Source organism: Rhodococcus sp. NPDC056960 (genome assembly GCF_042674125.1).
GTDB lineage: Bacteria > Actinomycetota > Actinomycetes > Mycobacteriales > Mycobacteriaceae > Rhodococcus_F.
Window position 1 is genome coordinate 56,586 of record NZ_JBHURF010000004.1, and the last position, 115,343, is coordinate 171,928.

104 protein-coding genes (2 of these 104 cut by a window edge) are annotated in these 115,343 nt (G+C 68.6%); 51 read left to right on the forward strand and 53 right to left on the reverse strand.

Annotated elements, in window-relative coordinates:
• A protein-coding gene (locus ACFTWF_RS07460) for a TM0106 family RecB-like putative nuclease (RefSeq protein WP_378460622.1) crosses the window boundary here: on the forward strand, positions 1-286 show its 3' end. 1,271 nt of this gene lie to the left of the window's left edge; the window shows 286 of its 1,557 coding nt (coding positions 1,272-1,557); its start codon lies off the left edge, out of view; the stop codon is at positions 284-286.
• 35 nt (positions 287-321) lie between these two features.
• Positions 322-996, forward strand: a complete 675-nt coding sequence (locus ACFTWF_RS07465) for a YoaK family protein (RefSeq protein ID WP_378460623.1) — start codon at positions 322-324, stop codon at positions 994-996.
• Between the two features lie 51 nt (positions 997-1,047).
• On the opposite strand, the gene ACFTWF_RS07470 is transcribed toward ACFTWF_RS07465, so the two are convergent.
• The 6 genes from ACFTWF_RS07470 to ACFTWF_RS07495 all read right to left on the reverse strand — a co-directional run bounded on the left by ACFTWF_RS07470 (position 1,048) and on the right by ACFTWF_RS07495 (position 4,758).
• The gene (locus ACFTWF_RS07470) at positions 1,048-1,491 is read right to left on the reverse strand and encodes an RDD family protein (protein WP_378460624.1); all 444 of its coding nucleotides are present in this window, start codon (positions 1,489-1,491) and stop codon (positions 1,048-1,050) included.
• A gap of 2 nt (positions 1,492-1,493) precedes the next feature.
• On the reverse strand, positions 1,494-2,348 hold the full coding sequence (locus ACFTWF_RS07475) for a hypothetical protein (protein WP_378460625.1): 855 nt from the start codon (positions 2,346-2,348) through the stop codon (positions 1,494-1,496).
• On the reverse strand, positions 2,348-2,662 hold the full coding sequence (locus ACFTWF_RS07480; protein ID WP_378460626.1) for a type VII secretion target: 315 nt from the start codon (positions 2,660-2,662) through the stop codon (positions 2,348-2,350). The genes ACFTWF_RS07475 and ACFTWF_RS07480 overlap by 1 nt, the downstream gene beginning before the upstream one ends.
• A complete protein-coding gene (locus ACFTWF_RS07485; RefSeq protein WP_378460627.1) occupies positions 2,659-3,147 on the reverse strand; it encodes a YbaB/EbfC family nucleoid-associated protein in 489 nt (162 codons plus the stop codon). The genes ACFTWF_RS07480 and ACFTWF_RS07485 overlap by 4 nt, the downstream gene beginning before the upstream one ends.
• Positions 3,148-3,276: 129 nt before the next feature.
• Positions 3,277-3,906, reverse strand: a complete 630-nt coding sequence (locus tag ACFTWF_RS07490; RefSeq protein WP_378460628.1) for a class I SAM-dependent methyltransferase — start codon at positions 3,904-3,906, stop codon at positions 3,277-3,279.
• Positions 3,907-3,990: 84 nt separating this feature from the next.
• Positions 3,991-4,758 carry an SDR family NAD(P)-dependent oxidoreductase gene (locus tag ACFTWF_RS07495; RefSeq protein WP_185726957.1) on the reverse strand — a complete coding sequence of 256 codons (768 nt, stop codon included), beginning with the start codon at positions 4,756-4,758 and terminating at the stop codon, positions 3,991-3,993.
• A gap of 156 nt (positions 4,759-4,914) precedes the next feature.
• On the opposite strand from ACFTWF_RS07495, the gene ACFTWF_RS07500 reads away from it, so the two are divergent.
• Positions 4,915-5,259: a hypothetical protein gene (locus ACFTWF_RS07500; protein WP_378460629.1), complete on the forward strand. Its 345-nt coding sequence runs from the start codon at positions 4,915-4,917 to the stop codon at positions 5,257-5,259.
• 1 nt (position 5,260) lies between these two features.
• Here the strand turns inward: ACFTWF_RS07500 and ACFTWF_RS07505 are convergent, their stop codons facing one another.
• The 5 genes from ACFTWF_RS07505 to ACFTWF_RS07525 form a co-directional block, all read right to left on the reverse strand.
• Entirely contained in the window at positions 5,261-5,608 is a 348-nt protein-coding gene (locus ACFTWF_RS07505; RefSeq protein ID WP_378460630.1) for a UBP-type zinc finger domain-containing protein, read from the reverse strand.
• Positions 5,601-7,049, reverse strand: a complete 1,449-nt coding sequence (locus tag ACFTWF_RS07510; RefSeq protein WP_378460631.1) for an ATP-binding protein — start codon at positions 7,047-7,049, stop codon at positions 5,601-5,603. Before ACFTWF_RS07510 ends, ACFTWF_RS07505 begins: the two co-directional genes overlap by 8 nt.
• Positions 7,050-7,062: 13 nt before the next feature.
• Positions 7,063-8,739, reverse strand: a complete 1,677-nt coding sequence (locus tag ACFTWF_RS07515) for an FAD-dependent oxidoreductase (protein ID WP_012691068.1) — start codon at positions 8,737-8,739, stop codon at positions 7,063-7,065.
• 82 nt (positions 8,740-8,821) lie between these two features.
• On the reverse strand, positions 8,822-9,529 hold the full coding sequence (locus tag ACFTWF_RS07520; RefSeq protein ID WP_378460632.1) for a TMEM165/GDT1 family protein: 708 nt from the start codon (positions 9,527-9,529) through the stop codon (positions 8,822-8,824).
• A 277-nt stretch (positions 9,530-9,806) separates the two neighbouring features.
• Entirely contained in the window at positions 9,807-10,334 is a 528-nt protein-coding gene (locus ACFTWF_RS07525) for a peptidase (protein ID WP_378460633.1), read from the reverse strand.
• Positions 10,335-10,527: 193 nt separating this feature from the next.
• On the opposite strand from ACFTWF_RS07525, the gene ACFTWF_RS07530 reads away from it, so the two are divergent.
• A complete protein-coding gene (locus ACFTWF_RS07530) occupies positions 10,528-11,877 on the forward strand; it encodes a hypothetical protein (protein WP_378460634.1) in 1,350 nt (449 codons plus the stop codon).
• A 3-nt stretch (positions 11,878-11,880) separates the two neighbouring features.
• Here ACFTWF_RS07530 and ACFTWF_RS07535 read toward each other — a convergent pair whose 3' ends face one another.
• Positions 11,881-13,320, reverse strand: coding sequence for an amidase (locus ACFTWF_RS07535; protein ID WP_378460635.1), 1,440 nt, complete (start codon positions 13,318-13,320; stop codon positions 11,881-11,883).
• 118 nt (positions 13,321-13,438) lie between these two features.
• Positions 13,439-14,062, reverse strand: a complete 624-nt coding sequence (locus ACFTWF_RS07540; RefSeq protein ID WP_012691075.1) for a superoxide dismutase — start codon at positions 14,060-14,062, stop codon at positions 13,439-13,441.
• Positions 14,063-14,321: 259 nt separating this feature from the next.
• Between ACFTWF_RS07540 and ACFTWF_RS07545 the strand changes: the two genes are divergently transcribed.
• Together ACFTWF_RS07545 and msrA are read left to right on the forward strand one after the other, a co-directional pair.
• Positions 14,322-15,515: an acyltransferase family protein gene (locus ACFTWF_RS07545; RefSeq protein ID WP_378460636.1), complete on the forward strand. Its 1,194-nt coding sequence runs from the start codon at positions 14,322-14,324 to the stop codon at positions 15,513-15,515.
• A complete protein-coding gene (gene msrA / locus ACFTWF_RS07550) occupies positions 15,475-16,185 on the forward strand; it encodes a peptide-methionine (S)-S-oxide reductase MsrA (RefSeq protein WP_378460637.1) in 711 nt (236 codons plus the stop codon). Before ACFTWF_RS07545 ends, msrA begins: the two co-directional genes overlap by 41 nt.
• Before the next feature lie 10 nt (positions 16,186-16,195).
• Here msrA and ACFTWF_RS07555 read toward each other — a convergent pair whose 3' ends face one another.
• Positions 16,196-16,663, reverse strand: a complete 468-nt coding sequence (locus tag ACFTWF_RS07555) for a DUF1772 domain-containing protein (protein ID WP_378460638.1) — start codon at positions 16,661-16,663, stop codon at positions 16,196-16,198.
• A 2-nt stretch (positions 16,664-16,665) separates the two neighbouring features.
• On the reverse strand, positions 16,666-17,496 hold the full coding sequence (locus ACFTWF_RS07560; RefSeq protein ID WP_378460639.1) for an NmrA family transcriptional regulator: 831 nt from the start codon (positions 17,494-17,496) through the stop codon (positions 16,666-16,668).
• 81 nt (positions 17,497-17,577) lie between these two features.
• Between ACFTWF_RS07560 and ACFTWF_RS07565 the strand changes: the two genes are divergently transcribed.
• The gene (locus ACFTWF_RS07565) at positions 17,578-18,519 is read left to right on the forward strand and encodes an AraC family transcriptional regulator (protein ID WP_378460640.1); all 942 of its coding nucleotides are present in this window, start codon (positions 17,578-17,580) and stop codon (positions 18,517-18,519) included.
• A 201-nt stretch (positions 18,520-18,720) separates the two neighbouring features.
• Positions 18,721-19,221, forward strand: a complete 501-nt coding sequence (locus ACFTWF_RS07570; protein WP_378460641.1) for a hypothetical protein — start codon at positions 18,721-18,723, stop codon at positions 19,219-19,221.
• Between the two features lie 41 nt (positions 19,222-19,262).
• Here the strand turns inward: ACFTWF_RS07570 and ACFTWF_RS07575 are convergent, their stop codons facing one another.
• The gene (locus ACFTWF_RS07575) at positions 19,263-20,192 is read right to left on the reverse strand and encodes an LLM class F420-dependent oxidoreductase (protein WP_378460642.1); all 930 of its coding nucleotides are present in this window, start codon (positions 20,190-20,192) and stop codon (positions 19,263-19,265) included.
• A 68-nt stretch (positions 20,193-20,260) separates the two neighbouring features.
• Between ACFTWF_RS07575 and ACFTWF_RS07580 the strand changes: the two genes are divergently transcribed.
• Positions 20,261-21,127 (forward strand): S49 family peptidase, encoded by an 867-nt coding sequence (locus ACFTWF_RS07580; RefSeq protein ID WP_378460643.1) that lies wholly within the window; start codon positions 20,261-20,263, stop codon positions 21,125-21,127.
• On the opposite strand, the gene ACFTWF_RS07585 is transcribed toward ACFTWF_RS07580, so the two are convergent.
• Complete coding sequence (locus ACFTWF_RS07585) at positions 21,128-22,909, reverse strand: hypothetical protein (RefSeq protein WP_378460644.1); 1,782 nt, start codon at positions 22,907-22,909, stop codon at positions 21,128-21,130. It lies immediately after the preceding gene.
• A gap of 457 nt (positions 22,910-23,366) precedes the next feature.
• Here ACFTWF_RS07585 and ACFTWF_RS07590 point away from each other — a divergent pair, with 457 nt between their 5' ends.
• From ACFTWF_RS07590 to ACFTWF_RS07600, 3 genes are read left to right on the forward strand one after another with little or no spacing between them, the layout of a single operon-like run.
• Complete coding sequence (locus ACFTWF_RS07590; RefSeq protein ID WP_378460645.1) at positions 23,367-24,350, forward strand: DUF4328 domain-containing protein; 984 nt, start codon at positions 23,367-23,369, stop codon at positions 24,348-24,350.
• Positions 24,347-25,111 (forward strand): glycerophosphodiester phosphodiesterase, encoded by a 765-nt coding sequence (locus ACFTWF_RS07595; RefSeq protein WP_378460646.1) that lies wholly within the window; start codon positions 24,347-24,349, stop codon positions 25,109-25,111. Before ACFTWF_RS07590 ends, ACFTWF_RS07595 begins: the two co-directional genes overlap by 4 nt.
• 33 nt (positions 25,112-25,144) lie before the next feature.
• Positions 25,145-26,059 (forward strand): DUF5926 family protein, encoded by a 915-nt coding sequence (locus ACFTWF_RS07600; protein WP_378460647.1) that lies wholly within the window; start codon positions 25,145-25,147, stop codon positions 26,057-26,059.
• Positions 26,060-26,127: 68 nt separating this feature from the next.
• Here the strand turns inward: ACFTWF_RS07600 and ACFTWF_RS07605 are convergent, their stop codons facing one another.
• Entirely contained in the window at positions 26,128-26,673 is a 546-nt protein-coding gene (locus ACFTWF_RS07605; RefSeq protein WP_378460648.1) for a ferritin, read from the reverse strand.
• 228 nt (positions 26,674-26,901) lie between these two features.
• Here ACFTWF_RS07605 and ACFTWF_RS07610 point away from each other — a divergent pair, with 228 nt between their 5' ends.
• A complete protein-coding gene (locus ACFTWF_RS07610; protein WP_378460649.1) occupies positions 26,902-28,092 on the forward strand; it encodes a lipase family protein in 1,191 nt (396 codons plus the stop codon).
• 10 nt (positions 28,093-28,102) lie between these two features.
• Here the strand turns inward: ACFTWF_RS07610 and ACFTWF_RS07615 are convergent, their stop codons facing one another.
• The 4 genes from ACFTWF_RS07615 to ACFTWF_RS07630 all read right to left on the reverse strand — a co-directional run bounded on the left by ACFTWF_RS07615 (position 28,103) and on the right by ACFTWF_RS07630 (position 31,769).
• Positions 28,103-28,654 carry a ferritin gene (locus ACFTWF_RS07615; RefSeq protein WP_378460650.1) on the reverse strand — a complete coding sequence of 184 codons (552 nt, stop codon included), beginning with the start codon at positions 28,652-28,654 and terminating at the stop codon, positions 28,103-28,105.
• 23 nt (positions 28,655-28,677) lie between these two features.
• Entirely contained in the window at positions 28,678-29,892 is a 1,215-nt protein-coding gene (locus ACFTWF_RS07620; RefSeq protein WP_378460651.1) for an LCP family protein, read from the reverse strand.
• A gap of 258 nt (positions 29,893-30,150) precedes the next feature.
• Complete coding sequence (locus tag ACFTWF_RS07625) at positions 30,151-30,969, reverse strand: CPBP family intramembrane glutamic endopeptidase (protein WP_378460652.1); 819 nt, start codon at positions 30,967-30,969, stop codon at positions 30,151-30,153.
• 35 nt (positions 30,970-31,004) lie between these two features.
• Positions 31,005-31,769 (reverse strand): DUF2470 domain-containing protein, encoded by a 765-nt coding sequence (locus ACFTWF_RS07630; RefSeq protein WP_378460653.1) that lies wholly within the window; start codon positions 31,767-31,769, stop codon positions 31,005-31,007.
• 115 nt (positions 31,770-31,884) lie between these two features.
• Here ACFTWF_RS07630 and ACFTWF_RS07635 point away from each other — a divergent pair, with 115 nt between their 5' ends.
• Genes ACFTWF_RS07635 through ACFTWF_RS07650 form a run of 4 tightly spaced genes read left to right on the forward strand, consistent with a single transcriptional unit; the run spans position 31,885 to position 35,676 of the window.
• Positions 31,885-32,577 carry a hypothetical protein gene (locus ACFTWF_RS07635; RefSeq protein ID WP_378460654.1) on the forward strand — a complete coding sequence of 231 codons (693 nt, stop codon included), beginning with the start codon at positions 31,885-31,887 and terminating at the stop codon, positions 32,575-32,577.
• Between the two features lie 36 nt (positions 32,578-32,613).
• Positions 32,614-33,549, forward strand: a complete 936-nt coding sequence (gene pheA / locus ACFTWF_RS07640; RefSeq protein ID WP_378460655.1) for a prephenate dehydratase — start codon at positions 32,614-32,616, stop codon at positions 33,547-33,549.
• The gene (locus ACFTWF_RS07645) at positions 33,546-34,217 is read left to right on the forward strand and encodes a histidine phosphatase family protein (protein ID WP_378460656.1); all 672 of its coding nucleotides are present in this window, start codon (positions 33,546-33,548) and stop codon (positions 34,215-34,217) included. The genes pheA and ACFTWF_RS07645 overlap by 4 nt, the downstream gene beginning before the upstream one ends.
• Positions 34,218-34,272: 55 nt before the next feature.
• Positions 34,273-35,676 (forward strand): lipase maturation factor family protein, encoded by a 1,404-nt coding sequence (locus ACFTWF_RS07650; RefSeq protein ID WP_378460657.1) that lies wholly within the window; start codon positions 34,273-34,275, stop codon positions 35,674-35,676.
• Here ACFTWF_RS07650 and ACFTWF_RS07655 read toward each other — a convergent pair.
• The 5 genes from ACFTWF_RS07655 to ACFTWF_RS07675 form a co-directional block, all read right to left on the reverse strand.
• Positions 35,673-36,467: an ESX secretion-associated protein EspG gene (locus ACFTWF_RS07655; protein WP_378460658.1), complete on the reverse strand. Its 795-nt coding sequence runs from the start codon at positions 36,465-36,467 to the stop codon at positions 35,673-35,675. The genes ACFTWF_RS07650 and ACFTWF_RS07655 overlap by 4 nt on opposite strands.
• On the reverse strand, positions 36,464-37,657 hold the full coding sequence (locus ACFTWF_RS07660; protein ID WP_378460659.1) for a PPE family protein: 1,194 nt from the start codon (positions 37,655-37,657) through the stop codon (positions 36,464-36,466). The genes ACFTWF_RS07655 and ACFTWF_RS07660 overlap by 4 nt, the downstream gene beginning before the upstream one ends.
• Before the next feature lie 34 nt (positions 37,658-37,691).
• Positions 37,692-37,997, reverse strand: a complete 306-nt coding sequence (locus ACFTWF_RS07665; RefSeq protein ID WP_378460660.1) for a PE family protein — start codon at positions 37,995-37,997, stop codon at positions 37,692-37,694.
• Between the two features lie 149 nt (positions 37,998-38,146).
• Positions 38,147-38,497 (reverse strand): metallopeptidase family protein, encoded by a 351-nt coding sequence (locus ACFTWF_RS07670; RefSeq protein WP_141467341.1) that lies wholly within the window; start codon positions 38,495-38,497, stop codon positions 38,147-38,149.
• Position 38,498: 1 nt separating this feature from the next.
• Entirely contained in the window at positions 38,499-39,605 is a 1,107-nt protein-coding gene (locus tag ACFTWF_RS07675) for a septum formation family protein (RefSeq protein ID WP_378460661.1), read from the reverse strand.
• An 81-nt stretch (positions 39,606-39,686) separates the two neighbouring features.
• Here ACFTWF_RS07675 and ACFTWF_RS07680 point away from each other — a divergent pair, with 81 nt between their 5' ends.
• The 4 genes from ACFTWF_RS07680 (at position 39,687) to bfr (ending at position 42,250) form a co-directional block, all read left to right on the forward strand.
• Positions 39,687-40,106 carry an ankyrin repeat domain-containing protein gene (locus ACFTWF_RS07680; RefSeq protein ID WP_378460662.1) on the forward strand — a complete coding sequence of 140 codons (420 nt, stop codon included), beginning with the start codon at positions 39,687-39,689 and terminating at the stop codon, positions 40,104-40,106.
• Positions 40,107-40,139: 33 nt separating this feature from the next.
• Complete coding sequence (gene serS / locus ACFTWF_RS07685) at positions 40,140-41,396, forward strand: serine--tRNA ligase (protein WP_378460663.1); 1,257 nt, start codon at positions 40,140-40,142, stop codon at positions 41,394-41,396.
• A gap of 95 nt (positions 41,397-41,491) precedes the next feature.
• Positions 41,492-41,674 (forward strand): bacterioferritin-associated ferredoxin, encoded by a 183-nt coding sequence (locus ACFTWF_RS07690; protein ID WP_185726991.1) that lies wholly within the window; start codon positions 41,492-41,494, stop codon positions 41,672-41,674.
• Between the two features lie 90 nt (positions 41,675-41,764).
• Complete coding sequence (bfr, locus tag ACFTWF_RS07695; RefSeq protein ID WP_378460664.1) at positions 41,765-42,250, forward strand: bacterioferritin; 486 nt, start codon at positions 41,765-41,767, stop codon at positions 42,248-42,250.
• A gap of 79 nt (positions 42,251-42,329) precedes the next feature.
• On the opposite strand, the gene ACFTWF_RS07700 is transcribed toward bfr, so the two are convergent.
• Together ACFTWF_RS07700 and ACFTWF_RS07705 are read right to left on the reverse strand one after the other, a co-directional pair.
• Positions 42,330-43,877 (reverse strand): Rieske 2Fe-2S domain-containing protein, encoded by a 1,548-nt coding sequence (locus ACFTWF_RS07700; protein WP_378460665.1) that lies wholly within the window; start codon positions 43,875-43,877, stop codon positions 42,330-42,332.
• Between the two features lie 99 nt (positions 43,878-43,976).
• Positions 43,977-44,807, reverse strand: coding sequence for a hypothetical protein (locus tag ACFTWF_RS07705; protein ID WP_378460666.1), 831 nt, complete (start codon positions 44,805-44,807; stop codon positions 43,977-43,979).
• A gap of 89 nt (positions 44,808-44,896) precedes the next feature.
• On the opposite strand from ACFTWF_RS07705, the gene ACFTWF_RS07710 reads away from it, so the two are divergent.
• From ACFTWF_RS07710 to ACFTWF_RS07720, 3 genes are read left to right on the forward strand one after another with little or no spacing between them, the layout of a single operon-like run.
• Complete coding sequence (locus tag ACFTWF_RS07710; RefSeq protein WP_378460667.1) at positions 44,897-45,652, forward strand: lysophospholipid acyltransferase family protein; 756 nt, start codon at positions 44,897-44,899, stop codon at positions 45,650-45,652.
• A gap of 9 nt (positions 45,653-45,661) precedes the next feature.
• A complete protein-coding gene (locus ACFTWF_RS07715) occupies positions 45,662-46,393 on the forward strand; it encodes a lysophospholipid acyltransferase family protein (RefSeq protein WP_378460668.1) in 732 nt (243 codons plus the stop codon).
• A gap of 44 nt (positions 46,394-46,437) precedes the next feature.
• Positions 46,438-47,259: an HAD family hydrolase gene (locus tag ACFTWF_RS07720; protein WP_378460669.1), complete on the forward strand. Its 822-nt coding sequence runs from the start codon at positions 46,438-46,440 to the stop codon at positions 47,257-47,259.
• Between the two features lie 30 nt (positions 47,260-47,289).
• Here ACFTWF_RS07720 and ACFTWF_RS07725 read toward each other — a convergent pair whose 3' ends face one another.
• Positions 47,290-49,425 carry an N-acetylmuramoyl-L-alanine amidase gene (locus ACFTWF_RS07725; protein WP_378460670.1) on the reverse strand — a complete coding sequence of 712 codons (2,136 nt, stop codon included), beginning with the start codon at positions 49,423-49,425 and terminating at the stop codon, positions 47,290-47,292.
• Positions 49,426-49,660: 235 nt separating this feature from the next.
• Between ACFTWF_RS07725 and ACFTWF_RS07730 the strand changes: the two genes are divergently transcribed.
• A complete protein-coding gene (locus tag ACFTWF_RS07730; protein ID WP_378460671.1) occupies positions 49,661-51,238 on the forward strand; it encodes a SpoIID/LytB domain-containing protein in 1,578 nt (525 codons plus the stop codon).
• Positions 51,239-51,246: 8 nt separating this feature from the next.
• Here ACFTWF_RS07730 and ACFTWF_RS07735 read toward each other — a convergent pair whose 3' ends face one another.
• Positions 51,247-52,353 (reverse strand): glycosyltransferase, encoded by a 1,107-nt coding sequence (locus tag ACFTWF_RS07735; protein ID WP_378460672.1) that lies wholly within the window; start codon positions 52,351-52,353, stop codon positions 51,247-51,249.
• A 147-nt stretch (positions 52,354-52,500) separates the two neighbouring features.
• On the opposite strand from ACFTWF_RS07735, the gene glf reads away from it, so the two are divergent.
• From glf to ACFTWF_RS07805, 14 genes are all read left to right on the forward strand, one after another.
• Complete coding sequence (gene glf, locus ACFTWF_RS07740; RefSeq protein WP_378460673.1) at positions 52,501-53,718, forward strand: UDP-galactopyranose mutase; 1,218 nt, start codon at positions 52,501-52,503, stop codon at positions 53,716-53,718.
• Positions 53,715-55,631, forward strand: a complete 1,917-nt coding sequence (locus tag ACFTWF_RS07745; RefSeq protein WP_378460674.1) for a glycosyltransferase — start codon at positions 53,715-53,717, stop codon at positions 55,629-55,631. The genes glf and ACFTWF_RS07745 overlap by 4 nt, the downstream gene beginning before the upstream one ends.
• A complete protein-coding gene (locus ACFTWF_RS07750; RefSeq protein ID WP_378460675.1) occupies positions 55,612-56,130 on the forward strand; it encodes a phosphatase PAP2 family protein in 519 nt (172 codons plus the stop codon). Before ACFTWF_RS07745 ends, ACFTWF_RS07750 begins: the two co-directional genes overlap by 20 nt.
• Entirely contained in the window at positions 56,127-57,032 is a 906-nt protein-coding gene (locus tag ACFTWF_RS07755; RefSeq protein WP_185727003.1) for a decaprenyl-phosphate phosphoribosyltransferase, read from the forward strand. Before ACFTWF_RS07750 ends, ACFTWF_RS07755 begins: the two co-directional genes overlap by 4 nt.
• Before the next feature lies 1 nt (position 57,033).
• The gene (gene zomB, locus ACFTWF_RS07760) at positions 57,034-58,953 is read left to right on the forward strand and encodes a flagellar motor control protein ZomB (RefSeq protein WP_378460895.1); all 1,920 of its coding nucleotides are present in this window, start codon (positions 57,034-57,036) and stop codon (positions 58,951-58,953) included.
• Positions 58,954-59,291: 338 nt separating this feature from the next.
• Complete coding sequence (locus ACFTWF_RS07765) at positions 59,292-60,302, forward strand: alpha/beta hydrolase (protein ID WP_378460676.1); 1,011 nt, start codon at positions 59,292-59,294, stop codon at positions 60,300-60,302.
• Positions 60,303-60,595: 293 nt separating this feature from the next.
• Positions 60,596-61,591: an alpha/beta hydrolase gene (locus tag ACFTWF_RS07770; RefSeq protein ID WP_378460677.1), complete on the forward strand. Its 996-nt coding sequence runs from the start codon at positions 60,596-60,598 to the stop codon at positions 61,589-61,591.
• Between the two features lie 133 nt (positions 61,592-61,724).
• Positions 61,725-63,629: an alpha/beta hydrolase-fold protein gene (locus ACFTWF_RS07775; protein ID WP_378460896.1), complete on the forward strand. Its 1,905-nt coding sequence runs from the start codon at positions 61,725-61,727 to the stop codon at positions 63,627-63,629.
• A 125-nt stretch (positions 63,630-63,754) separates the two neighbouring features.
• Positions 63,755-64,336 (forward strand): DUF732 domain-containing protein, encoded by a 582-nt coding sequence (locus ACFTWF_RS07780; RefSeq protein ID WP_378460678.1) that lies wholly within the window; start codon positions 63,755-63,757, stop codon positions 64,334-64,336.
• A gap of 6 nt (positions 64,337-64,342) precedes the next feature.
• Positions 64,343-65,323, forward strand: a complete 981-nt coding sequence (locus tag ACFTWF_RS07785) for a cutinase family protein (protein ID WP_378460679.1) — start codon at positions 64,343-64,345, stop codon at positions 65,321-65,323.
• A 193-nt stretch (positions 65,324-65,516) separates the two neighbouring features.
• A complete protein-coding gene (locus ACFTWF_RS07790; protein WP_378460680.1) occupies positions 65,517-66,506 on the forward strand; it encodes an LLM class F420-dependent oxidoreductase in 990 nt (329 codons plus the stop codon).
• A 187-nt stretch (positions 66,507-66,693) separates the two neighbouring features.
• Positions 66,694-68,589 carry a long-chain-fatty-acid--AMP ligase FadD32 gene (fadD32, locus tag ACFTWF_RS07795; RefSeq protein WP_378460681.1) on the forward strand — a complete coding sequence of 632 codons (1,896 nt, stop codon included), beginning with the start codon at positions 66,694-66,696 and terminating at the stop codon, positions 68,587-68,589.
• A 73-nt stretch (positions 68,590-68,662) separates the two neighbouring features.
• Positions 68,663-73,597, forward strand: a complete 4,935-nt coding sequence (gene pks13 / locus ACFTWF_RS07800) for a polyketide synthase Pks13 (protein WP_378460897.1) — start codon at positions 68,663-68,665, stop codon at positions 73,595-73,597.
• Positions 73,594-75,138, forward strand: coding sequence for an acyl-CoA carboxylase subunit beta (locus ACFTWF_RS07805; protein ID WP_378460682.1), 1,545 nt, complete (start codon positions 73,594-73,596; stop codon positions 75,136-75,138). Before pks13 ends, ACFTWF_RS07805 begins: the two co-directional genes overlap by 4 nt.
• A 77-nt stretch (positions 75,139-75,215) precedes the next feature.
• Here ACFTWF_RS07805 and ACFTWF_RS07810 read toward each other — a convergent pair whose 3' ends face one another.
• The 4 genes from ACFTWF_RS07810 to ACFTWF_RS07825 all read right to left on the reverse strand — a co-directional run bounded on the left by ACFTWF_RS07810 (position 75,216) and on the right by ACFTWF_RS07825 (position 84,918).
• Complete coding sequence (locus tag ACFTWF_RS07810) at positions 75,216-76,190, reverse strand: hypothetical protein (protein ID WP_378460898.1); 975 nt, start codon at positions 76,188-76,190, stop codon at positions 75,216-75,218.
• 246 nt (positions 76,191-76,436) lie between these two features.
• On the reverse strand, positions 76,437-79,760 hold the full coding sequence (locus ACFTWF_RS07815; protein WP_378460683.1) for an arabinosyltransferase domain-containing protein: 3,324 nt from the start codon (positions 79,758-79,760) through the stop codon (positions 76,437-76,439).
• A gap of 66 nt (positions 79,761-79,826) precedes the next feature.
• The gene (locus tag ACFTWF_RS07820; protein WP_378460684.1) at positions 79,827-83,063 is read right to left on the reverse strand and encodes an arabinosyltransferase domain-containing protein; all 3,237 of its coding nucleotides are present in this window, start codon (positions 83,061-83,063) and stop codon (positions 79,827-79,829) included.
• A 55-nt stretch (positions 83,064-83,118) separates the two neighbouring features.
• Positions 83,119-84,918, reverse strand: coding sequence for a glycosyl transferase (locus ACFTWF_RS07825; protein ID WP_378460685.1), 1,800 nt, complete (start codon positions 84,916-84,918; stop codon positions 83,119-83,121).
• A 214-nt stretch (positions 84,919-85,132) separates the two neighbouring features.
• Between ACFTWF_RS07825 and ACFTWF_RS07830 the strand changes: the two genes are divergently transcribed.
• Complete coding sequence (locus ACFTWF_RS07830; protein ID WP_378460899.1) at positions 85,133-85,834, forward strand: MspA family porin; 702 nt, start codon at positions 85,133-85,135, stop codon at positions 85,832-85,834.
• On the opposite strand, the gene ACFTWF_RS07835 is transcribed toward ACFTWF_RS07830, so the two are convergent.
• The 4 genes from ACFTWF_RS07835 to ACFTWF_RS07850 all read right to left on the reverse strand — a co-directional run bounded on the left by ACFTWF_RS07835 (position 85,831) and on the right by ACFTWF_RS07850 (position 90,317).
• Positions 85,831-86,106 carry a hypothetical protein gene (locus tag ACFTWF_RS07835; RefSeq protein ID WP_378460686.1) on the reverse strand — a complete coding sequence of 92 codons (276 nt, stop codon included), beginning with the start codon at positions 86,104-86,106 and terminating at the stop codon, positions 85,831-85,833. The genes ACFTWF_RS07830 and ACFTWF_RS07835 overlap by 4 nt on opposite strands.
• Before the next feature lie 112 nt (positions 86,107-86,218).
• A complete protein-coding gene (locus ACFTWF_RS07840) occupies positions 86,219-88,111 on the reverse strand; it encodes a galactan 5-O-arabinofuranosyltransferase (protein ID WP_378460687.1) in 1,893 nt (630 codons plus the stop codon).
• Positions 88,112-88,122: 11 nt separating this feature from the next.
• Positions 88,123-88,884 carry a decaprenylphospho-beta-D-erythro-pentofuranosid-2-ulose 2-reductase gene (locus ACFTWF_RS07845; protein WP_378460688.1) on the reverse strand — a complete coding sequence of 254 codons (762 nt, stop codon included), beginning with the start codon at positions 88,882-88,884 and terminating at the stop codon, positions 88,123-88,125.
• Positions 88,884-90,317 (reverse strand): FAD-binding protein, encoded by a 1,434-nt coding sequence (locus ACFTWF_RS07850; RefSeq protein WP_378460689.1) that lies wholly within the window; start codon positions 90,315-90,317, stop codon positions 88,884-88,886. Before ACFTWF_RS07850 ends, ACFTWF_RS07845 begins: the two co-directional genes overlap by 1 nt.
• A gap of 80 nt (positions 90,318-90,397) precedes the next feature.
• On the opposite strand from ACFTWF_RS07850, the gene ACFTWF_RS07855 reads away from it, so the two are divergent.
• The 3 genes from ACFTWF_RS07855 to ACFTWF_RS07865 all read left to right on the forward strand — a co-directional run bounded on the left by ACFTWF_RS07855 (position 90,398) and on the right by ACFTWF_RS07865 (position 93,068).
• Positions 90,398-90,874: a GtrA family protein gene (locus ACFTWF_RS07855; RefSeq protein ID WP_378460690.1), complete on the forward strand. Its 477-nt coding sequence runs from the start codon at positions 90,398-90,400 to the stop codon at positions 90,872-90,874.
• Between the two features lie 123 nt (positions 90,875-90,997).
• Complete coding sequence (locus tag ACFTWF_RS07860; protein ID WP_378460691.1) at positions 90,998-91,885, forward strand: PIN domain-containing protein; 888 nt, start codon at positions 90,998-91,000, stop codon at positions 91,883-91,885.
• A gap of 145 nt (positions 91,886-92,030) precedes the next feature.
• Positions 92,031-93,068, forward strand: coding sequence for an alpha/beta hydrolase (locus tag ACFTWF_RS07865; protein WP_378460692.1), 1,038 nt, complete (start codon positions 92,031-92,033; stop codon positions 93,066-93,068).
• A gap of 4 nt (positions 93,069-93,072) precedes the next feature.
• Here ACFTWF_RS07865 and ACFTWF_RS07870 read toward each other — a convergent pair whose 3' ends face one another.
• From ACFTWF_RS07870 to rfbA, 5 genes are all read right to left on the reverse strand, one after another.
• On the reverse strand, positions 93,073-94,164 hold the full coding sequence (locus tag ACFTWF_RS07870; protein WP_378460693.1) for a S1C family serine protease: 1,092 nt from the start codon (positions 94,162-94,164) through the stop codon (positions 93,073-93,075).
• Positions 94,165-94,194: 30 nt separating this feature from the next.
• Entirely contained in the window at positions 94,195-94,602 is a 408-nt protein-coding gene (locus ACFTWF_RS07875; RefSeq protein WP_378460694.1) for a TIGR03618 family F420-dependent PPOX class oxidoreductase, read from the reverse strand.
• A gap of 16 nt (positions 94,603-94,618) precedes the next feature.
• Entirely contained in the window at positions 94,619-95,428 is an 810-nt protein-coding gene (locus tag ACFTWF_RS07880) for an enoyl-CoA hydratase (RefSeq protein WP_378460695.1), read from the reverse strand.
• 75 nt (positions 95,429-95,503) lie between these two features.
• Positions 95,504-96,085 carry a dTDP-4-dehydrorhamnose 3,5-epimerase family protein gene (locus tag ACFTWF_RS07885; protein WP_378460696.1) on the reverse strand — a complete coding sequence of 194 codons (582 nt, stop codon included), beginning with the start codon at positions 96,083-96,085 and terminating at the stop codon, positions 95,504-95,506.
• Position 96,086: 1 nt separating this feature from the next.
• Complete coding sequence (gene rfbA / locus ACFTWF_RS07890; RefSeq protein WP_378460697.1) at positions 96,087-96,962, reverse strand: glucose-1-phosphate thymidylyltransferase RfbA; 876 nt, start codon at positions 96,960-96,962, stop codon at positions 96,087-96,089.
• A 63-nt stretch (positions 96,963-97,025) separates the two neighbouring features.
• Here rfbA and rfbB point away from each other — a divergent pair, with 63 nt between their 5' ends.
• Positions 97,026-98,030 (forward strand): dTDP-glucose 4,6-dehydratase, encoded by a 1,005-nt coding sequence (gene rfbB, locus ACFTWF_RS07895; protein WP_378460698.1) that lies wholly within the window; start codon positions 97,026-97,028, stop codon positions 98,028-98,030.
• Here rfbB and ACFTWF_RS07900 read toward each other — a convergent pair.
• From ACFTWF_RS07900 to ACFTWF_RS07910, 3 genes are all read right to left on the reverse strand, one after another.
• Positions 98,020-98,811: a class I SAM-dependent methyltransferase gene (locus ACFTWF_RS07900; protein WP_378460699.1), complete on the reverse strand. Its 792-nt coding sequence runs from the start codon at positions 98,809-98,811 to the stop codon at positions 98,020-98,022. The genes rfbB and ACFTWF_RS07900 overlap by 11 nt on opposite strands.
• A gap of 10 nt (positions 98,812-98,821) precedes the next feature.
• A complete protein-coding gene (locus ACFTWF_RS07905) occupies positions 98,822-99,814 on the reverse strand; it encodes a YbhN family protein (protein WP_378460700.1) in 993 nt (330 codons plus the stop codon).
• Positions 99,815-99,883: 69 nt separating this feature from the next.
• Positions 99,884-100,600: a DapH/DapD/GlmU-related protein gene (locus ACFTWF_RS07910; protein WP_378460701.1), complete on the reverse strand. Its 717-nt coding sequence runs from the start codon at positions 100,598-100,600 to the stop codon at positions 99,884-99,886.
• Between the two features lie 105 nt (positions 100,601-100,705).
• Between ACFTWF_RS07910 and ACFTWF_RS07915 the strand changes: the two genes are divergently transcribed.
• Positions 100,706-101,806, forward strand: a complete 1,101-nt coding sequence (locus ACFTWF_RS07915; RefSeq protein WP_378460702.1) for a DegT/DnrJ/EryC1/StrS family aminotransferase — start codon at positions 100,706-100,708, stop codon at positions 101,804-101,806.
• Positions 101,806-102,771, forward strand: coding sequence for a Gfo/Idh/MocA family protein (locus ACFTWF_RS07920; protein WP_378460703.1), 966 nt, complete (start codon positions 101,806-101,808; stop codon positions 102,769-102,771). Before ACFTWF_RS07915 ends, ACFTWF_RS07920 begins: the two co-directional genes overlap by 1 nt.
• On the opposite strand, the gene ACFTWF_RS07925 is transcribed toward ACFTWF_RS07920, so the two are convergent.
• Positions 102,761-103,717, reverse strand: coding sequence for an NAD(P)/FAD-dependent oxidoreductase (locus ACFTWF_RS07925; RefSeq protein ID WP_378460704.1), 957 nt, complete (start codon positions 103,715-103,717; stop codon positions 102,761-102,763). The genes ACFTWF_RS07920 and ACFTWF_RS07925 overlap by 11 nt on opposite strands.
• A 94-nt stretch (positions 103,718-103,811) precedes the next feature.
• On the opposite strand from ACFTWF_RS07925, the gene ACFTWF_RS07930 reads away from it, so the two are divergent.
• Positions 103,812-104,426: a helix-turn-helix domain-containing protein gene (locus ACFTWF_RS07930; RefSeq protein WP_378460705.1), complete on the forward strand. Its 615-nt coding sequence runs from the start codon at positions 103,812-103,814 to the stop codon at positions 104,424-104,426.
• A gap of 60 nt (positions 104,427-104,486) precedes the next feature.
• Positions 104,487-105,344: an SGNH/GDSL hydrolase family protein gene (locus tag ACFTWF_RS07935; RefSeq protein WP_378460706.1), complete on the forward strand. Its 858-nt coding sequence runs from the start codon at positions 104,487-104,489 to the stop codon at positions 105,342-105,344.
• Here ACFTWF_RS07935 and ACFTWF_RS07940 read toward each other — a convergent pair.
• Positions 105,316-107,451 (reverse strand): hypothetical protein, encoded by a 2,136-nt coding sequence (locus ACFTWF_RS07940; RefSeq protein WP_378460900.1) that lies wholly within the window; start codon positions 107,449-107,451, stop codon positions 105,316-105,318. The two genes, ACFTWF_RS07935 and ACFTWF_RS07940, sit on opposite strands and share 29 nt — an antisense overlap.
• Before the next feature lie 130 nt (positions 107,452-107,581).
• On the opposite strand from ACFTWF_RS07940, the gene ACFTWF_RS07945 reads away from it, so the two are divergent.
• The 3 genes from ACFTWF_RS07945 to ACFTWF_RS07955 all read left to right on the forward strand — a co-directional run bounded on the left by ACFTWF_RS07945 (position 107,582) and on the right by ACFTWF_RS07955 (position 111,871).
• The gene (locus tag ACFTWF_RS07945) at positions 107,582-108,379 is read left to right on the forward strand and encodes a glycosyltransferase (RefSeq protein ID WP_378460707.1); all 798 of its coding nucleotides are present in this window, start codon (positions 107,582-107,584) and stop codon (positions 108,377-108,379) included.
• An 82-nt stretch (positions 108,380-108,461) separates the two neighbouring features.
• On the forward strand, positions 108,462-110,351 hold the full coding sequence (locus ACFTWF_RS07950) for a glycosyltransferase (protein WP_378460708.1): 1,890 nt from the start codon (positions 108,462-108,464) through the stop codon (positions 110,349-110,351).
• A complete protein-coding gene (locus tag ACFTWF_RS07955) occupies positions 110,348-111,871 on the forward strand; it encodes a mannosyltransferase (RefSeq protein ID WP_378460709.1) in 1,524 nt (507 codons plus the stop codon). The genes ACFTWF_RS07950 and ACFTWF_RS07955 overlap by 4 nt, the downstream gene beginning before the upstream one ends.
• On the opposite strand, the gene ACFTWF_RS07960 is transcribed toward ACFTWF_RS07955, so the two are convergent.
• The 4 genes from ACFTWF_RS07960 to ACFTWF_RS07975 form a co-directional block, all read right to left on the reverse strand.
• Positions 111,843-112,718 (reverse strand): class I SAM-dependent methyltransferase, encoded by an 876-nt coding sequence (locus ACFTWF_RS07960; protein ID WP_378460710.1) that lies wholly within the window; start codon positions 112,716-112,718, stop codon positions 111,843-111,845. The genes ACFTWF_RS07955 and ACFTWF_RS07960 overlap by 29 nt on opposite strands.
• A gap of 64 nt (positions 112,719-112,782) precedes the next feature.
• Positions 112,783-113,823, reverse strand: coding sequence for a ribosome small subunit-dependent GTPase A (rsgA, locus tag ACFTWF_RS07965; RefSeq protein ID WP_378460711.1), 1,041 nt, complete (start codon positions 113,821-113,823; stop codon positions 112,783-112,785).
• A 211-nt stretch (positions 113,824-114,034) separates the two neighbouring features.
• Positions 114,035-114,946, reverse strand: a complete 912-nt coding sequence (locus tag ACFTWF_RS07970) for a glycosyltransferase (RefSeq protein WP_378460712.1) — start codon at positions 114,944-114,946, stop codon at positions 114,035-114,037.
• A protein-coding gene (locus ACFTWF_RS07975) for an ABC transporter ATP-binding protein (RefSeq protein WP_378460713.1) crosses the window boundary here: on the reverse strand, positions 114,943-115,343 show its final stretch. The gene runs 496 nt beyond the window's last position; the window shows 401 of its 897 coding nt (coding positions 497-897); its start codon lies off the right edge, out of view; its stop codon occupies positions 114,943-114,945. The genes ACFTWF_RS07970 and ACFTWF_RS07975 overlap by 4 nt, the downstream gene beginning before the upstream one ends.

The window sequence follows — 115,343 nt, forward strand, 5'->3', positions numbered from 1 at the left end:
GGTCGACATCTACCAGGCCATCAGCGACCAATTCATCTGCCCGGGCGGCAAGGGCCTCAAGAAGATCGCCCCCGTCGCCGGTTTCCGGTGGCGCGACGCCGACGCCGGCGGCGAGGCGTCGATGAGCTGGTACCGCGAAGCCGTCGGCTACGACGGCGAACCCGACCTCACCCAGCGCGAACGACTGCTGCAGTACAACGAGGACGACGTGATCGCCACGAAAGTACTGCGCGAATGGATGTCGGATCGGGCCGAGAAGGAGATCCCGCTCGCCGCCGACCTCTAGGCTGCAATGAGGCCCGATTCGGTAGGGGTGGTCAGGTGGAGGTACCGAAGACATCCACGACGCTGCGGTTCGCTCTACTTCTCACCGCCGCCGGCGGCTTCCTCGACGCCTACACCTACATCAGCCGCGGCGGTGTCTTCGCGAACGCCCAGACCGGCAACGTCATCCTCATGGCCATCGACCTGTCCGAGCGGCACTTCCACGCCGCACGGGCACACCTGTGGCCGATCCTCGCGTTCATCGTCGGCGTCGCGTTCGCGCACCTGCTCAAGGGCGAACTCGCCCACAGCGTCTTCGACCACCCGATCCGGGTCGCCCTGGTCGCGCAGATCGTCGTCCTCGCCGCGGTCGGGTTCGTGCCCCCGGACGTCCCCAACGCACTGGTCACCGTTTCCATCGCCTTCGTCGCGGCCATGCAGTTCGGGCTGTTCCGCACCATTGGGGAGCTGTCGTACATCGCAGTCGCCACCACCGGAAACCTCATGCGCTTCACCGAGTCGGCGTACGCCGCGTACATCGAGAAGGTCCCCGAATCACGCCGACACACCCGGGTGTACGCCGCCATCGTCGGCAGCTTCGCCGGGGGCGCGGTCCTCGGAGCGTTCGCCACCCGCTACTTCGGCGGACCCGCCGCCTGGATACCCGCCGCCCTCCTCTGCATCGCCCTCGTACTGTTCTACGTCGACGACCGGCGGCGCCGCCGCCTGTGAGTGGTTGACGAGTCCAGGGACTCGCTTCCCGCGCACGGGCGGCGAAGCCGCCTACGGCCGAACGTCCCTGCGGCGTACCACGAGCGGAAACCCGTCCTTACCCTCTGTCGGAGTGTCCTGGAACAGAATGAACGCCACGAATCCCAGGATCCAACTCCGCACCAGCACGCCGAAGGTGGGCCAGCGACCATCCGCGGGCCGGACGACGCACAACCCGAGCAGCCACTTACCCAGAGTGGCATGGTAGATCGATTGCACAACGGTGCGGTGCACGAAGGACACCAGGATCCACGTGACGATCGGGACGGCAATCGGTTTGGGGGACCCCGGTGGAAGTCCCGCGCTCCCGACAGTGGCAACGAGATAGGCGGCGCCGAGGTGGATGCCGAAATCGATCACGAAGGCCAGCGCGCGACGGACTCGTCGTGGCGACGGGTAACTCGGACCGCCTATCGGGTGCCGCGTGCGCGTGTCGAGGTTCCAGGTTTTGCTCACGATTACCCGTCCCCCGGCCGGCCGCCGAGATCGGCGAGACTGTCGTCGAGTCCTGTCACCGACAGTGCCTCGTCCACGATGAATCCGGTCGCCCGGTTGGCGCCGACCGTCGCGCTTTGTGCTCCGCTGCCGACCAACCCCGTGAGGGCGTTGCGCGGGTCGTTCCACTTGTCGATACCGACGACACCGTTGAGCGCGCCCTTGACGGTCCCGCTCACCGCGCCCTTCGCGCCCGCCTCGGCGATGTTCCCGAGGTCGTAGCCGTCGCGTCGGCCTCTGACGTTCTCATACCCCTGCACCGCAGTCTCCAGGGCCGCCTGCGTGCCGACTCCGAAAACGGCTCCCTTGGCCGCGCCGACCGCGGCGCGTCTGAGGATCGAGATGATCAGCTGCCGAATGATCATCCGGACGGTGACCTGCGTGGCCGACTCCGCGGCGAACGCCGCGGGACTCGCTGCACCGAACGTCATCGCGCTCGCCGCCGCCACCGCGACGAGTTCGGCCGCCAACACCACCAGCGCCGCGATGATCGACAGTTTCGCGACCCGGATGTCGTCGGCCGACCAGTCGAGGGTGTCGCCGAGTTCGTGGAACAACTCCGACAACTCGCGTAACGCGCCGTCGGCACCGATCCGCGCCCACTGCTGCGCCATCGCGGCGTCGACGTCACCACTGACCCCGGACAGCGCCGACCGCATCGCGGCGTCGGCCTCCTCGATGATGTCGTCCAGCGATGCCCCGGCGTCCTTCCACCCCTGCCCGAGCCGCTCCATCGCCGTTTCGTCGGCGTCGGGCCAGTCCGCCCCGACCACCCTCTCCGCCAACCACCGGACCCCGCCCGGAACCTCGATGCCCATCAGGACAACCCGGTCAGACTGGACGCGGTGCCTCCGTCGGTGTCGTCGAACGAATCGGCCGTGCTCCTCAGCCTGGACGCGAGCGCGGCCAGTGCCCCGACAGCGAACCCGAGAGAATGCCCGGCCGCGTCCGCGGAGGGTAGGTACGCGCTCGCGAACGCCGCCCCGGTCTCGTCGCCGCCCCAGCATTCGCCCTCACTGTCGAGGGTCGCGGTCAGGGTGGCGGCGACCTCGGCCATCCGCTGGGACAGGTCGTCGAATCGGGGTGCGACGCTGCGCAGATGCGCGGTGTCCACCCACAACTGCGCGCTCACCGCCACCCGTCCCGCAGGACCTGCCGATTCCACTGCCCGTCGTCGGGATCATCCGGGGCCGGATCAGCGGGGAGGTCGGGTTCGAGGGGCGGGAGGAAGTCCCGCAGGCTCGGGGCGCCGGGAACGAGGTCGGGCAGATCCGGCAACGTCTCGGTCGCGGCCACGATCGAACCCATGATGCGCATCGACTCGGCGTGCGCTGCCTCGCCCGCGCGGCGAGCGGCTTCCGTCATCGCACGCCCCAGCGATTCGGGGGTGGACCGCCGGAACGCGTCCGGTGCGAGGTGCACGTTCAGCACGCCGCCCACCGAATTCACCTCCACCTGCACCAGTCCGTCGTCGGACGTCCCACCCACCCGCAGTTGCGCCACCTGCTGCTGAGCGGCGTGCAGATCCTTCGTCTGCCGGTCGAGTGTGGCCAGCATGGAATCGATCTGATCCTGCAACTCGTGCTCGCGCACCCGCAGACCCTCACGGTCGAACATGAATCCCCCCTTGATATCTCACCAACGTGTCGCGTCCCACCCCGGTGCGACCCCACGACCCCCACAGTCGTGTCGACGGCGAACACTACCCGCTACCGCCCGTGCGTGCCCCACGAGTCCCTGGACTCCTCAACCGCGCACGGGCGGCGAAGCCGCAACCCCCAGGGAGAAGGCACCGACGATTTTCGGAGTGGATTTCTCGTAGAAGCGATCGAGGTCCCGGACCTCGAATCCGGCGTTCGTCACCAGCGCCGGGATGTCGCGGGTGAGATGGCAACCCCCGGCGACGGTCTTCTGGATGGGCTCGAGCCGGTGCTGCCACCGCTGGACGTTCTCGTCCGGGGCGAGGCCGTGCTCGACGAAATGCAGTGTGCCGCCGGGTTTCAGGACGCGCCGGATTTCCCGCAGTGCGGCGTCGGCGTCGGGGATGGTGCACATCGTCCAGGTGGACAGCGCGGTGTCGAAACTGTTGTCCGGGAAGGGGAGCGATTGGCCGTCGAGGCCGGACCTCTCGATCGGGGTCGTCGACGCCGCCACCCGCTTGGCTGCCAGCTTCCAGCCGAGGTCGGCGGGTTCGACCGCGCTCACCGATTCGACGGCAGCCGGGTAGAACGGAACGTTGAGGCCCGATCCGAATCCGATCTCCACCACCCGCCCGTGCAGACCGGCGCAGACACGTCGCCGCGACGGCTCCGTGAATTTCACCCCGCAGCTGACGTTGACGAGCCGCGGAACGACCTGGTCCGAGTAGAAACCCATTTCAGCCCTCCTAGGGCGCTTCGCGCCCCGTGCGCCTTTTTGGTAGCTGGAGCAACCAGAAAGGCGCACGGGCGGCGGAGCCGCCTACCGCGGCGCCATGCGCAGAGCGCCGTCCATACGAATGGTCTCACCGTTGAGGTAGTCGTGTTCGACGATCATCTGAGCGAGTTGCGCGTACTCGGCGGGCTGCCCGAGACGCGAGGGGAACGGGACACCCGCTTCGAGGCCCTTGCGGTATTCGTCGGTGACGCCGGCGAGCATCGGGGTGTCGATGATGCCGGGGGCGATGGTGTTGACGCGGATGCCGAACTGGGCGAGGTCGCGGGCGGCGGGAACGGTCATGCCGTGCACCCCACCTTTGGACGCGGAGTAGGCGATCTGGCCGATCTGGCCCTCGAACGCGGCGACGGACGCGGTGTTGATGACGACGCCGCGCTGACCGGACTCGTCGACAGTGTCCGTCTTCGCGATGGCGTCGGCGGCGAGGCGCATGACGTTGAACGTGCCGAGGAGATTGACGGTGATGACGGTGCGGAACAACTCCAGGTCGTGCGGGCCCTTCTTGGACAGGATGCGTCCCGCCCAGCCGACGCCGGCGCAGTTGACGACGATGCGCAGCGGCAGCCCCGACTCGACGATCTTGTCGATCGCGGCCTGGACCTCGTCGCCGCTGGTGACGTCGGTGGCGAGGAGGGTGACGCCGTCGGGGACGTTGTCACCGGCTCGCTCGATTGACTGCTGCAGGTCGAGTCCGAACACGGTGGCTCCGGCGTCGGCGAGGCGCTTGGCGGTGGCGGCGCCGAGGCCCGAGGCGGCTCCGGTGACCAGTGCGGCGGTTCCCTGAATTTCCACGGTTCGCATCCTTCTCTCCCGGCGACCTCCGTTGGCCGACCCTGGTGACCTGCACCATAACGCCCGCCGGGTGTGACGGCAGAGGCGAGGGAAACGCCGCAGGCGGGGGAGCGGGTAGTTTCTCTCGCGGGTGGAGCGACGACCGTAGGGGGACGGATGAGCGATCGGTTCGAGGTGGACCGCGATGCGCTGGTGCGGTGCATTGCCGCGTGCGACGTGCTGGCAGCGGACATGAGGGATCTGCGCGAGCGCGCGCGTCGCGAACTCGCGCCCGAGAACTTCGGTCTCGGTGAGATGCATCTGCGCTCGGCGGCGAACCTGGCAGCGCGGTTCCGGGCGACGGCGATCGGCGGCCCGGGCGTCGCGGACGAGAATTCGGCGGTGGGGACGTCCGCGGCGCACGAACGCTACGCGCTGGAACTGAAGGCGAATTTCGAAGCGGTGCTGGCACGGTACGACGAGCAGGACGCCGCGACGGCGGACCGTCTCGGGCAACTCTGAGTCAGTGAATCTTCGCCTGCCAGTCGGGCGGGACGCGATCCGCGGGTCCGGGGACGGTCTGGTCGAGCGGATGGTGTTGCGGCGCCGCCAGTTCCGGGCCTTCGAATGCGGTTTCGGTGGCGTAGTTCCAGAACCAGATCTCGTCGGGCTCGAAGCTCCGGACCACGGGGTGTCCGGTCTGGGCGGCGTGCTTGGTGGCGTGCTGTGCCGGTGAGGAGTCGCAGCAGCCGATGTGCCCGCACTGCGCGCAGCGGCGCAGATGCACCCACCACCCGCCGGCGCTGTCGCAGTCGGCGCATCCGTCCCCGCTCGGCGGCACGCTCGGGTCGATTCCGTCCAGCTCACCCATCTGAGACTCCTTCTGCTGATACGACTTCGGGTTCGATCGGAATGCGCACCTGGAACCGGGTGTCGCCCGGTTCGGATTCGACGCGCAGGTCGCCGCGGTGCTTCTTCACGACGATGCGCCAGGAGATGTCGAGGCCGAGCCCCGTTCCCTCGCCGACGGGTTTCGTGGTGAAGAACGGTTCGAAGATGCGCGATCGGATCTCCTCGGGCACTCCGGGTCCGGTGTCGCCGATCTCGATGAGTGCCATGTCGTCGTCGCGCCGGGTGCGGACGGTGAGGGTGCCGCGGCCGTCCATCGCGGCGACGGCGTTGTCGATGAGGTTGGTCCATACCTGATTGAGTTCTGCGGCGTAGGCGGGGATCTGCGGCAGCGTGGGGTCGTATTCCTTCACCACCGTGATCGAGTCGCCGATCTTGCGGCCGAGCATCACCAGCGAGCTGTCGAGGAGTTCCCGCAGGTCGACGCGCTGGTACGGGGCGCGGTCCATCTGCGAGTACTGCTTCGCGGCGTTCACGAGCGTGGAGACGCGGGCGGTGGAGTCGGCGATCTCGTTCATCAGCAGTTCGGTCTCGAGGGTGTAGTTGAGCCAGCGGATCGCGCTCTCGACCATCGTCTCGTCGTCGACGGAGGCTGCGATCCGCTCGAGCCACGGCACGTCGAGACCGGCCTGCACGAACGTGGGCGCCAGGTCCCAGCCGCCCGAGACGCCGTGGTCGTCGAACCAGTCGCCGAGTTCGTCCTCGCGGTCGGAGGCCTCGAGGGGAGTGAGCGTCGGCGCCTTCGCCACCTGTTCGGCGGCCTCCTCCTGCAACCGGATCAACGTGGCCAGCGCCTGCCGGTCGTACACGCCCGACGCGATGACGCCGAGTTTCTGCCGCATGTGCGACACCCGGTCGCGCAGCGACGCCGTCGCCCGGACCGCGGCGGCCGCAGGGTTGTTGAGTTCGTGGGTGAGCCCCGCGGACAGCGAACCCAGCGCGAGGAGACGTTCCCGCTGATCGACGACCTGTTTCGCGTTCTGGTTGCCGAAGAACAGCCCTTCCAGGAGGTGCACGGCCATCGGGAACCACTCGCGCATCAGCTGTCCGAACCGGTCGGCGTCGAGGACGAAGAACTTCGACGGGGCGGTGATCCGCATCGACGCGGTGTACGTCTGGGGGGCGCGGTCGCCGAGGTACGACTGCCAGGCACCGGCGTACACGCCGCGCTGCGACGTCCGGTTGAACTCGATCTCCTCGCCGCCCGACAGCTTGCTCAGTACGATCTCGCCCTCGATCAGCACGTAGAAGCACGTCGCGATCTCACCCTCCGCGTAAACCGGCCCGGGTTCGATCAGCTCGACGTGCCCGTTCTCGCAGAGCTGGTCGAGTTGGTGATCGGTGAGATGCTCGAAGAGGAACAGTGTCCTCAGCTCGGGCGGTTTGCACGGGATGTGGGTCATGGTCTGCCCCCGATCACGGTTGGCCGATGTAGCGGTGGACGAGCATCACGGCCATCGCGCCTTCCCCGACCGCCGACGCCACCCGCTTCGCCGACTCGGAGCGCACGTCACCGGCCGCGAAGATCCCCGGGACGCTCGTCTCGAGGTGGTGGGGGAGACGGTCGAGGGGCCAGCCGCTCGGTGGTTTCCCGTCGACGACCAGATCGGGGCCGGACACGACGAACCCGTTCTCGTCCCGCGCGACGACGCCGTCGAGCCATTCGGTGCGCGGTGCGGCGCCGATGAACAGGAACAGGAACCCGGCGTCGACGGTGTCCTCGTCCCCGGTTGCGTTGTTGCGCAGCCGGACCTTCTCGAGGTGGCCCTCGCCCTCGACGCCGATCACCTCGGTGCACGGCCGGACGTGGATGCGCGGGTTCCGTTCGATCTGCTGGACGAGGTAGTACGACATCGAATCCTCGAGCGACTGCGCCCGCACCACGATGGTGACCGAGCGGGCGCCCCGCGACAGGTACACCGCCGCCTGTCCGGCGGAGTTGGCCCCGCCGACGATGTACACGTCCTGGTCGGTGCAGCGGGCGGCCTCGGTGACGGCGGAGCCGTAGTAGACGCCGCGCCCGGTGAGGTCGTCGACTCCGGGCGCCGGATGACGCCGGTAGGAGACGCCGGTCGCCAGGATCACCGTGTGCGCGTCGATGGTGTCGCCGTCCGCGAACCGGACGGTGCGCGCCGAGCCGTTGACCTCGAGGGCCACGACGTCGCGGGTGGTGATCAGTTCCGCCCCGAACCGGGTTGCCTGCCTGCGGGCCCGCTCGGCGAGCTGGGCGCCGGACACGCCGTCGGGGAATCCGAGATAGTTCTCGATCCGTGAGCTCTGACCCGCCTGCCCACCGGTCGCCGTCCGCTCGATCAGGGCGGTGCGCAGTCCCTCCGAGGCGCCGTACACGGCGGCGCCCAGACCGGCCGGTCCGCCGCCGACGACCACGAGGTCGTAGAAGTTCTCCGACGGGTCGGTCCGGAGACCGAGTCGCCTGCCGAGTTCGGTGTCGGACGGCTCCACGAGGCATTCGCCGTCGGCGCAGATCACCACCGGCAGGCGACGGCCGTCCTCCCCGGCGGCGCTGAGCAACCGCCCGCCCTCCGGCTCGTCCGACATGTACCAGCGGTACGACAACTGGTTGCGGGCCAGGAACTCGCGCACTTCCGACGACCGCGGAGCCCAGCGATGGCCCACGACCTTCGTCTCCTCGGCGGGGTGGTGATCGGACGACGCCCACGCCTCGAGCAGCGCGTCGACCACCGGGTACAGCTTCTCCTCGGGCGGATCCCACGGCTTGAGCAGGTAGTGGTCGAGGTCGATGACGTTGATCGCCTCGATGGCCGCATCCGTATCGGCGTACGCGGTGAGCAGCACGCGGCGCGCCAGCGGATACAGATCCATGGCCTTCTCGAGGAACTCGATGCCGCTCATCGCCGGCATGCGGTAGTCGGCGAGGATCGCGGCGACGGGATCTCCCCGCAGCTTCATCTGCTTCATCGCATCGAGGGCCGACTCGCCGGATTCGGCGCGGATGATGCGGTATCTCTCGCCGTATCGGCGTCGAAGGTCGCGGGCGACGGCGCGGGAGACCCCCGGATCGTCGTCGACGGTGAGTATCGCCGGCTTGCCGCTCGCTACGGGATTGTTCACGCACGCCCTCTCGTCCGTACAGAACTGCGAGGTACTCCTGCGCTCCGAGTATTGCCCCGGGACGCGCCTTTGTCGACCGGATTCAGTCCTGGTGCTGCATCGGCGCGCTGTCCGCGGGGACGCTGCGCCGACGCGACCGGACGGCGCGGCCCGCGGCCCCGGCCAGTGCCAGTACGACGACCGCGGCGCCGGCGATCGGGCCCGCGGGATTGCCGGGCAGCAGACCCTCGAGCAGCAACCAGATGCCGAACGCGAAGAACAGCACGGCCGCGCCGATGCGGATGACGCTCTCGGGGAGGTGCTTGCCCAGCACAGCGCCGACGACGATGGCCAGGGCGTCCGCCGCCACCATGCCGACGGTCGAGCCGATCCACACGCCGACCGTGTCGTGGTCGGTGGCGAGGGTGATGGTGGCGAGCATCGTCTTGTCGCCGAGTTCGGCGAGGAAGAACGCGGACGTGACGGCCAGGAACGCGGAGCGGGTGGCACGGCCGGCCTTGAGTTGCTCGTCTTCGCTGAGGTTGTCGCCGCGCAGGGTCCAGGCGCCGAAGACGAGGAAGGCGGCGCCGCCGACGATGCTGATCGCCGCGGTCGGGAGCGCGACGCCGAGGTAGTGGCCGACGGCCACGGACACCAGGTGGACCACGGTGGTGGCGACGGTGATGCCGGCGATCACCACCCACCAGCGGTAGCGCAGGGCGAACGTCATCGCCATGAGCTGAGATTTGTCGCCCAGTTCGGCGACGAAGATCACACCGAAACTCAGCAGCGCGGCGGTCAGCACGAGCATCCTCCTCCAGGTAGTCGGTCGGAGGATGACAGGTGGATTCCTCCGGCCTGGCAAACGCGGGTGCGTCTGCCCGGCCGAAGGTCTCGCCCACCGGCACCCGATGATTCGGTGACGGTTCGCCAGGCCGGGTCCGGTGCGGTGAAGCAACGAGCCAGTATGTCGACACAGGCGATTGGGGGCTACTCCCCTTCGATGTCCGCAACGTTAGCGTGGCTTACGTGAAAAGGCAAAAGCGACAAGAAGTTTGGGGTCCCGGACGCTCAAACTTCGGGTACCCTCACGAGGCGAGCAGCATGGCCAAAACGGCAGTGTCGGGGTCGCTGATCGGGTCGATGCCCACCCGGCTGACCATCGACGTCACCGTCCCGTCCGCCTCGGCCTCCACCCAGGCCGCCCGGTGTTCCAGCCCCAGGTGGGGGAGACCCGGCAGCAGCACGCAGCCCGACGCCGCACCCGCGCATTCCGGAAGTGAGGGGGTCGTCTCGGACGGCGGATGCAGCATCAACAACGCCGGCGGCTGGTGATCCGCGAAGCGGCCGGGAGCGAGCGCGAACTCCCCGAGCACGGTGCCCTCGGCCACCACGAGTCCGACGGTCTCGGGCTCCGGTTCCTCGGGAAGGTCCTCGTGCGCGCCGAAGACGGTCGTGGTGTGGAGCAGACCCGGAACGCACGCCACCCGCACGGCGAGCGCCAGCAGCTGGGCCCATTCCTTGGTGGTGTCGGGCCAGCGCCCGGAAATGACAAATCCCCGCAAGGTACCCGCGGCCTGGAAGGGCGAGATGCCGATGTAGCCGTCCCTGTTCATCTCTGCCTCCTCGGTGTGATGACGCGTTTCGAACACGACTCGTTCTGCACACCTCGTTGGGTACTTGAAGAATGCGCCCGACAGTGCCTGGCACACAAGAGCATGGGAGTGCTAACCGTGGCGGACGGAGATCTCAGAGAATCCTCAGAATCGCCACACTCTGCCGCTACGAATGCGCTCTACCCTCACCGGAATGACCTCTGAGCGCCCACGGAATTCCGCGAGTCACGCCCGAACCGAGTCGACGCGAAAGGTCCTCGGGTCCCGGCGCGTCGCCGCGGCCGCCCTGGCGGGCCTGGTCCTCGCGTCCGCGGCGGGACTCGGATACGTGTTCCTCGGCGACCGCGGGGCGGGCGGCCGGACCGTCGCGATCGTCAACACCGATGCCGGTGCCACCGTCGACGGAAAACCGGTGCGTGCGAGCGACACCCTGATCGAGAAGCTCGAGGCGAACGAGGCATTCGACTGGCAGGTGGTCGATGCGGACACGGCGGCGGGCGGCGACTGGTTCGCCACCGTGACCGTGCCCGAGGACTTCAGCGACGCGGTGTCGTCGGTGTGGGGCACCAAGCCCCGGCAGGCCACCCTCGACCTCGACGTCGCGGGTTCGGACACCGGCGCGTCCGAGGAACTCGCCGGGGTGGTGTCGTCGCAGATCGGCGCGGACGGCATCACGGATCTGCTGGCGAACATGTCCTCGTCGCGGACGCGGTTCCAGCAGGCGGGAATGACGGCCGGATTCCTCGCGGCGGGCACGGCCGCGGCGGACGATGCGGCGCAACAGCTCACCGAGGGCGCCGACACCCTGCTCCCGTATCTCGAGACGGCACGCGCCGGGTCGGTGCAACTGCTGGGCGTGGCCGATCAGGTGGCCGGCGTGGTCGGTGAGACGTCGGGGACGGCCAACGGTCTCGCGGACCGGTTGAGTGCGCTGGGGCTGACGCTGGGCGAGGCCAACGACAGCGCCACGCAGATGCGAACCAGGATCGACGACACGATCCGCATCCTCGACGGCACCCCCGTTGCGCCGGAGGTGGTCCCGTCGCTGAGGCAGGTCGGCGCCGACCTCGATCTGCTGTCCACACAGCTGGGCTCGGTGCCCGGTCTCCTGGGCGGGCAGGTCGGTCCGGAGACGGACCTCGGCGAACTCGTGCGGGTCGCGATGGGTCAGCTCACCGACGCCAGCAATCAGCTGAGCAGCGGAGCACGGCAACTGAACGACGGCATCGTCCCGATCGCCGATCAGGCACCCGCGATGCTCGACGGTGCCACCTCGCAGATCGTCGACGGCTTCGCGAAGCTGAAGACGCTGTCGGGGCAGCTGTCCACCGATTTGAACAACGGGGTCGCGGCGATGCCGGTGCGCACGGCGGCGCAGCAGAACCAGTTGGCGACGGTCCTCGCCGAACCGGTCGCGGTGTCGCGCACGCTGTCCGCGCCCGCACCGCTCCTGGCCGCCGAGCACCTCGCCGTCGCGTTCGGGATCACCACCGTGCTGCTCGCGGGCGCCGTCGTGTGGATGGGTCTGCGGCGCAGGGCCTGACCGTCAGCCGGCGTCCTGGATGCGACGCCAGGGCGTCGCCTGCTCGAGTTCGAACGCCAACTCGAGCAGGGTCCGCTCGTCGCCGTGGTCCGCGGAGAAGTGCGACGCCAGCGGCAGCCCGCGGGCGGTCTCGTGCAGGGGAAGCGAGATGGCCGGCCCGCCCGACGCATTGTTGAGCGGCGTGAACGCCGTGTACGCGATCAGCTTGTCGAACAACTCCTCGAAACTCTGTGTCGGCGAAAGGTATCCGAGCTTCGGCGTGGTGTGGGCCAGGGTCGGTGACAGGATCACGTCGTACTTCTGGAACATCTCCGCGTAGTCCCGGTACGTGCGGCGCAGCCGGTACAGCACCCGCGGAGTCTTCGCGATCTTCTTGCGGTACATCGCGGCGAGTCCGCGCGTCAGGTTGTCGGTGGCGTCGCGGTCGAAGTCCGGTCCGAGCATGCGCTTGCCGTTGCCGGAGATGACGAACGACAGGAACCCCCAGTAGATGCAGAAGTCCTCGACGAACGAGGGCCCCACCGGCATCGGGCACTCCTCGACGTGATGCCCGAGATCCGCCAGCAGATCCGCGGTCGCGTGGACCGACTTGCGGGTCTCGTCGTCGGTTCGGGTCACGGTCACCGAATCGACGACCACGCCGACTCTCAGCCGGGTGCGGGCCGGCCCCTCGACCAATCGGATCGGCGGCAGATCGGGATTGCGGTAGTACCGTTCGGCGGCCGCCATCCACCGTGCGGTGTCCCGGACCGACCGGGTGACGGCGCCCTGCGCGATGATGCGGATCGGCAACGTCTTGTCCATGGCGTCGGGGACCGTCCGGCCGCGGGACGGTTTCAGTCCGACGAGCCCACAGGCGGCAGCGGGAATGCGGATGGATCCGCCGCCGTCGTTGGCGTGTGCGATCGGCACCACACCCGAGGCGACGAGCGCGGCCGAACCGCCGGACGACGCTCCCGGCGAGTACGCGGGATTCCACGGGTTGTGCACGGGTTCGGCGTCCATGAATTCGGTGGAGGCACTGAACCCGAACTCCGGGAGGCGGCTCTTCCCGAGCGAGAGCAGTCCCGTGGACAGGTACTGGGTGACGAAGTCGCTGTCGGCGGCGGCGGGCCGCGCGACGAACGCGACACTGCCGTGCTGCGTGGGCAGGCCCCCGACGTCGACGTTGTCCTTGACGACGGTCGGCACTCCCGCGAACACGCCCTCGTGCGGGCGGTCCGCCGCCGCGAGCGCGCGGTCGAAGTCGGCGAACGCCAGACCGTTCAGGGCGGGCCCGACCGCCTCGGCGCGGGCGATCGCGGCCTCCGTCACCTCGCGGACCGACACCTCCCCGGCGGCGATCCGGGCCGCGAGGCCGGTGGCGTCGAGGTCGCCGAGCGCGTCGTCGCGGAAGGCGTGGACGACGGTGTCGTTCCGGGTGGGGTCGCTGGACTCGGTCACTTCCGAAGCCTATTGGACGCTCGGCCTGCTCGGACGCGAATTCCGGTCCCGAAACGAGCACGGGCGCCCGGAACACTCGATGGTGTTCCGGGCGCCCGTGGCTGCGAGAAGCGGAGAACTAGACGATCAGACCCGCGGTCTGGGTGCGTGCCTTCTCGAAGCGAGCGGCGACGTCCGCCCAGTTGACGATGTTCCAGAATGCCTTGACGTAGTCGCCCTTGACGTTCTGGTAGTCGAGGTAGAAGGCGTGCTCCCACATGTCGAGGAGCAGCAGCGGCGTGAGGCCGATCGGGATGTTGCCCTGCTGGTCGTACAGCTGGACGATGAGCAGGCGCTGGCCGATGGAATCCCAGGCCAGGATGGACCAGCCGGAGCCCTGGATGGCGTTGGCGTTGGCCGAGAAGTGGTTGCGGAAGGCGTCGAAGCCGCCGAACTGGTCGTCGATCGCGGCCGCGAGCTCACCGGTCGGCTTGTCGCCGCCGTCCGGGGACAGGTTGTTCCAGAAGACGGTGTGGTTGGTGTGGCCGCCCAAGTGGAAGGCGAGGTTCTTCTCGTGCAGGTTGACCACGGCCGGCAGGGTGTCGGACTCGCGGAGCTCGGCGAGCTTGTCGAGGGCCGTGTTGGCACCGGTCACGTACGCGGCGTGATGCTTGTCGTGGTGCAGTTCCATGATCTTGCCGGAGATGTGCGGCTCGAGAGCTGCATAGTCGTACGGGAGTTCCGGCAGCGTGTAAACAGACACGAGGGTCCCTTCATCAACGGGCTGTGAGCCCTGGTGTGTTCCGGGTGCCGACGGCACGTGAGCACGTGCCTGACACCCGCCTGTGGCGAAATCGTTCTCGGGTATATACCCAATCTCATTGGTACACCCTGCGCAACAGTTGGGGTCACGGAGCGATTCCCGGACGATAAAGTTCGGGCACCCGAAAAAACCCTCCCGCGGCCACACTGAATGTCGTGAGAATTCGTCCGACGGGTGAACGGAACCTTAAGCTGACGCGATGCCTTCGCTGACACCTGTTGCAGATTCGCATGCGGCCGCGCCGCGTGTGGAACTCACGGGCGCGAATCTGCTCCGCTTCTTCGCAGTTCTGGCCGTGATTTACTCGCACATCTCGTTCTATCTCATCGACGATCTCGGAACCGGATGGTGGTTCATCGACGTCGTCTATCAGATATTCATCGAGCGCGGCGGTCTGAACCAGCATCTGTCCTTTGTCGGGGTCGCCGTCTTCATGATGTTGACCGGGGTGCTGATCACGCGTTCGGCCATTCGTTCCGAACCCGGACATTTCCTGTTCAACCGGCTCGGACGCATTCTGCCCGCATTCTGGGTGGCCGTCCTCGCCGCGATCGTGCTGGTGCGCCTGGGTATCAACGGCATGTTCAGCGGGCAGGACGGGGTGTCCAACGTCGACGCGGCCCTGAGTTTCTTTCTCGGCGGCTTCTTCCTCAAACCCGAGGTCGCGGTGCTCGGGGTCACCTGGACCCTGGCCGTGCAGATCTTCTTCTACTTCGCCTGCGTGGCGGCGCGCCCGGTTCTGCGCACCCTGCCCATCGCGATGCCGATGGCCGGTGCCGCGGTCTGCGCGCTGATCCTGCTGTACAACCTGTACGCGCCGCAGCCGTACACGGTGCCGATGCTGTCCAAGATCGCCGCGACGCTGCCCGCCGTGTTCCTCGGGCAGATCATCTACCTCGGCTGGGCGCGGCTGGCGGACTGCCGGTGGATCGTCGTCGCCGGACTCGCCCAGGTCGAGGTCATCCGGCTCGCGACCGACTTCCGGGTCTACTGGGCGGGCGATCACTACCTGTGGACCTTCGCCGTCGTCACCGCGTGCGTCGTGCTGGTGGGCCGATACGACGGGCCCGCGGCGCACTGGGCCGTCGTCCGGTGGACGGCGACGCGCAGCTACGCGATCTACCTCGTGCACACCCTGATCCTGTACCGCGTGTACGAGCACACGGTCGGGGCGTTCGGTGAGACCGGCGCGGTGGTCGCCTTTCTCGTGGTGACGGCGCTGGTGGCGGAGGGCCTGTACCGGTGGGTGGAAGTCCCCGCGACGCGGTGGGTCACGGCGCGCGGCGAGCGGATGCGCGCGCAGGCCGCGCTCGCGGCGGAGTCCGCACAGGCACCGCGCGTAGCATCGAATCATGTCTTGGTACGACGAGCTTCTGGGTCGAGCAGCCGCTAAGTCCGTGATGGTCACCGCCGAGGACGCGCTCCCCGGACGGCAGCAACCGATCCCGGTTCCGGCGACGCATTACGTCAACGGGCACCCCCTGCAACCCCCGTTCCCCGAGGGAATGCAGACCGCGGTGCTGGGCATGGGATGTTTCTGGGGCGCCGAGAAGGAGTTCTGGCAACTCGACGGCGTCTACACCACCGCGGTGGGATACGCCGGCGGGTACACGCCCAACCCCACCTACGAGGAGACCTGCACCGGTCGCACCGGGCACACCGAGGTGGTCCTCGTGGTCTTCGATCCGAAGGTCATCTCGTACGCCGAGATCCTCAAGGAGTTCTGGGAGAACCACGATCCCACGCAGGGCATGCGGCAGGGCAACGACCAGGGAACGCAGTACCGTTCGGCCATCTACACGATCGACGAACAGCAGGTGGAGATCGCCGAGGCCACCGGTGAGGCCTTCGAGAAGAGGCTCGCCGACGCCGGATACGGGGCGATCACCACGGAGATCGCCCCGCTCACGCAGTTCTACTACGCCGAGGACTACCACCAGCAGTACCTCGCGAAGAACCCCGGCGGCTACTGCCCCGTGCACGCCACCGGCGTCAGCTGCCCCGTCGGGCTGCTGAAGCAGGACGAGGTCCCGGCGCAGACCGACATCCTGCCGCCGTCGTAGATTCGCGGTCTCAGCCACGGGTGGCGGACCACGTGAGCACTGCGGACGCCGCGATGGCGCTGACGGTGCGCACGTGGTTCCACCCGGTCCATCCCGACAGGTAGTCGCGCCAGTACGCCGCCGAACCGGCCGCGGTGGGATCGATCGCGTCCAGCGCGTTGTTGTGCGGCACGTGGTAGACGATGGTCAAGACGATCCCCACGAGGTAGAGCAAGCAGGCGATCACCGCACAGCCGGCCGAACCGTCGTGGCGCACCACGCTGACGACGACGAGCGCGATCGACGTCAGTGCCGTGCCGAACAGCGCCGTCATGAACCAGAAGTTCGGCGCCTCACGGTTGATCGCCTGCATCGCCGCGATGCCCTGGGCCGGCTCCAGCCGGCCGAGCCCGGTCATGATGAACGTGGAGAACGCGAACATCACGCCGCCCACCACGCCGGCGCCCACCGCCGTGACGACCGTCAGATAGCGCTCCATGATCAGACCCTCCAGACCCCGGCCGCTGCTGCAGCGCGGACGTAGTCGGAGAAGTCGCGGGGCGCGCGCCCGAGTGCGCGTTCCACCCCGTCGGTGAGTGAAGCGTTGCGCCCGTCCAGCACTTCGTCGAACAGGTAGGTGAGCAGGCCGATCGCGTCGGACGGTACCCCCTGCCCGGCCAGCGCCGTCGAATACTCCTCCGAAGTGACCGGGGTGTACCGAATTTCGCGTCCCGTCGCCTCCGAGATCTCGGCGACGGCGTCGCCGAACGACAGCAGTCGCGGCCCGGTCGCTTCGTACAGTTGGCCGGCGTGACCGCCGCCGGTCAGTGCGGCGACGGCGATCTCGGCGAGGTCGTCCGCGTCGACGAACGGTTCGAGCACGCGCCCGTCGACGGGCAGCGCGAGTTCGCCGGCGAGCAGGGAGTCGAGCATGAAGCTCTCGCCGAAATTCTGGCCGAACCAACTGGACCGGAGGATCGTCCAGTCGGCGCCCGCCTTGCGGATCGCGAGTTCGCTACGCTCCGCCTCGGTTTCGCCGCGGCCGGAGAGCAGGACGAGGCGCCGGGCGCCGTTCGCGACGGCCAGGCCTGCGAACTCCTCGACGACCTCCGCCGCCCCCGGCACCGCGAGATCCGGGTAGTAGGCGATGTACACCGAGGTGATTCCGTCGAGCGCCGGCCGCCACGTGTTCCTGTTCTCCCAGTCGAACGGGGGACGGCCGGAGCGGGAGCCGTTGCGCGCGGGCACCTCTGCGGCGGCGAGCCGGGCGAGGACGCGGCTGCCGACCTTGCCGGTGCCGGTGAGGACGAGTGTGTGCGGTGTTGTTGTCATGCATTTCAGTCAAGACGGCGACGGTGAGACTTTCCATGGTTGAAACACGCTGATCCATACGCGAGCGTCTACGCTGGACGGGTGGATCCTCTCGCCGGTCTCATCAGTGGTCCCCGCGCCGCCGGCGCGTTCGTTCTCCGCTCGATCATGGAACCGCCCTGGTCGCTGCAGATCGACGACCATGCGCCGCTCAGCCTCGTCGCGATGGGCCGCGGCGAAGCGTGGATCCTTCCGCACACCGGCGAACCCGTGCGGCTCACCGAGGGCGACGTCGCGATCGTCCGCGGACCCGAGCGGTACATCGTCGCCGACCATCCGGACACGCCACCGCACGTGATCATCAACCCCGACCAGACCTGCACGACGCTCCGCGGGGAACCGCTCGCCGAGGCGATGGACCTCGGGGTGCGCACGTGGGGAAACAGCCCCGACGGCCGCACCGTGATGCTGACCGGGACTTACCAGACTCCCGGCGAGATCAGCCGCCGGCTGCTGTCCGCGCTCCCAGAACTCGTGGTGCAGCGCCGCGCCGACTGGGATTCCCGGCTCGTCACCCTGATGCACGACGAGGTGGTGCGGGACGAGCCCGGACAGGAGGCGGTGCTCGACCGGCTGCTCGACCTCCTGCTGATCGCCGTGCTGCGCGCGTGGTTCGCCCGACCGGCCGCCGAGGCGCCCTCGTGGGTGCGGGCGCAGGGCGATCCGGTGGTGGGAAAGGCGATGCGCATCCTGCAGAACAACCCGGCGCACCCGTGGACGGTGGAGTCGCTCGCCACGGAAACCGGCATGTCGCGCGCCGCCCTCGCACGCCGTTTCACCGAACTCGTCGGCGAACCGCCCATGACCTTCCTCGCGGGCTGGCGGCTGTCGCTGGCCGCGGACCTGCTCCGCGAACCCGACGCGACGGTCGCGTCGGTGGCGCAGCGGGTGGGGTACGGCAGCGCATTCGCGCTGAGTGCGGCGTTCAAACGGGTGCGCGGGGTGAGCCCCAGGGAGCATCGTGAGATGGCGGGCAGCCGATGAGTGTATTACGGCACAGTGCCCAAGGACACACCGGATCCGCTTGATCTTGTTTGCCTTGCGTACGACCCTGGATGGTAGGGAATCGTCGGCGAGAGGACCGGATCCGAAATGTGGAACAACTCTCCATCACGGAGGCTGCGCAAGCGGTCGGCTCGTCAGCGGCACAACCCTCTCGTCCGGCGCTCGGACCGGATCGAGAACATGCTCACCCTCGCAGTCGTGGTGCTCGCATTCGCGATGCTGCCCATCGCCATCCTCGTCGGCGCCCGGACCATCGACAGTCAACTGTCGCTGGCGGAGAAGCAGGTCACGGATTACCGCACCGTCTCGGCCACGACGCTCGCCGACTCCACCGGCGTCTCCATGACGTCCGACGTCGCACCCTCGGGTGTCGACACCGCCCCCGCCAAGTGGACGTGGGGTGACGAGACCCGGCACGCCGACATCACCGTCGATCCCGCCACCCCGTCGGGAACCAAGGAAGACATCTGGGTCAACGCCGACGGCAACCTCACCACCGAACCGATGTCGCCGTCCGCGGCACGAGTGGCCGGCGTCATCGCCGGACTGTTCACCTGGTTCGCGGTGATGATGATCGCGCTGTCCGGCTTCCTCATCTGCCGCGCGTCCCTGAACCGCTCCCGCGACGCCCAGTGGGACCGCGACCTGCGCCAGTTCCTGGATTCGACCACCCGGCACTGAACCCGGACCGCCCGGCGACGCCCGGGCGGCCCCACCTCCGCCTAGCTCAGTTGCGGAACGACGTCGCTCGCGACCAGTTCCAGGTGGTCGAGGTCACCGAGGTCGAGGGTCTGCAGATAGATCCGCTGCGACCCGGCCTCCGCGTAGCGGCCGATCTTGTCGACCAGTTCGGCGGGCGACCCGGCGAGACCGTTCTCCCGCAGTTCGTCCACGTCCCGTCCGATGCTCGTCGCACGTCTCGCGATCTCCTCCTCCGTGCGCCCGCAGCAGAGGACGAGCGCGTTGGAGTACACCAATTCGGTGGGGTCGCGATCGATCGCTTTGCACGCGAGCCGGACCCGTTCGAACACGTCCCGCGTCTCGCCGACGGACTGGAACGGGACGTTGAACTCGTCCGCGTACTTCGCCGCCAGAGCCGGTGTCTTCTTCTTGCCCGTGCCGCCGATCAGGACCGGCGGTCCCTGCGGCTGCTTCGGCTTCGGGAGCGCAGGCGAATCCTTGATCGTCAGGTGCGTGCCGTCGTAGGCGAACGTCTCGCCGAGCGGAGTGCGCCACAACCCGGTGATCACGGCGAGCGATTCCTCGAGCCACTCGAACCGCTCCTTCAGCGGGGGAAACGGAATGCCGTACGCCTGGTGCTCCTCCTCGTACCAGCCGGCGCCGATACCGAGATCGACGCGTCCGCCGCTCATCTGGTCGACCTGCGCCACCGAGATCGCCAGCGGACCGGGATGCCGGAACGTCGCGGACGTGACAAGCGTGCCGAGCCGGATCGTGGACGTCTCCCGGGCGAGACCGGCCAGCGTGATCCACGCATCCGTCGGTCCGGGCAAACCCTCGGTGTTCATCGCGAGGTAGTGATCCGACCGGAAGAACGCGCCGTAGCCGAAGCGTTCGGCGGCCTGCGCGACCGCGAGAAGTTCGTCGTAGGTGGCACCCTGCTGGGGTTCGGTAAAGATTCGCAACTCCATGAGAGCCACTCTGCCCGATCCGTGACCGGTCCTGCCGCAAGGCCCTCGGTGCGCTATACGCTGAATTCATGGCGAAGATCCCACTGACCCTGCCGAAACCGCTGGCCGACAGGCTGCCCGACGCATTCGGAGGCTCCGGCGGCGGGGTGGTGCCGGTCGTGCGACTGCAGGGAATGATCGCGTCCGGCGGTGCCGGGTTCGGGCGGGTGCTGAACGCGGAATCCGTCGAGGAACCGCTGCATCGCGCGTTCACCGCGCACGGCGCGAAAGCGGTGGCGCTGCTGATCAACAGCCCCGGCGGATCGCCGACACAGAGTGAATACATCGCCGCCCGCATCCGTCAGCTCGCCACCGAACACGAACTGCCCGTGCTCGCGTTCTGCGAGGACGTCACCGCGTCCGGCGGCTACTGGCTGGCCTGCGCCGCCGACGAGATCTACGCGACCGCGACGTCCGTCGTCGGCTCCGTCGGTGTCATCTCGGCAGGCTTCGGATTCTCCGAACTGATCGACCGCCTCGGCATCGAACGGCGACTGCACTCGGCCGGCGAGGCCAAGGCCCGCCTCGACCCGTTCTTCGCGGAAAAGTCGGAGGACGTGCAATGGCTCGAACAGATCCAGGAAGGCATCCACGACGAGTTCCGCGACTGGGTGGTGGGCCGCCGCGGAGAGAAATTGACGGCAGGCGACACGGACCTGTTCAACGGCGACGTCTGGCTGGGACGCCGCGCCGCCGAACTCGGCATCGTCGACGGCATCGGCACACTGCGCGAAGTGGTGGAGAAGAAGTTCCCCGACGCCACCCTCGAGATGACCGGGCCACGCCGTTCCCTGTTCGCGAAGCTCGGCTTGCCGGCCGCCTCGTGGGACGAGGCGGCCGCAGCGATCGTCGGCGCCGCACACGCCCGCGTCGCCTGGTCGCGGTACGGGCGGTAACTACTTCGGCACGACCACCCCGACCGGGCCCACGCCGACGCACAGCGACAGATCGCGCGTCAGGGTGCTCACCCGCACATTCCGGCCGCCACCGGTGAGCCGGACGAACACCGAATTCGCGCCCTGGTGCACCGGCACCCGCACCGGGTTGCCGACCTCCATCGCGACGGCGATCTCGCCGTCCGCGTCCGCCAGGTAGTTGAGCTGCACCGTCCACTCCCAGCCGGTCAGCGGGCCGTCGAGGGGGATCGGTACGAAACTGCGCCGGTCCACCAGGTGCCCGCAGTCCGGGACCGGGCCGGGTTCGATCGCGCGGACCCAGGTGACCTGGGCGTCGACCACCCTGCCGACGTCGTCGATCATCCGGAGGTCGGGGGTGCTGTCGGAGAACGCGGGCCGGTCGCGCAGCGGGGCGAGAACGCGGCTCACCAGGTTGTTCGGGTACGCCACCGGGAGCAGCACCCAGAAGGATGCGGGCTGCTCGAGGATCGGCGCGTCGGAGCGGTCCGCGAGCGATGCCCGCGCGGTCGCGAGATAGTCCGTGGTCGGGTTCTCCTCCCAACTCCGCGTGAACGTGTACGTCGACCACAGGCTGCTCGCGACGAACGCGACCACGACCGCGACGACCACCGGCGGTCGCACCCGGACCGGGTCGGTCCGGCGCCGCGGCGCACGGACGATCAGCGCGACGGCGATCGCGAGGATCACCGCGGTGTCGGTGAAGTACCGCAGCGTCTGCGCGAGTTCGTAGGTGGTGTCGGCGCCCCACCGGGTGACGACCATCGCGGTCACCGACAGCAGGAAGTACGCGGCCGCGAGGATCCACACCCAGCCGATGCGGCGCTTCAGCCGTACGGTCGCGGCAACGGCGACGACCAGGACGACCCAGCCGACCACCTCCAGCGCCGTCGACGGTGTCGCCCACGGGGGGCTCGGTATCCACCGATCCCACGTCCACGGTCCGCCCACGAACGTGGGCAGGAGTCCGAGCGACGTGCTGTGGTGCAGCAGTTCGATCGCGCGCGACGCGCCCGCCCACTCCCACCGCGACGCCACCGTGGAGAAGTAGATCGCGGCCCACACCGCGAGCACCGCCGCCGACGGGATCCACAGGGCCGCACCTCGGCGCAGCGTCGACCGCACCGGCCGCGGTCGCCCGTCGATGTGCGCGAGCAGGGTCACGGTCGCGAAGGCGACGAACGGAACCACCACGGACTTCTCGAAGAACAGCAGCGACGCGACCAGCACGAGCGTGCCCGAGATCGCGTACCGTCGCCGCCCGGTGCGGCACAACTTCACGGCGTCGCCCGCCACCCACGCCAACCCGATCTGCAGGGGCAGGGCGTTGAGCGCCGCCGCCCACCACGCGAACGCGGGCACGGTGAGCGGGGAGAACAGATAGAGCGCCAGCGGAACCAGCATGACGGGCCGCAGCCCGAGAAGTGTGCGCAGCAACCGGAAGACCGCGTACGACGCCACCGCCTGCAAGGCGATCATGGTCAGCACCGGGAGGATCCACTGATACGGCGCGAGCCGCGTCGCGACGCCCGCCACCACGAAGGCTCCCGGCATGAGGTGACCGTCGTGGTCGTAGAGCAGGAGGTCGCCGGACAGCAGTGGGAGGCTTCCCCCACGTCCGGCGAGGATCAGGTCGTCCCAGTAGAAGTCGCTGCGGGCGGCCACCCACGTCCGGACGAGCAGTTGTATCGCGACGAGGCTCGCGGCCACTTGGAGGACACGGGCGGGCCGGAGGTGCCACCGCGTTCCGACGTCGTCCGTCATCGTTTCCCGAGATTACAGATCGGGTGGAACCAAACCGCGCCGGGCTGCGTCAGATCAAGTGTCGGGGCAAATTCACCCCGGCACAGGTGGGGGAGACGACGGCCGGTCCGGAGTTCTCGGGTCGCTTCGCGGGCGATCCGAACTGGAGGGGTAATTCCGGGCCGAGCCGTCGGTCACCGACTCCGATCGTTCACCGAGCTGCGATGTCAAATTCATCCACCGTTGTGGACCGTTCATCCGAAGCTGTCAACAATCCCGGATCCACACGCGCTCTGACCTGTGTATGAGCACTTCTCGCGCTGTCCATAACTGTGTATGAACCTGTGGAAACTGTGGATAACTCGGCATTTCTCGTGGTGCAGCTCACACATTCTCCCCAAAAAGGACGATTCGGTCGTGGGCTGCCCGCACTCTCGGGTCGTGACAGAATCGGCACTGTGAAGTGGGTGCGGAGGGGATGAGCGTCGTCGTTCAGGTATGCGCGCGCTGCGCCGCGCGGTGGCCGGTCGTCGGCGGGCCGGCGCAGTGGTGCCCACGCTGCCACGGCGTGCTGCTCGCGCCGATCCGGACCGACCATCATCAACCGCCGGCAACCCGGGGCTTCCGCTGGATCGCGCGGTCCCCGCTGCGGCGAAGTGGTCTCGCGGCCGAGCCGCCCGCCCCCAGCCCCACCCCGCACTACACCGAGATCCCGCGCTGGGGCCTCCACGACCCGGTCGTGACGCCCTCCACGCGCCGCAACTGGCCGGAACTGCTCGCCGACAAGGCGGCCTTCCTCCTCACCGTCACCGCCGGCCTGTACACCTTCGCCGTGCTCGCCGAACTGGGCCGGTACGGCGTCCTCATGCGGAACCGGACCCGGTTGATCGATCCCACCCTCCTCGCCCTGTCCGACATCGCGGTGTTCGTCGGTCAGGCCGGCGGAATGCTGTTCGCGCTGCTGTCCGGTGCCGGTGGCGTGTGCTGGCTGCTGCGGATGCGCCGGCGCACGTTCGCCCGGGCGAAGAAATCCGACCCCCGCACCTCCACCGAGGTAGTCGTCGGGTGCGCGGTGCCGGGCCTGAACCTGGTGATGCCGGGTGTGTTCCTGCTCGAGGTGATCCGCCGCGACCCCCGCGCCGTCCTGCTGGTCCGCGCCTGGTGGAGCCTGTGGGTGTTCGGCGCCGTGCTCGTCGTCTTCAACTGGTTCTGGCGGTCCCGGCCGGGGTTGCAGGCCATGGCCGACGGCGTCCTGCTCTCCGCGTTCACGGCACTGGTCGCCGCCACCACGGCCGTCCTCGCGCTGATGGTGCTTCGCCGGCTCGAGGGCCGGACCCTGAAGGGAACGAAGGAACCGGTCACCCGCTGGGTCGTCGCCACCGGACCTCCGCCGCAGAAGGAGACGGATCCGCACGCGGAGAAGAAGCCCGAGGTCACCGACCGGGAAGCCCTCGCCTCGTGAGCCCCGACCGGCGCGGACCCCTCGTCGTGGCGCACCGCGGCGCCTCTGCGGCCAAGCCGGAACACACGCTCGCGGCCTACGAACTCGCGCTCGAAGAGGGCGCGGACGGTCTCGAATGCGATGTGCGGCTCACCCGCGACGGACACCTCGTGTGCGTCCACGACCGCACCGTCGACCGGACGTCCACCGGAACCGGCGTCGTCAGTGAGATGACCCTCGACGAACTCGCCGAGTTCAACTACGGCACGGAAGACGAGCCCGCCGAACTCCTCGAACTCAGCGCCCTCATTGCCCTCGCCCTCGACTGGTCGGCGCGCCCGGTGAAACTCTTCATTGAAACCAAGCATCCGGTGCGGTTCGGCGGCCTCGTCGAAAGCAAGGTGCTCGCCGAACTGCAACGGTTCGGCATCGCCGCGCCGCCGTCCGCCGACCACTCCCGCGCCGTCGTGATGTCGTTCTCCGCCGGGGCGGTGTGGCGGATCCGCAGGTCCGCGCCGATGCTCCCCACCGTCCTGCTCGGCGAATCCGCCCGGTACCTCGGCGGGGGCGCCGCGACCACCGTCGGGGCCACCGCAGTCGGTCCGTCGGTGAAGACGCTGCACGAGCACCCGGACATCGTCGACAAGGCTGCCGCCGCGGGACGCGCCACCTACTGCTGGACCGTCGACAACCGCAGCGACGTCGAGCTGTGTCGCGAACTCGGGGTCAGCTGGGTGGCCACCAACCACCCCGGCCGCACCAAGAAGTGGCTGGCGTCCTGACCGGACCGGCGACGGCGTGTAGGTTTTGGCGTCGTGGCAAAGAAGAGCAAGAGAAACAGTGGTCCGAAGCCCGGTAGCGCCCGCGCCGAGAAGCTCGCGCAGCGGCAGGCGGAACGGGAGAGCGCCGCGGCGGCCGTGACCCGGCCGTTCGAAGGCCTCGCCGCCGAATGCGATCTGGTGGCGCTGCGCGAATTCGTCCCGTCGGCGACCGCGCCGCTTCCCGTCAAGGATTCGTCCCGGCCGGTGACCCTGGCGACCGTGCTGCCCGGTGCCGTCGCGGCGCTGGTCCGCGACGAGGGCGACAGCGCAACCGGCTTCGTCGGTGTGCAGGTCCAGGCGCATTCTGCGGATCTCGGCGCCGACCTGGCCGCGTCCGTCGCCTGGGTCCGGGACGCCGCCGCCGGCGAGTCGCTGTCCTCCGCCGAACCGGGACCGGAGACCCCCGCCCTGGCCGACGTGATCGACGCCGACGCGGCGCTGGACATCACCGTGCACCAGGATTTCAACTGGTGGCTCCCCGAGGGCGTGGAACCGGCCCCCGAGGTCGCGACCACGGTCCAGCATGCGAACGCGGCGATCATGCCGTCTGCGCGCGTCGAGGCCGAGGGCGTCGTCGCCGCATGGTGGGTCGACGCGGGCGAGAAGGCGCACATCCGCTGGGTGCGCCCGGAGAACGAGGACGATCTGATGCTCGCGCTCGCACGAGTGCACGCGACCGGTGGCCTGCACCTCGGTGAGGGTTCCCGGTACGCCGGGTCGTTCCGCACCCACGGCCTGCTGGTTCCGGTGTTCGACCTGGACCGCGAGAAGCATGCGAACGAATGGGCCGCGGGCACCGTCGAACTCGGTCAGCGGCTGGCCGAGGCCCTCGCCGTCGACGCGCCCCTCACCACCGAGGAACGACGCGCCCGCGACGGCCTGCGTGGACGGCAGGTCACCCTGCGGTAGGCGCTCCGCGCCCGTGCGCCTTTCTGGTAGCTGGAACAACCAGAAAGGCGCACGGGCGGCGAAGCCGCCTAGATGGACCCGCCGGCAGCGTGCGGTGCTCCGGAGGTGTCTGCGACACCGCTCATTTCGCGTGCCACGAACTCCTCGAGATCGAACAGGTTGCTGCCCGCACGGTCGGCGATGGTCAGCAGCGTCGTCATGCTCGCGACCTCCTCGACCTGCTCCTTGAGGAACCACTGCATGAACTGCTCGCCGAGGTAGTCGCCCTCTTCGCGGGCGGTGCTCGCCAGTTGCACGATCTGCTCGGTGACCGTCTTCTCCTGGGTCAGGGCGAGGGCGATCGGCTCACGCGCGTTCTCGAACTGGCCCTTCGCGGCGTCGACACCCGACAGCTCCACGGAAATGTCGCGGTCGAGGAAGTACTGGACGATCATCATGGCGTGGTTGCGCTCTTCGACGGCCTGCTTGTAGAAGTGCTTGGCCAACTGCGGCAGGTCCGCATTGTCGAAATAAACGGCAGTCGCGATGTATTGGTGTGACGCGTTGAATTCGTTGCGAATCTGGTCGTGGAGCAAGGCGTGGAATTTCGTCTTGTGCGCGTCAGTCAAAGTCATGAAGCGGATAATATCGCTGGTCAGAGCACGTGTCATCCAAGCTGTGCCTTATTTTGGGAAGCGTTCCCAAACTAAAGTCAACCTAAATTCGGGATCATTCTGGTGACGTTTTCCTCACATGAACTGGCAACGGATGCCGCACCGGAACGTCGCAATTCGCGTCGGCGGGCTCGCACCCGCGTATAAAATTCACAGCGATCTGACGACGCGGCCCGGAGGGGCAGGCCAATGTTGAGACGACCCACCGCATGGATAGCGTTGATTCTCGGTGCCCTCTTCCTGGGGGCGGCGATTCCCGCCCCAGCGCAGGCCGACCCGTTGTATCCCTGGCCCGACCCCGACCCGTTCTACGCGGCTCCGGCCGATCTCGGCGTCCTTCGTCCCGGCGACGTCGTGCGCACCCGACGGATCGACACCTGGATGTACGCGAACTCCGACGGCTGGCAGATCGCGTTCCGGTCGACGAACTCCACGGGACATCCGATTCTGGCGGTCACCACCGTTCTGCTTCCCCGCGGCGTCGCGAATCCGCCGCTCGTGTCGTATCAGGCCATCGTGAATTCACTCGGGACCAAATGCGCCCCGTCGCATTCGTTGTTCAACCTGGAACTGCAGGAATCGCCGGGCCTGTACCTGGGATTGCAGCGCGGGTGGGCCGTTTCCGTGCCCGATCACCTCGGGCCGACCGGGGCGTACGGCGCCGCGAAACTCGGCGGGATGATCACCCTCGACAGCGTCCGCGCGGTGCAACGGGTGGCCGAACTGGGGTTGACGCACAGCCCGGTGGCGCTGGCCGGCTATTCCGGGGGAGGGATGGCCAGCGCGTGGGCGGCGGCCCTCGCGCCCAGTTACGCACCGGAACTGAAGATCGACGCGGTGGTCGCGGGCGGAATTCCCGCCGACCTCGAGCAGATGGCGCTGGGGCTGGGGTTCAATCCCCATCCGGGGTTCGGGCTCGCGTTCGCCGCCGCGATCGGCCTGGAACGCGAGTACCCGGAACAGTTGCCGATCTCGTCGCAGCTGAACGCGACCGGGCTGTGGCTGCGCGAATGGATGTCGAACGAATGTCGTCGATTCCTCTTGTTCCACGGCGCCTTCCGCAGCGCCGGACAACTTGCCGCCTCCACCAGCCTCATGGCGAGTTCGGGCGCGCATCAGGTGCTGCGCGAGAACAGTCTGCGGTTCTACGAGGGGGTCCCGACCGCGCCCCTCTACCTGTGGCACGGCACCCTCGACGGACTGACTCCGTTCGATTCGGTCGCGGAGACCGCGCGCCGCTATTGCGCTGCCGGGGCCAGGCTGACGTTCGTCCCGTACGAGATCTCCGAGCACATGACGACGGCCGTCGTGGGCTTCCCCGACGCGTACGAATACGTGGCTGCGCGGTTCCGCGGCGAACCGGCGCCGACCCGCTGCTGAGGCGTGTGGGTCAGGCGCTGCCGCCCGCTCTCTTCGGCGCACCCGGCCGGACCGGTGTGCTGCCGTTCATCTCGCGGGCGATGAAGTCCTCGATGTCGAACAGGTTGTCGCCCGCGCGATCGACGATCGTCAGCAGCGTGTGCATGCTCGCGACCTCCTCGACCTGTTCTTCGAGGAACCACTGCATGAACCGTTCGCCGAGGTAGTCGCCGCTGTCGCGGGCGGTCCGGGCGAGCGCGGTGATCTGCTCGGTGACCTCACGCTCCTGCTCCACGGCCAGTGCGACGGGCGCGCGCACCGACTCGAACTCGGTGGTCACGTCGTCGATGCCGGGGACCGCCACGTGGAGGTTGTTGTCGAGCAGGTACTGGATCATCATCATCGCGTGGCCGCGTTCCTCGGCGGCCTGAGAATAGAAGCGGTGGGCCAACTGCGGGAGATCGTGCGAATCGAAGTAGACGGCCACCGCGATGTACTGCTGCGACGCGGTGAACTCGTGACGGACCTGCTCGAGCAGGAGGGCGTGGAACTCGGTGGGGGTCTTCGGCGCCGGTTGAGACATGGGTGTCAGTTTACGGCCGTCGGTCACGGTCCGGTGGTGACCAATTCGGACGGAACCTGACGGTCGTCGGCCAGTGCGTCGAAGAACTGGGAAGCCCGTTCGTGATCCCACAGCAACACGTTGCCGGATCCGTCGACGTCCTCGAAACCGCCGACGGGGACGGTCGTGGTGACCATGTCGCCGCGGACCGCCCAGGCGAGCGCGGCGAGGTTCCAGATGTGGTCGCTGTCGTCGACGCGCAGCGATGCCGCGGTGTCGGTAATCAGCGGCCACACGCGGAACGGGTTGAGCCACGTCGCGGGGCTGGTGGCCTTCGACATCAACGCCGCCATGAACTTTCGCTGATGATTCATCCGGTCGATGTCGGCGAGCGCGGTGGCGCGGCTGCGGACGAAGCCGAGCGCCTGCGAGCCCGACAGTTCCTGGCAGCCGGGCGCGAGGTTGATCCCCGCGAGCGGGTCGTCGATGGCCGTGTCCAGGCACATGTCGACGCCACCGATAGCGTCGACGATGCCGGCGAAACCGCCGAACCCGATCTCCGCGTAGTGGTCGATGTGCAGACCGGACGCCTCCTCGACCGTCTGGGTCAGCAATTGCGGCCCGCCGAATGCGAACGACGCGTTGACCTTGTCCTGGCCGTAGCCGGGAATCGACACGTACGAGTCGCGCGGGATGCTCACCATCGTTGCCGGCCCGCCACTGCTGGGGACGTGCACCACGATGATGGTGTCGGTGCGGTCGGGGCCGCTGTTGCCGCCGGTCGACAGCTGCTGTTCCTGCTCGGGCGTCAGCCCGGTCCGGCTGTCCGAACCGACGAGGAGCCAATTCGTGCCGGGGGTGTCGCCGATCCGGCCGGGGTAGTCGGCCAGCGCGTCGATCCGATTCAGCGAACTGTCGAGGTAGTACGTCATGCCGGCGAGCGCCAGGATCAGCACCAGGAACAGGATGCCTATGCGCCGGCCCCAGTGCCGCTGCTTGCGGGGACGCCGTTGTTGCGGCGGCTCCGCGGGCCGCGCCGGAGCGGGCGGTGGTGGCGGCGGTGGGGGTGTGCGCGGGGGACGCCGATCGGGCACCCGCGGCGGCGGTGGCGGGACGTCGCGGTAGGGCTGCGGCGTCTGGGTGGGCGCGTAACCGCGCGGACCCTGCGGTGGCGCCGAACGCGACAGTTGCGGTTCGGGAGCCTGGGACCACGCCTGCTGCGGGGGCGGCGGAGCGCCCCGGCCGTCTCGGCGGATCACCTGGGTGCCTTCCGGCGCGGGCTGTCCCTGCCGGGGTGCGGGGTGTCGCGGGTGGGGCGCAGGAGGCCCCTGTTGCGGCGGACCCTGCGGCGGCACTCGCCTCGTCTGCGGGGGGACGTGCTGGTCAGCCGGTGGAATTCGGCGGTTCGGGGGTGGCGGCACCGGCTGCCCGCCCTGCGTCCGCCGGGGCGGGCGCGGCGGCAGCGGAGGGTAGGGGGCGTCGCCGGTCACCCGCACGACTTTACTGGTCCGGCCGGATTACGGAATCCAGCCGACGTGTCCGCGCAGGGCGGCGTAGCCGACGAACGCGACCGAATCGATGGTGGCGTGCGCGATCACGAGAGGCCACAACCGTCCAGTCTTCTGCCAGTACCGGCCGAACACCAGACCCATCGCGACGTTGCCCAGCCCGCCGCCGAAACCCTGGTAGAGGTGGTACGTCCCGCGCAGGACCGCCGACGCGAGCAGCGACGAATTCTCGCTCCACCCGAGTTGGCGCAGCCGCGTGATCAGATACGCGACGACGAGGACTTCCTCGGCGCCGGAGTTGGCGATCGCCCACAGGATCAGGGCGGGCAGCCGCCACCAGTGGTCGCCGATCGTGCTCGGGACGACGGTGAGGTTGGCGCCGACCGCGCGGGCCACGAGATAGAAGCCGAGCCCCGGCAGCCCGACCAGCGCGGCGAGACCGAGGCCCTGCGTCGCGTCGGGGCGCCGCCGGAATCGGCCGAGCCCGACGCGGCTCGGACCGTGCCCGCTGCGCCACAGGAGATACAGCCCCAGCGCGGCCCACGCGAACAGCCGGACGACACCCAGCAGTTGCCGGGCCACGTCGATGACCTGGTTCTCCGCGCGGGAGACGTTGAGGGCGACGGACTGATCGGCCAGGGTGCCCGGGGTCAGCAGCGATTCGGACAGTGACAGCAGTCCCGACAGCCCGCTCGCCCCGAACGTGATGAGCAGGACGATCGTGATCTCGATCCACAGCGCCCGCCGCTCGCTCCCGGTGACCGGCGGCGCTGCCGGTTCGGGTGGGGCGGGCCGTATCCAGGAGGTGAGCGTTGCACGCGAGATCACGCGGCCACGCTACGCGCGCCGAACCGGAATGCCGATCAGCCGCGCGCGCGGAGCCCGTTCACGAACGGGCATCCCACCAGCAGCCGGATCGCCCTGCTCAGCGCGACGGCGTCGTCGACGGGAGCCGAGAACGGCATCCAGATGTCGCGGTCGCCGTGGTCGTTCTCGACCCGCAACCGCAGTCCGTAGCGGTCGATGCCCAGGGGACGGACGAGTCCCCGCCGCATGTGGGGCGGCAGTTTGCGGGACAGCATGTCGATGAGGTCGCGGTGGTCCTCGTCGAGATGCTGGAGCCACGCGGTTTCCATCTCCCAGAACGGGTCGGGCCGGGCGGCGAGCAGGTCGGCGAGGGCGACGGGTTCGGCGCCGCTCGAATCGGCGACCACCGCCGATTCGAGGCGAAGTTGCAGCAGCGTCGCGTCGTGGCCGACGTCGAGAAGTCCGGGGTGGGGGAACTCGGACGCGACTTCGTCGGCCAACGAGCGGGTGTGCGACTCGCACAGGGCGTGGAGGGTGCCGCGCAGCCAGACGAGTGATCGGACCGGTTCACGCAAAGGGAGCGGCGAGTTGTCGGTGAGTTCCAGGACCGCGGGGATGCCGCCGCCACCGGCGAGCCAGGACAGCGTGGCGGCCGCCGAATCGGTGGGAACCGCGACGACGACGTCGCCGCTGGACCGCAGGTGGTGCACGGAGGTGACGGTGGGTGCGCTGCCTTCGACGGCGAGTACCGCGTCCTGGGTCCGTGCGCACGAGCTACGCACACGCTCGGCGGTGGACGGACCGGTGGTAGTGACGGGCATGGAGCCTCCTTCAGGGTTCCGCGATACTGAGGTAACCCTAACCTAATATGACGCTGTCGGCGATGGCAAGACCCCGACGGAATTCCGGCCGATCCGGCGGGCATACGGTGGGAACGTGGCAATACCTCTCTCCCTCGGCGTCCCCCGCTCCCGCGGCCCCCAGTCGTTGCTCGCGGAACTGCTCAGCGGGACCGCCGCCGTGGACCCGGCCGGCGGCGGCGCGCTCGGACCGCGCGTGGTCCCGGCGTCCGCGCTGCTCGGCGCCGCCGGGACCGACGCCGGCCGAGTCATCGTGGGCCTCGACGTCGACCCCGCCCGCCTGCGCACCAGCGAGCAGGCGTCCTACGAGGCCGTCCGGTTCCACCTCGACTGCCCCGCCGACCAGCTGGGCGACGCGGTGACCCTGCGGCTGCCGTCGCCGCTCGCGGTGTTCGTCACCCGAGACGACTCCGACGAACTCGGACTGGCGGAAACCGCGCAGCACCTCGCGGATGCCGGCCGCATCCCGGGGCTCGCGAGCGGGCACTCCGTCGGCGAGGTCGCCGACTTCCTCGCCGTCCTCGCCCACGCGGACGTCGGGTACGTGGCGCGCGCCCGCGACACGACCGAGGTGCTGGCTCTGCTGTCGGGCACGGTCGCGTCGCTGCGTGGCGACGACGTGCGGGCTGCGCTCGCGGCACCGGATCCCGCGACACTGACCGCACTGATACCCGAGGCCGCCGAGGCCGTCCGGGAGGTTCTGCTGGGCGTCGAGGTGCACGACCCGGTGCTCGTCGCCCGCGAACTCTCGGATGCGGGTCTGCGGTAAACATTCACCGGCAATGCGCCGGGGCGTCGACGCGCGATGCGTAATCTCGTAGGCGTGCCAAAGATCGCGTATTTCGGACCCTCGGGAACCTTCACGGAGATGGCGCTCGCGCAGCTCGAGGAGGCGGGCGCCTTCGACGGGCCGGTCGAGCGGGTACCGGCGACCAGTCCGCCCGCCACCCTGGCGAAAGTGCGTGACGGCGTCGTGGACGGCGCCGTCGTCCCCATCGAGAGTTCCGTCGAGGGGGCCGTGGTGCCCACGCTCGATTCGCTCGCGCTGGGCGACCGGCTGCAGATCGTGGCCGAGACGGAACTCGACGTGGCCTTCACGATCCTCGGCGGGCCGGGCGTGGAGCGGCTCGACCAGGTGCGCACCGTGCGGGCGTACCCGGTGGCGGCCGGTCAGGTGCGAATCTGGCTGGAGGAGCACTGCCCCGGGGCCGAGATCCAGACGGCGTCGTCCAACGCGGGCGCCGCCGAGGACGTGGCGAACGGTCTCGCCGACGCCGCCGTGTCCACGGCGCTCGCCGGTGACCGGCTCGGTCTGCGCAGCCTCGCCGACGGGGTGGCGGACGAGAAGAGCGCGCGTACCCGGTTCGTCCTCGTCACCGCGCCTGCCCCGGTGCCCGCGCGCACCGGTGGCGACCGCACGTCGGCCGTCCTCGAACCCCACAACATCCCCGGCTCCCTCGTCGGCGTGCTGTCCGAGTTCGCAACCCGCGGAATCGATCTCATTCGCATCGAGTCACGCCCGGTGCGCACGAACCCCGGCACCTACCGGTTCTTCGTCGACTGCATCGGCCACATCGACGACCCGCTCGTGGACGAAGCGTTCCGGGCGCTGCACCGGAAGTCGCACGTCCGGTTCCTCGGGTCCTGGCCCGCGGCGAACCCCAGCGGCCCGCCCCCGCCGTCCGACGGAGACGCGGCGGAGTGGATCGAACGAATCCGTCAGGGAGAAAGGGAATCGTGAGCGGCAAGCTGATCCTGGTCCGGCACGGGCAGACCGAGGCCAACGTCGAGCGCAGGCTCGACACCCGACTGCCGGGCGCCCGGCTCACACCCGAAGGGCTCTCCCAGGCCGAACGGCTGGGCGCCGACCTCGCCGTCGCGGCGACGACGGCCGCACTCGTGTCCTCCCAGGCGTTGCGCGCCCGGCAGACGGCGCGCTTCGTCGAACTCGCGTCGGGCATCGCCGTCCAGGTGCGGGAGGGTCTGCACGAGGCCCAGGCCGGTGAGCTCGAGGACCGCAGCGACGAGGAATCGCACAAGCTGTTCATGAAGACGTTCCACCTGTGGCACACCGGCGAACTGGGTGCGCGGGTGCCCGGCGGTGAATCCGCCCACGACATCCTCGACCGGTACGTGCCGGTCGTGGACGCCCTGCGCGCGCAGTACCTCGACGACCCCGCGGAATCCGGCGACGTCGTGCTCGTCAGCCACGGCGCCGCCATCCGGCTCGTGGCAGCCCAACTGGCGGGTGTGCCCGGACTCTTCGCCGCCAACAACCACCTCGCCAACACGCAGTCGGTGGAGTTGACGCCGCTCGCGGGCGGTGGCTGGGAGTGTGTGCGCTGGGGCACCGTCGAGCCGCCGTTCGAGCATCGCATCGTTCCCGGCGCCGACGACCCCATGGGGTGATGTCGTTGCGCGCACCCCGGGGTTGCGCGACGATGGAGGAAACCGTCCTCGAGGAGTGACGGCGGTGGAATGGTTCGTTGGCGATGACTATTCGCTCGGTCGGCTGCTCGTCACCGAGGGACTCGCCGCGATCTATCTCGTCGCGTTCCTCGCGGCGAGAAACCAGTTCAGGCCCCTCGTCGGTAGCACCGGGATGCTGCCCATCCCCGATTTTCTCCGCCGGGTCACGTTCGGGCGTGCCCCGAGCATCTTCCACCTGCACTACTCGGACCGGTTCTTCGAGGCGGTGTGCTGGACCGGCGCCGCCCTGTCCCTCGCCGCGCTACTCGGTCTCACGCAGATCATTCCGCTCGCGGCGTGCATGCTCGTGTGGTTCGTGCTGTGGGTGCTCTACCTGTCGATCGTCAACGTCTCGCAGCTCTGGTACAGCTTCGGCTGGGAGTCGTTGCTGCTCGAGGCGGGGTTCCTCGCGATCTTCCTGGGCAACGCGTCGGTCGGGCCGCCGATTCTCGTGCTGCTGGTGCTGAGATGGCTGCTGTTCCGCCTCGAATTCGGGGCCGGGCTGATCAAGATGCGCGGCGACCGATGCTGGCGCAACCTCACCTGCCTGTACTACCACCACGAGACACAGCCCATGCCCGGACCGTTCAGCTGGTACTTCCATCGGCTGCCGAAGCCCTTGCACCGGGTGGAGGTGCTCGGCAACCACTTCGCCCAACTGGTGGTGCCGTTCGGACTGTTCGCGCCCCAACCGGTGGCCGCGATCGCCGCGACGGTCATGATCGTCACCCAGCTCTGGCTGGTGGCGAGCGGCAACTTCTCGTGGTTGAACTGGACGACGATCGTGCTCGGTCTGTCCGTCATCCCGGACGGCGTGTACGCCGCGGTGCTGCCCTTCGACATACCGGCAGGCAGCGATTCGGCGCCGCTGCCGTTCGCAGTGGCGGTCGTCGCGGTGACGGCACTCGTCGTCGTGTTGAGCTACTGGCCGATTCGGAACCTGATCTCGCACGGGCAGCGCATGAATGCCTCGTTCAACAAGTGGCACTTCGTCAACACGTACGGCGCGTTCGGGAGCATCACCCGGGTGCGGTACGAGGTGATCGTGGAGGGGACGGCCGACGCGCACGTCAGCCTCCACTCCGAGTGGAAGGAGTACGGCTTCAAGGGGAAACCGGGTGACGTGCGCCGTCGACCGCGCCAGTTCGCGCCGTACCATCTGCGACTCGACTGGCTGTTCTGGTTCACGGCCATCTCGCCCGGGTACGCCGAACCGTGGTTCCGGGGGTTCGTCGAGCGGTTGCTGCGGAACGATCGTGACACGCTGAAGCTGTTGCAGCACAACCCCTTCCCGGACAACCCGCCCAAGCATGTGCGGGCGCGCATGTACCGGTACGAGTTCACCACGTGGAAGGAACGCCGCGACACCGGCGCGTGGTGGAAGCGGCAGCCGATCTAGGTCAGCCGGTCGGCCAGCGATTCCAGCGCCTGCCGCAGACGCTGCGGGGTGCCGGGGCTGAGCGATGACCACGCGACCCCGTGCGCGGAGACGCTGGACGTACCGACGACGCGTCCGCCCGGCGTGTCGAACACGGTGACGGGCCCGCCCACCGGATCGTATTGTCCGTCGCCGTACGTGATTCCGACGATCTCCGCGTACCTGCTGCAGCCGGCCAACGCGTTGCCGAGGGTGGTCGCGTCGGCCGCGGTCACTCCGAGTGCGGTGAGGGCGGCGGCGAGCGACTTGCCGTCGCCGCCCTGATCGAAGGCTTCGCCGAGCTGGGCCGTGGGTGCGTTGACGACGCCGAAGCTCAGCGGTTCGACCGCCCCGAGCGCTCCGATGACGGGGGCGAGGATGTCGGCGCCGGCGTCCTGGACGACGTACGCGTCGCCGGCCCGCAACGCCAGCACCGCGAGGGTTTCGCCCTGCGAGAGGCACAACCGCGAGATGCTGCCGTCGACGTACCAGCGCAGGGCGATCTCCCACCGCGGTCGGGCCAGCACCCGCAGCCGGTCGGCGAGTTCGGGGTGGACCCCACCGCCCGGGAGCAGACCCCGGGCGGCGAGGGTGTCGGCGGCGCCGCGGAACGCTGCGTCCCGGGCGTCGTAGCTGTCGTACCGCGGGCCGGCGTCGAGCACCACCGGCAGTACGTCGACCGCGAGTGTGTCGACGAGATAGTCCATTTCGTCGAGGCCCAGGGTCGCCGCCGGGAGGGTCGGGACGTCCGGCCGGGTGCCCAGATCGATCACCGTCCGGGCTCCCGGTGGTCGGGGTTCGCGCCGATGACCGACGGGATGACGGTGCGCCCGTCGGAGAAGTGCTCGAAGTTCTTCAGGTAGTCGGGGGTGTCGCGCTCCTCGTCGTCCTCCGCGCCGGTGCCGGCGGCGCCGCGTCCGACCGTCATCGGCCCGCTGCCGGTGGCGCCGCGCCCCGCCGCAGTCGCAGCCGGGGACACGTCCGCGCGGACCTCCCCGATCACACCGCCGGGTGCGGGTGCCGGTGCGCCGGGTCGAGCGCCCTGGCCGAGCCCGTCCGCCCTGCCCCAGCCCTCGGGCAGCGTCGCACCGCCGGCCCCGATCGCACCGACCGACGTGCGGGCCGCCGCAGCGCTGGTCGACGCGGAGCCGCCACCGTACGATCCGCCCGACATCGGTGCACCGGCCGCGAACGGGGTGACGCCGCCACCGGTGACCGCGGACAGCGCCGCGCCGCTGATGTTGCTCGCCGCCGACGTGGCGGTGGAGACGGTGGTGCCTGCGATGCTGCCGACCTGCGATGCGGCTGTGGTGACGGCGGGGTTCTGGCCGACGGCCATCACCGCGGCGGCGGCCGCGCGCGTCGGGTCGAATTCGCCGTCGGACGGGATCTCGTCGAAGCTTCCGACCTCCTTCGAGTCGGCCTTGGTGACGATGCGCGGCGGCTGCTTGTACGTGCGCTGCAGCGCGAGGATGTTCGACGCGGCCTCATAGCCTTCCATCACGAGCCCGGCACGAATGTCCATCGCGCGGTCGGCGGCTTCCGCGGCCGCGGCGGTGCCGTTCAGTGCGCCACCCGTCGAATAGGCGGTGGCCTTCGCGGTCTTGACCGCGACGATCTCGGGAATGCTGGGCATGATCAGCGCGGCGGTGGTGTACGCCCCCGCCTCCAGCCCCGCCTTCGCTGCCGTATCCGCTGCGAGTTCGGCGCATTCGGCGGTCCACACCGTGAACGGCGTGATCTTGGCGAGAGCGGCGACGGCGGACACACCCTGCCAGCCGGCGGCGAGTTCGGCCATCACGCGGACGAGTGTGATGTTGGCGTCGACGAAGCTGGTGGACAACGCCGTCCACGCCGCACTCGCCACGCTGAGCGGCACCGGTCCGGCACCCGCGACGAGGGTGGTCGAGTTGACGGTTGCCCCGCGGGGCAACCAGATGACACCTGTCAGTCCCATGGTCATGTCTGATCTCCTGGTGGTCTCGAGGCGCCCGCGGTCACATGCCCGCAGCGAGGGACGCGCCGAGCGCGAGGTCCTCGGCGACATACAGCGCGGCCTGGGTACGGAGCGTGTTCGCGGTCTCGCGCATCTCGAGAATGCCCTGGGCGACAGCCGGAGTGAACGTGGTGGCCACGGTGTCGAAGTAGCCGGCCGCGTGCAGGGACACTTCTTCGCTCCCCGACGGGAGCACGCGGATGGCCGCGGAATTGAGAGCGACCGATGCCTCGAGACGCGCGGCGAGCGCGTCGAGTTCCACGGCGGCGGCGACGAGAGCTTCAGGTGCGACGTGCAGATCCGGCATTGCGTCGAACTCCTTCTGACCTAGGCAGGCGGAAGGCAGTTGCCCCCCGGCAAACGAACTGCATGGTGCAGCTGTCCCTACACACTTGGACGCTGCAACTCGCTCTTCGGTTCCCCCCGATCCCGAGAATTCTTTCTCGGGAAAACCGTTCATCCCCAGCCGAGCTCGTGCAAGCGATCTTCTTCTATCCCGAAGTAGTGTGCAACCTCGTGTATGACGGTGACGGCCACCTCGTGCACGACTTCCTCCTCCGAACTGCAGATGTCGAGGAGGGCGTCGCGGTAGACGGTGATCGTATCGGGCAGGGATCCGCCGTAATGACTGTCCCGTTCCGTCAGCGCAATCCCGTGGTAGAGGCCCAGAAGGTGCGGGTCCTCGTCGTTGCGGTCGTCGACGAGGACGACGACGTTGTCGATGGCGGCCGCGAGCTGCGGCGGGATCAGGTCGAGGGCGTCGCCCACCAATTCCTCGAATCGGCCGGGCGTCATGCTCACTGCCACATCAGTTCCCGGGAACGGGCGCTGCGCCGGGAAGCGGGGTCGGCATCGACCTGCCCTCCGGGACCGGCGGCGGCGCTACGGGTGCCGCGCCGTTGATGAGAATCTCGCCCTTCGCCGAACCGGTGATGGTCGAGAAGCCGCCGGCGTCGGTCTCCTTGCCCACCGAGCAGTTGACCCGCCTGCTGCCCGCCAGCCAGCTGTCGAGTTCGAGGTTGTCCCAGAACAACGTCAGCGTCTTGTCCCGCAGGGCGTCCGCGGAACCGAGGTATTCGTTGGCGGCCTGCGTGCACACGCCTTCGAGGTACTTGTCCTGGTCTTCGACGGACGGCATCGAGGCGGGGAACTGGGTGGCGAGGTCGACGACGGAGATCACTTCGAAGGCGTGCGGCTGCGCGCAGTCGACGGGATCGGTGGGCACGTTCTGGTTGATTCCGATGCACGTGCCCGGATCCCAGATGTTGGACTGGTCCTGCTCCGCGACCCTCCCGGTGAACGGCAGCAACGTGCCTGCGGTGCTGGAGAATTGGAGTCCGCAGCGCAGCGTGCGCTCACCCGACGCCCAACCGGACTCGCTGGGGAACATCAGGCCCACACTGAACTTGCCGTACGGGTCGAACTTCGCACCCAGGTAGGTGTCGACGGCGGGCACGCAGTGCTCGTCCCGCAACGACGCGAACCGCAGCGCACCCGGGTAACGCGAACCCGGACCGAACTCGGCGCCCGGGTAGACGCCGAGGTCCAGTGGCGCCGCCACCTCGAACCGGTGCTCGTCGGCGCAGTCGACCTTCGCGACGTCCTTGCGGTCCTCCTGGGGATCGTTCGACGGCGTCCAGTCGAGGCAGTCGCCGGCGGCCGCCGACGAGAATGCGTCGCCCTCCACGGCCCCGGTCGCCTGCGGTCCGGGGCCGGTCGAGTGCGTCGGGAGGTTGTCGCTGCGGTTGAAACCGCCCGCGATCGCGAAGGTGGCGATCGCCGCCACCACGGCGCCTGCGGCGACGGCCGCCAGCGCGCGACGCGTCGTGGTCGCGGACATGCTGCGGGGAGCCTTCCCCGGTCGCCCGGAATTCTCCGGCTGGGGCTCGGCGCCGTTCGATTGATCTGAGGACATCGATTTCCATAATGCCCGTTCCGATCGTGGAAGCAGAACAACTCCCGCAATCGGCACGAACCTCGCGTAACTTCGACGAGCATGAGCGACGATCCTCGGCAGTCCGCCGAGCAGGTGGATCCCGAAATTCAGGAGCTGGCCGGACGGGTGTTCGACACGGCACGATCCGGCGACGCCGTGTCCTTGGCCACGTACGTCGACGCGGGCGTCCCGGTGAACCTGGCGAATCAGAACGGCGACACGCTGGTGATGCTGGCCGCCTACCACGGGCACGCCGAGGCCGTTCAGGCGCTGATCGACCGCGGCGCCGACGTCGACCGGCTCAACGACAAGGGGCAGTCTCCGCTGGCAGGGGCCCTGTTCAAGGGTGAGGACGCCGTGGTCCGCACCCTCGTCGCGGGCGGCGCGGACGCCACCGCCGGGCATCCGACCGCGGTCGATGCCGCCCGCATGTTCGGCCGCGAGGACCTCCTGAGCATCCTGGAACCGAAACCGGAGTGAGCCGCCCGGCGGCGCCCGGTAGGGTTTGAAGCCGTGATTGACCTGAAGTTCCTCCGCGAGAACCCCGACGCCGTCCGTGAGTCGCAGCGCACCCGCGGCGAAGATCCGGCCCTGGTCGACGCGCTGCTCGAGGCCGACGCGTCCCGCCGGGCCGCCGTTCTCGCCGGCGACAACCTGCGCGCCGAGCAGAAGGCCTTCGGCAAGAAGGTCGGGCAGGCGTCCCCGGAGGAACGTCCGGCGCTGCTCGAGGGCTCCAAGGAACTCGCCGCCAAGGTGAAGCAGGCCGAGGCCGGGCAGCACGAGGCGCAGGCCGCGCTCGACGCCGCGCACCGGGCGATCTCCAACATCGTGCAGGAGGGTGCCCCCGCCGGCGGTGAGGACGACTTCATCACCCTCGAGACGGTCGGCGACGTTCCGACGTTCGACTTCGAGCCCAAGGACCACCTCGAACTGGGCGAATCGCTGGGCCTGATCGACATGGAACGCGGCGCCAAGGTGTCGGGTGCCCGCTTCTACTTCCTCACCGGCTTCGGTGCCATGCTGCAGCTGGGAATGCTGCAGCTGGCCGCGCAGAAGGCGATGGCCAACGGTTTCCAGATGATGATCCCGCCGGTGGTGGTGCGCCCCGAGATCATGGCGGGAACCGGGTTCCTCGGTGCCCACGCCGACGAGATCTACCACCTCGCGGACGACGATCTGTACCTCGTCGGCACGTCCGAGGTCCCGCTGGCCGGGTACCACTCGGGTGAGATCCTCGACCTCGCCGACGGGCCCAAGCGGTACGCAGGCTGGTCAACGTGCTTCCGCCGGGAGGCCGGCAGCTACGGCAAGGACACCCGCGGCATCATCCGCGTCCACCAGTTCGACAAGGTGGAGATGTTCACCTACTGCAGGCCCGAGGACGCGGACGCCGAGCACCAGCGGCTGCTCGGGTGGGAGCGGGACATGCTCGCCGCCATCGAGGTGCCCTACCGGGTGATCGACGTCGCGGGCGGCGACCTGGGGTCGTCGGCGGCCCGCAAGTTCGACTGCGAGGCGTGGGTGCCGACCCAGCAGGCGTACCGCGAGCTCACCTCGACGTCCAACTGCACGACGTTCCAGGCGCGACGCCTCGGCGTGCGGTACCGCGACGAGAACGGGAAGCCGCAGACGGCCGCGACCCTCAACGGCACGCTGGCCACCACGCGGTGGATCGTCGCCATTCTCGAGAACCACCAGCAGTCCGACGGCACCGTCCGGGTACCCGAGGCGCTCGTGCCGTTCGTCGGCACCGATGTTCTGAAACCGTGATCCATCCGACCGAGATTGTGGCAAGGCTACCCTTGCGCAAACACGAGAATGATGTAACCCTTACCTAATCTGGTTGGTTGGTTAAGGAGCTCCACATGTTCGTGTGCATCTGCAAGGCCGTGACAGAAGACGAAGTGCACGAGCACTGCGCCGCCGGGGCCGACAGCGCGGATGCGATCGGTGAGCGTTGCGGCGCCGGCTGGGGATGTGGAACCTGCGTCGATCGGTTGAAGGAGATTCTCGGAGAGCGCTCGGTGGTCGCCGGCACGGCTGCGTGAGGAAACCGCAGTACAACTGGATCCCGCGATCCGCCACACCGCGAATTCGCCAGTGGTACGTTCGCCCTAACCTGGGCGAACGGAGAAGTCATGCGTGGCGACGACGAAATCATTGCTCTTCTCAACGAACAGTTGACCAGCGAGCTGACCGCGATCAATCAGTACTTCCTGCACTCCAAGATGCAGGCTAATTGGGGATTTACCAAACTCGCGGACAAGACGCGGGCCGAATCCATCGAAGAGATGACACACGCCGAGATCCTGACCGACCGGATCCTGTTCCTCGAGGCGCTGCCGAACTACCAGAAACTGCTGCCGCTGCGCATCGGACAGGACCTGCGTGAGCAATTCCACTCCGACCTCTCCATCGAGGTTGAGGTGGTCGAACGGCTGCGTCCGGGAATCCAGATGTGCCGCGAAAAGGGCGACGCCACGTCGGCCAAGCTCCTCGAGGGAATCCTCGAGGAGGAGGAAGACCACATCGACTACCTGGAGACGCAGATCGAGCTGATGGACAAGATGGGCGACCAGCTCTACATGGCCCAGCTCGTCGATCAGCCGCCGACCGTCGGGTAGACCCGGGTGAACGTACCTTTCGACGCCTCAGGAGCGTCGAAGGGTGCATCCGCCCGCCGCGCGCAGAGGCCCGTCACGCTCAGAGCTTCGTGGACCGCAGTTCGTGACCCTTCGACGTCTTGCAGCGGCCCGACTCGAGGTCCCACTGCCAGCCGTGCAGGTTGCAGGTGAGGCTGGTGCCGTCGACGACGCCGAACTTGGACAGGTCCGCCTTGAGGTGCGGGCACCGACGCTGGATTTCGTAGCCGCCGAGTTCGATGGACGAGGAGTCGTCGTGGGCCTCGGCGAACCAGCCGTCGGCGTACGCGATGCGCTCGTCGGTGAGGCACTTGAAGAACGTGTACAGGAATTCGTTGTACCCGCCGACGCGCCACGCCTCGAACCGGGTGGACAGGAAGATGGTGTTCACCCAGTCGGGTTCGTCGTCGCGCAGCACCGTGCGCACCAGTTCGGGCGCGATGCGGAACCCGTAGCGGTATTTGCCGTCCTTCTCGCCGCGCTCGCGGACGGTGCGCTGCGGGAAGTCGAGGACGACGGTCTCGTCGCCCATCACGAGGCCGACGGGGTAGCCGATGCCGTCGCAGATCAGGTCGGACTGCTTCATGATCGGCTCGAACTTCGCCTTCAACGCCTCCAGCAGCGGCTCACCCTCGGCGGGCGCCCACGTGGCCTTCTCGGCGGCGAGGACCGGCGCGAGGCGCTGCGCCATGTCCTCGATGTACGCGGCCTTGTCGGAGAAGATCTTGTCGACCTCGGCGTCCGGGATCGGGTGCGTCAGCGTCAGCTCGCCGCCCTTCAGGTCCGCGGTGGACCCCGGAATCATCAGGACGCCGCCGTCGTTGCCGTGAATCCGCATCTGCTCGAGGAACGTGATCTGGTCCGGGAAGATGTTGCCCTCGTCGCCCCGGTCGTCGTTGAGGTAGCGCAGCGCGTCGTCGAGGAACACCGGCGGTCCGGCGGACGGGACCACCCACGTGGCCGCGACCTGCTCGATGTAGCTGCGGCAGCGGTCCATGCCGCGCTGCCGCTTCTGCTTGCCGAAGTTGGCCTTCGTCTTGGTGGGGATGTCGTAGACCATCGGGTACCAGATTGCGCCCGAGTACTGCAGCAGGTGGATGTCGATCTGCCCGAACTCGTCGTGCAGCACGTCCATGTCGACGGGGCGGGCGTCGTTCATGTTGAAACACGTGGTCTCACCGTCCGACACCACCAGGCCGGAGTCGCCGATCGGACCGTCCGCTGGGGCGCGCAGCGCGATGATCATGATGTCCAGGTCGCCCTTGGGACCTGACACCGTGTGTTTGACGGAGTCCTCGGTCTCGAAAAACGTGTGGAACCCCAGCGCCTCGAGTTCGCGCCTGAGGTCCGGCACCGGGTAGTCGGGGAGCAGCACCGTCGCGTCCTTGTTGACGTGCTTGCTCAGGTTCTCCGGGTCGAAGTGGTCCTTGTGCAGGTGCGATACGTACAGGTAGTCGCAGTTGCCGAGGGCGTCCCAGTCGAGCTGGGTGTTGTCCGGGAACGGGAACCAGGACCCGAAGTACGCGGGGTTCACCCAGGGGTCGCACAGGATCGAGCCTGCCTCGGTCTGGATGTGGAATCCGGCGTGTCCGACGCTGGTGACCTGCACTGGTTTGCCTCCTGGGAGCTGAGCGACTGTTCCAGGGTAGGCGTTCCCCCCAGGTGAGTGACAATGCGCGCTCCAGCACACCGTGCCACTCACGTGGGGTCAGGTCACTTCGCCGAGGCAATAACCGTCGGGTCCGATGGACAGGGTGATCCGCTTGGTCTCCGTCGCCCCGGACACATCGGTGACCGGAACGGACACGTCGAGGTAGTCGCCGCGGCCCTGGGTAGCGGTCATCGCGTCGGCGGCGAATGCCGTGGTCCCGGCCAGGACGTCGGGGTCGGATTTGAGGGGAGGCTGACCGCCGGCGCCGGTGCCGGACGGGTCCCAGGGGCTGAAGCCGGGGCAGATCAACGGGTACGCGGTCTCGGTGTCGGCCCGGTTCACCGGCGCGCCCGACTCCCGAGACAGGAAGCGGGTGACGGCGTATTCGGCGTCGGCGGGTGTGTAGAAGTCGGTCGTCCCGGTCGGGTGGACGTGGGGGCAGGCGTAACCGGACGCGATCTCGCTGCGTTTGACGGAGACCGTGGTGCCGCCGTCGGTCCAGGACACCGCGAATTGTCCGTCGACGCCCGGTCGGCTGAGCGCACCGAGGATCGCGGCGGTGTCGGCGTACTGGTGGGCGGCCTGGGCGGGCGGCAGCGTCCAGCATCGCGCGGGGACGGTGTCGGGCCGGGTGACCAGGTCGGTGGCCCAGGCCCGGACCGCGTCCGCCGCTGCCGGGTTGCCGGGCACGTCGCCCACGACCACCTGCGGCATCGGGGCAGGCGGCGGCGTGGTCGTGTCGGGCGCGACCGCGGCCGGGGGAGTGGAGACGGTGTCGGCCGGGGGCTGCTCCGTCGGGATTCCGGACTGCGCGTCGCACGCCACCCCAGCCGCGAGAACCACCGCGACGACCGGCGCGAGGAGCGCCCTCCTGCCCGTGCCACCCATCCCCAGCGCGCCCTTTCTCTCGACTCCCCACCGAATGTCCGCCCCCGACGGCGGGCCAGATCGCGGATACCCGGCTACGCTAGCCGATTGTGGAACCCGTCTATCGCACCGTCATCGGCATCGCCCGCACCGTATTCGCCCTCGAGGGGCTGAAGTTCACGGTCAAGGGCGATCGGCACATTCCGGCGACGGGTGGGGCGGTGATCGCGATCAATCACACCGGCTACATGGACTTCACCTACGCCGGACTTCCGGCCCGCCGCGTCAAGCGGTACGTCCGCTTCATGGCGAAGAAGGAAGTGTTCGACAACAAGATCTCGGGCCCGATCATGCGCGCGCTCAAGCACATTCCGGTCGACCGGGCCGCCGGCGCGGATTCGTACAAGGCGGCCGTCGACTTCCTGCGTCGCGGCGAACTGGTGGGCGTCTACCCGGAGGCGACCATCAGCCGGAGCTTCGAGATCAAGGAATTCAAATCGGGTGCCGCGCGGATGGCGATCGAGGCGGGCGTGCCGATCGTCCCGGTGGTCATCTGGGGTGCGCAGCGGGTGTGGACGAAGGGGTTCCCGAAGCGGCTGGGCCGCACGAACACTCCCATCTCGATCGCCGTCGGTGAGCCGATCCAGCCGTTCGAACCCGCATCCGAGCTGACCGAGAAGCTGCACGCCACGATGACGGCGATGCTCACCGACCTCCAGCAGGGGTACGAGCACCCCGCGGGCGAGTACTGGGTGCCCGCCCGTCTCGGCGGTTCGGCGCCGACGTTGGACGAAGCGAACAAAATGGACGCCGCCGACGCCGAGGCGAAGGCGGCGTCCCGCAAGGCCCGGGAGACCGGTAGCTAGTCGGTGCCGATGGAGCCTGTCTATACGGCTGTCGAGTCGACGGCCAAGGCGTTGTCCCTATTCCAGGGGCTGCGGATCACGCGCATCGGCCTGGAGAACATCCCCGCCGAGGGTGGTGCGGTGCTCGCGGTCAACCACACCGGGTACCTGGACTTCGTCCAGTTGGCGCTCGCGGTCGGTGCGGTCGACCGGAAGCTGCGGCTGATGGCGAAGGCCGAACTCGCGAACAACAAGGTGATGGCGTTTCTCATGCGCGGGTGCGGGGTGATCCCCGTCGACCGGACGGCGGGCGCCGGTGCGTACCTCGCCGCCGTGGAGCGGCTCCGCGAGGGCGAATTGGTGGGCGTGTACCCGGAGGCGACCATCAGCCGCAGCTTCGAGATCAAGGACTTCAAGTCGGGTGCGGCCCGCATGGCAATCGACGCGCAGGTGCCGCTCGTGCCCGTCATCGTGTGGGGTGCCCAGCGGATCGCCACCAAGGGGCAGCCGAGACATCTTGGGCGGCATCGGTTCCCGGTGACCGTCGAGGTTGGCACGCCGATCGCGCCGCACGAACCGGCGGAAGCGCTCACCGAGACGCTGCACGAGCACATGGACGCGATCCTGCGCCGGGTGCAGGACGGATTCGACCATCCGGCGGGCGCCTACTGGGTGCCCCGACGTCTCGGCGGCACCGCGCCGACCGTCGAGGAGGCCACCGAGATGGACCGCCGCGAGGCCGAGCGACGCGGGGCGGGGTAACGGCCGCCCGGCGGCGTCTCCGGTTCGGCAGGCAGAATGGCCGGGTGAGCCCAGACCGACCGAGCCTTGTAGCGTCCGATGTCGACGGCACCCTGATCGGGGAGGACGAGCGCGTCAGCGCCCGCACCCGAGACGCCGTCGCGTCGGTGGTCGCGTCGGGAACCCCGTTCGTGCTGGCCACCGGCAGGCCCCCGCGCTGGATCCATCCGGTGGTCGAGGGACTCGGTTACGCGCCGCTCGCCGTCTGTGCCAACGGCGCCGTCATCTACGACAGCGACAGCGACCGCGTGCTCAGCGCCGAGACCCTCGACGTGGACACCCTCACGTGGCTGTCGGCGATCGCGCTCGACGTGCTCCCCAGTGCCGGACTCGCGGCGGAGCGGGTGGGCGTCAGCGCCCACGACGCGGCGACGCCGCAGTTCGTGAGTTCCCCCGGATACCAGCACGCCTGGCTCAACCCCGACAACACCGAGATGTCGGAGGACGAGGTGGTGGCGGCCCCGGCGGTGAAGCTCCTGATCCGGGTGCCGGGAATGTCGAGTCAGGCGATGGTGGACGCGCTCGCGCCGCACATCGGGGGCCGCGCGGACGTCACGTTCTCCACCGACAACGGGCTGATCGAACTGTCGGCGTCGGGGATCACGAAGGCGTCGGGTCTCGCGCTGGTGGCGGAACGGCTCGGCGTGACGGCGTCGCAGATCGTGGCGTTCGGCGACATGCCCAACGACATTCCGATGCTGAACCTCGCGGGCCGGGGTGTCGCCGTCGAGAACGCGCATCCCGACGCCAAGGCCGTCGCCGACGAGGTCACCGCCACCAACTGGGACGACGGGGTCGCGAAAGTGCTCGAGCGCTGGTGGTCCTGAGACCACCAGCGCCCGAGAGGGTGAACCTGATCAGCCGGCCGGAGCCGGGGCGGGCTCCGGAGCAGGCGCCGGAGCGGGTTCCGGGGCCGGTGCCGGAGCGGGTTCCGGAGTCGGTGGAACCTGCGCCGGGTCCGCGGGCGGTGCGACGGGTGCCGCGGCATCCACCCGGGCCCCGTTCTTGTAGGTCTCCGCATACGTGTCGTTGTACGTCTTCAGAACCTTGGTGACGATGCCGGTGAGCTCGTTGAAGATCAGCGAACCGTTCTCGAAGTCGGTGCGCAGACCACCCGGGATCGTGTACTCGTCACTGGTCGGCAGACCCAGTTCGCCATTGTCCGCGCCGAGGCTCTGCCACGTCTTGAAGATCTGACCGAGGACAGCCCACACACCGCCGTTGGGCGAGGTGAAGACGGCGCCGTTGGTGAACTCTGCGCCCGAGTTCCCCGCCTTGGCCTGCAGCAGTCCGGTGATCGCCTGGCCGAGCCGGCCGGTGTCACCGCCCTCCGCGACCCACTTCTGCGCGACCGGCGACGGGTCGGTGAGCCGCAACAGCTCGTTGACCAGGGCCGGGATTCCCGCGCCGAGGTGGCCACTCGCATCGGTGCCGGGACCGCCGGACGGTGCCGGAGCCTCACTGGCGGGTGCGTCGGAGGCCAGGGACGCGTTGCCGCCGCTGAGGTTGGCTGCCGCGATCTGCCGGATCTCGTCCATGTGCGAGTACGCGGCATCGCCCGGGCAGGAGGTGTTCCCGACGTCGCGGTGCGCGAAGATCACCGGCAGGTCGACGGCCTCACCCTGCGCGTACGGGGTGAACTCGGTGCCCTCGGAGTACATCGTCGTCTCACCGAGTGGATCTAGTCCGGCCTTGCCGAGCTTCCAGCCGAGGAACTTGCCGACGGCATTTAGGGTGGCCTGCGGCGGATCCTCGGTCGAGAAGTCGCCCATCATCGCGACGCCGGTGGTGTTCTCGTTGAATCCGCCCGCGTGTGCGCCCTGGACGGGACGGTCGAGACCGCCGGCGCGACCCTCGAAGATCTGGCCGTATTTGTCGACCAGCGCGTTGTAGCCGATGTCGCACCAGCCGAGAGTCTGCGCGTGGTACGCGTAGATGGCGCGGACGATCTCGGCCGATTCGGCCTTCGAGTAGTCGTTGGCGCCCGCGGTGTGGTGGACGGTGGCACCACCGATGAAGTCGTCGTAGTCGGGGTCCTGGCAGCGGATGGACTCGTCCGCACCCCACTGCTGGCGGCTGATGACCTTGGGACCGCCGCTGTCGAGAGGGCTCGCGATGTCGCTGAGGGTGGAGTCGGCCGGGCTGCTGCCCGGTTCGATGAGCACGGCCGTGACGTCGTCGGCGCCGGTCTGCGCCGGTTGCTGACGCAGCGGGGTGTTGACGGCGGCGGGGATGTAGCCGAGCGGCGCGGCCCCGTCGGCGGCGGGGGCCGGTGCGGGAGCGGGCGCCTCGGGGGCCGGGGCGGCGGGTGCCGCTCCGGGTGCGGGCACGCCGGCGGCTGCGGGCACCGAGGTGGGCGTCAGGATCTGGATCGCCTTGGTCAGCCCGACGTACACGGGTTCGGTCGCGACCGTGCCGTCCGACGCCGTCTTGTCGGTGCGGCGGGTGTCGATCATGTCGGGGGAGACCCACTGCCCCCACGTTCCGTCGGCCTGCAGCGCGCGGACCTTGGACTCCGCGGACGCCAGCGTCTCGGACGTGAGCGCCACCATGCTGAACGGGGTGTCACGGGACAGTTCCTTGACGATCGCGCCCGGCTGCTGATCGGCGGGCGGCAGGATCGCGGGATCGGAAACGTCGCCCGGGGCGGGGATCTTCAGCGGGATCTGCAGGTTCGGGATCTGGATTCCCCCGGGAAGCTGCAGATTGCTCGGGATGTGGAGGTACGGGGGGATCTTCAGGTTGCGGAGGTCGCCGATGTTGACGTCGGGCAGGTTCAGCCCGGTCAGCTCCTTCAGCGGGATCACGATGTCGGGGATCTGCGACAGCACGACCTGCGCGATCTCGGTGGACACTGCGGAGTTGGAGGTTTCGTTCGTGGATCGGACATCGGAGGGTGCGCTACTGATGCCGTAGACCGCGACGGGACTTGCGACAGCCAGAGCGGCGACAGCCCCGAGAACGATCGAGGGCTTCGGTCGACGGTGCGGCAAGGGGGACTCTCCTCAGTTGTAGTTTCCTGCGAGCGACCTCGCGTGTCTGCAACTCGTGATGCTCATGTGACGGAAGAGACTGTTGTTGCTAACTCCAATCACTCTTGCCACACTAGTCACACAGGTCCATAACGCTCAACCTTACATTGAGACTTTATCCCGAATTTCTCGGACCCGCTGAGATGAGTCGCACACTCGTCTCAGCGCTCGTTGTTCAGCGATGAGGAGTGCAGTGATGGCGAAGACCGAATTCGGGGTTCGTGCAGGTAGGCCTGCCTGGACCCGCAGGAGGCGGTACATCGCGGGCCCTCCCGCCCCGCGCGGGTTCAGGGCCAAATTCCTGCGCGCGTCGGCCCTCGGCATCGCGCCCGTCCTCGTGGTCGGCGCCGTCACCGGCGTGGTCGTCCATCTGCGTTCCTCCGGTCAGGAGGTCCGGGAAACCGTGGCGTCCGACACGCCGTTCACGCTGTCCGGTCACGGCAACGGCCACGGCCGCGGGATGGGCCAGTGGGGTGCCTACGGGTACGCGAAGGATCAGGGCTGGGCAGCCGAGCGCATCCTCGGCCACTACTACGGCGGGACCACGCTCGGCACCCTCGCCGACGCCCAGATCAGCGTGCGCCTGCAGGCGAGGGACGACCAGCCGCTCGACGTCTACTCCGACGCAGGCGCGGTCGTCGCCGGCAAACCCGTCGGACCGGGGGAGGCCGTCCACCTGACCCCCACCGCCGACGGCGGCGCCAACGTCGTGGTCACCAGCGGATGCGCTGGCGACGTCCTGTGGCAGGACGCCACCGACCACCCGTGGGTCGACCCGATCGACCTGGCCCCGGACCGTCCGGTCACCGAGCACCTCAAGCTGTGCGCCGGCGACACCCCCTACCGCGGCGCCCTCGGCGTCGCGCTCGACGGCGCCGCCATGCGCACCGTCAACGTCCTCGACATGGACGACTACCTGCTGGGCGTCGTGCCCGCCGAGGCGAAAGCGGACTGGGCCGATAACGGTGGGGCGGAGGCGCTTCGGGCGCAGGCTGTCGCGGCACGCTCCTACGCCGCCGCCGAGAATCGTCAGGAGTACGCGAAGACCTGCGACACCCAGAGCTGCCAGGTGTACGGCGGGTCCGCGAAGGAAGATCCGCGGACCACCGACGCCGTCCGCTCCACCGAGGGCATGATCCTGACGAAGGACAACAAGCCGGTCGCGGCGGAGTTCTCCTCGTCCACAGGCGGATACACCGCGGGCGGCGAGTTCCCGGCCGTCGAGGACCAGGGTGACACGGTGTCGCCGAACCACGACTGGACGGTGACGCTGACCGCGGCCGACATCGCGTCCGCGTTCAACGTGGGAGACCTCGAATCGTTCGAGGTGATCACCCGCAACAACTTCGGGGTCGACGGCGGACGCGTCACCGGCGTGAAGGTGGTCGGATCTTCGGGTACCGCGGAGGCCACGGGCGCCGAGGCGCGAGCCAAGCTGAAACTCAAGTCCGACTGGTTCACAGTCGGCGACGGGCTCGGCGTTCCCGCGCCCCCGGCCGCACCCGAGGTACCCGAATCCACCCTCGCGTCCGCGGGTGAGGACCACGACACCGTCGGCACCACCGAGGGCTCGCCGATCGCGGAGAAGTACAAGGAACTCGGCGGCGTCAACAGCACGCTGGGAGCACCCGTCGGTCCGGAGATGATGCTGCCGTCCGAGGCGGGGAAGTTCCGGATGTTCACCAACGGAACCATCATCTGGACGAAGAAACTGGGCGCACAGGTGATCGACGCCAGTGTGCTCCGCGAGTGGCTACCGACCGGCGGCAGCTAGGGCATGCCTCAGGTTCCCTCGAGCACGGCGAGCATTCCGTCGACGGACTCGGCCCAGCCGAAGTCCTCGGCCCGCCGCCGCGCCGACGCCCGGCGCGTCCGCGACGGGATCTCGAGAACGTCGCTGACCGCGTCTGCGAACGCAGGACCGCGGTCGCGGGCGAGCGCGCCGCAGCCCGGTGTGATGATCTCGGCGAGAGCCGACGACTGTGACGCGACCACCGGGGTGCCCGCCGCCAGCGACTCGAGCGCCGACAGGCAGAACGTCTCGTGTGGTCCCGGCGCGAGCGACACGTCCGCCGACGCGAACAGCGACGCCAGGCGGCCCTTGTCGCTGATGAACCCGGTGAAGTGCACGGGGAGCCCCCGGGCCCGGTACTGCAGGGATTCGCGACGGGGGCCGTCGCCGGCGATGACGAGCCGGGCGTCGTGGCCCTGGCGGCGCAGCAACCGGACCGCGTCGATGCTCCGCTCCACCTGCTTCTCCACTGACAACCGGCCGCAGTGCAGCAGGAAGCGCTGCGCCGGGTCGGCGAAGGAGTCGCGCATCACCTGGTCGTGTTTGCCGGGGTGGAACATCGTGAGATCGACACCGAGCGGAACCCGGTGCAGGTTGGGGGCACCGATCCGGGTGAACTCCTCGCTGGCGAAGTCGGTCGTGCAGACCACGGCGTCGTAGTTCCGCGCCATCCGGCGGTTCGCGACATCGGCCCAGCTGCGGGCCACCCGACGGGGGAGGACCTGGCCGAGTAGCCGGTCGAGGCGTTCGTGTGACACGACCACGCTGCGGACCCCGCGGGCCCGGGCCCAGCCCCCGAAACCCCGCAGCGTGAGCCGGTCGGAGACCTCGAGGACGTCGGGACGCAGCCCGCTCACGACGTCGGCCACCCGGCGCGGGTTGACGACGCGATATCCGCCGGTCGCGGGGATGGTGGGAGCCGAGCGCGTGATCCGCAGGACCCCGTTCGGCAACAGCTCCTCGCAGTCGCGCTGACCTGGGACGACGAGGATCACCTCGTGTCCGCGTCCGACGTACCCCTGACCCCAGTTGTGGAGGGCGGTGCGGAGTCCACCCGACCGCGGTCCGTAGAAGTTCGCCAGCTGGACGATGCGCACCCGCTCATGTAGCTCGATCGCCGCGTCGGAGGGAACAACGAGGCCTGCAGAACCGGTGAATACAGGGAGAACTCCTCGTGCGTGCGGAAGGGGTCCGTGCCCCCCTTGGCCGCGCACAGGCGGCGGAGTCGCTTACCCTGGTTCATCGTGACCGCTGCAACCCCAGAGACAACCGCCCCTGGCCGGTACGACCTCATCGTCGTCGGTTCGGGATTTTTCGGACTGACCGTCGCCGAGCGTGCAGCAACACAGCTGGGTAAGCGTGTGCTGGTGCTCGACCGTCGTCACCACCTGGGCGGAAACGCCTATTCGGAGGCCGAGCCCGAGACCGGAATCGAGATCCACAAGTACGGAGCGCACCTGTTCCACACCTCGAACAAGAGGGTGTGGGACTACGTCACCCAGTTCACCGAATTCACGAACTACCAGCACCGGGTGTTCGCGCTCCACAAGGGACAGGCGTACCAGTTCCCGATGGGGCTGGGCCTGGTGTCGCAGTTCTTCGGGCGCTACTTCACCCCGGACGAGGCGCGGAAGCTGATCGCCGAGCAGTCGAGCGAGATCGACTCCGCGGACGCGTCCAACCTGGAGGAGAAGGCGATCTCCCTGATCGGTCGCCCGCTGTACGAGGCGTTCGTGCGCGACTACACGGCCAAGCAGTGGCAGACGGACCCGAAGAACCTGCCGGCGGGGAACATCACCCGGCTGCCAGTGCGGTATACGTTCGACAACCGCTACTTCAACGACACGTACGAGGGCCTGCCCGTCGACGGCTACACCGCGTGGCTCGAGAACATGGCGAAGGACCCGAAGATCGAGGTCCGGCTCGAGACCGACTGGTTCGACGTCCGCGACGACCTTCGCGCGGAGAGCCCCGACGCCCCCGTCGTCTACACCGGACCTCTCGACCGCTACTTCGACTACTCCGAGGGCGAGCTGGGCTGGCGCACGCTCGACTTCGAGACCGAGGTGCTGGAGACCGGTGACTTCCAGGGAACGCCGGTCATGAACTACAACGACGCCGACGTGCCCTTCACCCGGATCCACGAGTTCCGCCACTTCCACCCGGAGCGGGACTACCCGAAGGACAAGACGGTCATCATGCGGGAGTTCTCCCGGTTCGCCGAGAGCAAGGACGAGCCGTACTACCCGATCAACACCCCCGACGACCGCGCGAAGCTCGGCGCCTACCGCGACCGCGCCAAGGAAGAGATGGCCACGAAGAAGGTTCTGTTCGGTGGCCGTCTCGGCACCTATCAGTACCTGGACATGCACATGGCGATCGCCAGCGCGCTCTCGATGTTCGACAACTCCCTGCGTCCGCACTTCGAATCGGGTGTGGATCTCGTGGGGGATGCCGAATGAGCGCCCGGCATCTGCTCGAATCCGAGAAGGTCACCGAGGACGCCCCGTTACTGGGCAAGTCGCTGCTGCAGCGGGTGATCCTGCCGCGCGCAGGTGAGCCGCTCGACGTCCGCACCCTCTATCTCGAGGAGGCGAAGACCAACAGCCGCCGCGCGCATTCGCTGTCGCGGACGTCGCTGGCGGTGGGCGCCGAGTCGGAGGCGTCGTTCTGCACGTACTTCAACGCGTTCCCGGCCAGCTACTGGCGCCGGTGGAGCACGCTGAGCTCCGTGGTGCTGCGTCTCGAGCTGTCGGGGCACGGCCGCATCGACGTGTACCGGTCGAAGGCCGACTCGTCGCGCATCCACGTGGAAGGTCGCGAATTCCAGGACAGTGACGCCGCGCTGGAGTTCGAGATCGAACTCGCCCCGTTCGAGGACGGCGGCTGGATCTGGTTCGACATCACCTCCGACACGGAGGTCGTGCTGGAGTGCGCCGGCTGGTACGCGCCGGTCGAGGCTCCCGGTGCGGCCACCGTCGCCGTCGGCATCCCCACGTTCAACCGGCCGACCGACTGCGTCAAGGCACTGACGGCGCTGGCGTCCGACGAACTCGTCATGGACGTGGTCAAGGCCGTCATCATCCCGGACCAGGGCACCCGCAAGGTCAAGGACGAGCCCGGCTTCACGGAGGCGGCGGAAGCCCTCGGCGACCGGCTGGCCATCCACGACCAGGCGAACCTCGGCGGGTCCGGTGGCTACAGCCGGATCATGTACGAGGCGCTGAAGACCACCGACTGCCAGCACATCCTGTTCATGGACGACGACATCGAGATCGAGCCCGACTCGATCCTGCGCGCGCTCGCCATGTCCCGGTTCGCGAAGACGCCGATGCTCGTCGGCGGACAGATGCTGAACCTCCAGGAGCGCAGCCACCTGCACTCGATGGGCGAGGTCGTCGACCGGTCCATCTTCATGTGGACGGCCGCACCCAACGTCGAGTACGACCACGACTTCTCCCGCTACCCGCTCAGCGACCGCGAGAACTCGCGCCTGCTGCACCGCCGGATCGACGTCGACTACAACGGCTGGTGGATGTGCATGATCCCGCGGCAGGCTGCCGAGGAACTCGGTCAGCCGCTGCCGCTGTTCATCAAGTGGGACGACGCCGAATACGGCCTGCGCGCCCGGAACGCCGGCTACCCGACCGTCACCATGCCCGGTGCCGCGATCTGGCACATGGCGTGGAGCGACAAGGACGACGCCATCGACTGGCAGGCGTACTTCCACCTGCGGAACCGGCTCGTCGTCGCCTCCCTGCACATGCCGGGCAACGGTCGCGGACTCGTGATCAACACCGTCAAGGCCACGATCAAGCACCTCCTGTGCCTCGAGTACTCGACGGTCGCGATCCAGAACCAGGCCATCGCCGACTTCCTGCAGGGTCCCGAGCACATCTTCGAACTGCTACCCACCGCGCTCGGCAACGTCCACGCGATGCGCAAGGAGTACCCGGACGCCGTGGTCCTGCCGTCGTCGACGAGCCTGCCGCTGCCCTCGGGCGCCGAGGTCGGCGCCGTCGGGGAACCCCGCAATCCGCTGGCGAAGATCGTGCGGCTCGGCAAGGGCCTGGTCCACAACGTGAAGCCGGCGCACGAGGAGCACTACGAGCGGCCCCAGCTCAATGTCCCCACCCTCGACGCGCGATGGTTCCTGCTGTCGCAGGTGGACGGCGTCACCGTCACCACCGCGGACGGGCGAGGAGTCGTCTACCGCAAGCGCAACCCCAAGCAGGCACTCGAACTGCTGAAGGAAGCAATCCGGCTGCGCCGCGAACTCGCGCAGCGGTTCCCCGAACTCAAGCGCGAGTACCAGGACGCCGTTCCTGCCCTGACCAGCAAGGAGAGGTGGGAACGTGTCTTCGGCATCCAGTGAGGTCCAGATCCTGCAGACCATCCAGTCGACCATCGCGAACCGGCCCGGCGTCGTCTCGACCGCCCGCGGGATGTCCCACTTCGGTGAGCACGCCCTCGGGTGGGTGGCCGTCGCCGGACTCGGCGCAGCCGTCGACAAGCCCCGCCGCCGCCAGTGGGCGGGCGTCGCAGTGGGCGCCGTCGGCGCGCACGCGGCCTCGATCGTGATCAAGCGCATCGTCCGCCGCCCCCGGCCGAACGACCCGTCGATCCAGGTCAACGTGTCGACGCCCAGCAAATTGAGCTTCCCGTCCTCGCACGCCACGTCCACGACCGCGGCTGCCGTGCTGCTCGGCCGCCTCACCGGGCTACCCTTGCCTGCGTTGTTGGTACCGCCGATGCTGCTCTCCCGGCTCGTTCTGGGAGTGCACTACCCGACCGATGTGCTCGCCGGATCTGCCCTGGGGGCCGCCTCCGCGGTCGCGGTGCTGAAGGCCGAGCAGAAGTTTGGAGAGAAATGAGCGAGGAACCGGCCGTCGTCACCGGACCCCCGACGTCCCTGGCGGCAGGCATCGTCAAGGCCGTCCGCCCGCGTCAGTGGGTCAAGAACGTCCTGGTCCTCGCAGCTCCCGTCGCCGCGGGCACGGCGACGGAATCCGACGTCCTGCTTCCCGTCGCGCTCGCCTTCGTGGTGTTCTGCATGGCCGCGTCCGGCATCTATCTCGTCAACGACGCGATGGACGTCGAAGCGGACCGCGCGCACCCCACCAAGCGGTTCCGTCCGATCGCCGCCGGTGTGCTGCCCGTCAACCTGGCGTATGCGATGGCGGTCGTGCTGCTCGGCGGATCGCTCGCCCTGTCGTTCCTCGCCAACTGGCAGCTGGCGGTCGTGATGGCCGTCTACATCGGCATCCAGCTGGCGTACTGCTTCGGCCTCAAGCATCAGGCCGTGCTCGACATCTGCATCGTCTCGTCCGGGTTCCTGCTGCGCGCCATCGCCGGTGGTGTGGCCGCCGAAATCGCGCTGTCGCAGTGGTTCCTGCTGGTCATGGCATTCGGTTCGCTGTTCATGGCGGCCGGTAAGCGGTACGCGGAACTGCAGCTCGCCGAACGCACCGGCGCCAAGATCCGCAAGTCCCTCGAGAACTACACCACGACGTACCTGCGTTTCGTCTGGACGCTCAGCGCCACCGCGGTCGTGCTCTGCTACGGACTCTGGGCGTTCCAGCAGGACGACCTGAAGGGCACCAACTGGTACGCCATCTCCATGGTGCCGTTCACCATCGCGATCCTGCGTTACGCCGTCGACGTCGACGGCGGCGAGGCGGGGGAGCCCGAGGAGATCGCACTGGGCGACCGTGTCCTCCAACTCCTCGCGATTGCCTGGATCGGAGTGGTGGGTGTCGCTGTCTACCTCGTCTGACTTGGTAGGAGGCGCCGAGGACTCGGACGCCGCCGCGGAGCGGACCACCGAACGCCACCGGAAGGCCATCCTCTCGAGGGTGGTCTTCCTCGGGGGTGTGGCCATCTCGGCTCTCCTGATGTTCTGGGGTGCCTGGGAACGGCGATGGATTGCCGACGACGGCCTGATCGTGCTGCGCACGGTCCGGAACCTGCTCGCGGGCAACGGTCCGGTCTTCAACGCGGGCGAGCGTGTCGAGGCCAACACCAGTACCGCGTGGACGTACATCGTCTACGCGTTCAGCTGGCTCTCCCAGGCCCGGCTCGAATACGTCGTCCTGACGATCGCGCTGATCCTGTCGACCGCGGCGATCGCGCTGGCCATGTTCGGCACGGCCCGTCTGTACCGCGGCGGGTCCTTCGCGGCCGGCGGCACGCTGTTCCTGATGCCCGCCGGTGTGCTCGTCTACATCGCGGTGCCCCCGGCCCGCGACTTCGCGACGTCGGGGCTCGAAAGCTGTCTCGTCATCTTCTGGATCGCGCTGCTGTGGCTGCTGCTGGTCCGCTGGAGCCAGGCGGCCGCCCCGTCCACCACGTCGGTGCTGGTCCTCGCGTTCATCGCGGGCATGGGGCCGCTCGTGCGCCCCGAACTGGCGATCCTCGGTGTGCTGTCGCTGGCCATGATCTTCCTCGCGCCCGGTCCGACGTGGAAGGTGCGGGTGGCGATGGTCTTCGTCGCCGGCATCGTCCCGGTCGGCTACCAGATCTGGCGGATGGGCTACTACGCCCTGCCGTACCCCAACACCGCGGTGTCGAAGGACGCCGGCGGTGCCAAGTGGTCGCAGGGCTTCGCGTACCTGTGGAACCTGCTCGGCCCCTACCTGTTGTGGCTGCCGCTGGTGTTCCTCTTCGCGGGCGCAATGCTCGCCTGGCGCGGCGGGGACAAGCACATCCGCGATGGTGTTCGTCACACCGACGGGAACCGGCTGACCCGCCTGCGCGGGTGGCTGCGCACCCAGAATGCCGTGGTCGTCTTCATTCTCGGAAGCGGTCTGATCCTCGGTCTGTACTCGCTGCGGGTGGGCGGCGATTTCATGCACGGCCGAGTGCTTCTTCCCGTCCTGTTCTGTTTCATCATTCCCGTCGCGGTTATTCCGGTGCGAATTCCGGACCGTGCGTCCTGGGGGCGAAATAAGGAATCGTGGACATTCCTGGCAATGGCAATCCTGTGGGTCGGCACCGTGGTGTGGGCATTCTTCGCCGCCAACACCACGGGAATGCCGGAAGGTGCCGTTGTCGGTCGTTCCGGAATTGTCGACGAACGCGCGTTCTACGTCCTCAACACCGGACACGCGCACCCGATCCGTGCCGACGACTACCTGGACTACCCGCGGATGCGGGCCATGGTCCAGACCATCGCGGACACCCCCGACGGCGGCCTGCTCATCCCGTCCGCCGACTACACGTACTGGTTCGTCGTCCCACCGCCCCTTCCGATCCCGGACGGCGGTGCAGGCCACACCGTGTACTTCCTGAACCTCGGCATGACGAGCATGAACGTCGGCCTCGACGTGCGGGTGCTGGACCAGATGGGTCTGGCGTATCCGCTCGCCGCGCACACCGCGCGCCTGGACGACGGCCGCATCGGGCACGACAAGGCCCTGTACCCCGACTGGGTCGTGGTCGACACGGGAATGATCGACAAACATCCGTGGATGCCCGGATTCCTCGACGAGGACTGGGTGACCGAGGCTCGGGTCGCGCTCACGTGCCCCGAGACCCAGGATCTGCTGACGTCGTATCGTTCGGAACTGACGTGGCCGCGTTTCAAGCAGAATTTCAAGGACGCGCTGCATTTCGCGAGTTATCGAATCGAGCGAGTTCCCGCATACGAAATTCAGCGGTGCAATCTCGAGCCCCCGTTCCCGGATCCGGCCAAATAGGGCGAACCGGGCGGGGTCCGTGTCACTGCGGCGTCCCGGGCAGATCTCGATGTCGGAACATCAGATCTCGTTTGTGTAACGCTGGAACTGTCGGCGACGATGTACGTCGATGATGAGTCATCAGTGACGGTGGTCTGGAAGTTCTCCGGAAAACGCTCTGCGAGCGTTTGTCAGGGAACTTCGGGTGACATACAGTCCACCGAGCGCAGTGTGACTTGGAAGAGGTCCGCTGCCGACCCGGCTTCACGCCCGGGCCGGCAGGTCGCCTGTTCCCCGACGGAATCCGCCGGAGCCGCCCAGTTGGCGGAGTCCGCAGACGAAGAGAGAGAGCAGTATTCATGCGTTTTGCCAGACCGAGGTTGTCTCAGCGCCTCAAGCAGCGTGCGATGGCCATCGGTGCCGTCGCACTGGTACTGCCTGTGGGCGCAGGAATCGCTGGTGGAGCCGTCGCCGCAGCAGCACCGACGCACGCGGGTCCCGCCAAGACCGCGCCGGCGGGTGGCTACGACGAACTGTGGGTTCCCTCTTCCATGGGTCCGATCAAGGTCCAGGTCCAGTGGGCGGCCCGCGGCGGTAGCTCCGCGCTGTACCTGCTCGACGGTCTGCGTGCCCGAAACGACCGCAACGCGTGGAGCTTCGAGACCAACGCATTCGACCAGTACCGCAACGACAACGTGACCCTGGTCATGCCGGTCGGTGGCGAGTCCAGCTTCTACTCGGACTGGTACTCGGCGAGCAACTTCAACGGTCAGCCCGTCACCTACAAGTGGGAGACGTTCCTGACGCAGGAACTGCCCGACTTCCTGGCCAACTACGGCGTCTCGCGCACCAACAACGCCGTCCTCGGCCTGTCGATGGGTGGCAGCGCCGCCCTGACCCTCGCCGCGTACCACCGCGACCAGTTCAAGTTCGCCGGTTCGCTGTCCGGGTACCTGAACATCTCGGCTCCCGGTATGCGTGAGGCGATCCGTGTCGCGATGCTCGACGCCGGCCGCTTCAACGTCGACTCGATGTGGGGCCCGCCGTGGAACCCGGCGTGGCTGCGCAACGACCCGTTCGTGTTCGCTCCGCGTCTGAACGGCCTGTCGATGTTCATCTCGGCCGCCAGCGGTCTGCCCGGCGAATTCGACCACCCGAGCGCTCCGATCGACTACTACAACACCGCGAACGGCATGGGCCTCGAAGCCCTCGCCCTGGCCAACACCCGTGCCTTCCAGGTGCGTCTGGCCAGCCTGGGCGTTCCGGCCACCTTCGACTTCCCGGCCAACGGCACGCACTCGTGGCCGTACTGGGGTGCGGAGCTGTGGAAGGCTCGCGGCCAGATCCTGGACACGCTCGGCGCCTGGTGATCTAGACGCCACCACGTTCGTGGCGACTGCCGCCCCGCCTCACCGGCGGGGCGGCACTCGTGCGTTCTGAAATGCACCGTCCCGCATCGGAGAGGTGAGAGGAATGCCTCGGAATCCGTTCGCCTCCGGGAGTGCACAACGGAACGTTTTGTCAGTAAGGTGATTCCGTCGAGACGCCACCCGCGCAGTGATCGCTGTGCGGGTGGCGTCTGTACGTGAGATTTTCACGAGAAATATCGAGTGGTTGCCGCGGCCGCGGCGCGAGACGCATCAAGCGGAGGGAAGACGAGTTCATGCGAGTTGGGGGTTCGACGAGAACAAGCGGATGGGCCAGGCGTACTGCCGCCGCAATTGCTCTGGCGGTCGCACTGCCTCTGGGCGTGACCATGGTGGGCGGCGGCGCAACCGCATCCGCCGCCTTCGACCCCGCCGCGCAGGACTTCTGGGTCGACTCCAGCATGGGGCCGGTCAAGAGCCGCATCTGGCGTGCCGCCGACGGCAACACCAACCGCGTCGTCTACCTGCTCGACGGTCTGCGCGCGCAGGACGACCTGAGTGGCTGGGAGATCAACACCGACGCGGGCCCGTTCCTCGCCTCGCAGAACATCAACGTCGTCCAGCCGGTCGGTGGGCAGTCCAGCTTCTACTCCGACTGGTTGTCGAACTCGAACTTCAACGGCCAGAAGACGCCGTACAAGTGGGAGACGTTCCTCACCGAGGAACTGCGTGACGCTCTGGCGAACCGTCTGGGCTTCCAGTCGACCCGCAACGGCGTCATCGGCCTGTCGATGGGTGGCAGCGCCGCCCTGACCCTCGCCGCCTACCACCCGGACCAGTTCAACTACGCGGGCTCGCTGTCCGGGTACCTGAACATCTCGGCTCCCGGCATGCGTGAGGCGATCCGTGTCGCGATGCTCGACGCCGGCCGCTACAACGTCGACGCCATGTGGGGCCCGCCGTGGAACCCGGCGTGGCTGCGCAACGACCCGTTCGTGTTCGCGAACAAGCTCCGCGACAACAACACCCGCCTGTGGGTGTCCGCCGCCAACGGCATCCCGGCCCCCGGCGGCCCGGCGCCGACCAGCGGCGTGGACGTGTTCAACGCCACCACCGGTGCGAGCCTCGAGGCTCTGTCGCTGGCGAACACCCGTGCGTTCCAGGTCAAGATGGCGACCCTCGGCGCGCAGAACGTCACCTACAGCTTCCCGCCCCGCGGCATCCACACGTGGCGTTACTGGCAGCAGCAGATCCACGATCTGGCCGGCGACCTCGGCAACACGATCGGGTAGCTGGGACGTAACAATTGCACCAGCTGTAACAGCGCGGCACCCCCACTCGTCTGTTGTTTGCGTGTAGAAAGAACCGGAACGCGAGGCCGTGCTCCGTGCTCCGGCCTCGACGCGCAGAGAGAGAGTGACCGTCATGCGAGTAGGCCTGTTCAGTGCAGGACGTCAGCGTTCGTCGGCCGGAAACGTTCGAAGGCGGACGCTCGCCTCGCTTGCCGCTGTGCTCGTGGTGCCGGTGGCGGTCGGGTTCACCCAGACCGCCACCGCGTCGGCTCTCCCGGTCGTCCACGCGGCACCCGCCGCCGCGCAGGCGCCGGTGGCCACGCAGGCCCCCAGCGGTGCGACGATCCATCACGTCGACTGGCTCTCCGACCGTCGCGTCGCGATCTGGATCAACTCCCCGTCGATGGGAGTGCCGATCCAGGTGCAGATGCTGCTGGCACGCGACTGGAATTCGAAGCCGACGGAGAAATTCCCGTCCGTGTACATGCTCGACGGTCTCCGCGCGCAGGACAACGAGAACGGCTGGACTCTCGAGACCGACGCCCAATCGTTCTTCGCCGACAAGAACATCAACGTCGTCCTCCCGGTGGGCGGGCAGTCCAGCTTCTACTCCGACTGGGTGGCCCAGGACAACGGCCAGAACTACCAGTGGGAGACGTTCCTCACGAAGGAACTGCCCCCGATCCTCGAGAGCGACTGGCGCACCACGCAGACCCGCGGCGTCGTCGGTCTCTCGATGGGCGGCACGTCCGCGATGTTCCTCGCGGCCCGCAACCACGGATTCTTCAAGTTCGCCGCCTCGCTGTCCGGCATGCTCACCACCACCGCGCTCGGCATGCCGCAGGCCGTCGCGTACGCGATGAGCGACGCGGGCGGATTCGACGCGAACGCGATGTGGGGTCCCCCGACCAGTTCGGCGTGGGAGGAGCACGACCCCTACCTGCTGGCCGACAAGCTCAAGGGCGTCAGCCTCTACATCTCCAGCGGCAGCGGAACCACCGGCCCCTACGATCAGCCGTCCGGGATCCCCGGCGTCAGCACCAATTACGCGGGTATGGGGCTCGAGATCCTCTCTCGTCTCACCTCCCAGACCTTCGCGACCAAGCTCAACAAGCTGGGCATCCCGGCGCAGGTCAACTACCGGCCGTCCGGCACCCACTCGTGGCCGTACTGGCAGTTCGAACTCCACCAGCTGTGGCCCCAGCTCGCCAGCGCCGTCGACGTCGAACCCGAGAAGCCGGCATGCACCACCGGTGGTTCCATCGCCGGGGTCGCGGGCGCCAACCCGTGGATCGGTGACTGCCTCACCCCCGAGTACAGCCTCGCGGGCGGAACGGTCCAGGACTTCCGCAACGGCCGGATCTTCGCCAAGTCCGACACCGGCGCCCAGCCGGTGGCAGGTGCCATCGGCGGTGTCTACCAGGCGACCGGTGGTCCCGGCGGACCGCTCGGCTACCCGACGACGCCGGAGCTGGGCACCCCCGACGGCCGCGGTCGTTTCAACCACTTCGAGCACGGCTCCATCTACTGGACGCCGCAGACCGGTGCGCACGCCGTCCGCGGCGCGATCCGCGACGAGTGGGCGCGCCAGGGCTGGGAGGGTGGCCCCCTCGGATACCCGGTGGCCGACGAAGTTCCGACCCCCGGCAAGGACGGTGCGGTGCAGGGCTTCGAGATCGGCGCCATGTACTTCAGTCCTGCGAACGGCACCCACGGCGTGCAGGGAATGATCATGGGCAAGTACGCCGAACTCGGCTACGAGGGCGGTTGGCTCGGATTCCCGAAGACCAGCGAGATCGCCGTCAAGGACGGCGGCCGGTTCAACCAATTCGAGAACGGCAACATCTACTGGAGTCCGCTGTCGGGAGCCTGGGCCGTCGAGAACGGACCGATCTTCGACGCCTGGAAGAGCGCAGGCTACGAGGGCGGCCGGCTCGGATTCCCGATCAGCGACAAGTTCGCCATTCCCGGTGGTGTCCAGCAGAACTTCAAGACCGGTTACGTCACAGTGATCGACAACAAGGCCGAGATTCACTGATGGTCCGGAAACGCTAGAAATCTCACGCGCAGCGGGCGGAGCCGGGTCCGGCGGACCAGGGTTCCGCCCGATCTGCGTCTGTACCCTGTCGAGAGACAACGACTTGGAAAGCAAGGACGGAATAGATGCCGCAGCACTCACGTATCAGCACCACCTTCCGACGGGCGATCGCGGTAGGCGCGCTCGCCGTCGCAGCGAGCGGATTGTTGGTCGGGTGCGGTAGCGACGACTCCACGGCGACGTCCAACCCGTCCACCAGCGCAACGACTTCCGCCGCTGCGTCCAGCACGGCCGAGAGTTCGGCGTCCGCCGCGCCCAGCGCCGGCGCGTCGGCCTCGGCGTCGGCCTCGGCGCCGGTGACGAGCCCCGGCGAGGCGGCGACGGCGCCGCCGGAGCAGCCCCAGGCGGTTCCGAACGATTTCCCCGGCCCCAGTGAGGTCCCGGTCAGCGCCGAAGGCCAGAAGTTCCTCGATGCGCTGAAGAGCAAGGGCATCGCGCCGGCCGCCGATGGCACGATGGCCGTGAGTACCGCCGACTTCATCTGTCAGGCCAAGGCCGAGGGCAAGAGTGACGTCGACACGATGGTGTTCGTCACAGCCATGGTCGGCACCGAAGCGTCCGCTGCTGGTCAGCAACTGACCCCGGAGCAGGCCACGGCCAACGCACAGACGTACGTGGATGTCGCCCACGCGACCTACTGCAAGTAGACGCCGATGACGTGGACCGGGCGCGGAACGCGGAAGAAGAAGAGCAGCCTCCTGCGCAAGCTGATGGTGCTGATCGTGATCCTGCTGGTGATTCTCGTCGCAGTGATCGCGCTCTGGTATCTCCTCGCCGGGAGGCTGCCCAAGCCGATCCCGACCCCGCCCGGTCCCGAACGTCCCAACGCCCAGCCGGCCAGTTGCCCCGACGTCCAGGTGGTGGTCGTCCCGGGCACGTGGGAGTCCAGCGCCACCGACGATCCGTACAACCCCACGGCCAACCCGGCATCGCTGATGCTCAACGTGTCGCGACCCCTGCAGGCGCAGTTCCCGTCGTCGCGCGCCGACGTGTACACCGTTCCGTACGTCGCGCAGTTCTCGAATCCGGTCGCCTTCCCGCCGGACGGGCAGCAGTCGTACAACAACAGCCGCGGCGCGGGTACGGCCGCCACCAACGACATCCTGATGCGCCGCCACGCCGAGTGCCCCCTCACCAGCTTCCTGCTCACCGGATTCTCCCAGGGCGCGGTCATCGCCGGCGACGTCGCGTCGAGCATCGGCGCTGGTGACGGGCCCGTTCCGGCCGATCTGATGCTCGGTGTCGGGCTCATCGCCGACGGTCGCCGGGACCCGGCAGCCGCCACGAACGTGGGCCAGCCGGTCGCCGGTGTCGGCGCCGAACTGTCGCTGGCCGGACTGCAGATCCCCGGCATCACGATGACGGGTGCCCGGCCCGGCGGTTTCGGCGAACTCACCGATCGGGCGGTCGAGATCTGTGCCCCGTCCGACGGAATCTGCGACGCCCCGGCGCAGGCGCTGAAGCCGAGCAACTGGATCGGCAGCGGGCTGCGACTTCTGGAGTACAACAACAACCCCGTCCACGCGATGTACAACTCGTACGTGGTGGACGACTCCGGCACCACCGCGACGCAGTGGATCGCCGGTTGGGCCGCCGAGAAGATCGAGGCAGCCCCGACCCCGGCCCACAGTTGATTTTGTGGCGGATGGGTTCACCGTGGTCGGTGAGCCGTGAAACGTCCCAAACAGAGAGACGAGACGTGTACTGGCCGGTAGTGCGCGTTTCCCGGCACCGGTAGAGTGCTGCACTGTTGCGGTACCACCGGTGCCCGACCCACCGATGTTCACGTCCTGAAACGGGGGCGTTTCACCACAGGAGAAGCTATTCATGAGTTCCGACGCCAGCTCGTTGCGTAAGTTCCGATTCGCGGCAGGCGGAGAGGGCAACGCAGACGAGGGCGGCGCGCGTCGGTTCGTCAAGCTCGCGCAGAAGGCCGAAGAACTCGGGTTCGACAGCTTCATGATCCCCGACCACCTCGGCAACCAGGTCGGACCGATCGCCGCACTCGGCGCGCTCGCGGTCGCCACCGACAAGATCCGCCTCGGTACCGCCGTCCTCGCCAACGGCTTCCGGCACCCGGCGATTCTCGCCAAGGACGCCGCCACCATCGACGTGCTGTCGGGTGGCCGCCTCGAACTGGGCATCGGCGCAGGATGGATGAAGGAAGAGTTCGACAAGGGCGGCATCGAGTACGAACGCCCGGGCGTCCGGATCGCCAAGCTCGAGGAGTCCCTGCAGATCCTCGACGTGCTGCTGCGTGGCCAGGAGTGCAACTTCGACGGCAAGTACTACCAGATCAAGGGACTGACGGGCAGCCCGCGACCGCGGCAGGGTCCGCGTCCCCCCATCGCCGTCGGCGGTGGCGGCCCGAAGATGCTGGCCCTCGCCGCCAAATACGCCGACATCATCTCCGTGGCGACGCCCACCAGCAAGGACGGCAAGCTCCTGCTGTCGGGGGTCACGCTCGACAAGACGATGGAACGAGTCGACCGGATCCGGGAGGCCGCCGGAGACCGATTCGACGACATCGAACTGAACTGGACCATCACCACGATCGTCATCACCGACGACCGGGAGCAGACCGCCGAGATGGCGCTCGCCGCCCTCGACCAGGGCTTCCCGCCGAACATCGAGGTCGACACCAAGCTGTCCGTCGAAGACATCCTGAGCTCGCCTTATCTCGCGATCGGAAGCTTCGAGGAGATCGCGGATCAGATCCGTATGGTGCGAGAAAAGACGACAATGTCTTACGTCGGTGTGTTCCCCACACAGATGGATGCGTTCGCGCCGATCATCTCGCAATTGAAGGGCGAGTAGACGCAGCGTACCGAGGGCGGCGATGCCAATCTGTAACATATCGATGGTTTGGACTCGATGAACTTATTCGGGTGAGTGGCGTGTTACGTCATTCCCCGCGAGTTGTACAAGATCCGATTCGGCGAAGGAAGTCTGGGGCGCAGTCATGCCGGTGGCATGCCTGTGTGATCGCTTCGGAGGAGATGGAATGAACGCGAAGTTCGATGATTTTATCGACGAGACGGGCCACATCAGGCTCGACTCGGGAAGCACGCTGGTCGATTACGTCCAGCGGCACACCCGGGAGAACTCGGACGAGCTGGCATACCGCTACATCGACTATTCGCGCGACAGAGACGGCGAAGCGCAGGAGCTGACCTGGGAACAGTTCGGCCACCGGTTGCGCGCCGTCGCGGCTCGCCTCCAGCAGGTCACCAAGCCCGGCGACCGAGTCGCAGTCCTGGCGCCGCAGGGTCTCGACTACGTCATCTCCTTCTTCGCCGCCATCCACGCCGGAACCATCTCGGTGCCCCTGTTCGACCCAGACGAACCGGGCCACACCGACCGCCTGCACGCTGTTCTCGGTGACTGCAAGCCTGCCGCCATCCTCACGGCCACCTCCTCCGCCGCGGGTGTTCGGCAGTTCTTCCGGTCCCTCCCGGCCGCCGAGCGTCCCCGCATCATCGCCGTCGACGCCATCCCCGACAGCGTCGGCGAATCCTGGGTGCGCCCCGAGATCGACCTCGACGACATCGCGTACCTGCAGTACACGTCCGGCTCCACCCGCGTGCCCGCCGGTGTGGAGATCACCCACCGCGCCGTGGGCACCAACGCGCTGCAGATGGTCGACTCCATCGAACTCAACGAGAACTCGCGTGGCGTCACCTGGCTGCCGCTGTTCCACGACATGGGTCTGCTGACGGTCATCCTGCCCGCGCTGGGCGGCAAGTACATCACCATCATGAGTCCGCGCGCATTCGTGCAGCGGCCTTACCGGTGGATCAAGGAACTGGCTGCCGTGTCCGACGGTGCGGGCACGTTCGCCGCCGCGCCCAACTTCGCGTTCGAGCACGCGGCCGCCCGTGGTCTGCCGAAGAACGGCGAGAGCCTCGACCTCAGCAACGTCATCGGCCTCATCAACGGCAGCGAGCCGGTGACCACGTCGTCGATGCGCAAGTTCAACGAGGCGTTCGCGCCGTACGGTCTGCCGAAGACGGCGATCAAGCCGTCGTACGGCATGGCCGAGGCCACCCTGTTCGTGTCCTCCACCCGGCACTCCGACGAGGCCCGCGTCATCTACGTCGATCGCGACGAACTCAACGCCGGCCGTGTCGTGAAGGTGGACCAGGACGCCGAGAACGCCATCCCGCAGGTGTCCTGCGGGTATGTCGCGCGCAGCCAGTGGGCTGCCATCGTCGACCCGGAGTCGCGCATCGAGCAGCCCGACGACCGGGTCGGTGAGATCTGGTTGCACGGCGAGAACATCGGCATCGGGTACTGGGGTCGCACCGACGAGACCGCCGAGACGTTCCACAACAAGCTGACCAACCGGCTCGCCGAGGGCAGCCATGCGGAGGGTACGTCCGAGGACGCGAACTGGATGCGCACCGGCGACTACGGCGTGTACATCGACGGCGAGCTGTTCATCACGGGCCGCGTCAAGGACCTCGTGATCGTCGACGGCCGCAACCACTACCCGCAGGACCTCGAGTTCTCGGCGCAGGAGGCCAGCACCGCGCTGCGCCCCGGCTTCGTCGCCGCGTTCGCGGTCCCGGCCAACCAGCTGCCCGCCGTCGTGTTCGAGAACACGCACTCGGGTCTGAACTATGACGCGGACGATTCGTCCGAGCAGCTCGTGATCGTCGCCGAGCGCGCACCGGGTGCCGGCAAGGCCGACCCGCAACCCGTCGCCGACACCGTACGTGCCGCTTTGTCGACCAGGCACGGCGTCACCGCGCGCGACATCCTGCTGGTGCCCGCGGGCTCGATTCCCCGCACGTCGAGCGGCAAGATCGCCCGCCGCGCGTGCAAGGCGAGCTACATCGAAGGCACCCTGCGCGGCGGATACACGCAGACGGCCTTCCCCGATAGCGTTTCCGAATAGTCCACTTCCTGACGGGTAGCTTGGTGAGTTGATGGCTGAAAAAGATGATGACCGGACCAGCAATGCAGGTGACATGACGGTCGCGCAGCTGCGTGACTGGCTGCGCAACTGGATTGCCGACGCCACCGGGCAACCGGTCGGTCAGATCACCGACGACCGCCCGATGGAGGAGTTCGGCCTGTCGTCTCGCGACGCCGTCGCACTGAGTGGCGAGATCGAGGAACTGGTCGGCGTCACGCTCACGGCGACGGTCGCGTACCAGCACCCCACCATCGCGTCGCTGGCCACCCGCATCATCGAGGGCGAACCCGAGCAGCCCGACGATTCGACGGACGCCGCGTACTACACGTCGGCGGCGACGTCGGACGCACACGACATCGCGATCGTCGGCCTGGCCGCGCGGTTCCCGGGGGCGGGAACGACTCCCGCCGAGATGTGGCGGATGCTGGCGGAGGGCCGCGACGGCATCTCCGACCTGCCCGAGGGCCGCTGGGAGGAGTTCACCTCCGACCCGCAGATCAAGGCCGCCGTCGAGAAGGCAAACACGCAGGGCGGCTACCTCGACGACGTGAAGACGTTCGATGCGGAATTCTTCGCGATGTCCCCGCTGGAGGTCGCGAACGTCGATCCGCAGCAGCGGCTGGCGATGGAACTGACATGGGAGGCGCTCGAGCATGCCCGCATCCCGGCCAGCGACCTCAAGGGCGAGCAGGTCGGTGTGTTCATCGGCAGCTCCGCCAACGACTACCAGTTGCTCGCGGTCAGCGATCCCGTCCATGCGCATCCATACGCGCTGACCGGTACGTCGACGTCCATCGTCGCCAACCGTGTCTCGTACTTCTACGACTTCCGCGGACCGTCCATCGCCCTCGACACGGCGTGCTCGTCGTCGCTGGTGGCGGTGCACCAGGCGGTGCGTTCGCTGCGGTCCGGTGAGTCGGATCTCGCGCTCGCCGGCGGCGTCAACATGCTCGTGGCCCCGCCCGCCACGCTGGGCTTCGACCAGCTGGGTGTGATGGCCCCCAACGGCCGTATCAAGGCGTTCTCCTCCGATGCCGACGGCATGATCCGCGCCGAGGGCGGCGGTCTCGTCGTCCTCAAGCGTCTCGAGGACGCCGAGCGGGACGGCGACGAGATCCTCGCCGTCATCGCCGGCAGCGCGGTCAACCAGGACGGTCGCTCGAACGGTCTCGCGGCGCCGAATCCCGACGCGCAGGCCGACGTGCTGCGGCACGCCTACCGCGACGCGGGTATCAACCCGGCCGGCGTCGACTACATCGAGGCGCACGGCACCGGCACCATCCTCGGCGATCCCATCGAGGCGGACGCGCTCGGACGCGTCGTCGGTCGTGGGCGCGCCGACGACAAGCCGGCGCTGCTCGGCTCGGCGAAGACCAACTTCGGTCACCTCGAGGCGGCGGCGGGCGCCGCGGGTCTGATCAAGGTCGTGCTGTCGATGCAGGAAGACACCCTGCCGCCGACGCTGAACTTCGCCGGACCCAACCCCTACATCGCGTTCGACAAGGCGCACCTGCAGGTCATCCCGGAAGGCGCGGCGTGGCCGCGCTACACCGGTTCCGCCGTTGCCGGTGTGTCCGGGTTCGGTTTCGGTGGCACCAACGCGCACGTCGTCGTGCGCGAGTACACCGGGCGGACCGTGGACGAGGCGGCCGAGCCGGCCGCTCCCGCCCCCGCCGTTCCCACCGAGACGTCGGTGTCCGAGGCCGTCGAGCCGACGGTCGTTCTCGCGGTGTCGGGTGCGCTGCCGTCGCGTCGCCGCCGTGCCGCCGCGGATCTGGCCGACTGGCTGGAGACGGAAGAGGGCAGCACCACCGCGCTCACCGACGTCGCCCGCGCTCTCGCACGCCGCAACCACGGCCGCTCGCGTGCCGCGGTACTCGCGAAGACCCGCGCCGAGGCCATCACCGGTCTGCGTGCCGTCGCCGCAGGCAAGCCCGGTCAGGGTGTGTTCACCGCGGACTCGCCGTCGTCGAAGGGTGCCGTCTGGGTGCTGTCGGGCTTCGGTTCGCAGCACCGCAAGATGGCGAAGCAGCTCTACCTGGAGAACCCGGTCTTCGCCGCGGCCATCGACGAGGTCGACGCGCTCATCGAGGACGAGGCCGGCTACTCCATGAAGGAGAAGTTCCTCGACGACGCGATCGACTACGACGTCGAGACCTCGCAGGTCGGCATCTTCACCATCCAGATCGGTCTGGCGGCCCTGCTGCGTCACCACGGCGCCGAGCCGGAAGCCGTCGTCGGGCACTCGATGGGTGAGGCCGCCGCGGCGTACATCTCGGGCGGTCTCCCGCTCGAGGACGCCGTGCGGGTGATCTGCGCGCGGTCCCGCCTGATGGGTGAGGCCGAGGCCACGCTCGAGGGCGACGACATCCGCCTGATGGCGCTCGTCGAATACAGCGCGTCCGAGATCGAGACCGTCCTCACCGACTTCCCCCACCTCGAGGTCTGCGTGTACGCGGCCCCGACGCACACCGTGATCGGTGGACCGGAACCCGAGGTCAACGCCATCGTGGCGCGCGCCGAGGGCGAAGAGAAGATGGCCCGCGTCCTGAAGACGAAGGGCGCCAGCCACACCTCGCAGGTCGACCCGCTGCTGGGTGAGCTGGCCGCGGAGCTGGCCGGCATCGAGCCGACCAAGCTGAAGCTGGGCGTGTACTCGTCGGTCGACCAGGACACCTACTACCGCGCCGGCCACGAGCCGATCCACCGCGAGGAGTACTGGACCAAGGGCCTGCGCCACAGCGTGTACTTCACCAACGCGGTCCGCCTCGCCGTCGGCAGCGGGCACACCACGTTCGTGGAGCTGGCACCCAACCCGGTGGCCCTGATGTCCGTGGCGGCTACCGCATTCGACGCCGGTCTGCACGACATGCAGCTCATCCAGACGCTCAAGCGCAAGGAGGACGAGCCGCTCGGTGTCCTCGCCGCGCTGGCGCAGCTGTACGTGCACGGGCACGCCGTCGACCTGTCCTCGCTGCTGCCGGACGGCGATTTCGCGGCAGTTCCGCGCACCGCGTGGATCCGCAAGCCGTACTGGGTGGAGACCCGGATCGATTCGAGCGGTAACACCCGGATCCCGGGCGCGCACGTGTCGCTGCCGGACGGCCGCCACGTGTGGGAGGTCCAGGCCGGTGCGGTCACCGACTTGCCCGCGCTGGTCACCGCCGCTGCGTCCCAGGTGCTGTCGGACGTGACGCTCGCCGCGTCCGTCTTGCACGCGCACGCTCCGGCCGAGGGAACGCTCACCACCACACTCAACCCGCATCCGGGTGGGGCGTCGCTGCAGGTGCACGCGAAGAGCGGTGCGAGCTTCACACTGCTGTTCGACGCCGCCGTCACGTCCGGTGAGGCGCTGCCCGAGCCCGTCGTCGCGCCGGTGCAGGTGACGTCGCCGGTCGAGGAACTGCCGGAGGTCGTCGAGGACATCGGCGACAAGTGGGATCCGAACGGATCGCAGACGCTGGAAGACCGGCTCGCGCTGATTGTCGCCGAGTCCATGGGCTACGCCCCCGAGGACCTGCCGGCCGAGATCCCGCTCATCGAGCTGGGCCTCGATTCGCTGATGGCCGTCCGCATCAAGAACCGCGTCGAGTACGAGTTCGACATCCCGCAGCTGCAGCTGCAGGCGGTCAAGGACGCCAACCTGATGGAGGTCGCCAAGTACCTGCGCTACGCGGTCGAGAACCGCGAAGAGGTGCAGGCGCTGGCGGACCAGCAGAAGGCCGAGAAGGAAGCGGCGGAGGCCGAGGAAGCCGCAGCGGCCGTCTCCGAGTCGGCGCTCGACGCCGAGGACACGTCGGTGGAGGCGGAGGCCGAGGCGATCATCGCGGACACCCCGGTGCCCGAGACCGCGGAGGCGCCCGAGACCCCCGAGACCCCGCAGGGGCCGGTTGCGGACGGTGACGTTCCGCCGCGCGACGCTGCCGAGCGCCTGACGTTCGCGACGTGGGCCGTCGTCACTGGTGAGTCCGCCAAGGGCATCTTCAACACGCTGCCGATCCTGGGCGACGAGCAGGCGGAGAAGCTCGCGGCCCGCCTGTCGGAACGCGCGAACGGCGAGATCACGTTCGACGACGTCCTCGATTCCACCACCATCGAGGAACTGGCCAACGTGGTGCGCGGATTCCTCGAGGACTCCGGCAAGATCGACGGTCTGGTCCGCGCCCTGCGGCCCCGCCCGGAGGGTTCCGACGCCGTCCCGGTGTTCGTGTTCCACCCGGCCGGTGGTTCGACCGTCGCGTACGAGCCGCTGCTGAAGCGTCTGCCGGAGGGCACGCCGATGTACGGGTTCGAGCGCACCGAGGGTCCGATCGACGTCCGAGCGGCCGAGTACCTGCCGTTGATCCGCGAGATCCAGGGCGACGGACCATACGTGCTGTACGGCTGGTCGCTGGGCGGTGTGCTGGCCTACGCGGTGGCGAAGTTGCTGCGCGAGTCGGGTGCAGACGTCCGGATCGTCGGGCTGATCGACACGGTCATGGCCGGGGAGAAGGTCGAGGACACCCCCGACGAGATCCGGAAGCGCTGGCAGCGGTACGCCGCGTTCGCGAAGAAGACGTACAACGTGGACTACCCGCTGCCGTACGACAAGCTCGCTGCGGCGGAGAGCGACGAAGAGCAGATCAAGATCCTCACGGAACTGCTCAAGCTGAGCGGCACGAAGATTCCGGGTGGAATCATCGAGCATCAGCGGACGTCGTGGCTCGACAACCGGGCGATCCAGACCGCCGAGCTGGAGCAGTACGACGGCGACGTCGTCCTGTACATGGCCGACCGGTACCACGACGACGTGATGAACCTCGAGCCTGCGTTCAAGACCCGCAAGCCGGACGGCGGCTGGGGTGACGCGGTGAAGAACCTGGAGATCATCCACGTGGGCGGCGATCACATCCAGATCGTCGACGAGCCGTACATCGCGAAGGTCGGTGCCGACCTCACCAAGAAGCTGGCGGCGATCCAGGCCGCCGGAACCGGAGCACATCAGTGACCACCACCACCGCAGAGAAGCTTGCCGAACTGCGCGAAAAGCTTGCGCTGGCAAAGGAACCCGCGGGCGACGTGGCGATCGCCAAACGCGCGAAGAAGGGCATTCCGAGCGCGCGCGAGCGCATCGACATGCTGCTCGACCCGGGTAGTTTCATCGAGGTCGGCGGGCTGATGCGCCAGCCCGGCGACCCGAACGCCCTCTACAGCGACGGCGTCGTCACCGGCCACGGGACCGTCGACGGACGCCCCGTCGCGGTGTTCTCGCACGACCAGACCGTGTTCGGCGGCTCGGTCGGTGAGATGTTCGGCCGCAAGGTGGCCGCGATCATGGAGTTCGCCGCGAAGATCGGCTGCCCCTGCGTCGGCATCAACGACTCGGGCGGCGCCCGGGTGCAGGACGCGGTGACCTCGCTGGCCTGGTACGCGGAGCTCGGCCGTCGGCAGGAGCCGCTGTCCGGGATGTGCCCGCAGATCTCGATGATCCTCGGCAAGTGCGCGGGCGGTGCGGTGTATGCGCCGATCAACACCGACGTGCTGGTGGCCACTGAAGAGTCGTACATGTTCGTCACCGGACCCGACGTGGTCCGGAAGATCACGGGCGAGGACGTCAGCCTCGAGGAACTCGGCGGCGCCCGGAACCAGGCCCAGTACGGCAACCTGCACCACATCGCGCCGGACGAGAAGGCCGCGTTCCAGTGGGTGCGCGAGTACCTCAGCTTCCTGCCGTCGAGCTGCATGGAGAAGCCGCCGATCGTCAACCCGGGGCTCGAACCGGAGATCACGGCGTCCGACCGTGATCTGGACACGTTCATCCCCGACGCCGACAACGCCGGCTACGACATGCACGACATCCTGCTGAGGATCTTCGACGACGGCGAGTTCCACGAGATCGGCGGACAGGTCGCGCTGAACATCATCACCGGCTTCGCCCGGGTGGACGGCCGCACTGTCGGAGTCATCGCCAACCAGCCGCTGGTCGCGGCGGGGGCGCTCGACGCCCAGGCGTCCGACAAGGCGGCGCACTTCATCCGCATCTGCGACGCCTTCGACATCCCGCTGGTGTTCGCGGTCGACACCCCGGGATTCCTCCCGGGACTCGAGCAGGAGCGGATCGGCGTCATCAAGCGCGGTGGCCGGTTCATCTTCGCGTTCGTGACGGCGACCGTGCCGAAGGTGACGGTCGTGATCCGCAAGGCGTACGGCGGCGCCTACGCCGTCATGGGGTCCAAGCAGCTGGGTGCCGACATCAACTTCGCCTGGCCCACCGCCCGCATCGCGGTGATGGGCGCCGAGGGCGCGGTCGACCTGATCGGACGCCGGCAGATCGAGGCCGCGGGCGAGAACGCCCCCGCCGTGCGCCGGCAGCTGATCAACTTCTACAACGAGAACATCGCGACGCCGTACATCGCCGCCGAGCGCGGCTACATCGACGCGGTGATCGAGCCCTCGACCACCCGCCTCGAGATCCGCAAGGCGCTGACGATGCTGCGCGACAAGAAGGTGCAGCGCAACCCGCGCAAGCACGACCTGATGCCCCTCTGAGTCGACCTCACCCGCTCGCCCGATGTCGCACCGGTGCACTCCGATTGCACCGATGTCACATCGGGCGCCGCGGTGACTCATGCCGACCGCAGTTTCGGTTCGACGTGAACGAACACCGCAGGCCGGGGTCGTGACGCCGCGAGCGAGTACGCGGCAAGCAGATCCGCGAGGACCGTCGACGGGTCGGCCGAAACCTGCTTCGGCAGGTGCGTCACGACGATGATTCCCTCGCGCTGCATCCGCGCCCGCCGCCGAACCGTCGCCTCGTGGAGTTCGGGCGAGAAGTGGTACTTCAGCGAGTCGATCTCCCATGCGACGGCGACGTCGTCCAGCCAGCCGTCGGGGCGCGCGATCCACAGCCCGGCGGCCGACAGCACGTCCACGTTGTGCCGCATCGGCGGGAGACCGCTCGTCGCGTACAGCTTCTGCGCGTGAATCTCGGCGACGGAATGCGCGTCGTCGCTCAGCTCCCGCAGGACCGCCCGAGGCAGGCGGCTGCCGCGGTCGCTGCCCTGCGACAGTTCGCGTGCGAGTTCGTCGACAGTCACGTCGCCGCGCTGGATGCCGCCGGCGAGGAGCGCACGGCAGCTGTCTGCCTGGACGGTACGACGCCCGGCGTCCAGGAGGCTGCGCGCCGGTGGTGCGAGTCGCAGCAGCCCCCGGTGGATCGGTTCGGGCATGCGCCAGGTGCGCTCGACCTTCACGTACGACCAATCCCGCCGATGCCGCGTGGACGGGATGAGCAGCAGGACGTCGTTCCTGGACGCCGACGCGGTGTAGCCGAAGGCAGCGAGGGCGGCATGCCCCGACAGCAGGGCGTCCGGGCCGCCGTATTCGAGGGCCGCGAGATTGCGTTGCAGCGTCGTCGGTGGCCCGTTGTGCAGTAGGACCACGCCGGGGAGGATCCGCTGCCACGGGCCGCCGTCGTTGCAGCGCGAGGAGATGGTGCCCTTCGCGACACCCAGTCGCTCCAGGGTGGCGGCCCGGATCACCCCGTCCCGGCTGACGGCGGCTATTGCAGACAGGTCTTCGGCCCAGCGTCCTCTTCGCATGGGTCCGAGCATGCCGTGGGCGAATCGGCGCGTCGCCGAAAAGTCCACGTCGGAAATTGGCCTGTGGATGAGCGGAACGTTGTGGATAACGTCACCGCGAAACCTGCGTTTCCGTCGTATCGGACCGCCCGGCGCGGCGCCCGATGTGACATTTGTTCAGTCAGACGGAACGCGTGTGACATCGGGCGACGCAAGCCGAGCTAGCGACGCACGCCGAGCTAGCGGCGCACGCCGCGCAGGAACCGTTTACGGGCTGTCGTACACCCGCAGGGTGCCGGGGTTCCAGAGTCCCGAGCGGGTGGCGGTGTCGGTGTCGACGGTGGCCGCGGTGGCGTTCGGGTAGTACCGGTCGAAGCGTTCGAGGGAGCCCCAGTCGCGGCCCCAGTCGTCCCGCATGTAGGTGGGGATGGCGGTGGCGCTGGCGAGGAGTTCGGTGAAGCCGAGGGGGCCACCGTTCTCCGCGGACTGCCAGGTGTCGGTGGAGCTGACGGCCAGAGGGCGGTCGGGGAGGATGCGGTAGTTCGGCATTTCCGCGACCCCGTACTGGTGATCGAACGGGCGCTGGCAGGGGAACTGCAGGCCCACGGCCCAGTCGAGCAGCACCGGCTGTGAGCTGCCGATCGTCGAGTTGAGGGTCTCGAGTTTCGGTACGCGTGGCGGGGTGAATGCGAGCCACTGGTCGCCGGTGAGGTTGGGGTCGTTGGCGACGATCCGGACGGCGTCGGCGTCCGGGGACAGTTCGTCGATCGGGACGCGCAGGTTGCGCCACGACGGCGCCGGGCCGATGTCCTTGGGCAGGTAGGTGCCCTGCGACTGGACGGTGCCGTCGGGCTGGCGCTTGCCGTATTCGAGGAGCAGCGACTGGCCGTAGGTGAGGGCGCCGGTCGAGTCGACCGACCAGATGCGTCCGGCGGCGGACATGACGATGAGCGGGGCGTCGGCGCTGCGTTCGGGGAGTGCGTACCAGCTGGACGACAGCGTGGCCGGTTCCTGGACGCCTTCCTGGTAGCTGCCCATGACGGGGGTGGTGCCGGGGTCGAGTCCGAACGGCAGTTTGGCGTCGCTGCCGTTGACGCCGACGCGTCCGGTGCCGCCGCTGGTTCCGGCGCTCGATCCGGTCTCGAAGGTGGGGCCGACGCTCTGGTTGTCGGTGTTGCCCATGCCCTGCTTGACCTCGACGAAGTCGGCGGTCAGGTCGGACGGCACCCCGTTGGGGGAGAACCCGACGGGGTTCGCGCCGCCGAGCGGGTCGGCGGGGTTCGCGAGCGGCTGTCCGGGGTCGGCGAGGGGTGCGAGGTTTCCGCTGTTGGTGTCGCCTTCGACGAGGACGTCCTCGGCCAGTCCGCAGGTCTGGCCGGCGAGGGAGTCGAAGTTGGAGCGGGCCAGCGAGTACGCCGGGTACTGGGAGACGGCGCCCTTGAGGAGGGAGAGGACCTCGAACAGCACCATGATGCCGGCGATGACGGTGAGGGGGGCTGCAGCGAATTTCCTGATCCGCCTGCCCTTCTCGGTGTTCGCGCGGGCGGGTGGCGCGGCGAATCCCTCCCGCAGGTACTGCCAGGCGGCCAGTGCGACTGCCAGACCGAACAGGACGAGGAAGAACGTGTTGGACTGGCGCCCGCCGATGGAGACGGGTTTGTCGAACCACGGCACACCGTAGCTCGAGACGTACCAGTAGCCGTTGATGCCGGCGAACGTCAGGGCCAGCATCAGCAGCAGTCCGGCCAGGAAGATCGTGCGATTGCGGCGCGACCGCAGCGCCGACGCCGACACCGCGACGGCGGTGAGCGCGGCCAGTGAACCGGCGATGCCCGCGTACGCCCCGAAGTGGTGGGTCCACTTGGTGGGGTTGAACATCATGAAGAAGATCGTGCCGAACACGACGCCGAGCAGACGCCACGACGGTCCGGTGGCGGCACCGGGAATCCGCTTGCGGCGCAACAGGATGAACAGGGTCGTCAGCAGGCACAGGATCATCGTCAGGAACGCGAAGCGGCGCGCCACGGACCCGTCGACGGTGGGGACGAACAGGTAGTAGTAGCGCAGGAAGTCCTTGTACCACTCGAGGTTCGGGCCGATCAGGGTGCGGACCCGGGTGGCTTCCATCACGGCGGCCAGGGTCTGGTCGGCGAACACGACCACCAGGACGATCGTGCCCGCGGCCGCGATCGGGGCGAGCAGCGGCAGCGTTCCCACCTGGCGGTGGCGTTTGACGACGATGCGGACGAGCGGGCGGGCGCCGGCGAGCAGGGCGGCCACACACATCAGGCCGGTGGGGGCGGCGGCGAGCGTGAACGCGCCGATCAGCACCGCGACAGCGGCGGGGAGGAGGCGTCCGGTGGCGATGGAACGCTCGATGGAACACCAGGTGAGCAGGGCGCCGAGTGCCACGATGGGCTCGGGGCGCAGACCGTTGTTGAACGGCAGCCAGAACGACAGGAAGACGAGGCCGCCGGTCCACAACGCGACCTTGTTACGCCGGACGGACCGGCCGAGGCGCGGAGCGACCTCCCGGCTGATCACCATCCAGCACAGGATGCCGGCGACGAGGGCGGGTAGCCGCATGAACGGGCTGGCCGTCGAGATCTTCGCCATCGCAGCGAGGACGTCGTAATACCAGCCGAACGGTGCTTCGGGGACGCCGAACCAGCGGAAGTAGTTGGCCATGTACCCGGCGTGGTCGGAGACGCGGGCCATGGTGAGCAGGTAGCCGTCGTCGGAGGTGTTGGCGCCGATGAAGTGCCACAGCACCAGCGTGCCCACGACAATCGTGTCGAGCCCGGTGAACTTCCACCAGTGCGACGGCAGGAAGTTGCGGTGCCCGCGCCCGTCGGTGCCGTCGAGGCGGCCGAGGGCGACCAGGGCGATGGCCGTGGCGAGGAGCGCCACGATCATGGCGACCAGCTTGATGACTGTGGGGCTCGACGAGAACCGGGAGTCGACGTTCATCGTGAACGACAGGCCCGCGGGCGCCGCGCCGTCGCGGAGGTCGCTGAACACGCCCACCACCTGGGGGCGGAGGTCGCCGACGAGGGAACCGGCGATGGGGTCGCCGGCCGGAGTGGTGAGGCCGGCGAACTCGGCGGACGTCGCGTCGATGTTCGATGTGATGCGGATCTCGGAGCAGGCGCCCGACAGCACCTGTTCGCGGGGTGCCGTCGCGATCGTCACGTTGCGGTCGAGCACGTCCACCGACTTGTCGGACACCCGGACGAACATCGCGTTCAGCGCGGCACCCTCACCCTGCGCGGGTGCGGTGGCCAGCAGGATGCCGCCCTGCGGGGGGAGCTGGGCCACCGCGGAGCACGGGATGGCCGCCGACAGGTCGACGGGTACCTGAGACATCAGCGGCGCCTCGACATCGCCGACGATGCCGTTCTGCGGCCAGTTCACGGCTGCGGTGGTCTGCTGGACCGGCATGAACGGGGTGGCCACTGCCAGCACGAACCCGATGAGGCCGGTGACGATGGCAACCAGACGAGCGGTCCGGTACTCACTCCGCCGGTCCTGGCGAGCAGGTGGCGAAGAGGCTTCGGGTTCGGAGACGGAAGTTGTCACGGCGTCGGGCACGGTTGTCGATGGTATGTCAGGAACCTGAGGAGGCATATCCGTGGCTACCAGAGGCTAGAGCTCCGCCTATTGGTAGCGCACCGGGCCAGGTGACCAGGTACCCGACCTGGTCACCTGTCCGGACTCCACCTGCGCCGGCGTTGCCGACTCGTCGAGTGGCGTGTACCGCTCGAGCGAGCCCCAGTCGCGGTCCCAGTCGTTCGACAGGTACGTGGCCAGGGTGCTCGCCGACAGGAGCTGGTCGGTCCAGCCCAGTGGTCCGCCGCCGAACTTGTCCTGCCAGGCATTGGTGGACTCGGCGCCGATGCGGTCGGGCAGGACGCGCCAGTCCGGGACCTCGGCGACGCCGTAGCGGTGGTCGAAGGGTCGCTGGCAGGGGAATGCGAGCCCGACAGCCCAGTCGAGGAGCACCGGGTCGCTGGAGCCGACGACGGTCTGCAGCGTCTGCATCTTCGGCACCCGGGGCGGCGTGACCGCCAGCCACTGGCCGGGGTCGGTGGCCGGGTCGTCGGCCACCAGCCGGACCGTGTTCGCGTCGGCGGGAAGCTGATCGAGCGGCACCCGCAGGTTGCGCCACGACGGCGACGGCCCGATGTCGATCGGGTCGACGGTGCCGAGCACGGTCACCGAGCCGTCCGGGCCGGTGACGCCGTATTCGACCTTCAGAATCTGCCCGGGGGTGACGACGCCGTCCGCGTCGACGGACCGGATGCGTCCGGCGGCCGAGATCGTGAGGATCGGTGCGTCGTCGCTGCGCTCGGGCAGTCCGTACCAGCCGGTGGTGAGGGCGGCGGGTTTCTGCTCCCCACCCCGCTGGTAGCTGCCGAGAACCGGGGTCCGGGCGGGGTCGAGACCGAACGGCAGCGTCACAGTGCTGCCGTTGACTCCGGCGGTGGCCTCGGTGCCGCCGCCGGTGCCGGAGCTGGTGCCCGTCGTCGTCTCGTCGGTCTCGGTGTCGACGGTGTTGGCGCCGCCGGTGGCGATCTTCTCGGAGTCGGCGGTGAGGTCGTCGGCGATGCCGTTGGGAGTGAACCCCTCCGCCGAGGTCGCGCCGAACGCACCGGCGCCGTTCGGGTCGGTGACCGGGGTGATCGGCTGAAGCAGGGCCGCGGTCGGATCCGTTTCGACGAGAACCTCGTCGGCGAGCGCGCACGTGCCGCCGGTCACCGATTCGATGTTGGCCTTCGCGATGGAGTACCCGGGGTACTGCGCGACGGCGCCCTTGAGCAGCGACAGCACCTCGAACAGGACGACGGCACCGGCGGCGACGGTCAGCGGCGACGGCGCGAGCATCCGGGCGCGCTTGCCGTTGGGCTTCTTGCCGTTCTCGTACGGTTCGCGGACGTGGTACCAGGCGGCGAGGAGCAGCGTGAGCACCGTGAGTCCCAGGAACACGGTGGAGAAGCCCTTGCCTGCGATCATCGGCGGCTTGTCCCACCACGGGACGCCGTAGCTGGACACGTACCACCAGCCGTTGGAACTGGTGAACGCGACCGCGAGGATGAAGAGGACGCCCGCCGCGAACAGGGTGCGGTTGCGTTTGGACCGGATACTCGCGGCGCCCACACCGACCGCGGCGAGCACCGCCACCGAGCCCGCGAGTCCGGCGTACACACCGAAGTGGTGGGTCCACTTGGTGGGCGTGAACATCATCAGCAGCAGCGACGCGAACACGATGCCGAGGATGCGGCGGGACGGTCCGATCGCGGTCCCGGGCACCTTCCCCTTGCGCAGGATCAGCATCACGCAGACCACGACGCACAACAGCATCACGAACACGCCGAACCGGCGGGCCAGCGAGCCGTCCGGCGAGATCCCCATGAGCGAATCCCAGCGCAGCCGCTCGTCGAACCATGCGACGTTGGGGCCGAGGGCGGTCCGCACCCGGGTCGACTCGAGCACCGTGGCCAGCGTCTGATCCGCGAACACGGCCACCATCACCACCGTTCCGGCGGCGAGGATCGGCAGGATCTGGGAGGCGAATCCCACCCGATGGCCCCGCGCGATGACGATCTGCAGGATCGGCCGGGCGCCCGCGATGAGCGCGGCGATGCAGATCAGGCCCGACGGTCCGGCCGCGAGCGAGAACGCGGCGATCAGCACGGCGACCGCGCCGGGGAGTAGTCGTCCGGTGGCGATGGCGCGTTCGATCGAACACCACGTCAGCAGGGCGCCGAGCGCGATGACCGGCTCCGGGCGCAGCCCGTTGTCGTACGGCAACCAGAACGCGAGGAAGACGAGCCCGCCGGTCCAGAGGGCAGTCCTGTTGCGGCGCACCGCCACACCGAGCCGGGGGATGACCTCGCGGCTGATCACCATCCAGCAGAGCAGGGCGGCGAGCAGCGTCGGCAGCCGCATCCACATGCTCGCGGTGCTCACCTTCGCCAGCGCCGCGAGAAGTTCGTACGACCACCCGAACGGCGCCTCGGGGACGCCGAACCAGCGGAAGTAGTTGGCCATGTAGCCGGAATGTTCCGAGACGCGGGCCATGCCGAGGAGATAGCCGTCGTCGGAAGTGTTGGCGCCGACCACGTGCCACAGCAGCAACGTCCCGATCACGACGGCGTCGACGCCGGTGAACCTCCACCAGTGCGCGGGCAGGAACCGGCGGGCGCGGCGGCCGTCGATGCCGTCCACCCGGTGCAGCGCGTACAGCGACGTCAACGTCGCGAGGACGCACACGATCATCGCCAGCAACTTGAGAAGGGTCGGGCTGGACGAGAATCGGGAGTCGGGGCTGACGTGCACGCTCAACCCGGCCGGTGCCGTCCCCTGCAGGTCGGTGAACAGGCCGACCATCTGTGGTCGCTGGTCGCCCTCGACGGAACCGGTCACCGGCTGTGCGGTGCCCGTGACCTCGGCGGACGTCCGCTGGTGGTCGGAGGTGACGGTGAGGGCCGTGCAGCCCTGGAGGTCCGCGGCGGTCGCCGAGATCAGGGACGTGCCGCGAATCGTGACGTCGACCGTGCCGCCGGCGCCGGCCCTGACCACGAGGCCGTTCTTCTCGAAGTCGGGCGCCCGGTTCGGGAGGGTGGAGACGACGGTGCCGCCGGCGGACCCGAGTTCGGTGAATACCGAGCAGGGGACGCTGACCTGCATGTCCAGCGGTGTGTACGAGACGAGCGGCGCCTCGACACTGTTCACGGCGCCGCCCTGCGGCCAGTCGATGGACGCGACATCCTGCTTGACCGGCAGGAACGGGGTGGCCAGAGCGAGTACGAAACCGATCAGACCGGTGACGATCGCGACGAGCCGGGAAGTACGAATGCTCCGTACGTCGGACAGCGGTGGTTGGGGCGGCACAGCACGATGTTAGTCACCCGTGAGTACTTATTAACGTCCGGCGGTTAATAAGTACTCACGGGGCCGAAGGCCACTCCCGCACGTCCCACAACCACACGCCGTCGACGGGTTTCGCGGGAAAGCCGACGAGTTGACGGACCGTCTCGCGCAGCACGCGATCGTTCTGGGTGTGCGGCAGAACCAGGACGTCGGCGTTCCAGAATTTCAGATCCGCCAGCGCCTGGGCCCTCGCCGCGTCGTCGATGGCGGGCACCTGACCGGACGACTGGGCGGCGGCGAGGAGCAGGGCGGTGGGACGGTCGTCGGGCCCGTACTTCCCCCGTTGCTCGCTGCCGGCCGGACCGACGAAATATCCACCGGCGATGGGGAATGCGAGATCCTGTTCGGTCTGCCACCGCAGCATGCGCGCGTTCTCCGGGGAGGGGAGCGGCACGGTGACGACCGAACCGTCGGTGACGTACTCCCGCCACGTGCCGTCGGCGAAGAAGTTCGGTGCGGCGTCGCGCTGCACGACCGCGAGAGGTGTGGGGGTCAGCGGAAGGAGGGCGACGGCGAGCCACCCCACCCACAGCAGCGTGGTGGTCCGCTGGCCTTCGCGGGCGGACGCCAGCGCGCGGTCGGTGCCGAGCGCGAGCAGTAGCGCGGCGGCGGGCAGGCAGCCCATCGCGAACCGCGATTCGAGCACCGATTCGAGGAGGGGGAGATGGGAAATCAGCTTCCACGGCAATGGAATTCCGGAGTCCCAGCCGCCGATGGTCAACGACGTGCCGAGTGAGAGCACGCCCATCGCGACGACCGTTGCGGCCGCGGCGCGGGCCAACGGCATGCGCCACAACCACAGTGCCGACAGGCCGAGGAGGATCAGCAGAGGCCAACCGAAATAGGCGTTCTCCTCGGTGGCGTTCATGCTGAACTCGGCCGAACCCGGCTCGCCTGCCAGCGAAGACGTCGGGAAGCTGGTGAAGGATTCGGTGTCGTTGCCGACGGGTCCGTGCTCGATCGCCCGGTAGCTGTCGGGCCCGAAGAACTGCCACCACAGAGGTATCGCGGCGATCGCCAGTGCGACACCGCCCGCCACCGCGAAGCCCTTGATGCTGCGCTTGGCCGCCGCGAACGCCGTCCGCGGCCGGGACGCCGCGAACGCGAAACCGAAGACCGCGAACGCCAATGCGTAGATCAGGAGGGGTTCTTCGCCGAGGAAGATCTGATAGGCGATCAGCAGGCCGAGGACGATGCCGTCGCGGACCGGGCGCAGGCCGCTGCCCAGCCGGATCACGGCCAGTGCGATGAACGGCAGCAGGAACAACGCGACGAAATTGGGGTGCCCGTTGGTGTGCGAGATCAGGGCCGGAGCGAAACCGCACAGGCCACCGCCGACCGCGGCTGCGAAGCGTGACGACACCACGTGCCGGGAAAATACCCAGTACCAGGCAATTGCGGTGCCCGACAAGCCAAGTGTGAGCGCCAGCGTGAACGTGACGGTCGGTCCGAACAGCAGTGTGACGGGCGACAGCGGGATGCTGATGCCGAACATCGCCGTGTTGCCCATCAGGTTGACGCCGAGCGGGTAGTTCTGGAGGTCGCTGGACAGCGGATTCTCCAGGTGGACCAGCGATCGCGCGGCGACGGCGAAGAACCATTCCCACATCGTCTGGTCCTGGCCGCTGCGGACCAGGTAGCCGGTGCCGAGGTGTTTCCATTGGCGGACCAGCACGAATACGGCCAGGCCGGCGTAGAAGACGACCGCCGCGGCATCGGCCGGGTGCGGCCGGAGGCGGGAGCGGAGTGGGCGAGCGGTGGTGCTGGTGGTCTCCGCCGGCCGAGTGGTCTCGACCTGGGTGAGTATCTCAGTCACGCAGCAGCGCCTCCGGTTCTCGGGTCGATGTCAATCGATCGAGGGTACCGGAGACCGCTGAGAGCTTCCTGGGTGGCGATCGGGTAATTGTTGCATGTATCACATCAAGTTGATTTGTGAACTTCTGATCAATACAGGGATATTCTTCTGCCCCACTGGTTACGCTCAGCATGCTTTTTCGTATCGGTTGCAGCGCACTCTGAATGGGGTCGGCATGACGGACATCAGCACATCTCGATTTGGGTACAAACGCTTTACACGCTCGGCGGCAGTCGCAGGCATCGCAGTGCTTGCCATGGTCATGGGCAACGGCACGGCCTCGGCCGGTGTCGACAATTCCAGCTCGGTGATCGACTCGAGGGGAAATCGCATCGAAGTCGTGCAGGGCGACACTCAGTATCAGGTGGTACCGCCTCTGGACGGCGTGCCGACCAGCGTGGAGTTCTTCCACAACGGTTACGCGGGGGTCGCAATCACCGGCCCGAACGCGGAGGAGTTCAAGGGCACTCAGCTCACCGTCGGCTATCAGATCGGTTACCCGGTTTCCTTGGCCGGTGCCACGATCGTTCTCAACTCGCCCGGACTCGGGTTCGCGATCGGATCGAGCAACGGAATCAATCTGGGACTCGTCCCGGACTTCACGCTGGACCTGAACGCCGGGACCAACGCGGAACTCGCCGGTGACATCATTCCGTCGCAGGAACTCGACATCGACCTGGAGCCCGGTGGAATCACCACCGTCCCGCTCCTCGAAGGCCAGGAGTTCGACGGATCCGCTGCTGTGGTCAGGATGCAGGGAGTTCATGGCTCCATCTCCGGTGCTATCGGGCCGGTCACCATCCGTCCGTACGCGATGGCGGTAACAGAGAACGGTGACACCGTCATGACTTACGGTGTGCCGCAGAAGCTCAACTAGGCAGCCCGCCCGACAGGGTGCCTGACAGGGGTCGCCGGACTGATGTCCGGCGACCCCTGTCGGCTGATATGGACGACGATGTCGCCGGCGATCAGCCCGGCGGCACCGAGCAAGGCGACCACGAAAAGCGCCCAGTGCCCGACGTAGACGCCGATGATCGCTCCGATCGTCACGGCGAGTCCGGCAAGCACGACCACCTCACCGTCGGCGGTGCCGAGAAGATAGTCTTCGGCACCGCCACCGGCACGTCGAGGCTCCACAACTTCCGGCATGACCGCTCCTCGCGACGTCCCGACAATTCCCCTCGGGGGACGGAAAATACCCGCCGCCCTGATTGGGTGCGGTGTTCCCGCGGGCACGGCGAAGTAAACGTGAACAGAACGATCAGTTTCTTGTGACGACCACGAACGGTCCGGTCTCCGACACCGTGAATCGGGGGTCGTCGAACAGTTCCTTCGGGAACGTGACGGTGTACCGGCGGACGTTGGGATCGTTGGGATACACGTCCTCGGCGAGGCGCAGTGTGTACCCGTCCGGACCCTGACGGAACACGAACGCGTCGGGCGCCCGCCATGCCGCGGAGTCGAGCGCGGCCACCAGTTGGTCGGGGGTCTCGAGTTCGCTCCAGTCGGCGATGGTCTGCGCGCGTCCGGCGAAGTCTGCCAGGGGATTCGAGTAATGCGACGTCAGCGCCTGGAACCCGAGGTAGGGGTAAAAGCTGAGGAAGGTGGTGTCGGCGGTCAGGACCACGGTGTCGTCGCGGTCGCGGGGGACCTGGGCCTGGATCAGTTCGTCGACTGCCGCGTAGTGGGCGGCGGCGCCGGGCGGACGCTGGTCGGCGCGTTCGCCGTTGCCGTCGGTGTCGGTGTGGGCCACGGCGATGTCGGAGTCGAGGACCTGCGGGATGTTCTGGACGAACGACAGCGCGCCCAGCACGCCGATCACGACGACCGACCACTTGACGCGCGGGTTGTCGCTGGTCGCGAGCACGAGCCAGCCTGCGAATTCGACGAATCCGAAGACACCCGCCGCGCCGAGCAGGACGATCAGTACTGGTTCGAGCCGGAACGAGAGAAGAGTGCTGCCGAGGACGGTGACGGCCATCGACAGCAGCGACCACAGGTAGATTGCCACCACTCCGACGCCGAGGGCCTGGGCTCGTCGTGACGAGGACGCCCGGGCCACGAGCCAGACGGTGCCGAGGAGACACAGTGCGCCGGTGAGGGAGAAGTGGATCATCGGGAGCGGCAGTTGCGCTCCCGCCTCGGGCAGATAGTGCAGCGCGGTTCCCGAGGCCGCCGGTGATCCTCCGACGACCGTCAGCAGATACGGCAGCCAGACGGTGAGCGCGAGAAGTCCGGAGACCGCGGCGATCGTGATCAGCCGGACCAGCGGATCGATCGCCGCCCGCCACGACTTCTGTCGGCGGATCCGCAGGGCCGCGGCCAGCAGTGCGAGCAGGGTGATCGCGAAGGCGGCGAGTCCGAGGTACAGGGTGTAAAACGTGGCGGCGAGACCGAGAAACAGCCCGGTGCCGATCACCGCACCCCACCCCCCGCGTCCGTCCACCCGGTTGAGGCCGCCCCAGGCGAGGACGAGTGCGGGTCCGATCAGGAGGGTGATGACGGCGCCGTACGGCTCGGGTGATCCGTAGGCCAGGACGAGTGCCGACGTCGCGAGGGACACGACGATCGCCAGGTCGTGCCGGATCAGGTTGCTCCACAGCACGAGTGCGACGACTGCCGCGACGGCGAGCGATCCGATGGCGTACGGCTTGAACGCTTCCCAGCCGTCCATGCCGAGGAGGTTCGCGACGCGGCCGCCCACCCAGAACCAGCCCGCCGGGTAGTAGGGCGGCAGGTCGGCGTACGTCATGTCGTGCAGCGCCGCCGAGTCGGTCAGCCGCGTGAGGTATTCGGTGCGGAATTCCTGGTCGACGGAGACGCCGTGCAGGTAGAGCTTGGTCGCGGCGAGGGGCAGGCCCAGGGTGACGGTCACGAACCCGGACAGGCTCGCCCACGACAGCAGCCGGGCGAACCGCGGGGCCCGGTGCAGTCCGACGAGCAGGACGGACACCGCGATACCCGCGATGGCCGCCACCTGCCCGACCGTCGTGACGGCCTGGGTCACGTTGGACGAGTTGAACGCCGGCCACTGCACGCGCGCGAACGCGAACAGCCCGACCGCCGCCACCACCGCGGCCACGACGGCCCCCAGCAGCATTTCGACAGCTGTCGACAGGGACCGTCGGGCCGGTGCTACGTCTGCTTCCGTCACGAGGGGGAAGCTTAGATGGGCAGCTTCTTGAAGATCGGTCGCGGGATGTGGCGCAGGATCATCATCACGTACCGGAACGCGCCGGGCGCCCAGACGAGGTCCTTGCCCTTCTCCGCGGAGGTGACCGCGAGCTTGGCCACGTCCTCCTTGTTCACGGTGAGCGGGGCTTCCTTCACGTCCGCGGACATCCGGGTGCGGACCTGGCCGGGACGGATGACGAGGACGCGCGGGCCGAACTCACGCAGCGCCTCACCGAGTCCGAGGTAGAAGCCGTCGAGGCCGGCCTTGGTGGAGCCGTACACGAAATTGGAGCGGCGGACGCGCTCGCCGGCGGCGGACGACATGGCGATGATCTGGCCATAGCCCTGCGCCTTCATCTTCTCGCCCACCAGTACCCCGACCGACACCGCGGCCGTGTAGTTGACCTCGGCGATCTGGACGGCCTTGCGCTGGTTCTGCCACAGTTCTTCGGCGTCGCCGAGGAGACCGAACGCGACGATCGCGACATCGACGTCGCCCTTCGCCCAGGCGTCGTCGATGACCTTCGGGTGGCTCTCGGTGTCGACGGCGTCGAAGTCGATGACGTCGACGGCGCCGGCGCCGGCCGACTTCAGCTGTGCGACTGCGGCGTCCCGGCCCGGGTCGCCGGGCAGCGCGGCGAGGATCACCCGCATCGGCGCCTTCTTCAGGTACTCCTCGCAGATGGCGAGACCGATCTCGGAGGTGCCACCGAGCAGCAGGAGGGTCTGGGGGTTCCCGACAGCGTTGATCACTAGAGTTCCAACCTTCTGGACATATCGGAGGCGAAGACATTGGTGGGGTCGTACTTGCGGCGGGTGGCGATCCACTCGTCGATCCGCGGGTACATCGCGTGGAACGTCTCGGCGGTGGTCCGCGAATCCTTGGCCGTGTAGAGGCGGCCGCCGAACTTCAGCACCCGCTGGTCGAGTTCGGTGACGAACTCGTTCAGGCCGGCCTTGATCGGGAAGTCGACGCACACGTTCCAGCCCGGGATCGGGAAGCTCAGCGGCGCCTGGTTGCCCTCGCCGAACAGCTTGAACACGTTGAGGAACGAGTAGTGCCCCGACTTCTGGATGTCGCGGATGATGGCCTTGAACTCGTCGACGGCGTTCGTCGGCACCACGAACTGGTACTGCAGGAAGCCGTTCGAGCCGTAGGCGCGGTTCCACTCCCCGAACATGTCGAGCGGGTGGTAGAACTGCGTCAAGTTCTGGACCTTGTCGCGGTACGTGCCGGACTTGCGGTACCAGAGTTCACCGATCGGACCGAACGTGTACTTGTTGGCCAGGCCGTTCGGGAAGACGTCCGGGAACGTCAGCAGCTGCGGCGCGTCGAACGCCAGCGGGTTCTTCTGCAGCTTGGGCGGCAACTGGTCGAGCTTGGCCAGCGATCCACGGGAGATCGCGGCACGGCCCAGCTTCGGCGGTGCGGCGATGGCGTCGAACCAGGCGCTCGAGTACTCGTAGTTCGCCTCGGAGCCGTCGCTGTGGAACGCGATCGTCTCGTCGAGGCTGCCCGTGACGTCGCCGTCGGCGATGAAGTACGCCGTCTCGGTCGGCGTCATCTTGATCGTGGCCTTGAGGATGATGCCCGTCAGCCCCATGCCGCCGATCGTCGCCCAGAACAGTGCGCCCTTGGGGTCGTTGCGGCCGCCCTTCGGCGTCAGCGTCCGCACCTTGCCGTCCGCGGTGAGCAGGTCCAGCGAGACGACGTGGTTGCCGAAGCTGCCGGCACTGTGATGGTTCTTGCCGTGGATGTCGGAGCCGATGGCGCCGCCGATGGTGACCTGCCGTGTGCCCGGCAGCACCGGGACCCACAGTCCGAACGGCAGGGCCGCCTTCATCAGCTGGTCCAGGTTGACGCCGGCGTCGACCTCCACGAGGTGGGTGTCGCGGTCGATGCGGTGGATCTTGCTCAGCGCATTCATGTCGACGACCAGGCCACCGGCGTTCTGCGCCGGGTCGCCGTAGGAGCGGCCGAGGCCGCGGGCAATCACCCCGCGCTGCAGGTGAGAGGGCTTCGACTCGTTCTGCTCCGCGACCTGGGCGACCGCACGCGCGATCACTTCCACGTCGGGAGTGGACAGCACCTGCGCGGTGGTGGGCGCGGTGCGTCCCCAGCCGGTGAGGGTGCGGGTCTGTGTGGGGAGCGCCTGGGTGGGCTGCTCTTCTGCTGTCGTGGACATCGACGTAGAGGCTACCGCCTGTGAGTACTTCTTAACCGCGGGCGGTTAAGAAGTACTCACAGGGCGCTAGCCTCGTCGTCGTGTCTGATACCCAGCCGAGTCACGAGCACGAACCTCACGTTCCGCTCCCCGTCGAGATCCCCGTCACCGAGAACATCGCGGACGACGCCCTGGACCTGAAGACGCAGATCGTCCGTTTCGTCCTGACCGGTGGACTGTCCGCGATCGTCGACTTCGGCCTGTACTTCCTGCTGTTCGAGGTGGTCGGCCTGCCCGTGAACGTGGCGAAGTCGATCAGTTTCATCGCGGGCACCACCACCGCCTATCTGATCAACCGCCGGTGGACGTTCAGGGCCGAACCGAGCCGGGCCCGCTTCGTCGCCGTCGTGATCCTCTACGCGGTCACGTTCGCGGTCCAGGTGGGCCTCAACTGGGTGATGTACCACGCATTCCCCGACACATGGTGGCGTCTGCCGCTCGCGTTCGTCATCGCGCAGGGCACGGCGACGGTCATCAACTTCGTCGTGCAGCGCGCGGTGATCTTCAAGATCCACTGAGGCGGCCCTAGGCAACCGCGCGGCAACGCCGCGGCCGGTGGTGCGATACGCCCGACGGCGGTGTTTCGGTAACGACTCAGCAACTTCTCTGGCGCGGCAGGCGCGTTCGGTGAGAATCGATCAATGCTGATTGTTCTCGACACCTCGGCCGTCTCCAGGGACGCGCGCTTCGAGACGTTCGTCCGCGACGCACTGGACCGGGGCAGCCGGGTGCTGATCCCCCGCCTCGTCCTCGTCGAGGTCGCACACCGGTACCAACGGGAATCGGTCGCGATGATCGACGCCCTCACGGTGCAGGCGCGAATGTACGACCGGCTCGGTCTCCGCGACGACCTGTCGGTGTTCGTCGACGCCGCGCGGGCCAAGGCCGACGGGTACGTCGATTCGCTGGCCCGGCAGCTGGAGGCGATGGGCTGCGACGTGATCGAACCGGCGCATGCCTCCCACCTCGAGGTCGCCGGGCGCGAATTGCAGCGCCGACGCCCCTACGTGGGCAGGAAGAGGCACGGCTACCTCGCCACCGTGAACTGGCTGACGGTCCTCGACATCGCCGACCGCCGCCCGTCCGAGGACGTGGTGTGGGTCAGCGCCAACTCGCGGGCGTTCGGTAGCGGCGAGCCCTCGGCGTGGCACGACGAGATCTGGGCCGAGCTGCAGGAGCGGGGGCTGGGGCACCGGGTGCGCTGGGTCGTCGACCTCGACGACGTCGAGCTGGGGGAATCGGTCGGTCCCCGCCTCGACCGGACCGTCCGGTCCGTCGCCCCGCGGCCGGTACGCGCCATGCCGGCCCCACTTCCGCCCCGCGCACCCGTCGCGGCTCCCGACCCCGTGGAACCCCCGGCCGCGTCGCCGCCTTCCGTGCACGTGGCGAAGCCCCGGGTGGCGCCGCAGCGCATCCTGCCGTCGGCCAATGCGGACACGGGCGGACGCCGCGGTCTCGGCCGGATGATGGGGGGCCGCAAGCGGAAGGTCACGGTGGTCGAGGAGCTCGACGACCTCGATTTCGGGTGAGCCGACGCCGATAACGATTCGGGCAGTCGTCATAACGACTTGGAGCCGATGAGCCCATGAGTGACACACGACCGCAGCGGGTACTCCAAGGTTGAAGTTACGTATCCGTCAACGGCGACGGGTATCGGCGACCAGGGGAGAAGGCATGAAATCTGTGCCGAACGACCGCAATCCGGCTGCGCAGCAGCGGACCGGCAATCCGACTGTCCAATACCGTTCCGGGGCACGGCTCGCGGGCCCGAGCATCGAATCCCAGGTTCTCTACCAGGCGTGCAGGTGGTTCCTCCGGCCCGTCGTGCGGATGGCGCCGCTCAACGAGTCGGCCATCCGCCGGGCGGCGCTGCTGGACCTGGCGGCGGGATTTCGTCCCGCCTCCGGTATTCGCCGACAGAAGGTCCGGCTGCCGGGATTCGACGCGGAGATAGTGCGCGCACCGGGGGTGTCACCGGATCTGGGGGACGGCGTCGTTCTCTATCTGCACGGCGGCGGATTCCTGTGCTGCGGACTGAACACGCACCGGCCGGTGGTCGCGACGATCGCGAAACTGACCCAATTGCCGGTGATGCACGTGGGCTACCGCCAACTGCCAGACACGAACATCAGCGGTTCGGTCGACGACTGTCTGACGGCGTACAAGTGGTTGGTGGAGAACGGGGCCCGCGCGGGCGGGACGGTGTTCGCCGGTGATTCCGCGGGCGGATTCCTCGTGTTCGCGACGGCGTTGAAGGCGCGGGAGGAAGGTGTCGACCTGCCGGCGGGTCTGGTCGGACTGTCGCCACTGCTGGACCTGGATTGCGCCGACAAACTGGTGCACGCCAACGCCGCCCGCGACGTCTTCGCCCCCGTGGAGGCGCTCGTCACCATCGGCAGGCTCGGTGGTGAGGTGGACGGTGTGCTCGACCCGGCGCTGTCACCGGTGAACGGCGTCCTCGAGGGTCTGTCGCCGTCGTTGCTGATCGCCGCGGAAGGTGAGGTGCTGCGATCGGATTCGGAGTTGATGGCCCATCGGCTGAGCGCTGCGGGTGTGCCGACGACGTTGCAGATCTGGGACGGTCAGGTGCATGCGTTCCCGGCGCTGTGGCCGGGTCTGCCGGAAAGCCGAGTGGTGCTGCGCCGTATCGCCCGTTTCGTGGCGACGCGGGTGCGACCCGACGACGGTGTGGCCCGGGACAAGTCGGCCTGACGCCCTACCGTGGCGGTCCCTTGTCGAGCACGATCGTCGCCGTGCGCTGCTGTCCGCTGTCGTCGAACCAGCGCAGCGCGACCGCGTCGCCGGGGTGCCGCGCGATCATCTGTTCGCTGAGATCGGCCGACGACCGGACGGCGGTTCCGTCGAATTCGGTGACCACGTCGCCGATGTCGATGCCGGCCTCGTCGGCGGGGGTGCCGATGCTCACCCACAACACCTCCGCGCCGCGGTCGTCGTCGGTGACGCTGAGGCCGAGCAGGGCGGTGTCGCCGATGTGCACGGTCGCGGACGTTCGTCCGGCGCGCACCTGATCGACGACCGCCATGGCGGTGTCGATGGGGACCGCGTACGACCGCGGTTGTGCAGGAGCGGGTTTCGACGGGTCGGAGTCGGCGTTGCCCGCGGTGTTGACGCCGATCACCGCGGCCGCGGCATCGACGAGGGGGCCACCGGAATCGCCGGGGCGGACCGCCGCGTCCACCTGGATCAACCCGTTCAGCCGGTTCCGGGAACCGTCGGTGGAACTGCGGGCGGTGATCGTCTGCCCGAGATCGGTCACGAAACCCCGGGCCGCCACCGGGACTCCGCCACCCTCCGCGTTGCCCACCGCGGTCACCGGGTCTCCGACCCCGGCGGTCCCGTCTTTCGCGAGGGTCGCCGCGGGAAGGTCGGCGGCCCCCTGCAACCGGAGTACGGCGATGTCGCGGGAACTGTCGTAACCGAGGACGTCCGCGTCGTACTCGGCGCCGTTGCCGAGGCTCACCGCGCTGATGTCGAGGGCGCCGTCGATCACGTGATGGTTGGTGAGGACGACGCCGTCGGGGGTGAGCACGATCCCCGTTCCCGCGGTCTGGGCGAGACCCGAATCCGAGACGAGGGTGACGATCGCCGGGATCACCCGGGCCTCGACCTCCTCCGGGGTGAGAACGACCGGCGGTGGGGGCGGTGGGGGCGGTGGGGGCGGTGCGGCGGGCTGGGCCACCGTCACCGCGGGCGGTCCCGCCTCACGGACCGGCGCTGCGCTCAGCAGCAGACTGCCGATCACCGCCGCGGCCACGGCGAGGACCGCTGCGGCGCGGGGCGTCGTCATGTCCGGGTGTCGTCGTCGGCGCGGATTCGGTCAGGACTGTTTCAGCGACCCCCAGCCGTGCCACGTGTCGATCTCGATCCACGCGCTGATCCTTTTCCGGTCGCGCACGGGGTAGGGGTCACCGCCGTAATGCGCCGCGAGGCGGTCGATGTCGGCGAGATCTTCGTCGTCGACGAACTCCGTCACCCGGCCCTGGACGCTGACGTGGGTGATCCAGTCGGCGGGATCCATCGCGGTGAGGCTGACCCGGGGATCGTTCCGCAGGTAGTCCAGGCGCTTGCGCTCGGCGTCCATGTTGACCAGCACCCTGCCGTCCTCGTACAGATACCAGGTGGCCACGGACACGGGCTGCCCGTCGGGTCGGACGCAGGCGATGGTGGCGTAATTGGGCCGAGCGAACATCTCGGCGGCCTTCGGTGTCAGAGGTGGCTTCGACATGTCCGAAAGATACTCCCTAGCGTCGGTCCCGGAACTGCGGTTCGCGCTTGTCCTTCCGCGCGGCGGTGGCCTCCTCGAAATTGTCGGTGAGCAGCCGCACCAGCAGCTGTCCGAGACCCTCCTGATGGATGTGGGCCTCGAGTGAGGCGGCGTCGAGCCCGGACCACAGGGTCCGCTTCGTCAACTCCAGGCCCGGCCGGGAGAACCGCGACATGCGTTCGGCGAGGTCGAAGCATTCGTCCAGCAGGTCCTCGCCGGGCACGCACCGCGACACGAGTCCGATCCGCTCGGCCTCGTCGGCGTGGACGTCCCGCCCGGACAGCATGATCTCGAACGCCCGGGACGAACCGATCGCCCGCGGCAGCAGGTAGCTCAGGCCCAGCTCACTGGCGGTCAGTCCGTTGTTGATGCCCACCGCGCGGAAGTAGGCGTCGTCCGCCGCGATCCGGATGTCGGAGGCGAGTGCCAGGCACAGTCCGCCGCCGATGGCGGCGCCGTTGACCGCGCTGATCACCGGTTGATGCATCCGGCGCAGCGACAGCACCACGTTGTCGAGCATCTCCATGGCGCGCAGGGCGACGGTCGGCGGGGTGAGTCCGTCGACGTGGGGGAGCGTGCCCGCGGACCGTCGGTCGGCGCCGGAGCAGAAGCCGCGGCCTGCCCCGGTGATCACGACCGCCCGCACCGAGTTGTCGTTGCTGATCTCCTCGAGCGCGTCGCGGAACGGGATCATCACGTCGAACGCCATCGCGTTCATGCGTTCCGGGCGGTTGAGCGTTACCAGGGCGATACCCGGCCGGGGGTGGTCGACGACGACGAAGGTCACGTCTCGATACTAGAACACGTTCTCGTGACCTACCCCCATGTGAGTGTTTTCGTGTACCCGGGCACACGAAAACACTCACATGGGGGGGAGCGCTCCGGCGTCGATGGCCTGCTGCAGCGACGGCGCGGCCGAATCCTTCTCGGACAGCTGGAACGTGAGCGGGCTGCCGTCCCGGCCGGTCGTGGGCCAGTCGATTCCCAAATCGGGATCGAGCGGATGGAGGTCGTGGTCGAGCGCCGGGGTGTATTCGATCGAGCACAGGTACATCACCGTGGACGCGTCCTCGAGGGACAGGATCGCGTGACCGACTCCGGCAGGCAGGTACACGGCGCGGCGGTCGACGTCGTCGATGAGCACCGAATCCCACTGCCCGAACATCGGCGACCCGACCCGCAGGTCGACGATGACGTCCAGGAACGCGCCCTTGACGCAGGTGACGTATTTCGCCTGCCCGGGCGGGTTGTCGGTGTAGTGGATGCCGCGCAGCACACCGGCGGCGGACACCGAGCAGTTGGCCTGCGCGAGTTCGAGAGGGTGCCCGACGGCGGCCTCGAACTCCGAGCCCTTGAACCATTCGAGGAACACGCCGCGGTCGTCGCCGAACTGTCGCGGGGTGATCTCCCAGGCGCCCGGGACCTTCAGTTCGCAATATTCCACGTCACCAGTCCTTGCCGCGCTCGAGAAGTTCGAGGAGATAGTCGCCGTACCCCGACTTGCCGAGAGTGTCGGCGCGGGCGGACAATTCGTCGTCGGTGATGAACCCGCGGCGCCACGCGACCTCCTCGGGGACGCCGATCTTCAGGCCCTGCCGGTGCTCGAGGGTGCGCACGAAGTTCGCCGCCTCGAGCAGCGAGTCGACGGTGCCCGTGTCGAGCCAGGCGGTTCCGCGGGGCAGCACCTCGACCTGCAGCCGTCCGGCCTGCAGGTACGCCTGGTTGACGTCGGTGATCTCGTATTCGCCGCGGTCGGAGGGCTTCAGGTCGCGCGCGATCGACACGACGTCGTTGTCGTAGAAGTAGAGCCCGGGGATCGAGAAGTTCGACTTCGGGGTGGCGGGTTTCTCCTCGATCGAGATAGCCCTGCCCCGGTCGTCGAATTCGACCACACCGTAGGAGCTGGGATCGGACACCCAGTAGGCGAACACGGCGCCGCCGTCGATGTTCTCGAACCGGTTCAGGCGGGAACCGAGACCGGGGCCGTAGAAGATGTTGTCGCCGAGCACCAGGGACACGGCCTCGGTGCCGATGTGATCGGCGCCGAGGACGAACGCCTGCGCGAGGCCGTTCGGTTCCGCCTGCACCTTGTACGTGAGGTTCACCCCGAACTGGGAGCCGTCGCCGAGAAGCCGGCGGAACTGCTCGGCGTCGTGCGGGGTCGTGATGACGAGGATGTCCCGGATGTTGGCCAGCATCAGGGTGGAGAGCGGGTAGTAGATCATCGGCTTGTCGTAGACCGGGACCAGTTGCTTGCTCACTCCGAGAGTGATCGGGTGCAACCGGGACCCCGTGCCCCCTGCCAGGATGATTCCGCGCATGTGCGCAGTGTTCCAGTGTTCGCGTCGGATAGAAACTCGGGCTCGACACTAGGGTGGGTGCACATGAGGCTTCTCGTGACCGGCGGCGCCGGGTTCATCGGTGCGAACTTCGTGCACCAGACCGTCGCCGAGCGGCCGGACGTGCAGGTGACGGTGCTCGACGCGCTGACGTATGCCGGCAACCGGCGGTCCCTCGACGCGGTGGCCGACCGCATCGAGTTCGTGCACGGCGATGTGGCGGATTTCGCGCTGGTCGACCGGTTGGTCGCGGATGCGGACGCGGTGGTCCACTTCGCCGCGGAATCGCACAACGACAACTCGCTCGCCGATCCGACACCGTTCGTCCAGACGAACGTGATCGGCACGTTCTCGCTGTTGCAGGCCGTCCGCACCCACGACGTCCGCTACCACCACATCTCCACCGACGAGGTGTACGGCGACCTCGAGCTGGACGACCCCGAGCGCTTCACCGAGTCCACCCCCTACAACCCGTCGAGTCCGTATTCGGCGACCAAGGCGTCGAGCGATCTGCTGGTGCGGGCGTGGGCGCGGTCGTTCGGGGTGCGGGCCACCCTGTCGAACTGTTCCAACAATTACGGCCCGTACCAGCACGTCGAGAAGTTCATTCCGCGGCAGATCACCAATCTGATCGACGGGGTTCGCCCCCGCCTGTACGGCAGCGGGAAGAACGTGCGCGACTGGATCCATGTCGACGATCACAACTCCGCCGTGTGGACGATCCTGGAGAAGGGGACTCTCGGCCAGACGTACCTGATCGGTGCGGACGGCGAGGTCGACAACCGGACCGTCGTCGGAACGCTGCTCGAACTGTTCGGCCGCGACACGAACGACCTCGACTTCGTCACCGACCGCCCCGGCCACGACCTGCGCTACGCGATCGATTCGACGCGGCTGCGCAGCGAACTGGGCTGGACGCCGCGGTACGAGGATTTCCGCAGCGGCCTCGAGGCGACCGTGCGGTGGTACCGCGACAACGAGTCGTGGTGGCGGGCGCGGAAGGCGTCGGCGGAGAAGGCGTACGCGGCCACCGAGTCCGTCATCGGCTGACGGTTCCGCGGAACGCCCACGCTCGCGCGGTCAGCGCGATGCGGCCCGACTCGTCGCGCCGCAGCCGGGCATCGAGCAGGTCGCGGAGTTCGGCTCGGCGCCCGGCGGGCAGGGCGAGGCAGTACCCGGGCGCCGGTCCCTGGCCGCCCAGAAACGGCCGCCAGAAGTCGTCGAAGTCGGTGAACACGGTGCGGATGTCGAGAGGGTGCACCTCCACTAGGCCCAGCCCCGCGGTGGACAGCGCGTCGCGGAGAGGCTGCGGCCGGCAGAGCGGGAAGCGGACGCCCTCGTCCAGGTCGGCGGCCGCGGCGTCGAGTGCGCGGGCGGCGTCCCAGAACACGCGGATCATCTGCATCCCGTCGGCGTAGTCCCACACGTACCCGGCGACCGTGCCGCCCGCCCGGGTCACCCGGCGCATCTCGGCGAGCCCCTCGACCGGGTGGGGAACGAAGTTGAGGACCAGCCCGGAGACCACCCGGTCGAATTCGCTGTCCGCGGCGGGGATCGATTCGGCGGTGCCCGGCCGAACGTCGAGGCGGGGGTCGTCCGTCGCGGCCAGCGCCGCCGCGGCGAACCGTTCCGACGGCTCGACGCCGACCACCGTGGCCGGATCCGCCGCCCGGAGAACGGTGTGGGCGAGAGCGCCGGTGCCGCACCCGACGTCGCACCAGGCGCCGCCTGGACCCGGTGCCAGCCACCGCAGGAACCGCGGCGCGACCAGCCTGCTCCAGCGACCGATGTACGCCTCGTAGGCGGGATCGACCTCCCACGCGTCCGTCATCGCGGTCTCCTCACGACGGTTGCGGTACCCGCGAATCCTCGTGGACGAGTGCGTTGCGGAGCGACCGCGACCCGGCGATCGCGGCGACGAAACCGGCGAGCACCTCGCAGAGCGTGAACACCAGTCGGGACGCGAGGGCCAGCCCGAGCGCGACCCCGCTGTCCATGAACGGGGACAGCGCGGCGACGACGACGGCCTCCCGCACCCCGATCCCGGACGGCGCGACGACGACGAGCACGCCCGCGCACATGCCGAGGGCGATCGCGCCGATGCACTGCACCAGGGTGCCTGCCGAGAATCCCGCAGTGCTCGACGCGAGGAGCCAGAGGTGCACGCCGTAGAGGACCCAGCTGACGGCGCACCAGCCGAGGGCCCGTCCGATCTTGTGCATCGTCAGCTGCCGCTGCAGCGGGGCGCGGCGCAGGATCCGCAGGGCCAGGTTCACCAGCCGGGTCAGGACCGGCGGGTAGCAGCAGACGAGCGCGACGGGGACCAGTGCGATCACCGCGACCGCCGCGACGGTGCTGATGTGGAACAGGGCGGGCAGCGCCAGCAGCCCGACGACCAGCGCCGATGTGATGCTCAGGCCGACGGTGACGAGGACGGCGACGAACCCGTTGGCCCGCGACACCCCGGCCCGGCGGACGAGTTCGGTCTGCAGGACGAACGCCCACACACTGCCCGGAAGGTACTTGCCGAGCTGACCGACGAGGTAGCAGCGGGCGGCGTCGAACGCGGGAATCGGATGCTCGAGGGCGCCGAGGGCGTGCTGCCACGCACGGACCGCGGCGGCCATGCCGAGGAAGACGAACACCGCGGAGAGGGCGAGCGCCCACCAGTCGAGTTGGGTGATGGTGTCCCGGACCTCGGCCCACTGCGATTTCACGGCGAACGCGATGGCCACGACGATCGCGAGGGTGACGAGAATCCGCAGCGCGGTCATCAGGACGGCGCGACCGCCGCGGTCCGGGACGATCTCGGGATCGGCGTCCACGAGAACCACCCCCTCACAGGCAGTGCGCTGCGGCAGTGCAGCGTTCGGTTCCGACGATAGCAATCGGAGCCCGCCGGATCAGGAAACGAGCGGTTTCACCGCCAGTTCCCGCCACCAGGCGAACGCGTCGGCGAGCGAACGGGGGAGTTCCGCGGTGTCGAGTCGCCCCGACGCGTACAGGGCCTCGACGGTGGCGATGTCCTGTTCGGCAATTCCGGCGCGGTCCATGCCCACCCGGTTGGTGCCGCGCAGGGCGGCGGGGTTGCCGAACACCGTGGCGAACGGCGGAATGTCCTTGGCGACGACCGATCCCATGCCGACCATCGCGCGCGCACCGATCACCCGGCGCTGATGCACGACGGCGCTCATGCCGATGTTGACACCGTCGCCGAGGGTCACGTGACCGCCGAGGGTGCAGGACGGCGAGAGGACGCAGTTCTCGCCGACCTGCACGTCGTGCTCGACGGACGTGTGGTTCATGACGAACCCGCCGCGGCCGACGGTCGTCGGCCGCTCGGCGCCCTGCTGCACGGCGCTCATCTCCCGGATCACGGTGCCCGCGCCGATCACGACCCCCCGATGCGGGCTCACCTCCGTCCACGTGCGGGGGTGCACCTTGCCGATCCACTCCGGCGGCGCCCCGAGCGTGACGTGGGCACCGATCCAGCAGTCGTCGCCGATGTCGAGGGGCCCGGTGAGGACGGCGTACGGGCCGATGCTCACCCCGGCGCCGACGGTGACGCCGTCGCCTATCACGACGGTCGGGTGGATCTCGCAGTTTTCACCGATGGTCATGAAAGTTGCCGATTCCTTCCAGGAGCCGTGCAGACCGTGGGAACCTTCAAGGGGTTGCAATCTGTGAAGACGGTGTGAATTGCACGTCAATCTATCGGAGGAACCGTGATCGCGATCTCGAGTATCTCCTTCGGAGAGGATGTCGAGCGCGAGGTTCTCGACACCCTGCGATCCGGGATGGTCGCCCAGGGGCCGAAGGTCGCGAGGTTCGAGGAGGGGTTCGCCGACCTCGTCGGCACCCGGCACGCGGTGGCCGTCAACAGCGGCACCACCGCACTGATCGCGGCGCTGCGGGTGCTGGATCTCGAGCCCGGCGACGAGGTGCTCACCACCCCGTTCACGTTCGTGGCCACGCTCAACGCGATTCTCGACGCCGGCGCGACCGCGCGGTTCGCCGACATCGGGGAGTCCGATTTCGCGCTCGACCCCGACGTCGTGGCGCAGAGCGTCAACGACCGCACCCGGGTGCTGATGCCGGTGCACCTGTACGGGCAGACCGCCGACATGGGCGCGCTGATGCCGTTGGCCGAGTCCCGGGGACTCGCCGTGGTCGAGGACGCCGCCCAGGCGCACGGCGCCACGTTCGACGGCAAGGGCGCGGGCAGTCTCGGGCTCGGCTGCTTCTCCTTCTACGCCACGAAGAATCTCACCACCGCCGAGGGCGGCATGATCACCACCGACGACGACGCGGTGGCCGACCGGTTGCGGGTGCTGCGCAACCAGGGCATGCGTCGCCGGTACGAGTACGAGATGGCGGGCCAGAACTTCCGGATGACCGACCTGCAGGCCAGTCTCGGGTTGCCGCAACTGGGTTCCTATCTGCAGCAGGTGGAGTCGCGCCGGCGCAACGCCGAGGCCCTGCGGACCGGACTGAAGGACGTCGAAGGACTCGTGCTGCCCGCCGAACTCGCGGGTCGTGGGCACGTGTGGCACCAGTTCACCGTGATCCTCGCGCCCGACGCGCCGATCGACCGCGACACCCTCGCGCAGCGACTGGGCGAGCGGGGAGTCGGCAGCGGCGTCTACTACCCGCGAACCGTCTACGACTACGACTGCTACCGCGAGCACCCCCGGGTGATCACATCGCCCACGCCGGTCGCGACTTCCGTTGCCCGCCGGTGCCTCAGCATCCCCGTCCACGCCGCGCTCTCCACGGACGAGGTCGACCGGATCGTCGCCGCGGTCCGCGAGGCGATGGAGATGTGATGACGGCGACGCGACCGCGGATCGCGCTGATCGGATCCGGCAAGATGGGTTCGCTGCACGCCCGCGTCCTCGCGCAGTCGCCGCTGTGCGAACTGGCCCTGCTCGTGGAACCGCGTGCGGAACACGGCCGGGAGGTCGCCGCGCGGTTCGACACCGGCTGGGCTCCGGATTTCGACGACCTGGACGGCATCGACGCCGTGGTCGTCGCGGCGGCGACACCAGCCCACTACGAATTGGCGGGCCGCGTCCTCGACCTCGGCAAGCCGCTGCTCGTCGAAAAGCCGCTCGCCGCAACGTACGACGAGAGCACCGATCTGGTCAAACGCGCCGCCGCGACGGGGGTGCCGCTGATGTGCGGCCTGCTCGAACGGTTCAACCCGGCGGTCCGCACGGCCCGCGAGTTCGCCGGCGACGTGTGGCAGGTCAACGGAATCCGGCACTCGCCGTTCGTCTCCCGCATCCCCACCGGCGTCGCGACCGACCTGCTGATCCACGACGTCGACCTCGCGATCGGATTCGTCGGATCGCCGCCCGTCGGGGTGAAGGCCGAATTCGGCTACTTCCACGACAGTTCGCGCCGCAACGAGGCCGAGGACTGCGCGGAGGCCGTGCTGCGTTTCGAATCCGGTGCGGTGGCCACCATCTCGGCCAGCCGGGTGAGCCACCGGAAGGTCCGGCAGCTGTCGTTGCTGGAGCCGGACCGCCTGATCGAGATCGACCTCCTGCGCCGCGACATCACCATCCACAAGCACATCGACGACGACCTGCCCCCCGACCGGGACGGCTACAAGCAGCAGACGGTGATCGAGATCCCCACCCTCCGCTACAGCGAGGAACCCCTCGCCGCCCAGCTCGCCCATTACATCGGACTGATCGGCGGCGAGGGGGACGCCGACGCGGAACGCGACTCGATCCTGCCCGCCCATCGCGTGGTCCACGAGGCGACCGTGTCGGCTACCGGCTGAGCGCTCCGGCGACCGCCAGCCGGGTGTCTTCCGCGATGAGGTCGGCGTTGAGGGCCGCGGCGGCGTTCAGACCGGCTCCGGCGGCGACGATCACCTGCGCCTTCGGGTCGGCGACGTTGCCGGCGACCCACACCCCCGGCACCGCGGTGGCGCCCGTCTGATCGGCGGCGACGGCCGTGCCGATCACGTGCCCGCCCATTTCCATCTCGGTGGTGGCCAGACCGAGGCTGTCGAGGAAGCCGGCGCGCGCCCGGAACAGCGGGGGAACCACCACGGCGGCGAGGGGGAACACCTGGCCCGTGTGCAGCCGGACGCCCGTCAGCCGGTCGTCCCGGACGTCGAGTCCCGCGACCGCGCCGTCGATCACGGCGACACCCCGTGCGGCGAGTTGCTCGTACTCCTCGCCGGTGGGCTCGTTCGCGTCGTTGAGGAACAGCGTCACGTTCCCGGTCCACTGCCGCCACATCAGCGCCTGGTGCACCGCCAGCGGGCTGCCCGCCAGGACGCCGATCGGCTGGTCGCGCACCTCCCAGCCGTGGCAGTACGGGCAGTGCAGAACGTCGCGACCCCACCGCTCGGCCACCCCCGGAACGTCGGGGAGGACGTCGACGAGGCCGGTGGTCACGAGCAGTCGCCGCGCCCCGACGGTCCGGCCGTCGGCGAGCGTCACCCGGAAGTCCCCGTCGCCGGTCTTGTCGGCCGACGTGACGATGTCGGTGACGATCTCCCCGCCGTACCCGGCGACCTCCGCGCGTCCGGCGGCCAGCAGTTCGCCGGGCGGGGTGCCCTCGCGGCCCAGATAGTTGTGGATGTGCCCGGCCGGTGCGTTGCGTGGTTCGCCCGCATCGATCACGAGCACCGAGCGGCGGGCCCGGGACAGTGCCAGTGCCCCGCTGAGCCCGGCCGCGCCGCCACCGACGACCACCACGTCATATTTGTCTTCCATCGCGTTCTCCTTCGTTCGTCGACCTCGTGGTGACACTGTCCGTCCCATCCCGCAAATCTGGCAAGTGCATTTGCTGCTGTGGCAATATGGGGGTGTGAACGATGACGTACCCGATCTCGACGGCGTCCTCGATGCCGTGGGACCGCGGCTCAAAGCGCTCCGCCAGCAACGCGGCGCGACACTCGCCCAGCTCTCCGAATCCACCGGGATCTCGGTGAGCACCCTGTCGCGGCTCGAATCCGGTCAGCGCAAGCCCACGCTCGAACTGATGCTGCTGCTGGCCCGCGCCCACCAGTTGCCCCTCGACGAACTCGTCGACGCGCCCGCCACCGGCGACCCACGCGTACACCTGCGACCCCTCGAGCGCAACGGGACGACCATCATCCCGCTCACCCGCAGACCGGGCGGGATCCAGGCGTTCAAGCACGTGATCCCGCCGGGCGACCCGAACGTCGAACCGCAACTGCAGGTTCACGAGGGGTACGAATGGCTGTACGTGCTGTCCGGCCGGTTGCGGCTGCTGCTCGGCGAGCACGACGTGATCCTGACCGCGGGTGAGGTCGCCGAGTTCGACACCCACGTCCCGCACTGGTTCGGCAACCCCGGATCGCAGCCGGTCGAGATCCTCAGCCTGTTCGGGCCCCAGGGTGAGCGGGCGCACGTGCGCACCGTTCCTCGGGCAGCGGCGGCCGGCGACCACCGTCGGTAGAATTCGTGCGGACCGGTGACCAGCGCTCCTCCGAGGCGCAGGACGTGATGGGGAGGCCCCGTGAGACGCTGGATTCTCGCTGTTCCCGCAGTGGTCGTACTCCCGCTCGTCGCCGGCTGCTCCACCACCACGACGTCGCCCGCGGCGCAGCCGCAAGCCGAGCAGCCTTCCCCGCCGACGGTCGCGACCCTGGTGGGTTTGGGGGATTCGATCCCCGCCGGTGACGGCTGTCCCGGATGCACCCCGTTCGTCGAACTGTTCGGCGACGAACTCTCCGGCGGTGACGCCCTGCCCGTGCAGGTGGCGAATCTGGGGGTCGGGGGCTGGACCAGCACCGACCTGCTGGACTCCCTCGAACCCGGCGAATACGACGCCGACGCCGTCCGGGACGCCGACGTCGTGACCGTCACGATCGGCGCCAACGACTTCTACGCCGAACTCGACGACTACCTGGACGGCGACTGCGGCGGAGACGGCGGGCTCGGCTGCTTCGCGCCGGTGCTCCCGGAGCTGCAGACCACGCTGACGTCCGTGCTCGACCGCATCACCGAACTCCGTGACGGCCAGCCGACCGCGGTGCTCGTCACCGGGTACTGGGACGTCTTCCCGGACGGCGACGTGGCCCGCGAGCTGTTCGGCCCGCAGTTCCTCCGGGACAGTTCCGCGCTGACGTTGCGCGCCAACGACGTCATCTCGGAGGTCGCGGGCGCGGAGGGAGCCACCTACGTCGACCTGTTCGGAGCGTTCAAGGGGGCGTGGGGCGACGGCGACCCCACCGGACTGCTGGCGGACGACGGCGATCACCCGAACCAGAGCGGGCACCAACTGATCGCGGACGCGTTGTCGTCCGCGGCGGTCGGGCAGTCCGGGTCTTCCGAGGCGTCGGCGTTCACGTCCTCCGAGTGGTCGCCGCGCTGAGCTTTCGCCTGCGTACCACCACATCGGTGACGGTGAGGATCAGCACCATGACCGTCGCGGCGCCGAACGCGGCGACCGACAGATTCTGCCGGGGCGGCCGGAACGTCACGACCACCTCGTGGTCACCCGGCGGCACCGTCACCTCGAGCAGGCCGTGCCATCCCGCGGTCGCGGCCACCGATTCGCCGTCGACGGTGGCCGAGTAGCCGGGCCACGCGAGCCGGGCGAACGAGACGGTGCCGCCGCTGCCCGTCACCCGCACCGTCTCCGTGGCCGCGCTCGACTCGGACGAGACCACCCGGACGCCGTCGGAGGCGAACGACACCCGCCCGGGCAGGGTCAGCGGCCGGTCGCGTTGCAGCACCGTCCGGGTATCGCCGCGCTCGGTGACGTGCCAGCCGGGCGGGGGCGGTGCCGTCTCGACCTCGGGCAGCAGCGCACGCTGCACCACCAGCGTCGACACCCGCAGGTAGTCGATCAGCGGGATCGGGATGTCCGCGTTCACCGGCTGCCACAACGCCCCGTAGACACCCGGGCAGACGGCGCCGCGGTAGTCCATGCACAGTGCTTCCTGGAATTCGGTGAACCCGATGCCGGTGTACGCATTGACGCTGCCCGTCACGGTTGACGCCATGATCTCGTTGCCGAACAGGATCCGGCCGGCCGTGATGTCGCCCGCCGGGGTGGCGTCCAGCGCGGCGAGTTGCAGGACGGTGCCCTGATAGCGGTCCGTCTGCGCGGACAGGACGGTGGTGCTCGACGGGTCGGCGCGGCTGCCGGTCTCGACGTCGTGGGTGAGCGACCACACCTGCGCGGCGGTCACCACCGCGGTGCCGAGGACCAGGGCGACGACGAGACCGGACGCGGCGCGGCGTCGCCCCACCGCGTACGCGATTCCACACAGCGCCACGACGAGGAGCGCGAACAGCGCGTGTCGGCCGGTCAGCGCCGGCGAGGACGAGAACGCCAGATAGAAGCCCAGCGCGATCAGCACCGCCGACGCCGTCGCGCGGAGACGCACCCGGTCGCGGGCCATTCCCAGCGACAGCGCCAGGGACAGGCCGATCAGCATGCAGAGGTACAGGTACTCGACCAACCGGATCGGCCACCGGAACATCCCGACGTTCGACGGTCCGAACGTGAAGAGGAAGTAGACGACGGTGATCACGCCCAGGCTGATCAGCTGTCGCCCGTGCGTGCGGCGAAACCCCGGCGACGCGAACAGGGCGCGGATCCGCCTCCACGGCAGCCACGGCAGCAGCGGCAGCACGAACCACCCGAGGTACAGCGACGGGATGACCTCGACGGGGCCGCCGAACGTCATGATCACCGGGAAGTAGGACGGGCTGCTCATCGCCGCGAGTCCGCCGAGTTGCGGCTGCAGGAACGTGTCGTTGAAGATGCCGGTGCTGCCGGCGCGGGTGGTCACGTCGACGCTGAGGAACAGCGGCAGATACGTCACGAGCGCGGCGGTGCCCGCGCACGCGCCGGTGATCACCAGCACGAGCAGGCGGAAGTATTCGCGTTGGACGAGGAGACCGATCCCGAGTCCCAGCAGCACCACCACGGCGCCGAGCGCCGCGTACGGGTTGCCCATGCTCACCGTCAGCGCGCCGATCAGGAACGTGACCAGCGCGGGCGTCCGACCGCGGGACAGGCGCAGCGCGGACCACCAGAACAGCGTCACCCACGCGACCGCCATCATCCCGGACGGCCAGCCGCCGGCCTCGTAGAACAGGGTGAAACCGCTGAACGGGATCGTCAGTCCGGCGAGGACCGCGGGACCGCGGCGGGCACCGTATTCACGGCACAGCAGATACGTCGCGAGGGCGAACAGGGCGAGGAATTCGGTCATGATCACGAACGCGGCGACGGACAGGTCCTCGAATTTCGCGGTCAGCGCGTAATTGGCCAGGTTGACGGGGTTGTAGAGGCCGTAGGCCGCCTCGCCGGCGTAGTTGCCGCCGATCCAGGCATCGGGATTGACGGTGAGCCACCGCCCGGCCAGGAGTTCCGTACCGATCCGGTGCCACGATGGCACGAACGACTCCAGCATGTCGCCCGCGTAATAGAAGCGGTCGTCCACGATCCGGGGAATCGTCGCCATGGCCGCGGCGGCCACAGCCACGGCCAGTGCCACCGTCCACTCCGGAACGCCGCGTATCGATCGGGTGACGGTCGAGGACACGGATGCGGAGGGTGCCACGGGTTCCGAGCCTACGAGTTAGGCTGCGCCCGTGCGCCTTTTCGGTTGTTCCCACGACCAGAACGGCGCACGGGCGCCGAAGGCGCTCTCCGTGGTCATCCCCGCCTACAACTCCGCCGCGGTCATCGAGCAGACCGTCCGCCGGGTGGCCGACCGCCTCGCCGGAGACGACGTCGAGATCATCGTCGTGGAGAACGGCTCCACCGACGGCACCGCGGAACTCTGCGCCCGCCTCGCCGCCGGGTGGGCGGCCGGGCCGGTCACGCTCACGGTCCTGCAGAGCGAGAAGGGCATGGGCAACGCGTTGCGTGCCGGGGCGGAGGCGAGCCGCGGCGCGCACGTGCTGCTCACCGCCGACGACCTGCCGTTCGGATTCGACGACCTCGACGGCGCCGAGCGTCTCGCCGCCGACGGCCGGCTGCCCCGGGTCGTGATCGGGTCCAAGGCCCACCCCGACTCCCAGGTGCGGCGCGGTGCCCTCCGGGGAACCCTGACCTGGGGGTTCGCCGCGATGCGTCGGGTGGTCCTGGGGATGCGCACCGGCGACCCGCAGGGCACCGTCCTGATGGACGGCGACCTGATCCGCGAACTGGTTCCCGGCCTCGTCGAGCCCGGATTCCTGTTCACCACCGAACTCGTCTACCTCGCGGAGCGGTCCGGCATCGTGCCGGTGGAGGTTCCGGTGCGCCTGAGCGACGACCACGACAGTCACGAAACCCGCATATCCAGGGCCGATGTGCTGGCGATGGGGGTGGGGCTGTTCCGGTTGCGGGCCCGTCACCGGGACGGGGGTCGCCTCGCATGGTCGGGGAGCGCGTCGCGAGGTTGATACCCTGCGAACCGAGAAGAGGATCGTGCCGTCGCCGTGGCGCGGTCCAGCCCACCTCTCGCGGGGAACTAGTAGGAGCACTATGAACGAGTCTGCGTCGGTAGCACCTGTGGACGGGAGCACGGCCGCGGTCCGGAGTGCTCTCACCGAGCATCGCGCACCCGACCGCCTGGTGGTGGCGCGGGGTCTCTTCACGGGACCGACCACCCGGGTCAAGGACGATCTGTACGCCAGGATCGTCAAGGGTCGCGCGCACCGCGAACGCTACGTCGTGCACCTCGAGAAGGGTGCGACGGTCGACACCGACACCTACTTCGGCCGGTTCGCCGCCAGCTACTACCAGCGGTGGACGACGGTCACCGACGTGACGGTCGCGTTCCGCCACGAGGCCGACGGTCGCGCCGTGGTGGCGCTTCGCGGCTCGGATTCGGGCGGCAACTCCCGCATCCTGAGCACGGCGGAGATCGACGGCTCCGGCACGGCGACGCTGTCCGCGAAGCTCGACGCCTACCTCGACGGCGGCTCCCTGTGGGTCGAGTTCACCGCCGTCGACGGCCCCCTCGACGTGAGTGAACTGGAGTGGACCGTCGCCGCACCGTCGGTGATCCGTCCCGCAGCCATCGCGATCTGCACGTTCAACCGCGCCGACGACTGCGCCGAGACCGTCGCCGCCATCGCGAACGACCCGACGATGGCCGCGGGCATCGACGCCGTGTACGTCGTCGACCAGGGCAGCGACCACGTATCCGAGCGGGAGCGGTTCACCGACGTCGCCGAGATCCTGGGCGACAAGCTGGTGTACCTGCGACAGCCGAATCTCGGCGGTGCCGGCGGGTTCACCCGCGGCATGTACGAGGTGTCGGGTATCAACGAGCACGCCAACCTGATCCTGATGGACGACGACATCCTGTGCGAGCCGGAGTCGATCCTGCGGATGAACGCGTTCGCCAATGTCACCTCCGAGCCGACGCTCGTGGGCGCGCAGATGCTGTACCTGATGAACCCGGAGCACCTGCACGTCAGCGCCGAGGAAGCGGACCTGTCGAAGCTGAAGGCGGGCCGCTGGGCGGCCGGATCTCGGCACGACATCAACCTGCTCAAGAAGAAGCAGCACAAGCGGGTCGACGCCGGCTACAACGCGTGGTGGTCGTGCCTGATCCCCGCCGAGGTGGTCGCGCAGATCGGGCTCCCGCTGCCGATGTTCTTCCAGTGGGACGACATCGAGTACGGCATCCGAGCCCGCGCGGCCGGATTCGTCACGGTCACCCTCCCCAATGCCGGTGTGTGGCACGCGGACTTCCACTGGAAGGACCGCGACGACTGGGCCAAGTACTTCAGCATCCGCAACTCGCTGATCGCGGCCGCGCTGCACAGCGAATTCGACGCCAAGTCGCTGAGCAAGTTGATGACGCGGGAGATCACCCAGTACCTGGTGTCGATGCAGTACGGGTTGGCGTACACCATGATTCGCGGCATCGAGGACTTCCTCGAGGGGCCGGAGGTGCTCGAGGACGGCGGTCAGGCGGTGCTCGCGTCGATCCGGGAGGAGCGCAAGCGGTTCCCGGAAACCGTCAAGCACCCAGCGACGAACATCCCCGGTGTCCGGAACTCCGACCTCGTCACCCGGCACGCGGGTTTCCAGCCGGACAAGAGCAAGATCGATCTGGTCCTCGCCAAGCGCGCGGCCTATCAGTGGCTCGGCCGCACCCAGCACGGTGTGGCGAGTATCCCTGTGGCCGAAGCGCACTGGTGGCACGTGTCGCTGTTCGACACCGCGGTCATCACCGATGCCTCCCAGTCGGGAGTGCGGGTGCGCCGCCGCGACAAGGAGACCGCCCGCGAACTCACGGCCCGGACGGCCAAGCTGATGAAGCGGTTCCGCGAAGACGCGGCGTCGACGCAGCGCCGGTATCGGGACGCGTTGCCGCAGCTCACCAGTCGAGAGAACTGGGCCCGCCTCTACGGTAAGTGACGGTGACCGGACCGCTTCCTGTGCGCGATGCGCGTGGGCTGCTCCGGGATTCGTTCCTCGTCTTCGCGCTCGGTGTGGTGCTCGGCGCGGCGTGGAGCTGGCGGCCGTCGTTCTGGTACGACGAGGTCGCGACGCTGTATTCGAGTCAGCGGTCCCGGCCGGACCTGTCGAATCTGCTCGGCCACATCGATGCCGTGCACGGCATGTATTACGTCGGGATGCGGTACTGGTTCGAGTTGTTCGGGGCCTCGGAGTTCTCGGCGCGGTTCCCGAGCGCCCTGGCCACGGGCGCGGCGGGCGCCGGGGTGGTGGTGCTCGGTGCGATGATCGCCACCCGGCGCGTGGCGGTGCTGTCGGGCATCTTGTTCGTGCTGCTGCCCAGCGTCACGTGGGCGGCGGTGGAGGCCCGCGGATACGCGGCCACCGCGGCGGCCGCGCTCTGGCTGACCGTGATTCTCCTTGCCGCTCTGCGGTTCCGGCGGTGGTGGCTGTGGACGCTGTACGCCGTCGGCCTGGCCGTGTCGATCGTGTTGTTCGTCTACCTGATCACCCTCGCTCCCGCGCACCTGCTGACGATTCTGCTGCTGCGCGAGGCCCGGCGGTCGTGGCTCGGCTGGACGTCGGCCACGGCCGCGGGTGTGGTGGCCGCGGCGCCGTTCGTGGCGCTGGTGCGCCGGGAATCCGTCCAGGTGTCGTGGATCCCGCCGCTCGACGACCACCTGCCGCGGGCCGTGGCCGAGTACCAGTGGTTCGTCGGCGCACCATGGTTCGCGGTGCTGTTCGCCGTGCTCGTCGTGGCCGGCTCGGTGGCGCTGGTGCGCAGCCGCCGACTGCCGTCGGCGCTGTCCGTCGCGCTGCCATGGGTCGCGGTGCCGATGGCGGCGCTGCTCGCGTACTCGATCCTGCGCAGCCCGGTGTACCTCCCGCGGTATTTCACGTTCACCACGCCCGCGGTCGCCCTCATCGGCGGACTGTGCCTGGTCGCCCTGACCCGGAAGTGGTGGCAATCCGCCGCGGTGCTGGCGGTGTTCGCCGTAGTGGCGTCACCGGCCTACGTCGCGCAGCGTGAGCAGTGGGCGAAGCCCAGCGGCATGGACTTCAGCACCGTCAACGGTTTCGCCGCCGAGCATCTCCGCCCCGGCGACTGCGTGCTGTTCGACACACCGGCCTGGAACCCCACATCGCTGCGGCTGGTGAAGAACGTCCGGCCGGCGGCCTTCGACGGCACCCGCGACATCGGACTCGGCACCACGGCGGCGAGCCGGGGGTCGCTGTGGGACGACCAACTCGCCGTCCCGGACGTCGAGGGCACGCTCGGCTCGTGCTCGGTGGTCTGGTATTTCACCGACTACGAGCGCGACACCGAGCGGATCATCCGGCACACGTCCAACGAGGTCTGGACGCTGCCGCCGTACCACTTCGAGGACACCGACGCGTTCGCGGCGCTCACCCGGTCGGGGCTGCGGGTCGACGAACGCCGCACGTTCAACGTCACGCAGGCCGTGAAGCTGGTGCGGTGATCCGGACCACCACCTGTTCGTGGTTGGCCGTGTAGCTCAGGTACTCGTACCCGACGCCGGTGCGGTCGACGAATTCCGTCCACGCCCGGTACTCGTGCTCCTGCCACCCGGGGAAGTTGAAGAACTCGTCGAACACGATCACCGTGCCCGCGACCAGCCGGTGCCCGATCCGATCGAGCACCGCTTTCGTGGACGAGTACAGGTCGGCGTCGAGGTGCACGAACGACACCGGTCCCGGGTGCTCGTCGAGGAAACCCGACAGCGTGTCCTCGAACAGTCCGGGGACCAGTTGGGCGCCGCGCACCTGCGGCAGGTTGTCCTGCGCGAACTCGCCGGCCGGGAATCCGGTGCGCCACGTCTGCGGCAGACCGGAGAACACGTCGAATCCGAACACCTCGTGCCCGGCGTCCTTCAACTCCTCGACGATGATGCGGAGTGTCGTGCCCGCCGCCACGCCGAATTCGAGGGCCGGCCCGTCGACCTCCACCTGGGACAGGCCGTACCGCAGCGTGTCCTGCGGATGCCAGAACACGGGCGCCTTCGGCATGTGCTCGAGCACGAACGCGGCGGCCTGATTGGTGGCCCGCACGTCCAGCGCCTGGGTGATGTCGCGGCGGGCCTGCTGCTCGAGTTCGCCGAGCCGCTGCTGGACGTCGGAGATCTCCATGCGCGCATCCGACAGTTCGGACAGCACCCGCGCGAGTTCCTGATTGGTCGCACTCAGCTCGGCCAGCGTCTGGTCGTGCTGGTTCTCGGTGAGTTCGCGGGACCGCCGATCCGACTCGGCTACCACCTCGGACATGGCACGTTGCAGCTTGAGACGGGCCTTTCTCCGAAGATCGAACATGATTCCATCGTGCCAGCCGCATCCCGGCTCAGGGAGTGAACCGGGATGCGGGCAGGCCGTCCGGTCAGTGGCCGCGGCTGCGGTACATCTGCCGTTGCCAGCGGGCGATGGTCTTCCATTCCCGCTCGCGTTCGGCCCTCAGCCTCGCGTCGGAACGCGACGCGATCCACCCGTTCTCGCGGATCAGCTTGCGGTAGCTGGCAAGCCTGCGCTCGGGCAGTTCGCCGCGCTCCACCGCGCCGAGCACCGCGCACCCGGGTTCGGTGTCGTGCGAGCAATCCGCGAACCGGCACTGCCTCGCGAACTCGTCGATCTCGGGGAACGTCTTGTCGATCCCGTCGGCCGCGTCCCACATGCCGACACCCCGCAGCCCCGGTGTGTCGATCAGGGCGCCGCCGCCGGGCAGCGGCAGCAGTTCACGATGCGCCGTCGTGTGACGCCCCTTGTGGTCGCCGTCGCGGACGCGTCCGGTGGCCAGCCGGTCTTCGCCGAGCAACGCGTTCGCGAGCGTCGACTTGCCCGCACCCGACGGTCCGATGAGGGCGACCGTCCCGTCGATCACGGCGGTGAGGACGTCGACGCCGTCCCCGGTTTCGGCGCTCACCGCGAGCACGGTCGCGCCCGGCGCCACCGCTGCCACCTCCGCGGTCGCGAGGGAATCGTCGTGCACGGTATCGGATTTGGTGAGCGCGACCACCGGCTGCGCGCCGCTCTCCCAGGCCAGCGCCAGCAGGCGTTCGATGCGCCCGAGATCGAGGGCCGTGTCCAGTGCCGCGGCGATCACCACCGTGTCGACGTTGGCCGCGAGCACCTGGCCCTCGGACCGCCCCGACGCGGAGGACCGAACGATCGCGCCGCGCCGGGGGAGCAGATCGGCGACGGCGATCTCGTCGCCGAGACGGTGGAGCGTCACCCAGTCGCCGGTACACAGGGTGTGCTCGCCGGCGAGCGCGCGGACGAGACCGCTGGTGGCGGCGACGTCGCACCGGCCGCGGTCCACCCGGAGCACCCGCCCGGGTTCGCGACCGTCGGTCGGGTAACTGTCGAAGGCGTCGGAAATCGTGTCGTTCCAGCCGTAGGGCAGGAGTGGTCCAGGGTCGAACATGGTGATGTGATCCTCGGGTCGATGAGCGCCGACCGGACCACTGCGCGGGTTCGGTCAGGCGAGGGGGAAGGGGGAGCGGACGCACACGGCGTCGGCCGACGAGACCGTCATCGGACACTCACTCCTTCACGCACATCGGGATCGAAACATCAGGATCTTTCGACCGGAACCCCCCGATGCTCCCACCGGGCCGGACCCGGGCGCAACCGAATTACGGCCGCTCGAACCGCTCCCGGCGGCCCAGCTTGCGCAGTCGCATCCACTCCCGCAGACCCTGCGGATCACGCCGCGTGACGAGGAAATACCACCCGAACCGCACCCATTCCTGCGGCAGCAGCTTCCGCATGCCCGGCTGGGACAGCAGATAACCCCGGTTGCGGTAGGTGAAGAAGCGTTTCGTCTCGTTGTCCGGGTACTGCGTATGCATGCGGCCACCGAGGATCGGCTTGAACTCCTCCGCGCCGTTCGGGTGCACGTACGCCGTCTGCAGGCAGGTGCCGAACGGCAGCCCCGACCGCACCAGCCGGCGATGCACCTCCACCTCGTCGCCGCGGACGAACAGCCGCAGGTCGGGGACGCCGACCGTGTCGATCGCCGACGCCCGGAACAGGGCGCCGTTGAACAGGGACGCGATGCCCGGGAGCAGGTCGGCGGAGTCGTCGCCGTCGGCGAACAGTTCGGAGCGCAGCCGTCGCCACTCCACACCGCGGCGCAGCGGGAACGCGAGACGGTCGGGGTCGTCGATGTCACAGACCACGGGGGAGACCTCCGCCAGCCCGTGCCGCTGCGCGCAGTCGAGCAGCGTCTCCAGGACCTTCGGGCCCTCGGGTCTGCCGTCGTCGTCGGCGAGCCACACCCAGTCGGCGCCGAGCGAGAGCGCGTAGAGGATGCCGAGCGCGAAGCCGCCCGCCCCGCCGAGGTTGTGCTGCGACCCGAGATAGCTGACGGGAATGCCGGACGATTCGACGAGCGCTCGCACGTCGTCCTCGGCGGCGTTGTCGACGACCACCAGATGGTCCAGCGGACGCGACTGCGAACCGAGCACCTTCAGCGATTCCGCCAGCAGTTCGCGGCGCTTGTGGGTGACGACGACGCCGACGATCCGCTCGGCAGGAGCGCTCACGCGGACTCCGCCTCGGCCTCCGCGGCCGTGCGAACGGGACGGTCGTTCGATCCGACGCTACGGGCGTCCCGTTCGGCCGAGGCGCCGAGCCCGGACTTCTCCCGGTCCATCTCGTAGATGACGTGCCGGACGTGATCGGCGGCGTCGTCACCCTCGTACGCGCGGACGACGTCCTCGATGCCGCCCTGCTGCCGGATCCGGCCGTGATCGATCCACATGGCCGTGTCGCAGAGCTGGGCGAGGAACTCGTTGGAGTGGCTGGCGAACACCAGGATGCCGGAGCGTTCCACGAGGGCCTGCAGACGCACCCGCGCCTTTTTCATGAACTCCGCGTCGACGGCGCCGATGCCCTCGTCGAGCAGCAGGATCTCCGGGTCGATGCTGGTGACCACGCCCA

Bases quoted from the DNA above. Each gene is read 5' to 3' on its own strand.
- ACFTWF_RS07475 (WP_378460625.1), bottom strand. From the start codon at position 2,348: ATGGGCATCGAGGTTCCGGGCGGGGTCCGGTGGTTGGCGGAGAGGGTG.
- ACFTWF_RS07485 (WP_378460627.1), bottom strand. From the start codon at position 3,147: ATGTTCGACCGTGAGGGTCTGCGGGTGCGCGAGCACGAGTTGCAGGAT.
- ACFTWF_RS07490 (WP_378460628.1), bottom strand. From the start codon at position 3,906: ATGGGTTTCTACTCGGACCAGGTCGTTCCGCGGCTCGTCAACGTCAGC.
- ACFTWF_RS07500 (WP_378460629.1), top strand. From the start codon at position 4,915: ATGAGCGATCGGTTCGAGGTGGACCGCGATGCGCTGGTGCGGTGCATT.
- ACFTWF_RS07505 (WP_378460630.1), bottom strand. From the start codon at position 5,608: ATGGGTGAGCTGGACGGAATCGACCCGAGCGTGCCGCCGAGCGGGGAC.
- ACFTWF_RS07510 (WP_378460631.1), bottom strand. From the start codon at position 7,049: ATGACCCACATCCCGTGCAAACCGCCCGAGCTGAGGACACTGTTCCTC.
- ACFTWF_RS07520 (WP_378460632.1), bottom strand. From the start codon at position 9,529: ATGCTCGTGCTGACCGCCGCGCTGCTGAGTTTCGGTGTGATCTTCGTC.
- ACFTWF_RS07525 (WP_378460633.1), bottom strand. From the start codon at position 10,334: ATGAACAGGGACGGCTACATCGGCATCTCGCCCTTCCAGGCCGCGGGT.
- ACFTWF_RS07530 (WP_378460634.1), top strand. From the start codon at position 10,528: ATGACCTCTGAGCGCCCACGGAATTCCGCGAGTCACGCCCGAACCGAG.
- ACFTWF_RS07545 (WP_378460636.1), top strand. From the start codon at position 14,322: ATGCCTTCGCTGACACCTGTTGCAGATTCGCATGCGGCCGCGCCGCGT.
- msrA (WP_378460637.1), top strand. From the start codon at position 15,475: ATGTCTTGGTACGACGAGCTTCTGGGTCGAGCAGCCGCTAAGTCCGTG.
- ACFTWF_RS07555 (WP_378460638.1), bottom strand. From the start codon at position 16,663: ATGGAGCGCTATCTGACGGTCGTCACGGCGGTGGGCGCCGGCGTGGTG.
- ACFTWF_RS07560 (WP_378460639.1), bottom strand. From the start codon at position 17,496: ATGACAACAACACCGCACACACTCGTCCTCACCGGCACCGGCAAGGTC.
- ACFTWF_RS07570 (WP_378460641.1), top strand. From the start codon at position 18,721: ATGCTCACCCTCGCAGTCGTGGTGCTCGCATTCGCGATGCTGCCCATC.
- ACFTWF_RS07575 (WP_378460642.1), bottom strand. From the start codon at position 20,192: ATGGAGTTGCGAATCTTTACCGAACCCCAGCAGGGTGCCACCTACGAC.
- ACFTWF_RS07580 (WP_378460643.1), top strand. From the start codon at position 20,261: ATGGCGAAGATCCCACTGACCCTGCCGAAACCGCTGGCCGACAGGCTG.
- ACFTWF_RS07585 (WP_378460644.1), bottom strand. From the start codon at position 22,909: ATGACGGACGACGTCGGAACGCGGTGGCACCTCCGGCCCGCCCGTGTC.
- ACFTWF_RS07590 (WP_378460645.1), top strand. From the start codon at position 23,367: ATGAGCGTCGTCGTTCAGGTATGCGCGCGCTGCGCCGCGCGGTGGCCG.
- ACFTWF_RS07605 (WP_378460648.1), bottom strand. From the start codon at position 26,673: ATGACTTTGACTGACGCGCACAAGACGAAATTCCACGCCTTGCTCCAC.
- ACFTWF_RS07610 (WP_378460649.1), top strand. From the start codon at position 26,902: ATGTTGAGACGACCCACCGCATGGATAGCGTTGATTCTCGGTGCCCTC.
- ACFTWF_RS07615 (WP_378460650.1), bottom strand. From the start codon at position 28,654: ATGTCTCAACCGGCGCCGAAGACCCCCACCGAGTTCCACGCCCTCCTG.
- ACFTWF_RS07630 (WP_378460653.1), bottom strand. From the start codon at position 31,769: ATGCCCGTCACTACCACCGGTCCGTCCACCGCCGAGCGTGTGCGTAGC.
- pheA (WP_378460655.1), top strand. From the start codon at position 32,614: ATGCGTAATCTCGTAGGCGTGCCAAAGATCGCGTATTTCGGACCCTCG.
- ACFTWF_RS07660 (WP_378460659.1), bottom strand. From the start codon at position 37,657: ATGACCATGGGACTGACAGGTGTCATCTGGTTGCCCCGCGGGGCAACC.
- ACFTWF_RS07665 (WP_378460660.1), bottom strand. From the start codon at position 37,997: ATGCCGGATCTGCACGTCGCACCTGAAGCTCTCGTCGCCGCCGCCGTG.
- ACFTWF_RS07675 (WP_378460661.1), bottom strand. From the start codon at position 39,605: ATGTCCTCAGATCAATCGAACGGCGCCGAGCCCCAGCCGGAGAATTCC.
- ACFTWF_RS07680 (WP_378460662.1), top strand. From the start codon at position 39,687: ATGAGCGACGATCCTCGGCAGTCCGCCGAGCAGGTGGATCCCGAAATT.
- ACFTWF_RS07690 (WP_185726991.1), top strand. From the start codon at position 41,492: ATGTTCGTGTGCATCTGCAAGGCCGTGACAGAAGACGAAGTGCACGAG.
- bfr (WP_378460664.1), top strand. From the start codon at position 41,765: ATGCGTGGCGACGACGAAATCATTGCTCTTCTCAACGAACAGTTGACC.
- ACFTWF_RS07705 (WP_378460666.1), bottom strand. From the start codon at position 44,807: ATGGGTGGCACGGGCAGGAGGGCGCTCCTCGCGCCGGTCGTCGCGGTG.
- ACFTWF_RS07715 (WP_378460668.1), top strand. From the start codon at position 45,662: ATGGAGCCTGTCTATACGGCTGTCGAGTCGACGGCCAAGGCGTTGTCC.
- ACFTWF_RS07730 (WP_378460671.1), top strand. From the start codon at position 49,661: ATGGCGAAGACCGAATTCGGGGTTCGTGCAGGTAGGCCTGCCTGGACC.
- ACFTWF_RS07745 (WP_378460674.1), top strand. From the start codon at position 53,715: ATGAGCGCCCGGCATCTGCTCGAATCCGAGAAGGTCACCGAGGACGCC.
- ACFTWF_RS07755 (WP_185727003.1), top strand. From the start codon at position 56,127: ATGAGCGAGGAACCGGCCGTCGTCACCGGACCCCCGACGTCCCTGGCG.
- ACFTWF_RS07765 (WP_378460676.1), top strand. From the start codon at position 59,292: ATGCGTTTTGCCAGACCGAGGTTGTCTCAGCGCCTCAAGCAGCGTGCG.
- ACFTWF_RS07770 (WP_378460677.1), top strand. From the start codon at position 60,596: ATGCGAGTTGGGGGTTCGACGAGAACAAGCGGATGGGCCAGGCGTACT.
- ACFTWF_RS07775 (WP_378460896.1), top strand. From the start codon at position 61,725: ATGCGAGTAGGCCTGTTCAGTGCAGGACGTCAGCGTTCGTCGGCCGGA.
- ACFTWF_RS07780 (WP_378460678.1), top strand. From the start codon at position 63,755: ATGCCGCAGCACTCACGTATCAGCACCACCTTCCGACGGGCGATCGCG.
- ACFTWF_RS07785 (WP_378460679.1), top strand. From the start codon at position 64,343: ATGACGTGGACCGGGCGCGGAACGCGGAAGAAGAAGAGCAGCCTCCTG.
- ACFTWF_RS07790 (WP_378460680.1), top strand. From the start codon at position 65,517: ATGAGTTCCGACGCCAGCTCGTTGCGTAAGTTCCGATTCGCGGCAGGC.
- fadD32 (WP_378460681.1), top strand. From the start codon at position 66,694: ATGAACGCGAAGTTCGATGATTTTATCGACGAGACGGGCCACATCAGG.
- pks13 (WP_378460897.1), top strand. From the start codon at position 68,663: ATGACGGTCGCGCAGCTGCGTGACTGGCTGCGCAACTGGATTGCCGAC.
- ACFTWF_RS07810 (WP_378460898.1), bottom strand. From the start codon at position 76,190: ATGCGAAGAGGACGCTGGGCCGAAGACCTGTCTGCAATAGCCGCCGTC.
- ACFTWF_RS07830 (WP_378460899.1), top strand. From the start codon at position 85,133: ATGACGGACATCAGCACATCTCGATTTGGGTACAAACGCTTTACACGC.
- ACFTWF_RS07835 (WP_378460686.1), bottom strand. From the start codon at position 86,106: ATGCCGGAAGTTGTGGAGCCTCGACGTGCCGGTGGCGGTGCCGAAGAC.
- ACFTWF_RS07850 (WP_378460689.1), bottom strand. From the start codon at position 90,317: ATGTCCACGACAGCAGAAGAGCAGCCCACCCAGGCGCTCCCCACACAG.
- ACFTWF_RS07860 (WP_378460691.1), top strand. From the start codon at position 90,998: ATGCTGATTGTTCTCGACACCTCGGCCGTCTCCAGGGACGCGCGCTTC.
- ACFTWF_RS07865 (WP_378460692.1), top strand. From the start codon at position 92,031: ATGAAATCTGTGCCGAACGACCGCAATCCGGCTGCGCAGCAGCGGACC.
- ACFTWF_RS07870 (WP_378460693.1), bottom strand. From the start codon at position 94,164: ATGACGACGCCCCGCGCCGCAGCGGTCCTCGCCGTGGCCGCGGCGGTG.
- ACFTWF_RS07875 (WP_378460694.1), bottom strand. From the start codon at position 94,602: ATGTCGAAGCCACCTCTGACACCGAAGGCCGCCGAGATGTTCGCTCGG.
- rfbA (WP_378460697.1), bottom strand. From the start codon at position 96,962: ATGCGCGGAATCATCCTGGCAGGGGGCACGGGGTCCCGGTTGCACCCG.
- rfbB (WP_378460698.1), top strand. From the start codon at position 97,026: ATGAGGCTTCTCGTGACCGGCGGCGCCGGGTTCATCGGTGCGAACTTC.
- ACFTWF_RS07900 (WP_378460699.1), bottom strand. From the start codon at position 98,811: ATGACGGACGCGTGGGAGGTCGATCCCGCCTACGAGGCGTACATCGGT.
- ACFTWF_RS07910 (WP_378460701.1), bottom strand. From the start codon at position 100,600: ATGACCATCGGTGAAAACTGCGAGATCCACCCGACCGTCGTGATAGGC.
- ACFTWF_RS07920 (WP_378460703.1), top strand. From the start codon at position 101,806: ATGACGGCGACGCGACCGCGGATCGCGCTGATCGGATCCGGCAAGATG.
- ACFTWF_RS07925 (WP_378460704.1), bottom strand. From the start codon at position 103,717: ATGGAAGACAAATATGACGTGGTGGTCGTCGGTGGCGGCGCGGCCGGG.
- ACFTWF_RS07940 (WP_378460900.1), bottom strand. From the start codon at position 107,451: ATGGCGACGATTCCCCGGATCGTGGACGACCGCTTCTATTACGCGGGC.
- ACFTWF_RS07950 (WP_378460708.1), top strand. From the start codon at position 108,462: ATGAACGAGTCTGCGTCGGTAGCACCTGTGGACGGGAGCACGGCCGCG.
- ACFTWF_RS07960 (WP_378460710.1), bottom strand. From the start codon at position 112,718: ATGTTCGATCTTCGGAGAAAGGCCCGTCTCAAGCTGCAACGTGCCATG.
- rsgA (WP_378460711.1), bottom strand. From the start codon at position 113,823: ATGTTCGACCCTGGACCACTCCTGCCCTACGGCTGGAACGACACGATT.